We start from the raw sequence: 115343 nt of genomic DNA on the forward strand, positions 1-115343 counted from the left end.
CTGATTAAATACCAGCCGTAAGCAACAAGAAGGGCGCTGATCACAATGCAGCTTGTACTGATCGTCGGTAAAACAGCCATCGTTTCTCTCCCTTTCCTCTGATCATTGGGTCGGTTTAAGCTCCATATCCAAGTTCGGCTCTTTCTCCCGCTCCTTCCGATACCAGTCACTGAAGATGAAAAATAGCATCGTTCCGTACACAATCTCTTGAATGATTTTCATCAGCACACCGCCAAGCTGCTGATCATGAAGCGGCGACATCGATAAAAACATTTGCGGTCCAGTCAAATCAAGCGAAGCCAACGTCCCTTGAGGAACGCATAGAGCCAGTGCCGCCATCCATGCTTTCGGATCGGTATACGTCGCATAAAGCGGCGCATCGGCAAAAATAATGAGCGCACAAGCCGGCGTCAGCAGCATGCCGTCAGCGAAAATGTAGCCCATTTTTTTTAATCCGGACAGCGTCTGCCAATCGGGCAGCTTGTTGACGAGCGGCCACCACATGCAAAACGCGGCAATGAAAATCACGGAGGTCACCAACGCGTGCAACCACATATTCGTTTTCACCCCGTCAAAAATGAACGGAACGTGATAAAGAGAAAACAAGCCGTTAAACAGCAGCAGCGCTACAATCGGCTTTGTCAACAGCCGAAATACGCGGCGCACGGCCGCAACGCGGAAAACTCGCTCATACAGCGGCCCCGGAATGCCTAAGATGAAGCATTGCGGCACGATCAAATACAACACGGCCATTTGCACCATGTGGGCGGTGAACGTCAAATGACCGAGCAAATCGAGCGGAGAGCCTTTGCATACGTAAAGGAGAGCGATCCCTGTAAAAAAATACACTTTTTGCTTACGAGGGACAGGAACGTCAAAGCCCAACCGCTTCCGCCACCGTCCGGTCATTCCGGCATACAACAGCGCGACCACCGCCAAGCTAAGGAAAAAGAACGGGCTCCAAAGAGCAACGGGGCCAAACATTTGCAGCGATGAAAACATACAAATCCCCTCCTCACTGTCCTTCCCCATTATACTACACGGAGCGGTGACAGTGTTATTGCAAAAAAAGGGGAAATCGGCAATCCCCGATCCCCCTTTGCTTTTTACCACCAAATCACAGTTGTAAACGCCCAAACAAGTAAAAGCATCACCGCTACACCGCCGTAAATAAACATGGCCGGAAACTCGTGGCCTTTATGGCTCATATGCATGAAATAATACAGCTGGAAAGCGACTTGCACGGCGGCCAAAAGCAAAATAAACGGAACGACAAACCAATGGGAAAACTCTTCGTACCCAACGGCAGCGAAAGCGACCAGCGTCAGCAAAATCATCAACACAAAGGCGATCATTTGATGACGCATCTCTTCCGCGTTTTTCCGGCGACGGTACGCGAGATCGACGCGTTCATTTCCAGAGTTCGTTTGGTTCGCCATACGTTCACCCCACCATTCCCATCAAGTATACAACGGTAAAAATGAACACCCAGACGACGTCGATAAAGTGCCAGTACAAGCTCGCGACGTAAAACTTCGGGGCGTTGTATAAATCAAGCCCACGCTTGGCATTGCGAATCATGAGCGTCAAAATCCAAAGCAGCCCGAACGCGACGTGGCTTCCGTGCGTGCCGACGAGCGTGTAAAACGAGGACGCGAAGGCGCTCGTCGTAAATTTATGGCCTTCATGTACGTATTCCGTAAACTCATAAATCTCTAAGCCCAAAAACCCGGCGCCAAGCAGCACGGTAATGCCAAACCAAAGCTGCATTTTTTTAAAGTCAAAATTTTTCATATGATAGATGGCATACACGCTCGTCAAGCTGCTCGTTAACAGAAGCATCGTCGCCATAAAGACGACCGGCATTTGAAACAGCTCTTCCGCCGAAGGGCCGCCGTTCGTTTTGTCTTTGAGCGCCAAATAGGTGGCGAAGAGAGAGGCGAACAGCACCGTCTCCCCGCCTAAAAAGAGCCAAAAGCCGAGAAATTTATTTTTCCCTTCAAGCGTGGCGCGCTCCGGCGCGGCCGGGAACGTCTCGGCCGTCAGTTTTTCTTCCACGTGCATCAGGCGTTCGCCTCCTTCTTCTCAAGTTCGAGCACTTCCTCTTTATGAATGTGGAAGCCGTGATCATCGATCACTGAGCGCAAGAACATCGAACCGAACGTAATGAGCAAGCCGAGAATGCCGACCGGCAATCCCCATTGGGCATCGTTATGATACGTGAAGCCAAAGGCGGCGACAAACAAACCGAACGCCGTGACAAACGGCAAAAACGACGAATTCGGCATATGGATATCGCCAAGCGGTTCAGCTGGCGTCAGCTCTTTTTTGCCTTCCATTTTTTCGATCCAGAAGGCATCCAACCCGCGGACGAGCGGGGTTTGCGCGAAGTTGTACACCGGCGGCGGCGAAGCGATCGCCCATTCGAGCGTGCGGCCGTCGCCCCACGCGTCGCCCGCCACTTTTTCCCCTTTTGCCGTCGTGATCACGATGTTAATGAGCAAGATGACCGTAGCGGCCGCCATAAAGAACGCCCCGATCGTGCTGACAAGGTTGCCTGTCTCCCAGCCTTGGTTCGGCAAGTACGTGAACACGCGGCGCGGCATCCCCGTCAGCCCGAGGAAATGCTGGATGAAAAACGTCAGATGGAACCCGATAAAGAACAACCAGAACGAGATTTTACCGAGCGTTTCATTGAGCATGCGGCCAAACATTTTCGGCCACCAATAATGCGCACCCGCGAGCAAAGCAAACACAACCCCGCCAACGATGACGTAATGGAAGTGGGCGACGACGAAATAGCTGTCATGATACTGATAGTCGGCCGCCGCCGCCGATAACATGACCCCTGTCACTCCGCCCATAACGAATGATGGAATGAAAGCAACCGCATAATACATCGGCGTTGTGAATTTGATACTTCCGCCCCACATCGTAAACAGCCAGTTGAAAATTTTCACCCCTGTCGGCACGGCGATCGCCATCGTCGCGACGGCAAAGATGGCGTTCGCGACCGGCCCCATCCCGACGGTGAACATGTGGTGCGCCCATACCATAAACCCGAAAAAGGCGATCAGTACAGTGGCAAACACCATCGATGAATAGCCGAACAGCCGCTTGCGTGAAAACGTCGCAAAAATCTCTGAAAAAATACCAAAACTAGGCAATATCAAAATATATACTTCAGGATGTCCAAAAATCCAGAACAAATGCTCCCAAATGATCGTATTGCCGCCAGCGGCCGGATTGAAAAAGTTGCCGCCAAACAGCCGATCCATCATCATGAAAATCAAGCCGACCGTCAACGGTGGAAACGCAAACAAGATGAGCGCCGACGTCACAAACGTCGCCCATGTGAACATCGGCATGCGCATAAACGTCATGCCTGGGGCGCGCATATTGATGATCGTCACCAAAAAGTTTACCGCCCCCATAATCGTTCCAAACCCAGAAATTTGCAGACCAAGCGTATAAAAATCAATGCCGTGGTGCGCCTTCGAAGCAAGCGACAGCGACGCGTACGACGTCCAGCCGGCATCAGGCGCCCCGCCTAAAAACCACGAACAGTTTAGGAACAACCCGCCGAAAAAGAACATCCAAAAGCCAAGCGCGTTCAAATACGGGAACGCCACATCGCGCGCGCCGATTTGCAGCGGCACGACCGCGTTCATAAAGGCGAACAGAAGCGGCATGGCAGCCAAGAAAATCATCGTCGTTCCATGCATCGTCAGCACTTCGTTATACAGCCCACCGACGAGGAAATCGTTGTTTGGCTTCGCGAGCTGAATGCGGATGAACAACGCCTCAAGGCCGCCGAGCAGGAAGAACAGACCGCCAGCAATTAAATATAGATGGGCGATTTTCTTATGATCCACCGTCGTCAGGTAATCCCATAAAACGGCGCCAACACCCTTTTTGCGAGTGATCGTGCTCACAGTGAAACCTCCCTTTACCCCTTTATTCGACTTTTAAGCTCATCAAATATTTTGCCAATGCGTCAATTTGCTCTTCCGTCAAGTGTCCGTATGTACCTGACATTTTGTTTCCTGGCTTGACGCGTGCAGGATTTCGCAGCCATTTTTTCAAGTTTTCTTCGTTGTGTTCCAAAATGCCGGCAATCCGTTCGCGATCGCCGAAGTTCGCCAAGTTGGGCGCTGTGCGAGCTTGCGCAGGACGTTTATCCAAAGGCGTCACCGCATGGCAGCCGATACAGCTTTTGTTGAAAATCGCTTCCCCTTGTTTGGCGACCGGATCAGTCACAACCGGCTTTTTCGCGTTTTGCATTTTCTTCACCCAAGCGTCAAACTGATCGCGCGGCAGCGGACGCACTTTAAAATCCATCAACGCATGGGACGGACCGCAAAGTTCCGCGCATTTGCCGTAAAAGATGCCGCCCGCTTTGTCTGTCGCTTTTTGGTCAAAAACGAGCCAAAATTGGTTTTTGTTGTCGGTGTTTGTGTCCATTTTGCCGCCGACCGCTGGAATCCAGAACGAGTGCTTGACATCCGACGCACTCAAGTTAAAATACACTTTTTCATTCGTCGGCACGACTAAGTCTTGGCTTGTAATGATGCCATAATCCGGGTATTCAAATTCCCACCAATACAAATTGGCACGCACGTTGACAACAACGGCATCTTTATCGCGTTTTTTCACATTCATCGCTTTGACATCAGCCAGCTTAAAAGTTGCCAACACTGTAGGCACTGCTAAAATTAGCAAGAGAATAATCGGAATGACAGTCCAAATAATTTCTAACTTATGGCTTCCTTCCACTTGCTTCGGAATTTTATTTTCTTCCCCTTTGCGACGCCGGAAACGGATGACGACATAAACGAAGATAATCGCTACAACGATAATGACGAGCACCATAATCGACGTGCTCAACAGCATGAGCGAATACTGCATGTCCGCCACTTCACCGGCAGGCTGAAGCGTCGATAAAAACGGCTTGCCACAGCCGGCGAGCAACAGCGCCATCATCCCGAACAAGGAAAATAAGCGCCAGTTACGCAGCCCCTTCTTCATAGCTTCACCAAACCCCTCTTTCATTGATCTTTGATGTGGAGAAATGTATATCAATTCTTTCATTAGAGAAAGAATTTGACCCTGTTCACCAAAGCGTGGCGATCACCATGGCCACAAACAAAATCGTCAAATAGTTGAGCGAATAGACGAACATCCACTTCGCCCATTTCAAATCGTCTTCCATCTTAAAGCCGGCAAGCCCAAGCAGCAGCCAACCGATGTTTAACAGCGTCGCCACGGTTAAAAACGGGACGCCTAGCGAAAACAAATAGAACGGAAGCGGCAGCAAACACGCTACCCAAACGACAATTTGCCGCTTCGTGATGGCAAAGCCGTGGACGACCGGCAGCATCGGAATGCCAGCAGCGCGGTATTCCTCGCACCGCTTCATCGCCAGCGCCAAAAAGTGAGGCGGCTGCCATAAAAACATGATGAAAAATAAGACGAGCGGAACGACATGAAAATTCGGATCGACCGCCGTCCAGCCAATCACTGGAGGAACGGCGCCGGAAATGCTGCCGACGATCGTGTTGACCGTGTAATGGCGCTTTGTCCAAAGCGTGTACAAAAACACGTACGTCACCATACCGATCAATCCCACGATCGCCGCCGTAACCGTTGTCATCAGCAAACTCATTTCGCCGATGAAAACGAGCGCGATCCCCGCCCAAAGCACGCGCCGTGCATCCATCGTCCCGGTCACGGTCGGCCTCGTTTTCGTCCGCTCCATATAGCGGTCGATATCGCGATCAATATAGTTGTTGATGGCGCATGAACCGGCGATGACAAGCGCCGCCCCAAACAGCGCAAAAAAGACAAGATGCAAGTTTTCCAAAAAATGCTCTCCCGTAAAATAAAACGCCAGCCACATCCCGGCGAACGTTGTAATCAAATTGGAATTCACGATCCCGATTTTGACAACCGACGACAACTCTCTCCAAACGGCCTTCACACTTGCCTCTGAACGATGCCCGACATCGTTCACTGTCTGATGTACCGCTTTCAAATCAGCCATGTTCCTAGTTCCTCCTCGCCGCGCCGCCTCGTCCCTACGGCGCCGTTATCCTGCTTGGCCGGCGATGCCTCCGAACAGCCAAAGCACGCGATTAGCACATACTGCTTCTCTTTATATTAAATCACATTTTCTTTTCATCATGTGAACTTTTTTTAAATAATTTGTGTCAAATTTTTGAATCAGCGGACACCAAGCGGCGCTTTCGCTTGTCCCATTAATATTTCTAGCAAACTTATTCAACTTATTCAATACGAAAACGTCATTTTGTGTTTCTTGGCGCCATCGTGTAAAATAGATTTGGCTTCGCAGCCCGGTTGGCTGTGGTAAAATCCATTACTTTACTAATATGGACAAAATCCCAATTTCTCAATACAAGAAGGTGAAGATTTTGCAACGTTCACTAAAATGGTTTGCCTCGGCAACGACGTTGGCGATGCTGTTTGTCCTGATCGGCGGCGCGCTTGTGACCAAAACGGGATCCGGGATGGGCTGCGGCCGGTCGTGGCCGCTGTGCAACGGCCAATGGGTGCCGGACCGCGTGACGCCTGAACTCATCATTGAGCTGAGCCATCGGCTCGTCTCCGGACTGGCCGGCATCATGGTGCTCATCCTTTCCATCTGGACGTGGAGAGCCATTGGCCATGTGCGGGAGACGAAGTTTTTGGCCGTCCTATCGTTCGCCTTTCTCGTTTTGCAAGGGCTGATCGGCGCCGCCGCGGTCGTGTGGGGGCAGTCCGATTTCGTCCTCGCCTTGCATTTCGGCATTTCGCTCATTTCGTTCGCCGCTGTGCTGTTGCTGACATTGCTGATTTTTGAAATCGACAACATGTTTTCTGCCACTTCGCTTTCCCTTGACGGCCAAATGCGGTTTCATATTTACGGCATCATCATTTATTCGTATATCGTCGTCTACACCGGGGCGCTGGTGCGTCATACGAACGCCAGCCTCGCCTGTCCGAGCTGGCCGCTGTGCACGAAAACGCGCATCCTTCCGGTTCAATTTCATGAATGGGTGCAGATGGGTCATCGGTTGGCCGCCGCCGTCATCATTATTTGGATCGCCGCGGCCGCGATCCATGCTGTGCGCCATTATCGCGGGCAGCCGGTCATCTACTACGGGTGGCTGATCGCCCTCTGTCTCGTGCTTGCGCAAATGACGACTGGCGCGCTTGTCGTGTTTACGCAGCTGAATTTATACGTTGCCTTGGCGCATGCCTTTTTCATTTCCTGCCTGTTCGGCGTGCTCAGCTATTTATTGCTTTTGGCGCTCCGCACTCGCCGCAAGCCGGCAAAAGCCGCCGACCATTCAGCGCGGGAAGCGGCGCCGGTGACGTTGAAATGACGTTCGTCCGTCCGCAAACCAAAAGGGGCTGACCGAAAAGGTATCTGCCTTCAAGATCGGCACAACCGATCGTGCGGCAGAAGCAGTCAGCACGTATAGAGAGCAACGAAAGAGGGTGTCCCGATCCGTTTGGGACACCCTCTTTTTGCGCGCGATGAACAGTTTCATTTGGACAGCTCGATCAGCAAATCCCCCGCTTGAATGGCGTCGCCGCTTTTGACGTAAATGTCTTTGACAACGCCGGCAAACGGCGCCTGCACCGTCGTTTCCATCTTCATCGCTTCCGTGACCATTAAATGGTCGCCTTTATCCACTTTTTCACCTTTTTCCACGAGCACCTTCACGACCGTGCCCGGCATGGTGGCGGCGATGTGGTTCGGATTCGTCCGATCGGCCTTGATGCGCTCAGCGACGGCCGCCTTGATGCTTTCATCGCGGATGATGACTTCGCGCGGCTGGCCGTTCAGCTCAAAGTAAACGACGCGCGTCCCGTCCGCCTGCGGCTGGCCGATCGACACGAGCTTGACGATGAGCGTTTTGCCGCGCTCGATCTCCACTTCGATCTCTTCGCCAAGGCGCATGCCATACAGGAACGTTGGCGTATCGAGCACCGAAATGTCGCCGTATTTTTCCACCGTTTCGGCATATTCCAAAAACACTTTCGGATACAGCGCGTAGGCGATGGCGTCAAAGTCGGTCACTTCGCGGCCGAGTTTGTCGTACAGCTCCCGCTTGATTTGCTCGAAATCCACCGGCTCGAGCAGCTCGCCCGGACGAACGGTGATCGGCTCCCGCCCTTTCAAAATAATGCGCTGCAGCTCTTTCGGGAATCCGCCGTGCGGCTGGCCTAAATAGCCTTCGAAAAACTCGACGACCGAGTCCGGGAAATTGAGCGTTTCGCCGCGTTCAAAAATGTCTTGCTCCGTCAAGTTGTTTTGCACCATGTAAAGCGCCATGTCGCCGACGACTTTCGATGACGGCGTCACTTTGACGATATCGCCGAACAAGTCGTTGACGCGGCGGTACATTTCTCTCACTTCATCCCAGCGATCGCCGAGGCCGACCGCTTTTGCCTGCTGCTGCAGGTTGCTGTACTGGCCGCCTGGCATCTCATGCATGTATACTTCCGTATGCGGGGCGTTCATGCCGCTTTCAAACTCTTGGTAAAACTTGCGCACGTCTTCCCAATAGCGGGCCAACTGCTCCAAGCCGTAACTATCGACCTCCGGCGCCCGCTCCGTTCCTTCAAGCGCATAGTAGAGCGTATTGGCGCTCGGCTGTGACGTCAAGCCGGCCATCGAGCTGACGGCGACATCGACGATATCGACGCCGGCTTCGATCGCTTTCGCGTACGTATATATGCCGTTGCCGCTCGTGTCATGCGTATGCAAATGGATCGGAATGTCGACCGTTTCCTTGAGCGCGGAAATGAGCACGTACGCCGCCTGCGGCTTCAAGAGCCCGGCCATATCTTTAATGCCTAACATGTGCGCGCCGGCTTGCTCGAGCTCTTTCGCCAACGCTTTGTAATACTCCAAATTGTACTTCGGCCGGTTCGGGTCCAAAATATCGCCCGTATAGCAAATCGTCGCCTCAGCGATTTTGCCGCTTTGCCGGACGGCATCGATCGCCACCGTCATGCCTTTCACCCAGTTTAAGCTGTCGAAAATGCGGAACACATCGATGCCGGCCTGCGCCGATTTTTCCACAAACTCGCGGATGACGTTGTCCGGATAGTTTTTATACCCGACGGCGTTGGCCGAGCGGAGCAGCATTTGGAACAGCACGTTCGGGATGCGCTCGCGCAGCTTGAGCAGCCGATCCCATGGATCCTCTTTCAAAAAGCGGTACGCCACGTCGAACGTCGCCCCGCCCCACATTTCAAGCGAAAACAAGTTCGGCAACAGTCGGGCAGTCGGTTCGGCAATTCGGACTAAATCGATCGTGCGGACGCGCGTCGCGAGCAGCGACTGATGCGCATCGCGGAACGTCGTATCGGTGAGCAATACGCGCGGCTGCTCTTGAATCCAGCGAACAAGCCCTTCAGGTCCGCGCTCATCCAAAATTTGCTTCGTCCCAGCTGGGATCGGCTCCGTTTGGCTCACCTTCGGCACGCGCGGCTTGTCAAACACCGGCTTTTTCTTTTTGCCGATGCCCGGGAAGCCGTTGACCGTCACCGTGCCGATGTACGTCAGCATTTTCGTCCCGCGGTCTTTTCGGCGCGGGAATACAAACAATTCCGGCGTCGTATCGATAAATGACGTATCGTATTCCCCGGACAAAAACTTCGGATGCTGCACGACGTTTTCCAAAAACGGAATGTTCGTTTTAATGCCGCGAATGCGGAATTCGCGCAAGTTGCGCAGCATTTTTCTCGCCGCCTGCTCAAACGTCAACGCCCATGTCGACACTTTGACGAGCAGCGAATCGTAATACGGCGTAATGACCGCCCCTTGGAAGCCGTTGCCGGCGTCCAAGCGCACGCCGAAGCCCCCGCCGGAACGATACGCCATAATTTTTCCCGTATCCGGCATAAAGTTGTTGAGCGGATCTTCGGTCGTTACCCGCGATTGAATGGCATAACCGTTGACGCGGATGTCTTCCTGCTTTGGAATGCCGACGTCCGGGCTGTGAAGCGAAAAGCCGTCGGCGATTAAAAGTTGCGACTGTACGATGTCAATCCCGGTGATCATTTCGGTGATCGTATGCTCAACTTGAATGCGCGGATTGACTTCGATGAAATAAAATTCATCGCCGGAGACGAGAAACTCGACCGTGCCGGCGTTGACGTAGCCGACGCTTCTCATCAGCTGCACCGCCGCCTCGCAAATGCGCTCGCGCAGCTCGTCCGACAACGAGACGCTCGGCGCGACCTCGACGACTTTTTGATGGCGGCGCTGCACCGAGCAGTCGCGTTCATAAAGGTGGACGATGTTTCCTTCGTGGTCGCCCAAAATTTGCACTTCAATGTGCTTCGGCTTTTCGATCAGCTTTTCAACGTAGACGTCATCGCTGCCAAACGCTGCTCTCGCCTCTGATTTGGCGCGATCGAACGCTTCCTTCAACTCCGCCTTCGAGCGAACGATGCGCATGCCGCGCCCGCCACCGCCAAGCGCTGCTTTAATGATGATCGGGTATCCATGCGTCTCGGCAAAGCGAACGACATCCTCAAGGCTGCCGACCGGTCCGTCGCTGCCCGGGATGACGGGAATGCCCGCCTTCATGGCGGCATGGCGCGCCTTCACTTTATCGCCGAACATATCTAAATGCTCTTCGTTCGGACCGATGAAAATGAGCCCTTCCTCGCGGCATCGTTTGGCAAATTGAATGTTTTCCGACAAAAACCCGTATCCCGGGTGGATGGCGTCGACATCGTGAGCTTTGGCGATCTCGATGATGCCTTCGATGTCCAAGTACGCTTCGATCGGCTTTTTCCCCTCGCCGACCAAATACGCTTCATCCGCTTTGTAGCGATGATACGATCCCGCGTCTTCTTTCGAATAAATCGCCACCGTGCGAATATCGAGCTCCGTGCAAGCGCGAAACACGCGAATGGCGATCTCGCCGCGGTTGGCCACCAGCACTTTACGAATTCGTCTCGTTCTCATTTTGCCCCTCCTCTCCTTTATTTAATAAAAGTATAAAAGTTTTGCCGATTTGTAAATACACTTTCTAAAAAGTCAGACCTCTTTTCTGCTCGCTGTGAATCGTCCGTTTGTTGTTTCGGTATCGTTGTTCATAGTTGACAAACATAGAAATATTGACAAGCAAGCCAAGCGAGGCCATCGTGAGAACGAGCGATGTCCCTCCGTAACTGACAAGCGGCAGCGGCACGCCGGTGATCGGGATGAGCCCAGTGACCCCGCCGATGTTAATGAACGTTTGAAAGCCGATCATGACCGAGATGCCAATGGCTAATAAACTTCCAAACGCATCGCTCGAACGGCGGGCGATCCAAAGTCCGCGCAGCACGATAAACGCCAATAATCCGAGCGTAAACGTGACGCCAATCAACCCGAGCTCCTCAGCCACCACCGCCATGATGAAGTCGGTGTGCGCTTCCGGCAAATAGCCGTATTTTTGCACCCCTTCGCCCAGCCCGACCCCTTTCAGACCGCCGAGCCCGATCGCCACGTATGAATTGATGAGCTGATAGCCGTCCGTCTCCGCGTACTGAAACGGATCTAAATAGCTATATAGCCGCGCCATCCGCTCAGGAGAAAAAATTTTTTTGCCGACGGCCGGCAGCCAAAACGGCGAAACGGCGAAAGCGAGCAAAGAAAAAAACAGCATTTGCTTCAGCAGCAAACCGAGGCGCAATCCTGAGGAAACGATAACGCACAAGGCGATGACGAACACGATCGCCGCCGTACCGAAGTCAGGCTGTATGGCGATCAGAAAACAGATCAACAACGTATAGTAAATGGGAAATAAGTTGCTTTTCACTGGTTCAGCCAACCGTTTCCGCTTGTTGGCGAACGCGGCCGACAAATACAAAATCAAGCCAAGCTTTGCCAGTTCGGCTGGCTGGAAAGACATCCCGCCGATGCGAAACCAGCTTGTCGCATTGTTTGACGTGTGGCCAAAAATCGCAACGGCGACAAGCAGCAGCGGGGAAGCAAAAAACACCAATTTCACCAGCCGGTCGTTCCGCCACACTTTGTACGGAATCATCATCATAACCGCAAAAGCAACCAAACCGACGATCACCCACAATTTTTGCCGCTCATAAAAGTAATCGCTCGACACTCCAAAAACGGTGACCGCTGTCACCATGCTTGCGCTATACACCATGATCAGCCCGAACAGCGAAAGCATCACGACGGCGGCAATAAGCGGATAGTCATAGCACTTGATGATTTTTTTCCATAATCGCTGTTCCATTGTCCCTCTTCCTCGCAAACGAGTATGTACATAAATCATTCGCAGCAGCATGGCATTTTCCTGCCGAAAAACAGAAAAACTCAAACGATGGACGCGCCAACCGTTTGAGTGGTCATGTATCCTTATCGCACGCGCTTTTTCGCTACCGCCTCATGCAAGGCGGAAAGTTCCCGCTCCAACCGATCAAGAAGCGCCTTTCCGTCCTTCGCCTCCACCAGCCCAAGGCGCACCGCAAAATCGATTTCCCGCGACAAACCGAACATTTGCGTATCAAGCACTTCTTCATAGACGGGACATTGCGGCATCGTCAAATGGTCCATTTGCACGCGGATGAGCTGGATAATTTTTTCGGCATCTGCCTGCAAAAGCGCGTACGCTTTTTCACGATGGCTCATCGCTTCGTTCGTCACATCCATCCCTCCGTTCTCTCCCCTATCCTTCTTTAAATCTTAACGTGAAACAACCCATTTTGCAAGTTGAAACCGTTGACAGCGGTTTCGCTTCGAACATGACAAACGCTCGGTTTTATTTTATGATAAGAAACAGTCGGGACATGCAGAGGAGAGGATGCTTGATGAGTGAGATTATCGTGCTGACAGGAAACGTGCGCTTTACGATCACGCTCGACCCGGGCGTTTGGATTTTCGACGACCGGAAAATTGACTTGGACACCTATTTTTCAGAGCCAAAGCCAAAGGTCGATCAAGCGGAGCAGGACGAAGAGGAAATGAAAAAGCTGTCCGCGTTTTGGGATCGGGAAATTCAGGAGGGCGCCGTCTTTCCTCCGACGTTGAAAACGGAGCGGCGCTTTTTGAAAGAGAAAATCGTCACCGGTTCGTTCGGCATGCCGTTCGCTCCGTTTTTGCGCAACGCCGAGCCGCATGAGGACGCGTCGGAGTTAGTCATCATAACGGAAACCGAGGAGATCGCGATCCCGCTGGAACAGGCGTACGAGTTGATTTTTGCGTTTTCGCAAAACGGGAAGCCGCTGCGCGATGACGGGCCGGTGCACATTTATTTCGAAGACGGCTCCAACCGCCAAGCGCCCATCACCCACGTGCGTCGGCTTGTCGTCCGTTGACGGGAACAGCGGCTGTCAAGGGGCGCCGCCGCGGCCGTCTGCGGTCGGCGCTCCCTACGCCGCTAGGAGGCTGGTGATTTGATCGCAGATACGGCTTTGCGGTGTCATTTTTTGAAAAAAACCTTGTTGCATCGATCTTTCACTCATTCTTCCATATGATGAACAGAATCAGCGGTTTTTCACCAACCTTCTACAGCAAATCAGCAGCCAGCTGGGCGAGCGCTGAGCGCTCTCCTTTGATAAGGCGGATATGGCCGGCGATTTTTTGATCTTTAAACGTTTCGACGACGTACGTCAACCCGTTATTATATTCATCCAAATATGGATGGTCGATCTGTTCCGGATCGCCCATTAAAATGATTTTGCTTTTCTCGCCAACCCGTGTCAAAATCGTCTTCACTTCATGCTTCGTTAAATTTTGCGCTTCATCGATGATAATAAACTGCTCGGGCAGGCTCCGACCGCGAATATAGGTGAGGGCTTCCACCTCGATCGAGCTCATGCCGGCCAAAATCGCGTCCAGTTCCCCCGGCTTTTTCGTGTTAAACAAATATTCGAGATTGTCAAAAATCGGCTGCATCCACGGGCGCAGCTTTTCTTCCTTTTCCCCTGGCAGGAAGCCGAGATCTTTCCCCATCGGCACAATCGGCCGGGCGACGAGCAATTTTTTGTACGTGCGCAAATCTTCGGTTTGCATCAATCCAGCCGCAAGAGCAAGCAACGTTTTTCCCGTCCCCGCTTTGCCGATTAATGTCACCAACGGAATGTCATCGCGCATGAGCAGCTCGAACGCCATCGTCTGCTGCACATTGCGAGGCCTAATTCCCCATACGTGCTCGTTTTGAAACACGAGTTTTTTCACCTTTTTTCCGTTTGGGTCGACGATGCCAAGCGCCGATGCCGAACTGCCAAACGCATCTTTCATGATGATGAACTGGTGCGGATAAAACGGGTGGTCGGCGAGGTCGGCGAGCACAAGCTCCCCTTTCTCGTAAAACCGCTGCAAGTGATCCTTTCCTATGTACAGCTCCAAAAAGCCGGTGTAAATGTGATCGACATCAACGACGCGGTCGCTCAAAAAGTCTTCCGCCTGCAGCCCGATCGCATCAGCCTTGACGCGCACGAGCGCATCTTTGCTTACCAAAATGACGGAGCGCCCGTCTTCTTTCGCCTGCTCTTCCAGCGATAAATTTTTCGCCACCGCCAAGATGCGGTTGTCGTTTGTTTTTTCAACAAAAATTTCCTGTAACTGTTGAAACGAGCGATGGTTCAATTCGATACGCAGCGTTCCTCCATTTTCCAGCGGAATTTTTTCGTGCAGCTTCCCGTTTTCGCGCAGGCGATCGATCAGCTTTGACACTTGGCGAGCATTTCTGCCGATCTCATCCATGTACCGTTTTTTCGAATCGACTTCCTCTAAGACGACGGCGGGAATGACGACCTCATTATCCTCAAACGCGAAAATCGAATACGGGTCTTGCAAAAGAACGTTTGTATCCAGCACATAAATTTTCTTTCCCAAATTTCTTTTCCCCCTATATCCGTTTTTCACCTTCGGCGCCGGATGGGAATAGCTGTAGTATAACATTATGAACAAATGTATAAGGATAGAAGGACATTTGCAAACTAAAGAAAAAAAGTCGAGGTGGCAAATGATGAAGCGAAACGGATGGCTGCTCATGTTGGTGGGCTGTTTGCTTTTAGGCGCCTGCAACGGAGGAAACGACAAGGCGGCGGACGATTCTAGGCTGGTGCGCGTGAAAAATACAGTGGACGAGCGGGTAGAAACGAAATCGGGACAAGCGATCGCTCGCCGGCTTGCAGAAATCGCCAACCGCGTTCCGAATGTCCATGACGCTGCCGCGCTCGTCGTCGGCAAATACGCCATTGTCGGCATCGATGTCGGCGCCAATGTCGATGCCTCGCGCGTCGGTACGATCAAATACTCGGTTGCCGAGGCGCTGCAAAAAGACCCGTACGGTGCCAACGCCATCATTGTCGCCGATCCGGACCTTTACACCCGCGTGCGCAACATCGGCCGGCAAATCGACGATGGCCGTCCGGTGCAAGCGTTCATGAACGAAATCGCCGACATTGTCGGACGGGTGATGCCGGAAGTGCCGAGCGACTTGTTTGAAACGACGCCAACGCCAACCGAAGAAAACGATGGACAGCTGAACGAACGGCAGGAGCGGCAGCTCAATGAACAGCAAAACAAGCAATCGAACCAATATTTAAATCGCTAACCGATTCCGGTGCGGTTATGGTATAATGGGACGGGAAATTAGCCCTTTCCTGAGGTGAACGATGAGAGTCAAATGCGTGCTTTGCGATCAAATCGAGACGATTGACGATGAATCGCCGCTCGCCAAACGGCTGCGCAACCGTCCGATCCATACGTACATGTGTCACAAATGCCATGACCGCATCAGTGAAAAAACGAAGCGGCGGCTTTCGACAGGAAAATTTCGTTTTTACCGCGGCCACCGGGCGGGGGACGACTGGTGACCGAGCTAACAACACGGCGCTGAAAAGCGAATGCTTTCAGCGCCGCGTTGTTACCATCCGTATTTTTCCAGCTCGACCTCCATTTGCCTCCACATCGCTTCCGCCAGCTCAATTGAAAACCGGGCGACACGTTTCTCCCCGCCGCGCTCGTATTCGACAATATAGTGTCCGCTTTGTTCATCTTTGCCGGCCGCGACCGCGGTGACGCCAAAATCGCTCGCAAGCAGCGAGCGGAAAAAGGAAGCGGTTTCGCGCGCCGCGGCATCGTGCGGACGAGCGGTGGAGACAATATGGATGGTCAGCCAATGGCCAAGAACATCTTCCACGGATCTCACCCGTCTTCTCCCTCTTTCGCCTGCCTCAGCCGAATTTTATATATGATTAATACGAGTGCGGCGACAGCCAATCCTTCCGCCACCGGCAAAAAAACAGCAAAAAAAGTTAAAATCGTGCAGCCGAGCGCCAGCAATCCATAGATGATGACGTTTTTCAACAGCGGCAGGCGACGGGCAAACCCGAGCCGATACACCAACGCCGCGAGCAACAGTACGGTGATATAAAGCAACCACATGCCCCGCTCGGGATGATCATGCACGTCATACAGCGAGGCAAAAAAGCTCAACCGTTCGAGCACGTTCATTCGCTTCCCCCCATTTCATCCAGATGATCCGCTCCGCTCAAAGACGCGCAGGCGCCAAGCGGCGCCCGGCTTCCCTCTTTTTTGGCAGAACAAGGAACGATGTCGGCTATTTCGCCTGTTCGGCCGCTTTTTTCTTCTTCTCCGCCTTTTCGCGCTCGCTCTTTCTTAAGATTTTTTTGCGCAAGCGAATCGAAGCGGGCGTCACCTCGCAATACTCATCGTCGCTCAAATATTCGAGCGCCTCTTCAAGCGTCAACAGACGCGGTTTTTTCATCGTCACTGTCTGCTCTTTCGTCGAAGAGCGCACATTCGTGACATGTTTTTCCCGGCAAATGTTGACGACGAGGTCGTTTTCGCGATTATGCTCGCCAACGATCATTCCTTCATACACTTCTGTGCCTGGTTCAACGAAAATCGTCCCGCGGTCTTCCAGCTGCATGATGCTGTAGGCCGTCGCTTTTCCCGTTTCCATTGAAACGAGCACGCCTTGACGGCGGCCGCCAATCGCACCAGGGTGCAGCGGGGCATAATGATCGAACGAATGGTTCAAAATGCCGTAGCCGCGCGTCAATGACAAAAACTCGCTCCGATAACCGATCAATCCGCGCGATGGCACATGAAACACAAGACGCACTTGTCCGTTGTCGCCGTGCACCATGTCGACGAGCTCGCCTTTGCGGCTGCCGAGCGATTCCATAATCGCCCCCGTATATTCTTCCGGAATATCAATGACGACTCGCTCGATCGGTTCACAGCGAACGCCATCGATGTCTTTGACAATCACTTCCGGCTTCGACACTTGCAATTCATACCCTTCGCGGCGCATGCTTTCAATCAAAATCGCCAAATGAAGCTCGCCGCGCCCCGAAACGATCCACGCATCCGGCGACTCGGTCGGCTCCACGCGCAGGCTGACGTCGGTTTCGAGCTGTGTGCGCAGCCGCTCCTCGAGCTTTCTCGCCGTCACGTATTTGCCTTCACGGCCAGCGAACGGGCTGTTGTTGACAAGAAACGTCATTTTCAATGTCGGTTCATCAATGTGCAGCGGCGGCAGCGGCTCTTGGTGATCCGGAGGGCACACCGTTTCGCCGACGTTAATGTCTTCCATGCCAGCGATCGCAACGATGTCACCGGCCTGCGCTTGTTCGATTTCGATTCGTTTCAAACCGATGAACCCGAACAGTTTCGTGACGCGGAACAGCTTCACGGACCCGTCGCGCTTGATGAGCGCCACTTGCTGGCCGGTTTTCATCGCGCCGCGAAACACGCGGCCGATCCCGATGCGCCCGACGTATTCATTGTAATCAAGCAGCGCCACTTGAAACTGCAACGGCTCCTCGCGGTTATCGACCGGCGCCGGAATATGATCGATGATCGTTTCAAACAGGGCGGTCATATCGCCGTCTTGCCGCTCCGGATCAAGGCTTGATGTCCCGCGCAGCGCCGATGTATACACAACCGGAAAGTCGAGCTGCTCTTCGGTGGCGCCCAGTTCGATCAACAAATCGATGACTTCATCGACAACTTCCGTCGGGCGGGCAAACTCGCGGTCGATTTTATTGACGACGACGATAGGCACAAGCTGCTGCTCCAACGCCTTTTTCAAGACGAACCGCGTTTGCGGCATGCAGCCTTCATAGGCGTCGACAACGAGCAGCACCCCGTCGACAAGGCGCATAATCCGCTCTACCTCTCCGCCGAAATCGGCGTGCCCGGGCGTATCCAAAATGTTGATGCGCGTTCCTTTATACAAAACGGCCGTATTTTTCGCTAAAATCGTAATGCCGCGCTCCCGCTCCAAATCGTTGCGGTCCAACACCCGCTCGGCGACTTGCTCGTTCTCGCGGAACGTTCCTGACTGCTGAAGCAGTTGGTCGACAAGCGTTGTTTTTCCGTGGTCGACATGGGCGATGATCGCGATATTGCGGATATCCATTCGTCTGTTTGTCAATGTCGGTCACTCCTGTTTGGCAAACTGCTTGTCTATTATATCACAACGATAGAAAATCAGCATATTTTCCGGTAAACTAAAAAAGACGCGTCAATGCACGAGGCTGAAACGGCCGCTGAACGCCGGCCTGTTTGGGCCGCTTGCGGTTCGGCCGAAAGAGGACGGAGCGAAAGGAGGAAGGGGGATTCTAGGCGGTTGCTTCCGCTGCTAAGCCGAGGAATCGCCCGCGCGAGATGAAACGAATCGAGCTTGTGCCGCTGCTGCTTTCGATTGTCGCGGTGGCCGCCTTGATGGCGGTCGGCGTCTCCATTGCCGAGCAAAGCGCCATCGGCATCGCCGCTTCTACACTGATCTTTATCGCTGTCATGGGCGTTGGGTTCGCCCATAAAAAACGAACGCGCCGCTGAACGAGGAGGGTGTCCCAAAGGGGTGGGGCACCCTCACTCATCATAATATAGACACTAACCGTCCCTCTCCACACGATATGCTATGTCTTTCTTGAGGGGAGATCGCCTTTTGAGTCAGCCCCTCTTTCGTTGCATTATACGTTCTGACTGTTTCTGCCGCACGATACGTTGTGCCGATCTTGTTCGATGATGGCCACCGGCGTATTCGCCGGCTTTCCGGCCGCCAGCAGCCAGCCGCAAATATCCGGCAAAAAAGCAGACAACCTTTTAGGTCAATGAGCGCCACCATGGCGGCTGTCAACGCGAAAGATAGCGCCGCAAAATCTCTTCGTGCACTCCCGGTTTGGCGGCCAGCACTGAATTAGGGCCGAGCAAATCAAGCGGCGCGCCGTTCAAGTTTGTCACAACTCCGCCCGCTTCCTCAATCAAAATCATCCCGCCGGCGAAGTCCCACGGCGACAACCGCGGCGAAAGATAGGCGTCCAAACGCCCGGCGGCGACATACGCGAGCTCGAGAGCCGCCGACCCGTATGAGCGCGTGCCGCGCGCCTCTTTCGCCAGCCGCACAAGCGGGCGATGGTCAAGGCGGCGATTTTCCATCAGCCATGTCGCATTGACAGCGATGACCGATTCCGCGATCGGCACCGGCCGCAGGCGGCTAAGCGGCGCGCCGTTCAGCCACACCCCTTGTCCCTTTCGCGCCCAATACAATTCGTCAGCGACGACGTCATACACATAGCCGAGCTGGCCGACGCCGTCGGCAAAAACGCCAATCGAAACGGCGAAATGACGCTGTTGATGGACAAAGTTCATCGTTCCGTCAATCGGGTCGATGATCCAAACGATTCCATCAAGCGCCTCGAGCGGATCGCCGAAGCCTTCTTCGCCCAACAGATGATGGTCCGGAAACCGGCGCCGGATTTGCGCGGCGAAAAACTGCTCAATGCCGCGGTCAACGTTGGTCACCAAATCGTTTGCATTCGCTTTCGTCTCGATCGTCAGCTTTTCGGCAAACGAGGCGCGGATGCGCTCCCCCGCTTCGCGAATCCATTGCTGGGCCCATTGGTCGATTTCATCCCATTTTGCTGTCATGTCCATTCCTCCTCGCTTTCGTATGTACATCACCGCTGTCAAGAAAAAAACGAACCGCATGGTTCGCCTTGAATGATGATCATACTTGAAGGCGCATCAGTTCTTGGCGCAGTTTTTCCAGCCGCCGTTTGCATTCTTTTTTCTTTTCCTCATCATTTTCCATCATGGCTTCGTACAGCGTCGCAAGTTCGTAATCGAGCTCGAGCCGCAGCACCGCCATGCGTTTATCCCCGTCTGGGCGTTTCAGCGAATTGGCGGTTTTTTTCATGTTCATCCGCACCCCTTTCCCTGTCATCCGCGAAACCTCCGGCGCCCTTTGCCTGCTTCGTTTTGTTTTATATTATATTATGTGGAAAAAGAGGTGTATGCAACTAATTTGTGTGTTTACCTACCGCGCTGCGGCCCGTTCGGGGCGGGGTGAATCCAATCGCCGTCTTTCGCCTCTTTCGCCTGCTTCATCACCGCATAGGATGAATAGCCGCTTTCTTGCTCGAATTCGGCGTACAACCGGTTCTCCTCGCTTTTCGACGGGACGATCTCCTTAAAACGGCGATACCGGCTCATCAGTTCTTCGCGCCGAATTCCCTGTTCATAGGCCGTTTCAATCGCCGTGAAAAATTTGATGACATCGATGATTTCTTGCGTCGACCACTCATAGGAAAACGGATACGAATAGCTCATTCTCCCACCTCCGCTGTTAGTTTGCCCAGCGGCTCCGAATTTGTTCCGCCTCTTCGATCATGCGGGCAAACAATTCAGCGACAGACGGAATGTCGCGAATGAGGCCGATCGCCTGTCCGGCCCAAGCGAACCCTTCATCGACCTTTCCTTCATAAATGAAGCGCCGGTTTGCTTCTCCGCTAATATACTCCTTCAAGTCATCGTACGTGCCGCCTTGACGTTCGATTTCCACGATTTTTTCCGCCCAAGCGTTGGCGAGCACCCGCCCCGGCGCTCCGAGCGATCGCTTAATGATGATCGTATCCTGTTCTGTTGCGTTCACAATCATTTCCTTGTAAACCGGATGGGCATGGACGCATTCTTTCGTGGCAATAAACCGCGTTCCCATTTCGATCCCCTCTGCGCCGAGCGCCAACGCCGCCATCAGCCCGCGGCCATCGGCGATGCCGCCGGAGGCGATGACCGGAATCGAGACCGAATCGACGACTTTCGGGATCAAAATGAACGTGCCGGTGTCATGTTTGCCGAGATGCCCGCCCCCTTCTTGACCGACAACCATCACCGCATCCGCCCCGAGCTCTTCCGCTTTTACCGCTTGGCGGACAGCGGCCACCAGAACAAGCTTTTTCACCTTCGTGCCTTTCAATTGCTCAAAAAACGGGGCCGGGTTGCCCCCGGTGACCGAAACGACCGGCACTCCCTCTTCAAGCGCAGCCTCGAGCATATGGGCGAACGGACGGCCGTGCTGGCCGATGGCGAAATTGACGCCAAACGGGCGATCGGTGTTCGCTTTCACCTTGCGAATCTCCTCTCGCAGCCGGTCCGGGCTTTCAAGCGACATGGCCGTGATTTGCCCGAGGCCGCCGGCATTCGAGACAGCGGCGGCCAGATCGGCGTACGCCAAATAGGCGAGCCCGCCTTGAATGATCGGATAGGTGATGCCAAGCAGCTCTGTCACTCTCGTCTTCCACTCCATCAAACCTCATCTCCTTCTTTCATCTCGTCTTTCTACCTATTCTTGACTTCCTCTTCGTTTTCCTGTTTCCGCGTTCGCTTCTTTTTCTTTGCAAACGAAAAAATCCATGCTATAATGCATTTGTTTTATTTTTTAGGTAAAGAGGTGTGAAAACCCATTGTCGCAGCTTGAAACACCGTTGTTTACCGGTTTGTTGGAACATATAAAAAAAAATCCGGTCCAGTTCCATATCCCCGGCCATAAAAAAGGGGCCGGCATGGATCCGGAATTTCGCTCTTTTATCGGAGAAAATGCCTTGGCGATGGATTTGATCAACATCAGTCCGCTCGATGATTTGCACCATCCGCGAGGAATGATCAAACGGGCCCAAGAGCTCGCCGCCGAAGCGTTCGGGGCCGACTACACGTTTTTTTCCGTGCAAGGAACGAGCGGCGCCATCATGACGATGGTCATGTCGGTCGCCGGGCCGGGCGATAAAATCATCGTGCCGCGCAACGTCCATAAATCCGTGATGTCCGCCATTGTCTTTTCCGGGGCGACGCCGATTTTCATTCATCCGGAAATCGACAAGGAGCTTGGCATTTCCCACGGCATCACGCCGCAAGCGGTGGAAAAAGCGCTCCGCCAGCACCCGGATGCCAAAGGGGTGCTCGTCATCAACCCGACGTACTTCGGCATAGCGGGCGATCTGAAAAAAATCGTTGACATCGCGCACGCCTATGGTGTTCCGGTGCTCGTCGACGAAGCGCACGGCGTTCATATTCATTTTCATGAGCGCTTGCCGCTTTCGGCGATGCAGGCGGGTGCCGATATGGCGGCGACAAGCGTTCACAAACTCGGCGGCTCGCTGACGCAAAGCTCGATTTTAAACGTGCGTGAGGGACTCGTCTCAGCGAAGCACGTACAGGCGATTCTCAGCATGTTGACGACCACATCGACGTCGTATTTGCTGCTTGCTTCGCTCGATGTCGCCCGCAAACAGCTGGCCACCAAAGGCCGGGAACTCATCGACAACGCCATCCGCCTCGCGGACTGGACGCGGCGGCAAATCAATGAAATCCCGTATTTGTACTGCGTCGGCGAGGAGATTTTAGGCACGGAAGCGGTCTACGACTACGATCCGACCAAGCTGATCATTTCCGTCAAAGAGCTCGGATTGACCGGCCATGATGCCGAGCAATGGCTGCGGGAAGCGTTCAACATTGAAGTCGAGCTTTCCGATTTGTACAACATTTTGTGCATCATCACCCCCGGTGACAGCGAGCGCGAGGCCGGCCTTCTCGTGGAAGCGCTCCGCCGCCTATCGGCACAATTCAGCCACCAAGCGGAAGAAGGGGTAAAACCGAAAGTGCTTCTCCCGGACATTCCGGCGCTCGCGTTAACGCCGCGCGACGCCTTTTACGCCGAGACGGAAGTCGTTCCGTTCCGCGAGTCGGCCGGGCGGATTATCGCCGAGTTTGTGATGGTGTATCCGCTAGGCATTCCGATTTTTATTCCGGGCGAAATTATTACGGAAGAAAACTTAAACTATATCGAGACGAATTTAGCCGCCGGCCTCCCCGTCCAAGGCCCGGAAGACGATACGCTGCAAACGTTGCGCGTCATTAAGGAACATAAGCCGATTTGGTAGCCGCCTAGGCCGCGTTCGCCGGTTTGGGCGGTTGTTAAATAAACAGCGCGCATGTGCCCCCATCACATGCGCGCTACTTCATTCCTTCCCCCATTTTGTTTGACCGTTTTACTCCCCTTTTTCACCGTCATCGTCATGCCCGCAACCATCGCATTGACCGTAAAGCGTAGTCACTTTTTCATCTTCGAAGTACGCAATCGTCGCTTCGCATGTTTGGCATACGATCGTGCCCATCCCCAAAACCCCTTTGTGATGATAAATTTCATTGTTGATTTTATAATAATATATCACATTTAGAATGTCAACTCTAATTTGTATGTCACATTTAGACCAATCATCTTCCTTCCGAAACTTTTTCATCAATATTCAGAAAAAACGTGGTACAATCGACGTAAAGAACGAAAGGAGAGGGGCGCATGAAAACAAGCTTGAAACTGAAGGCAGGACAAACCGTCGCGCTCGATGAAGTGAAACAGCTGCTTGAACGCTACCGGGCGGCGCTCGGCAAGACGGGAGAACAGCTAAGCTGGGCGTATGAACAAGCGGCTTTCCCATATACAGTGCATGAGCGCGAAGGAGTGCTGTACTTGCAAGGCGACGGCCGCCTGTATCGAGGGATGGCCGTTTCCGTGCGCACCGCCGGCGAACAATGTTTCATCGACATCGCGCTGCCGCCGGGCGCCACGCACGGAGACAAAGGCAAGGCGAATGAGTTCGGCAGGTGGCTGGCCAAAACGCTTGGCGGCGAATGGCATTTGTTTAGCGGCCGGACGATGGTGTTTGACGCCTCATAAACGGGCAGACGGCCGGTGAAACGATCGAAGGCATTCGTCAAGAAAGTCGGTGAAAAACCGCGGTTTGCCTTGAAGGCTGGTGAAAAAACGGCAGATCCCCTTCATCAGGCTGATGAAAAACGGCGAATTTCCTTCATACGCGTGAAAAGCAGCACCGATGCAACAACATTTTTCTCGTCGAGAAAGGGCGGGGGTGACGACCGTTCCGCCCCTGCCCTCCGTCACTGCACCGCTTGCCACACCCATTGCTGACCGGCAAAGTACACCGCCGCTGTCCCAATCGTCGTCAATGCCGCCTGGCGCGTCGCCAGACCGAGCCGCCGCGCCAACAAAAAGGCGATATACATAAACACGCATAGCATCACCCCGCGGAAAAACGGCCGATCTCGTCCGGACAGCCACTCAATGATTGAAAAACTGCTCCAAATCATCATCTGCACTAAAAACGCCACATACGCTTTCATCTGATCCCTTCTCCCGCGTTTCTTTACCATAACGATATGAGACAAGGCCACAAAATAGTATGGGAATGGGACAAAAGTGGATCAAAACCGGCTAAAAAACGAAGCGGCTGAGCTTGAACCGTTTCAAGCCCAGCCGCTTTCGGCTTATTTTGTGACAATATGAATCGGTGTGCCAAGCGCCACTTCCGCCGCTTCCATGGCGATTTCACCGAGCGTCGGGTGGGCGTGGATCGTCAAGGCGATGTCTTCAGCCGTCATGCCGGCTTCAATCGCCAGCCCAAGCTCGGCGATCATGTCCGAAGCGTTCGGGCCGACGATTTGTGCACCGATGACGACGCCGTCTTCTTTGCGAACGACCAGTTTCACGAAGCCCTCGGTATCGTTGAGCGACAAGGCGCGGCCGTTGGCGGCAAACGGGAACTTCGCCGCGATGACATCGATGCCTTCCTCTTTCGCTTGCTGCTCAAAGTAACCGACCGAGGCGCATTCCGGATCGGAGAAGACGACCGCCGGAATCGCGACGTAATCGACCGCCGACGGGTGGCCGGCGATCGCTTCCGCCGCCACTTTCCCCTCATACGATGCTTTATGGGCGAGCGCCGGTCCCGGAACGATGTCGCCGATGGCAAAAATGTTCGGCACGCTGGTGCGGCATTGGTCGTCCACTTCAATCAAGCCGCGCTCGGTCATTTTGACGCCAATTTGTTCAAGGCCGAGCTCGTCGGTGTTCGGACGGCGGCCGACCGTCACCAGCACGTAGTCCGCGTCAACCGTTTTCGTTTCGCCGTTGGCTTCGTACGTGACCGTTACGCCGTCTGCGCGCTCTTCCGCCCCTTTGGCGAGCGCGTTCGTGACCACGTCGACGCCTTTTTTCTGCAAACGGCGCTTAATGATGCTGACCATTTGCTTTTCAAAGCCGGATAAAATTTCCCCGGCCCCTTCTAAAATCGTCACTTTCGCCCCGAAGTTGGCGTAGGCGGTGCCAAGTTCGATGCCGATGTAGCCGCCGCCGATGACGACAAGCGATTTCGGGATTTCCCCGAGGTTGAGCGCTCCGGTCGAATCGAGGATGCGGTTGGAAAACTTGAAGTTCGGCAGCTCAATCGGGCGCGAGCCGGTCGCGATAATGGCGTTTTTAAACGTGTACGTCTGCGCGCTGTCGCCGTTGACGACACGCACCGTGTTGGCGTCGACGAAATACGCTTCCCCTTTGACAATCTCGACCTTGTTGCCTTTCAGCAAGCCTTCTACGCCGCTTGTCAGCTTTTTGACGACGCTTGCTTTCCATTCCTGCACTTTCGCGAAATCGACCGTGACGTTTTCCGCCTTAATGCCCATCTCTTCGGAATGTTTCGCTTGCTCATACCGGTGACCGGCCGAGATCAACGCCTTTGACGGAATGCAGCCGACGTTTAAGCAGACGCCGCCTAAATTCCCTTTTTCGACAATCGTCACTTTTTGCCCGAGCTGCGCGGCGCGAATGGCGGCCACATAACCGCCAGGGCCGGCGCCGACGACGAGCGTTTCCGTTTCAATTGCAAAATCGCCAACTACCATCGTTTTACGCCTCCATTAATAAGAGTTCTGGGTCGCTTAACAGCTGTTTGATATGGTTGAGCGCCTTCTGCGCCGTCGCCCCATCGATCATCCGATGGTCGAAGCTGAGCGAGAGCGCCAAGACCGGTGCGGCGACAATTTCTCCGTCGCGGACGATCGGTTTTTCCGCGATGCGGCCGATGCCGAGAATCGCCACTTCCGGATGGTTGATGACCGGAGTGAACCATTGCCCGCCGGCCGAGCCGATGTTCGTGATCGTGCACGAGGCGCCTTTCATTTCATTTGGCGCCAGCTTGCCGTCGCGCGCTTTTTCCGCGAGTTCGTTGATTTCCTTCGCCAAGGCGAAAATCGGCTTCCGGTCGGCATGTTTAATGACCGGGACGAGCAAGCCGCGGTCCGTGTCAGCGGCGATGCCGATGTTGTAATAGTGCTTATGGATGATTTCTTCGCTGGCATCGTCAATGGACGTATTGAGCGCCGGATATTCACGCAGCGCGGAAACAAGCGCTTTGACGACGTACGGCAAGAACGTCAGCTTGATTCCTTTGTCCGCCGCGATCGCTTTGAACTTTTTCCGATGAGCAACGAGCTTCGTCACGTCGACTTCGTCCATGAGCGTCACGTGCGGAGCCGTATGTTTCGAATGCACCATCGCCTTGGCGATCGCGCGACGGATGCCGCTCATTTTCTCGCGCGTTTCCGGGAATTCGCCTTCCGGCACAACCGGTTTCGCCGTTGGCGCTTGCGGCGCTGCTTTCTCTTCCGGCGCTTGCGCTGCCGAAGGAGCTGCAGCTTTTGCGCCGCCGGCGAGGAAGGTGTCAATGTCTTCTTTCAAAACGCGGCCGTTTTTGCCCGTTCCTTGCACAAGCCGGATGTCCACGCCTTTTTCCCGCGCATATTTGCGCACGGACGGCATCGCGATGACGCGGCGGTTCGGTTCCGCGTCGGCGGCAGCTGAAGCGGCGGTCCCACCGTTTTCCTCTTTCGACACCGTTTCCGCTTTTTCCTCTTTTTTCGTCTCTTCTTCGTGCTCTTGCCCTTTAAACGTCATGTTTTCATATCCGGGCGCATCGAGCGTAATGAGCGTTTGTCCGACCGTCGCCACCGTTCCTTCCGGGACGACGATCTCAAGCACTTTCCCTTTCACCGGGGAGGGAATTTCCACGACCGCCTTGTCGTTTTGCACTTCGCACAATACGTCATCTTCGTTCACTTCATCCCCCGGCTTGACGAACCATTTGACGATCTCGCCTTCATGAATGCCTTCGCCAATGTCCGGCAGCTTAAATTCAAATGCCACTGTAGGTCGACCTCCTATCGTTTGCCGAAAATGAGCGGGGGAGAGCGCTTCGTTCCCCCGGCTTGTCCTGATTAGAAGTTGATCGCTTTTTTCGCCGTCTCGATCACATCTTTAAAGTTCGGCAGCCACACCGATTCCGCTTGGGCGAACGGATACACCGTATCTGGTGCGGCAACGCGAAGCACCGGCGCTTCAAGGCTTAAAATGGCCCGTTCGTTAATTTCGGCGACCACGTTGGCGGCGATGCCGGCCTGCCGCTGCGCTTCTTGAACGACGATGGCGCGGCCTGTTTTCTCCACCGAACCGATGATCGTTTCGATATCGAGCGGCTGCACGGTGCGCAAGTCGACAACTTCAGCGGAAATGCCTTCCTTCTCTAATTCTGCCGCCGCTTTTAACGATTCATGCACCATGGCCCCGTACGCGATGATCGTAATATCTTTTCCTTCGCGCTTAATGTCCGCCTTGCCGATCGGAATCGTATACTCGCCCTCCGGCACTTCTTGGCGGAACGAACGGTACAGCTTCAAATGTTCAAGGAAAATGACCGGATCGTTGTCGCGGATCGCCGAAATGAGCAGCCCTTTGGCGTCATACGGCGTCGACGGAATCACGACCTTCAGCCCCGGCTGCTGGGCGACAAGCCCTTCCAAACTGTCCGAGTGCAATTCCGGCGTATGGACGCCGCCGCCGAACGGCGAACGAACCGTAATCGGCATATGGTAACGGCCGCCGGTGCGGTAGCGGATGCGCGCCATTTGTCCGCAAATCGAATCCATCACTTCATAGACGAAGCCGAAAAACTGAATTTCCGGCACCGGGCGGAATCCTTGCAAGGCCAAGCCGATCGCCAAGCCGCCGATCCCCGATTCGGCCAGCGGCGTATCAAAGACGCGCTCTTCGCCAAATTCCGCTTGCAGGCCTTCCGTGGCCCGAAAGACGCCGCCGTTGACCCCAACGTCTTCCCCAAACACGAGCACGTTCGGATCGTTTTTCAACTCGATGCGCAGCGCATCGGTGATCGCTTGAACCATTGTCATTTGCGCCATGGCTTACTTCGACTCCTTCTCTTTATAAATTTCGTACTGCTCTTTCAAGTTGAACGGCAACTCTTCGTACATGATGCTGATCAAGTCGGTCACTTTTTGTTTCGGCGTCTCATCCGCTTTTTTGATCGCCTCTTTGATGTCCTCTTTCGCCTGCTCGATGACGCGATTTTCTTCTTCTTCGCTCCACAACCCTTTCGCTTCTAAAAACTTGCGGAAACGCACCAGCGGGTCTTTTTTCGCCCATTCGTTTTCGAGCTCTTTCGAACGATAGCGCGTCGGATCGTCGCCGGACATCGTGTGCGGACCGTAACGGAAGCAAAGCGTTTCGATGAGCGTCGGCCCTTCGCCGTTCACCGCGCGCTCGCGAGCTGCTTTCACCGCCGCGTAAACCGCCAGCACATCCATGCCGTCGACTTGAATGCCCGGAATGCCGGCCGCGACCGCTTTTTGCGCCAACGTTTTGGCGACCGTCTGCTTTTCAACCGGCGTCGAAATGGCAAAGCGGTTGTTTTGCACGACAAAGATGGCCGGCGCTTGAAACGCCCCCGCAAAGTTGATCCCTTCGTAGAAATCGCCTTGCGATGTCCCGCCGTCACCCGTATATGTAATGGCTACCGCTTTTTTGCCCCGCATTTTCAGGCCGAGCGCCACGCCAGCCGCTTGGATGTATTGAGCCCCGATGATGATTTGCGGCGGCAAGACGTTGACACCTTCCGGAATTTGGTTGCCGTGAAAATGACCGCGCGAGAACAAAAACGCTTGATACAGCGGCAGCCCATGCCAGATGATTTGCGGAACGTCACGATATCCCGGCAAAATGAAATCTTCCTTTTCAAGCGCAAAATGGCTGCCGATTTGGCTCGCCTCTTGTCCGGCAGTCGGCGCGTAAAAGCCGAGGCGGCCTTGGCGGTTCAACGAAATGGAGCGCTGGTCAAGAATGCGCGTATACACCATGCGGCGCATCAGCTCTTTCAGCTGTTCATCGCTTAACTCCGGCATCGCCTCTTCGTTAGTGACTTCGCCTTCTTCATTCAAAATTTGGAACATCGGAAACTGCTCAGCCACTTTTTCGAGCTGCTCCGTGAATCGAAATTGGGAGGTTTTCACACCCATTTTGTTCACCTCTGCCTTTCATCGGTAATTTGGAAATTTGGCTGCATCCATCCATATACTATTACTGTACCCAAACGGAAGAAGAAATAAAAAAACAATCACCCGCAGGCGCCCTCGGTCGCAAAACGAGACACCAAACCTGTATTACTGTTTTTTTTGTCCCGACTAATACAACGTGCATTTGCAAGTTTTAGTTTACACGTTCTTTTTCCAACCGTCAACGACTTTGATTTATCGCGATTCTCTTTCTTTTCTATGGATGAATTTGGATAAAAAAACTTCTCGGCCAAAACTGTTATATTACATGAACCAAACCCTGTCTAAGTCCTGTATTATATTTTTCCACAATAGAAGATGCATGATGATTTGGTGAAGAAAATGAAAGCGTTTTCTGATTTTTGTTGCTGAACTTCTTTATTCTCCAATAATGTATCCGTTCCGTTGCATTTTCATTTACGCACGGTGGGCGTTTTGTTAGACTAGACGATAGACAGCGATGCCGAAGACAAGGAGTGAAACGAGCGAATGATCACGATGAAAGATATTATTAAAGAAGGGCATCCGACGCTGCGGAAAGTGGCCGAACCTGTTCCGCTGCCGCCTTCGGAAGAAGATCAGCGCATTTTGCAAAGCTTGCTCGACTATGTGAAAATGAGTCAAGACCCTGAGCTGGCAGCCAAATACGGGCTGCGGCCCGGCATTGGGCTCGCCGCCCCGCAAATCAACGTCTCAAAGCGGATGATCGCCGTCCATGTCACCGATGAAAACGGGACATTGCACAGCTACGCGCTGTTCAATCCGAAAATCGTCAGCCACTCCGTTCAGCAGTGCTACTTGACGACCGGGGAAGGATGCCTGTCGGTCGACCGCGACGTGCCGGGATATGTGCCGCGCTATGCGCGCATCACTGTGACCGGGACGACAATCGACGGCGAAGACGTCACACTGCGCTTGAAAGGGTTGCCGGCGATCGTCTTTCAGCATGAAATCGATCACTTAAACGGCATTATGTTCTATGACCGCATCAATCCCGATGACCCGTTTCAAGTTCCGGACGGGGCGATTCCAATTGGGCGCTAAAAGCCCCCTGTAAATGGCGAGCGGCCCAGCCGAAAAGGCCAAGGCCGCTTTTTATCGGATGAGCTGCAGCTGTTTCAATCCATACCAAATGCCTTCCTGATCGACCGGCTTCGTAACGAAGTCGGCGACCCTTTTCACTTCCTCATGGGCGTTGCCCATGGCCACCCCGGTTCCGACGAACGAGAGCATTTCAATGTCATTCAATCCGTCGCCGAACGCATACACATCCTTCTTATCGATCCCGAGCTTTTCGATCATCAGGCGAATGCCTTCCGCCTTCGAGCCTCCTGCTGGCAACACATCGGTCGAAACGTCGTGCCAACGGACAAAGCGGAATTCCGGATACTGGCGCACATACGGCTGTTCCTCCGCAGCGTGGCAAAACAGCAGCGCTTGATAAATGTCATTGTTTTCATAGTAGAGGGGATCAACAGGCGGATGGGCAAATTTTAAGCTGCCCATGCTGACGTGAATGTGCGGATGGTCGCCGACGCTGGCCCGCATTTCTTCAGCATCCATAAAAACGAGCGGGTGGCCGTTTTCATGAGCGGCGCGGGCCAGCTCCCGAAGCTTCTCGCGGCGAAGCGGCTGTTTGTATAGCACATTCCCTTCAAAAACGACGTACTGACCGTTGAAGCTGACGAACGAATCAATGCCAAGCTGCTTGCGGACATGCTCAAACATAAACGGCGCTCGCCCTGTGGCAATGGCGACATACACGCCCGATTGCTTCAAGCGCCGGATCGCCTCGATCGTTGACGGCGGCAGCTGTTTTCGTTCGTCAAGCAGCGTCCCATCGATATCGAAAAACACTATTTTTTGATCCATATTCTCTTCCCCTTGCTGAAAATCGATTCTTCATTCGTTTACCGTACTGAAAAAGCGCAAAAATGTCAATCGAAAAGACGCGAGGTTCCATTTTTACCCATGAAAAACAAGCCCTTGTCTACATATCATATATAATAGAACATTTACTTTCGCCACAAAATGAGTACAATAAAAGGTAAGGAGTGATGAAACATGTTGAAAAAGCTGAAAAAAAAGCTGCTTCAACAGTGGAAAGATCTGCTCCGAAAAAAATCAATCGCCTAACCGCTACAACGACAGCCCTTCCGCTTGAAGGGCTTCTTTCCCACTTTGACGAATGAAACGGCCGATGTTCGTCAAAGATGTACATATCGTCGGCCTGTTTTTTTGCTTTTTGCAACAAAACACATGAAAATGGCATTCCATTCCTATATAATAAATAAAGCAACGATTGCACGATAAGGAGAGATTTTGCGATGATTTTCAAAGTGTTTTACCAAGAAAACGCGGACGAGGTGCCCGTAAGAGAAAAAACAAAAACGCTCTATATCGAAGCAGAATCAGAGCGGGAAGTACGCCGAAAGCTCGATGGCCGTTCGATCAACATCGAATATATTCAGCCGTTAGAGGGAGCGCATTTAGACTACGAAAAGAAAAGCCCTAATTTTCAAGTATTGGAGACGTCATCATGAAACTATTGACAGACGAACAAGTTGGCGTTTTTGCCCTCGGCGGACTGGGTGAAATCGGCAAAAATACATACGGCGTACAATTCCAAGATGAAATTATCGTGATTGACGCGGGCATCAAGTTTCCGGAAGATGAGTTGCTCGGCATTGATTACGTCATTCCCGACTATTCGTATTTAGTAAAGCATGCCGACAAGGTGAAAGGGCTGTTCATCACCCACGGGCACGAAGACCACATTGGCGGCATTCCGTACTTGCTCCGGCAGGTGAACATCCCGATTTACGGCGGCAAACTGGCGCTCGGGCTGATTCGCAACAAATTGGAAGAGCACGGGTTGCTGCGCCAAGCAAAGCTTATTGAAATTCGCGAAGACGATGTCATCCGCTTTCAAAAAACGGCCGTTACCTTTTTCCGGACGACACACAGCATTCCGGACAGCTACGGCATCGTCGTCAAAACGCCGGTTGGCCAAATCGTCCATACCGGAGATTTCAAATTCGACTTTACTCCCGTTGGCGAGCCAGCCAACTTGACAAAAATGGCTGAAATCGGGAAAGAAGGAGTTCTTTGCTTATTATCAGACAGCACAAACAGCGAGATTCCGCATTTTACGATGTCCGAACGGCGCGTCGGCGAAAGCATCCACGACATTTTCCGCAAAGTGGAAGGGCGCATCATTTTCGCCACTTTTGCTTCCAACATCCATCGGCTTCAGCAAGTGACGGAAGCGGCTGTCGCCAACAACCGGAAAATCGCCGTCTTCGGCCGCAGCATGGAAGCGGCCATTGAAATCGGACAAGATCTCGGCTACATTAAATGCCCGAAAGGCACGTTCGTCGACGCGAACGAAATCAACCGCCTGCCAGCGCATCGGGTGACGATTTTGTGCACCGGCAGCCAAGGGGAACCGATGGCCGCCTTGTCGCGCATCGCGAGCGGCACGCACCGGCAAATTCAAATCATCCCGGGCGACACAGTCGTCTTTTCTTCATCGCCGATCCCGGGCAACACCGTGAGCGTCAACCGAACGATCAACATGCTATACCGAGCCGGCGCCGAGGTGATTCATGGGCCGCTCAACGATATCCACACCTCCGGCCACGGCGGACAAGAAGAACAAAAGCTGATGATCCGGTTGATGAAGCCGAAATATTTCATGCCGATCCACGGGGAATACCGGATGCAAAAAATGCACGCCAAGCTCGCCATCGACTGCGGCGTGCCGGAGGAAAACTGCTTTATTATGGACAACGGCGAAGTGCTCGGCATCAGCGACAAAGAAGCGCGCATCGTCGGCAAAATTCCGTCCGGTTCGGTCTACATCGATGGCAGCGGCGTCGGCGACATCGGCAACATCGTCTTGCGCGACCGCCGCATTTTGTCAGAGGAAGGGCTCGTGATCGTCGTCGTCAGCATCAACATGAAAGACTTTAAAATCGCCGCCGGCCCTGATATTATCTCTCGCGGCTTCGTCTATATGCGCGAATCAGGCGATTTGATCAACGAAGCGCAGGCGCTTATTGCCAAACATCTCGCGAAAGTGCTCGAACGAAAAACGAACCAATGGTCGGAAATTAAAAACGAAATTACCGAAACGCTCGCCCCGTTCTTATACGAGCGGACAAAACGGCGGCCGATGATTTTGCCGATCATCATGGAAATCTAACAGGTTGGCGAAAAATCGCCGTTTCCCTTGATCGGTGATTGTAGCGGGGGAGGCAACAACGGTTTCTCTTGAGAAACGATGCCGAGAAGCGGTTAGGCGAGTCAATCGCCAGCCTCCTAAAAAAGGATTGTGGCATCCGCCGACTACTTTCAGATCAATATCGAAAAATAGAAAAGCAAGTGGAGAGAACGAATCGTTTTTCTCCACTTGCTTCATTATTAGGGGCTGATCGGACAGCCCTTTTTTCGCTGCCGACGTCTCCGATTCACCGTCACCCGACGACTTCTTCCTCAAATCGGTCGATGTCGCTGTCGGAGCCGATCACAACCAACACATCGCCTTTGCGGATGATTTCCGAGGCGAGCGGCGACACGATAACGCTCGCCCCGCGCTTGATGGCGACGATGTTGATGCCGTAGCGGGCGCGGATGTCAAGTTCCAAGAGCGAATGACCGTCAAGCCGTTGGCTCGCCACGATCTCGACGATGCTATATTGATCAGAGAGCTCCAAATAATCCAACACGTTGTTGGAAATCAAATTATGGGCAATCCGTTCGCCCATATCCCGCTCCGGATGCACGATTTGATCGGCACCGATTTTTTTCAGCACTTTCTCATGATAGTCATTGGTCGCCTTGACGGTAATATGATGGACACCGAGCTCTTTTAAAATGAGCGTCGTTAAAATGCTCGCCTGAATGTTGTCGCCGATCGCGACAATGACGTGATCAAAGTTGCGGATCCCTAAGCTTTTCAGCACGTTTTCATCGGTCGTATCACCGACGACGGCGTGCGAAGCGATGGATGCAAACTCGTTCACCCGATCCTCATCAATGTCGATGGCGAGCACTTCCATTCCTTGTTCGCTCAATGTACGGCAAATGCTTCCGCCAAAACGCCCGAGTCCGATGACGGCAAATTGTTTCTTTTTCATCGTTTCTCCTCCATCGTTCGTCAATTCATCGTTCTTCGCTCCTATTGTACCAAAAAATGCGGCCACTGACGCAAGATAGGGGGCGGTAGGTAACCGAATGCTTTCTCCCTATTGTACCAAAAATGCGGCCACTGACTGCTGTTTCCGCCTCTTCGGTAGGGGGTGAAAGACCATCCTCTTGGTCGCCAGAAGTCAAAACCGCCATGCGTCCGCACTGACAACGAGGCAAAATCAAGGCGAACTAGGAGTCCGGTGATTTCGGGCAAAATACTGCTGAGTTCCCCCCATTTCTCGATGAGAGAAACCTCACAAAATCAGCTTTTCTGTGAAAATGCAGGACTGGCGTGGGATTTTCATCCCCGGGTGGAGGGCAAAAGGTTGCCCATGGATCTTTTCTGTGAAAATGCCGAACTGGCGCGCATTTTCATCCCCGGGTGGAGGGCAAAACGTTGCCCATGGATCATGCCGCCAATTGGTGTGACAGCGATTTTTCATCGGCTTTCTAGGAGGCTGGTGATTTAATCGTGGATACCGCTTTACAATGTTATTTCTCAATTAGAAAAACCTTGTTGTATCGGGCCTGCTTTTCAATCATTCTCCATTGATGAAGGGAATCAGCGGTTTTTCACCAGCCTTCTAGACGGTTGGTGAAAAACATTGGTTTCCTTTAGTTGACGAAAAAAGTTTGCATTGTTGTAAGGCTTTTTTATTTGAGAAACAATGCTGGAAAGCAGTTGCGCGAGTAAATCACCGGCCTTCTAGGTGTCGAGAGCCTAGCCGCTTGGCGCACAAAAAACCGGGCTGTCAGCGCGCCTAGCCCGGTTTTTGGATCATCAACGAAGTTTTTCTTCAACTTTTTGGCAAATCTCTTCCGCGCTGAGCCCGCTCGCTTCCACCACCGGGCCGGACGTGACCGCGTTTTGCATGCCGGCAACGTTTGCATCCAAACCGGTAATGACGCAGCAGTCGCAACCTTTTGCGTCTTGCTCCCCACGGAGCGGCACAACGTCATGCCCTCGTTCTCTCAGCGCTTCTTGCACGTCGGTCAGCGATGGCTCAACACCAATTTTCGCCATCCCACTCCACCTCCTCACCCATAATGTGCCTTGTCAGAGGTGGAACTATACTTCTGAATTCCCCTTCCAGGAAAAATAGTCGATCAAAAACGCAATCGCGCGGTCGATCGCTTCCTCGTTCGGAGCGAGTTTGGCATGGTGCAGCCCGTATGGCGACTCAACGCCGAGCCAAAACATAAACCCCGGGATGTCGGCCAGCATGTAGCCGAAATCTTCGCCAGTCATCGCCTCTTTGCAACTGATGACATTCACGCCGCCGTGCGCCGCAGCAAACTTCATAAATTCCGCTGTCAGCTCCGGATCGTTGTACACTTGATGGTACATCGCCCCGTAATCAATAGCGGCTTCACATTCGTACGCGACTTCAACACCGTGCACGATCGCTTCAATCCGCCGTTTCACCTTCTGCATCGCCGCGGCCGACAGCGTCCGAATCGTTCCCTCGAGCCGAGCGCGCTCGGCGATGACGTTTTGCACCGTCCCGCCGGTAATTTTCCCGATCGTAATGACCGCGCTGTCAAGCGGGTCGACGTTGCGGGCGACAATCGACTGGAGCTGCGTCACCAACGCGCAAGCGGCGACGACCATGTCATTCGCCAAATGCGGAAACGCCGCGTGGCCGCCTTTTCCCTTCAAGTCGATAAACAGCTCCGATGTATTGGCAAACAGCAGCCCTTCTTTCGTTGCGATCGTGCCGACCGGATATTCCGGGGCAATATGCAGGGCAAGGATCATATCCGGCTTCCATTCCTGCATGATCTCGCTTTCGATCATCGGCTTGGCTCCGCCCGGCCCTTCCTCCGCCGGCTGGAAAATAAACAGCAAGTCATCTTGAATTGGATGATGAGCAAAATGGGTGAGCACGCCAAGGGCGATGCTCATATGGACATCGTGGCCGCACGCATGCATGCAGCCGTCATGCGTCGACCGATACGGCAAGCCCGTCTCCTCGCGAATCGGGAGCCCATCCATATCGGCGCGGTAGCCGATCGTTTTGCGCGGTGACGTTCCGTTGACTTTGACAAAAATTCCGGTTTTCCACGTCCGGACTTGAAGCCGCTCTTGTGGCAACGATTGGATATAACGCAACAAATAATGCTGCGTCTTAACCTCCTGAAACCCAAGCTCCGGGATTTGATGCAAGTCGCGGCGAATGGCGACAAATCGGCTGATCGCTTCCATCTTCTTCTCCTCCATGGGAAAAAAGCTGTCCTCGTCAAGGGACAGCCTTTCGTGTGATTACAATTGGCGAAGCTCTTGTTTCATCTCCGTTTTCGCCCGTGTTTGCTCGTCGATTTGCTTAATGACGCGCGCCGGCACGCCGGCGACCACCGTATACGGCGGCACGTCTTCGACGACGACCGCGCCCGCAGCGACGACCGCCCCTTTGCCGACAGTGACGCCTTCTAAAATGACGGCGTTCGCCCCGACAAGCACATCATCTTCAATGACAACCGGCTTAGCCGATGGCGGCTCGATCACGCCCGCCAACACCGCACCAGCACCGATATGGCAGTTTTTCCCGACCGTCGCCCGGCCGCCGAGCACGGCGTTCATGTCGATCATCGTTCCTTCGCCGACGACGGCGCCGATGTTGATCACCGCTCCCATCATAATGACAGCGTTGTCGCCGATTTCGACATGGTCGCGGATGATCGCGCCCGGCTCGATGCGCGCCTTAATGCCTTTCAAATCCAAGAGCGGAATGGCCGAGTTGCGGCGGTCGTTTTCGACGACATAGTCTTCGATTTTGTCTTGATTCGCCTCGATGGCGGCTTGAATGTCTTGCCATTCGCCAAACACGATGCCGACGTTGCCGGTCATAAACGTTTTCGCGCTTGGGCCGAAATCGATGCCATCAAGCTCTCCTTTTATGTATACCTTCACAGGCGTGGATTTTTTGCTGTTTTGAATAAACGAAATGATTTCATTGGCGTCCATCATCTTCATGGGCGACATCCTCCTTTGCAGCTGTATTCTTTTTTACTTTAGCAAACGAGAGTTCATCGTGACAAGCATAAATTCACGGGACAAAACGGCGCAGCACCTTTTCGAAGGCTTGTACTTGCGGAAGCTGCCACGCCGCTTCCGAGCTGATCAGCCACGTATCTCTCGTCATCGGCTCACCGCGCTTATTTTTTAACGGGATCATATGAACAACATATTGTTCGCGGTCATCTAAAGCGATTTCCGGTAAAATCGCATAACCAACGCCATGATAAGCGAGCTGTTTGCACGTTTCAATTTGATCGACCATCACCGTGCGCGCCGGCAAAGCTTGAAATTGCTCATGCCACCATTGTTGAATATGCAGCGAATAAGTCGAATCACTTTTAAATTGAATGAACGGGCGCTCGGTGTGGCGCAGTTGCTCCAAATCGTGAATTTCTTGGTCGACCAAATAGAGCTGATCGGTAAATAGCCGCGTCGCGATCCCGCTCCAGTTCGGCTCTCCGCGAACAATCCCAAGCTGAAACCGATTTTCGTACATATGGCTCAGCACTTCGCTTGTCCATCCCGTCGTCAACGAAACGTTGACATCCGGATATAATTTGATGAATGTTTTTAAAACGGGGGGCAGCCAATGCTGGGCAACAATGGACGTGACCGCTATCGTTAACGTCCCGCTGATTTGTCCGACCCGTCGTTGGATCTCCTCTTTGACTCGCTTCGTTTTCTGCACGGTTTCTTTCGCCAGTTGGACGATTTTTTCCCCCTCTGGCGTTAACAGCAACCCTCGCTGGGACCGGATAAATATTTTCACATTCCAGCCCGCTTCGATCGCCTGCAGCCGTTGAGACAACGCCGACTGCGTCACATACAGCCGGGCGGCCGCTTTTCTCATATTCAATTCTTCCGCCAAAACGGCGAGGATTTCATACTCTGAACTGTTCAAAACGATCCTCCTTTTCCTTTCCGCCTCGGCGGGGGACGATCGCCGAGGCGATGGTCGGAACAAACGATGACCATGTTGCAGATGGCGACTTTCTTGCTCATTGTTCAGCTTCTTTTCGGTCTGTCTTCCGGCCGCCGTTAGATTTATGCAGCTGTTTATTCAGTTGTTTCAATATCTCCCGGCGAGTGAAAATGCCTGCAAAGTAGCCATCGTCATTTTCGACGCAGACGAACGGATGGTTGACAATGAGCCCGATGGCTTTCGTCAGGCTGTCGGTAAGCCGCAGACGCGGAATGTTTCGGTTCATCACGTCTTCCACTTTCATCGTTTCGAGCCGTTCGAATTCGATGCGCTCCAATCCTAAAATCGCATCCATGATCATCGTTATGCTGATCAGCCCTTGCAGCTTGTAGGATGTATCCAACACCGGAATCGCTGAATAACCGGTTTTAGTGAGAACGAGCAGCGCGTGATCCAAATAGTTTTCCGGCTGGACATGCGCCACTTTATCCGCAGAAATAAGAAATGGTTTGACTGTCATAGGAATTGCCTCTTTGTCTTTCAACCATGTCATACCGTTGTTCCGCCTTTCTCTGTTTGTCTTCTCCTCTCCCTCATCATCATATCATAAAAAAGACTATCGCTTCTTGCCAAGCGATAGCGCGAGACAATCTTTTACGCTTCTTCAGTAAACAGACGGTCATATAAGCGCAACAGCTGCCGGTATCGTTGTTCATCGGCTTTTTTATCACCGTTTTCGATATCCGCCAGCTCGGAACGGACGAGCTCTAGCGCATATTGCTGACTGAACAACACGTCAAGCAACAGCATCGCTTCTTCGCCCGACAGCTCCGGCGGCAGCCGCTTGGCCATCTCCATTCCCCCTTTGCCTCTTCCGCTTCCATATATATTCGCCGGCCACGAAAAAAAGTCATGGAAAAAAGCGTCATGTAGAGGCAAACAGAAAGAGGGTGTCCCAAGGATCGGGATCCCTCTTTCGTTGCACTATATACGTGCTGGCTGCCTCTGCCGCACGATCGGTTGTGCCGATCGTGAAAATACCTGCCGTTCGAAAATGGGCAAAGGGATTTTTATCCTTCTGATGATGACGAAATTGTTTCGTCAAGGAATTCATCTTGAAGACGTCAACCTTTTGGGCCAGCCTCTTTGTTCAATAAGATCGGAGCGCCAAATACCCGATGGCAAACGCGGCGAGCAAAGCAGCGAGCACGTAGGCGAGAAGCATCGGATTGCGCAAATAAGCATGTTCCTCCACCGGTTTCGGAATCGGCCCGTCAAGCTCCCCTTGCCAGCGCTGCTGGCGGCCAAGGCGAACTGTATAAACGAATCCGATCACTGCAATCAAGACGGACAAAATCGATAAGATAAAGGCAAGCTGTGCCATCTTCGTTCACCTCATCTATACTTTGCCGCACCGAGGAGATTTTATACGGTTTAATAATGAGCATCGTGCTCAAACAAATAGCTGTACGACAAGTCGATGAACAAATAATGGCGCTCATCGATCGGGTACGAATACGTCCGAATCGTTTCGCCCGTTTCGATGTCCGTATACAAATCGGACAAAATGCCTCTTCGGCGCGAGCGCATCCGAATAATGTTTTCCAAAAAATACGGGCGCCAGCTCCAATTTTTCATATAGTACTGCGGCTCCAATGTCCAGCGCCCATCGCGCTTGAACATATTGCCCGACTGCTGAAAGCCGTCTTCATCACAAACGTAAATGCGGAAGCAAACGTCATCCAGCTCATCGGCCAACAGTGAAATGAGTTCGTTGAAGCCGCCCGCTTTTTTGTATTTGCCAAGCAGCGCAGCAATTCGTTGCTGAAACTGTTCGGAAATGTGATACAGCGTCTCAAGCTTTTTCTTTTCCTGCTGAATGAAGCGATGGCACTCTTTTCGCAGCAAGTCTTTCAGCAAATCGCGCGGCACGACTTCAGGCCCCGGTTTTGCCAAATAATATCCTTGATAATAGCGGCCGCCATGCCGCCAAGCGTATTGGAGCTGAAAGGAAGTTTCGATATCCTCATACAACAGCGTCGCTCCGATTTTGCGCGCTAGCAACGAAATGGAGTGAACGATTTCTTGGTAAGCTTGGTGGACCGATGTTTTCCGCAATTCGTGCAAATCGATTTTTAAAATGTCAGGCGACAACACGCCGATTCGCTCGAGATGAATGCTATGTTCGGCGATATTGTCAACCGCCACGCGAATGCCATAGGTGCGAATGTACGTCAACAGGTGGCTGAGTTGATCCAAATCGCCTTTAAAATGCTGCTCGTTGATTTCCAACACGATGCGGTCAAGCGCCAGCCCTTTGGCTTGATAAGCAAAAAGCAGCTGCAAAAACGATTCGCCGCGGTCAAGCATCAACAAATTGGCGTCACGGTTGAAAAAGATGAGCAGGGCTTCGTCATCGAGCGACAAAAAATAATCAAGCGCCTTTTTAGTAATCACATCATCGACTTCCATGCGAAACTCTTCCGGAATCGTCTCATCGTGGAAAAACGGACCGAGGCTGACCGGCCCTTCCTCGGTTTGAAAACGCCCGAGCACTTCATATCCGATGACTCCATGCTCATCGGCGCTGAAAATCGGCTGGTAGTGCGGAACGACTTGCGACAAGTTGGCCATCACGTCTAATGCATCCATTTGCGCTCACCTCATTCTCGTCGACCATCTCTGCTTTTATTATAGCACAACGGCTTCGTCGTTCCTGACGGAAAAACAGCGACCTGAACAGACTGTCCTCCTCCCCACCAAACTCGAAACAAAAAGCCTCCCATCCGTTGCGACAAAAAGGATGAGAGGCACGGTTTGGACGCGGATCCGCGCGCTGTCAGCGCGCCGTCGCTTTCGCTTAGCGCTCACCCGCCACCTGCGCTTCGCTTGGAGGCGGAAGCTTCAAGCGGCTTGTGCGTGTTGGCCGAACGGCAAGCCGCACACAAGAACCCTTTACGCTTTCCTTCGCTCGGAAGCGTCCGTTCGAACAATAACCACATCGGTCGGCAATCGTCAACCGACATGTATCCCCCCACCTCCTCATTGGGCGTTGTCCCGTCCATTCCTTGAGGTGGGAGGCTTCGGTCGGAAATGACGTTAAAACGGCCGTCGATTGAGCCATTGGCCGCCGTCGACGGTGATGCAAGCACCGTTGATGTAAGCGGCTTCATCGGAAAGCAGAAACGAAGCGACCGCCGCGATTTCTTCCGGCGTTCCGAGCCGCCCGAGCGGCACGCTTTCCAACGTCATCCGCTCCGCTTCTTCCGACTCCCAAAGCCGCTCCGCTCCTCCGGTGCGCTCAATCGGCCCCGGAGCGATGGCGTTGACGCGAAACCCGTATTTTTTCCCCCATTCGACCGCAAGCGTGCGCGTCATCGCCAACACCCCGGCTTTGGCGCAGGCGGAATGAATGACTCCGGCGCCGGCATGCCACGCGTACGTCGCGATGATGTTGATGATGTTCCCTTTCAAACCGCGCTGAATCCAGTAGTTTCCCACTTCCCGACTGCAGTAAAACGTGCCGTTTAACACGATGTTGATGACGCTGTTCCAGCCGTTGATCGACAACTTTTCCGCCGGACAAATAAAGTTGCCGGCCGCGTTGTTGACGAGGGCATCAATGCGGCCAAACTCGGCGTCAGCCCGCGCGACCATGTCGGCGACTTGCTCCGGGTTGCGCACATCCATCGGGACGGCAAGCACGCGCCCACCGCCGGGCGTTTCCATTTCCCGCTTCGCCTCTTCCAGCGCTTCCGCCCGCCTTCCCGTAATGACGACGTCCGCCCCTTCAGCGACAAACCGCTTCGCCATATACTTGCCCATTCCGCTCGACCCGCCGGTCACAATGACGACCTTTCCATTCATCGTTTTTCCCCTCCTGTGAGTGATGATTCATTCATATTTTCATCATACTACATAATCATTGAATATTCGATATTTTTCTCTGGTTGTCCTTCTCTTTCCTTTTTCGTTATAATAAAACTGCTTATGAAAGGACGGCGACATTATGCCTCACATGGAACCAACCTATATGAACCGACGCGCGTTTTTCAAAAATGGGGCGCGCACTGGCCCCACGGCCGCATTGACGGCGTCTTCCTCCTTTGGTGACGCGCGCTGGAGTGCCGCTCCGTTTCTCGCCCCGCCGGAACTGACCGTTTTTCGCTCGCCTGCCGGTGAGCGTTGGCGAGTCAGTGATCGAAAGCCGCTCAAAGAAAGAGGGGACATAGCGGCTTTTTGGGTTGCAAACGAACAAACGCCGTCGTTGCCCGTCCCTTTCGAAAAAGAAGCCAAGCCGGGCGTCCGTATGCTATAATAGAAAGAAAAAAAGGAGATATGCCGATGAAACCATTGCAATTGTCGGTCGACAATATCGCCAAAGCCATTTTTACGGTCAACCGCCACGCCAAAACGGCATTAAACCCTTCGTTTCTTTATCTGCTCAAGAAAAAAGCCATCGAAAAACTGCTCGCAGAAGGCAAGGCAAAAAAGGTCGGCCTCCATTTTTCCCGCAACCCAAAATACAGCCAACAGCAGTCGGATGTGCTCGTTGCCGTCGGCGATTACTATTTCCACATCCCTCCGACAAAACAAGATTTCGCCGTCCTCCCGCATCTTGGCGCACTCAATGATTCGTACCGCAATCCTCCGGCTCGCATGCCTTTGTCGGAAGCCAAGGCCATTCTCATCGCCTACACCGGATTGAACGAGCCGTTGGAGCGGGCCCCAAAACGGGCGACCAAACCCGTGTTTAGGCGGCTCGGCGACCGCTATTGACCAAAGAACGCTCTCAATGCCCATCGCGATGACAGACCGCTTTGCTCAGACTCCCCTCCGTTCATGTCCTTGATTTCCGATGAAAAAGGGGGTCCCGCTGCTTGGGACACCCTTTTCTTCATGGCGGGGAATTCACGAACCGAACCGTGAACCATGCCAGCGGCAACACCTCAAGTCCGATTAAGCGGACACCCCTTTTCGTTTCATGCTTCCCCATTGCTTTTGCCAGCGAAACGCATCGATGATCCCTTCGCACCGCCACCATGCGGTCAACGGACGGTACCAAAACGTCTCCGTCAATGAAAAGAAAAACAGCCGAACCAAATCCGAGACGTTCGGAAACTTCCGCTCCGTCCATTCCTCAAGCAGCACTGCGGCCGCTGACAAAAGCGAGCCATACAAAACAGAAACAGTCAACAAAAGAAGAGCAAACTCGATGTAGATGGTGCCGAAACACAATGAAAGGATGATCACTATATACCCCACCAGTTCAACGACCGGGCCAAGAAGCTCAATAACCCAAAAATACGGGAGCGACAAAAGGCCGATCGAGCCGTATTTCGGATTGAACAACAAGGCGCGATGCCGCCACAGACTCTCAAGCAGCCCACGATGCCAACGCCGCCGCTGCTTCCGCAAATCGCGGTACGTTTCCGGCGCCTCTGTCCAGCAAACGGGATCTGGGATGTAGATGATTTTTTTCGGCTCGTTTTTTTCCCGGGCCAGCCGATGCAGACGGACGACCAGCTCCATATCTTCACCGGCTGTGTCGGCATACCCTCCAGCCTCAATCACCCACGGCTTGGAAAAGACGCCAAACGCCCCGGAGACGATCAGCAGCAAGTTATGACGACTTAAACCAAGGCGGCCGAGCAAAAACGCCCGCAAATATTCAATCGTCTGCATCACTACGAGCGGCTGCCGCGACAACCCAACCTTGACAATCTCACCGCGTTCAATCTGACAGCCGTTGGCGACCCGAATCGTCCCTCCGGAGGCGATGACCTCGCCATCGGATTCGAGCATTGGCTTCATCACTTTCAAAAACGCGTGCCGTTCCAAAACCGAATCGCCGTCAATGGAACAAATATACGGATAGCGGGCAGCGTTGATGCCGGCATTCAGCGCGTCAGCCTTCCCCCCGTTTTCCTTGTCAAGAACAAACAAATGCGGATAAGCCGGCGATTGATAAATCGCTTTGACTTCTTTTGTCGCCAGTTGGCGGCGAATGACGCGATAGACCGGGCGAAGTTCAAAATGTTCGATCAGCCGCTCGAGCGTCCGGTCTGTGGAACCGTCGTTAATGACGATCACCTCGTATTGCGGATATTCAATGGCGAGCAAGGAGCGAACCGAACCGACGATGCCGGCTTCTTCATTATAGGCAGGCACAAGAATGGACACCGGCTTGGCGTAGCTGGCTTCAAGCAGCTCTTCATACGGCTCCCAGTCGTCAAGCCGATGGAGGCGGCGCAAATGCCAAAACGACACGACAAGCAAAAACGTATAAAAAGCGACTACCCCGATCATATAAACAAGCACCGCGTTCCCAACGAACGATACAACCGACTGCCAGAACGCCATCATCCTTCCCCGCCTTCCAACCATTGTCGGGCCATATCGCGAGCATAACGGTCATCGGCTTGCTGAGCCGCCCGGTTCAACGCGATGCGGCCACTAGGGAGGCGCGCGAGAGCGGCAGCGGCCTCCGCACGAACCGCAAAGGAGCGGTCAGACAGCCGTTCATACAAAAGCGGAAGCAGCCGTTCTTCGCGGCATCGACCGGCAAGGCGGGCGGCCATCAACCGTTCCTGCCAGTGCGGGGAACTTAGATGGTGCGCGAGCTGACGCGCATGAAGCGGCGCGCCGATTTCCGCCATGGCCTTGAGCGCGCGGACACGGATTTCCAGCTCTTCCGATGCCAGCCGCTCTTGCAAAAACGACTGTTCCTGACGGCGGCGGATGCCGATGATGTCGATCAATGCATATTGGCCTGCCGGCGGGAGCTCGGCAAACCGCCTTTTTACTTGTTGGAGCAGCCTTTCGCTCATATGGCCAAAAATGACGCGGTACGCAAATTCCGTCAGCTCATGTTTCGGTTGAAGAACGTACACAACAACCGGGCGGTAATCAAATTTGGCGAAAATCGTCAAAATTTTTACCACTTCCCCTTTGGTAGCGATCCGGGAGCGATACAGCCGCTCGATGTCGGCTAGCAGCGCCTTCATCTGCAAATCCTCAATGAAAAACAGCGCGTTCATTCTCTCTCCCCAATGTCGACTTGCCAACCGGCGGCGCAGCCAGCCTTCAAAATATTCTTCGGCAAACGCCCGAATCCTTGCCTGCACTTGCTCCCCTTTCAACAGCGCGGCAAAATCGTCCAGCAGCTCAAGCAGCGCCTCTCGCTCCAGCAAAGAAGCCGGCCAAGGGGGCTGTTCCTCGTCGCCAAGCAAGTAGCGGAGCAACGGAAGCCGAAGCTGTTCCTTGCCAGCGCGCAGCGCCGCTTGGCGCCGGTTTTCCCGCCGCTTGCGCACCATCAAATACGCAAACACCGCGGTCAACGTCCCAAACAAAAAGAAGGTGAGGGAAACGGCAATCTTCAGCGCCATTTACGAATCGAGCCCCCTCAGCAGCCGGCGCAGCCGCGCCTCCAGCTCAAGCCATTTGAACGGCTTGGTCACATATTCATCCACCCCGCGCTCCAACGCATGGGCAATTTCCCGCTCATCGTGGCGCGATGTCAACATCATCACCTTGCATCGCTTCCGCTCTTGGCGGAGGCGTTCAAGCACCTCTAGACCGTCCATTTTCGGCATCACCCGGTCGAGAATCACAATGAACCGCCGACCGTCTCGGTACAGCGGGGACTGCAAAAAGGAAAGCCCGTCGCCAAACTCCTCAATGTCCACTTCCCGCTGTTGTTCAGCCGCCAACTTGCGAACAAGATCAGCAATGACCGCCCGCGCCAGTTCATCATCATCGACGATGGCCACCGCCCACCGCCGCCCGCTCGTTCGCCGGCGCTGGCTTCGCTCTTGGCCGCCATCGTGAGGGGCGGACGGCGCGCCAGCTTCCTCGATGCGATTGCCGCCCTTCTTTTTCGCTTCGTACAACGCGGCATCAGCGAGACGCAGCCAATGATCGAGCGATTCATCAGCTTGATCGCATTCCACCAAACCGGCAGAAAACGTGCACGACAGCCGGAACCCGTCAGCTACGATTTCTTCGCCTTCGAACTGGTGCCGCAGACGCTCAAGCACCGCCCGCGCTTCCTGTTTCGACGTTTGGGCCAGCCAAACGATGAACTCTTCCCCGCCAAAACGAATGACGGTATCCAAGCCGCGCGTATGCTGAAGGAGCACATCAGCCAGTTTCTTTAACACGGCGTCGCCGGCCAAATGGCCGAAGCGATCGTTGATCTGTTTGAAATGGTCGAGGTCTAGGAGCGCTAAACAACTCGGCGTGCCGGAACGTTCCAAATCGCTGCGGAGGCGGGCATACACGCGCGGCAAATATTTCCGGTTATAGACGCCTGTCAATTCATCTACCAATACAAGCTCATCAATTTTTCTCTTTTTTTCGATCAACCGGCGGATGCGGATAAACAGCTCATCGGCGGCCGTCGGGGTCACGACATCATCGGCGCCGAGCTCATAGCATTTCAACTGCGTCTCTTTCCGCCCATCGGCGCTGATGACCACAACGGGAAGATACGGGTGCCGTCCGGCGTTCTCCAACAAACTAGCCAACGCAGAAGGTTCCCCGTCTTCCTCGCTAAGACTGACCACGAGGCAGTCCGGACTAAGACAAATGATCGAAGCCGCCGCCTGCTCGAGCGACGGCACCGTGAGCAGCCGCCATGGCGCGGCATCCAGCGCGCGGCAAAGATACGTAAAAAACAGCGGATCATTTCCGCACAGGAGGATCGTCGCTTCCGATTCCTGTTCGCTTTTGATGAGAGGGAGCGGAAAGGGCGTTTCCTTCTCTTCATAGAAACAGCGAAGAAGAGGAGCGATCTCCACCAGCGCTTCTTCAGCCGTCCATTCCTTCTCTTTGCCGCTGTTCACCTGACGGCTCAACCGTTCGGCCTCGGCGGCGATGTCAGGCCGTCCGATCACGGTTGCCGCCCGGCCAACGGCGCGCAAAAACCGGGCGAATTCCCGGCTGGTCAGCGGTCCCGCCTTCCATCGTTCGTACTGCTCCTTCATGCGTGCCAATAACAACGCGGTCGATCGATCCACGCTCCCCCTCCTTTCCGACTATATGTCTGCGTCCAATCGCCAATCCGTCCTTTTTCCTATTACTAATATAATCGATCTGAAGCAAAACATGAAAGAAAATAAACTCAAAACCGCTCCACTTTTCACCGCCATACAAAAAGCCGCTGCTGTCGGCAACGGCTTCGCTCAATACAAAAAATCAAGCAGGCGGCGGTCAGCCAAATTCGTATCGACCGGACACACCTCCGCGTCGCGCCCGTACTGCCACACCCAGACATTGGCGCTGCAAGGCGGGGCGGCCGGCTGGTATCGGGGCGCTTTTTGCTCTTTCGTCGCCCCCGGCCTTGGTGCGGCGCTCCAAATGACCGCTTGCACGGCCACTTGGTTGTTCCGGCTGACCGCCTCACAATAAGCGGCAGCAAAGTCCCCTTTCGTCGGGTCAGCGTACAGCCCCGGCCGGTACCCGGTCGGATAGAGCGTTTCCACCCAAGCGGCGATCCAAGCAGCGTCTACGGCGAAAAAATCTTCAATGTTGGCAAACAGCAGCTTGTTTTTCGGAATGCCGAGCCGTCGCGCATGGAACACCGCATTGCGCGCCGCCACCTGTCCGCTCGCATAGCCGACCGCCTCGCGAAACGCATTGTAAATGGGCAACACTTTGATGCCGTCGTTGCGGATGCGCGTGATTTCCTCCCGTGTCAACCCTTCCGATACGTTTGGAACCCGAACTAAATAACGGCCCCAAAATTTCGGAGCGCCTAGCTCGGTCCGGACGCATTGCAACAGTTGCTCCGTAACAGACTGAGCCGAGTCGACTCCCCAAATTCCCTTTGCCACCCGTTTCCCTCCTTTGCGATCGCATCGCTATAGCTATGTATATGAAGGGAACCGCTTGGCTTATACGGCTAGGGGCGCCGCTTCCGTTCTTCATCCGCCCAGTCGCTCTTGAGCAGCTGAAACCAACCGTTGCGTTTAAACCAAACGAACATCGTCATGCCGATTACGGCCATGATCACTAATACGGCGAAATAGCCGTATTTCCAACGCAGCTCCGGCATATAGTCAAAGTTCATCCCATAAATGCCAGCGATGAAGGTAAGAGGCATGAAAATCGTCGTGATGGCGGTAAACGTCATCATAATATTGTTCATCCGATTCGAGTTGAGCGACAAATAGCTGTCGCGGATGTCCGCGGTAATTTCCCGGTTCGTCTCAATCATTTCCGACAGCTTGAGCAAATGATCGTAAATATCATGGAAATACAGCTGCCGCTCCTTCATGCGCTGCAGCCGGTCGGAATGGGTGATACGGTACAATAAGTCGCGCATCGGCACAATCGTCCGCCGCAGTTTTGACAAATCGCTGCGAATGTCGAACACTTTTTCAATGATGTCATGAATCGGTTCGTTGTTCGTATTCTCCTCTAAATCGTTCAGCACGTCTTCAATATGGTACAACGGCGGAAAATAATCGTCAACGAGTTTGTCAATGAGCCGATACATCACATGAAACGGTCCCTGCTGAACATCCGCCTCATGTTTGAGCCGCTCCCACACTTCATCGACCGCGTGGATGGCCGACTTATGAAACGAAACGATGAAATTTTGTCCGACAAACAAATCCACCTCCTCAGCCTCGAGCGTCATCCCAGCGATCGCATGGAGAACGACAAACAAGTAGCGGTCGTAAAAATCGAGCTTCGGCCGCTGCACATATTCCAAGCAGTCTTCAATCGCGAGCGGGTGAAAGCGAAAAAACGACGCGAGCAGCTCCGACTCCTCATCCGTCGGCTCATGAAAGTCGACCCAATACCAAGAAACGTCCGGACTGTTGACCATCGCAAGATCTACCCCAGCCAAAATCTCAAATTCTTTTGTCACGATACATGTGCGAATCATTTCCATCACCCTGCCATTGTTTCTTCTCTTTATCATAACCGAAAAGTCTGTTATCGCCCAAGAAAAAACGGGTATTCAAATCATGTAGAGAAAAAATTGACAAAAAATATTTATCGAAATTTTCTTTACATTAGCTTCAAAAACGAAGATAATATAAAAAAGGGAACCATTTCGTTCCCGTATAGGAGGGAATCAACGATGTACGAAAAACAATATCCAAACGAAGGCGCCGTCTTGTTCAACCAACCGGAAGAAAAAAGCAGTTACGGACCGATCGCCGAACAGGTTCTAAACGAAGCGATTTTCCAATTTCAGCGAAAAAAATTAATGGAGCAAATCGACGAGGCGCTCGCCGCCGGCAACAAGCCGCTGTTTTTGCAGCTTTCCGCCCAATACAATGACTTGTTGAAAAAATACGGCGCGTAAAAGGAGCGAACGAAATTGGAGTGTGAATCATCCATCGCAACGTAGGCCCCCTTTCCGTCTGCGGAAACCACCCAAACGGAAATGGGGCTGATTTTCGTTTTTCCGTTTGCGTTGAACAATGATACAATAGAGAAAAAAAGAAAGGTGGACACGCCATGAAACACCTCATTCAGCCACGCGTCCAATCCATCCAAATATCAGGCATCCGCCAGTTTTTCAACCTCGTCGCCGGCCGACCAGGAGTGATCTCACTGACGATCGGCCAGCCCGACTTTCCAACGCCCGAACATGTCAAAACCGCCGCCCAGGAAGCGATCGCCGCTGGTTTCACCACGTACACCGCCAACGCTGGGCTGCTTGAGCTGCGCCAAGCGGCTTGCCAATTCGTTGCTGACAAGTACGGCCTCCGCTACACGCCGGACGAAGTCATCGCCACCGTCGGCGCCAGCCAAGCGCTTGATATCGTGTTTCGCACGATTTTAGAGGAAGGAACGGAAGTGCTCCTTCCCGCACCGGTCTATCCCGGCTATGAGCCGCTCATCCGTTTATGTGGGGCAAAACCGGTGTACATCGACACAAGGCCAAACGGGTTCCGTCTGTCGGCTGAGCTCATTGCGCCTTATTTGACAGAAAAGACGCGCTGCGTGATCCTTCCCTATCCATCCAACCCAACAGGGACGGCGCTGGCGGCTGAAGAGTTGGCCCGCATCGCTTCGCTTTTGCAAGGGCGGCCGATTTGGATCGTGTCTGATGAAATTTACAGCGAGCTCGTCTATCGCGGACGCCACCGCTCGATCGCCGAATGGCTGCCGGAGCAGACGATCGTGATCAACGGCTTAAGCAAATCGCACTCGATGACCGGTTGGCGCATCGGATTCGTCTTCGCCCCAGCGTTCGCCGTTGAACAAATGATCAAAGTGCACCAGTACAGCGTCTCGTGCACATCATCGATCAGCCAAAAAGCGGCGCTCGAGGCGCTCACCGCCGGCAAAAACGACGCCGAGACGATGCGCGCCGCCTATCTGGAGCGGCTTGAGTACGCCTACGGTCGTCTCACCGCCATGGGGCTGCCGGTGGAAAAGCCGGACGGGGCGTTTTATTTGTTTCCGTCGATTGCCGCCTTTGGCATGTCTTCGTTCGATTTCGCCCTCGATGCCGTCGAAAACGCCGGCGTCGCCCTCGTTCCCGGCAGCGCCTTTTCCGACTACGGTGAAGGCCACGTCCGACTGTCGTACGCCTATTCGCTCGATGTGTTAAAGGAAGGACTCGATCGGCTCGAGCGGTACATTCAACAAAAACGGCGGCGGCCGTAATGGGCGCGATCCACACCGGTTCTTTTTTAACATAATTGCGAAAGAAGTCTCCCACTTCAAGCAAAGCGAAGTGGGAGTAGTTCACGGCTTGTTCCTCCTAACAGCCAAAACAGAGGCTAGTCGATACATCGCGAAAAGGCCGGTGAAAAACGGTTGTTTCTTTTAAGCAATGGGGAATCGTTTGACAGGCGATCCTAATGCGACAAAGCTTTTCTATTGGAGAAACGGGCTTGATCAGCGGCTTGCTCTCTTCAATGACCGGTCTCCTAAGAGGCCGGTGATGTACTCGTGCTTTTCCATCTCATTTCTCAACGAGAAAAACCTTGTTGCATCGGTCTGTTTTTTCACTCATTTGATGAAGGGAAGCAGCGACGTTTCACCAACCTTCTAAACGTAGCTGGCGGATGCCGACTACGTTCAGGAAGTTGCGGGTGTCCAGCTCCGTGTCTGGACACCCTTTTCGTTCCTTATGGCACAAGCAGCAGCTTGCCGTGCGTTTTCCGCTCTTGAAGAAGTTTATGTACCATCGGCGCCTGCTCAAGCGGGTAGACGCCGCCGATCGTCAGCTGCAAGCTCCCGTCTTGCACCCATGAAAGCAATTCGCGCAAACTTTGTTCGTACAGCGCCCGCTTTCGCATGATTTGCGGCAAAAAGAAACCGATGACGGACCAGTTTTTCGCCATGAGACGAACCGGATTGAGACGCGTCATCTCCCCGCTCGCCGCCCCGTAGACGACAAGACGGCCGAACGGAGCAAGGCAATCGAGCGTCTGATGAAAGACGTCGCCGCCCGCCATTTCCAAGGCGACATCGATGCCGCGGCCACCGGTCGCCTCCATCACGTCCGCGGCCCAGCTGTCTTTTGTATAATCAATGGCAACATCAGCGCCAAGCTGTTGGGCGAGCGCCCGTTTTTCCTCCGTACTCGCCGTGGCGATGACCGTTTTGGCGCCGAACCGTTTCGCCAGCTGGACGGCGATCGTTCCAACGCCGCCGGCAGCGGCGTGAACGAGCACGGTTTCTCCTTCCTCTAAGCGGCCCATCGTTTTGAGAATATGGTAGGCGCTCAGCCCTTGCACCGGCAAAGCCGCCGCCTGCCGGGCATCCATGCCGTCCGGAAGCGGCACGACCGCCCGCTCGTCAACAGCGACACACTCGGCGTAGCCCCCCGACTCAATCAACGCGACGACGCGCTGCCCTGGACGGACCGTTTGCACCTCCGGACCAACCTCGCAAACAACGCCGGCCACCTCCGTCCCCGGTATGAACGGAAGCGGCGTCGGCACCACGTAGCGCCCTTCCCGCCGGGCTGTATCGGCATAGTTGACACCGATCGCTTCGGCTTCGATCAATACTTGCCGACCTGTGGGCTTCGGGCGTTCTCCTTCGCAAACACGCAAGACATCGGGCCCACCGTATTCAACGAATTGGACAAATTTCATGACGATCTCCCCTCTTTCATGAATCTTGTTGGCGCGATATCGCGCAGCTCCAAACCGAACGATCCTCGTTCAAGTTTCGGAACGGAAGAAAGCGCCCCGTGCCGGTTAATGTAATCCACTTCTGATTCCAAACCGTACGCCGCCATCCAGCGGCCGACGCGCGCGGCGAACAATACTTCTTTCGCCCTTTCTTCCCCCGAATATTGCCGGTAAAAGAGCCATGCGGCCATCGCGCTGTCGGACAGCTTGGCCGCATCGATCCCTTGCTCGACGAGGCAATGCACGAAATAGCCGGCGCCGTAAAAGTCTTCGAGGCAAAAACGACCCGACGAGCCGGAGCAGATGGCGATCATCGTTTTGTCGCGATGCCATCGGCAAACATGCTCGCTGACCGCCGGGCTGTTCAGCAAACTCGCCGTGTATACCGCGCTCGCCGACTGCGCTTTATGAACCGCCACCGTGCCGTTGGTCGTCGACAACACGACCGTTTTTCCCGGACAGATCGTTTGCAAAAACAGCGGCGCCGGAGGATGGAAGCCATCGATCGTCCGTCCCTCCCGTTCACCGACGAGCTCATAACTTTTCTCGGGCAAGTGAATCGCGACCGCCTTCGCCTCCTCGGCGTCGCGGACCGGGATCACCGAACGAGCGCCGGCCGAAAGCGCGGCGGCAATCGATGAGGTGGCAAGCAAAATGTCAAACACAACAGCAACTTTCCCATCAGCGAGCGCCGTCTCATCAATGTCTTCCTTGCGCAGCACGACATGCACGTTCGTCATCACGCTGCCTCACCGTCCCGTCGCCAGCTGCCATGCATGCTCGATAAGCGCTTCGACAAACTGGCCGAAATGGCGAAACCGCTCATCGTTCGTCTGCCCGCGGCGATAACGATAATAAATTTGCTGGCAAATGACCGCTAATTTAAAGTAGGCGAACGTCAAATACACGTGCACGTCGGACACATCGCGGCCGCTTTTTCTCGCGTACGCGTCAATAAACTGTTCGCGCGTGTAAAATCCAGGCCGGACGGTGGCCGGTGCGCGACCAAATCCATTTTTCACCAGCGGCCGATCATCCTCTTCAATCCAATAGCTCATCGCCACCGCCAAATCGGCCAGCGGATCGCCGACGGTCGACATTTCCCAGTCAAACAAGCCGACCATGTTAGTGATATCATCTTTCGCAAACATAGCATTGTTCAGCTTAAAATCGTAATGAATAACCGTCGCCTCCCGCTGCGGCGGAATGTGGGAAGCGAGCCACTTCGTCAGCGCTTCAGCCGCTGGAACATCGTCGGTTTTCGCCCGCTCGTACCGCTGAATCCATCCGTGCACTTGCCGCTCCATAAATCCTTCCGGCTTGACCATGTGCACCAATCGCGTTTTCGTATAATCGATTTGATGGATGCGAACTAACGTCTCGACCATCGTTTCGGAAATGCCGCGGCAGACGTCTTCTGTCGGCACAACGCCGTCCGGAAAATCGTCGTCAATGACAACGCCATCACGCCGCTCCATCACGAAAAAGGGGCTGCCGATGATCGACTCATCGTCACAAAAATACAGCGGCTTCGGCGCCAGCGGAAAGAGCGGATGGATTTCGGCAAGCCATGTGCTCTCCCGCTTCATATCATGAGCTTTCGGCGGCACCGGGCCAAGCGGCGGCCGGCGCAGCACCGCCTCCCACTCCCCGCAGCGGAGCAAATACGTCAAATTCGAGCGGCCGGCGGAAAATTGCCGAATCTCCAGCTCCCCATCCGGCATGTCCGGCAGCACTGAGCGCAAAAACGCGGCCAATTTTCCAACCGGCAATTCTTCCCCTTTGCGCACCGGAATAATGGCGCTCATTTTCCTCTCCCCCTTTTGGCGAGCGCGTTTTGTTTGGTCAAACATCGACAAACGAGCGACATGAACGGCGACCTTGACTTCTATGGCGGACGCATAGTGCTTGTTAAGACGCCGGCCCCATCCCATCGATCAAAATGGTGATCATCTGTTTGGCCACTTCCGCATCAGTCAGCCCGCCGTCCGGGCGAAACCAATGGTAACTCCAATTGGCCGCCCCGAGCACCGTGAGCGCGGCAATCGATGGCGACAAATCGCGGCGCAGTTCGCCGCTTTTCATTCCATCCTCAATTAACGCCTGCAGCTGATAGCGAAACAAATCGCGCTTTTCCTTCACTTTTTGCAAATGCTCCTCGTTCAAATGTTTCATTTCGCGGAAAAAAATGCGCGCTTGCCGCCCTTGGCGCTCAACGTTGTGAATAAGCATATACACAATGGCATACAGCTTTTCCCGCACCGATCGCCGCCCGTCATTGATAATGCGCTGCTGTTCGCGAAGCAGCCCTTCAATGTAGCGAAGATGAATATCCATCAGCAGCTCTTCTTTGCTTTTGAAATAATAGTAAAACGTCCCTTTCGTTACCCCAAGCGCGTCGACAATATCTTGAATCGACGTTTCGCTGAACCCGTTTTGCTCAAACAGTTCAATGCTGGCAGCGATAATCTTTTCCCTCATGTTCTCCCACCTCTTGCCCTGCGTCATCACTGCCAGCTATTGTACCATAAAATGGCCCGTCTTGCCGGGGGTGTTTGTGATGGCGACGTACATCGTCGGCACGCCGGGGAACACGGTCGGCTGCTTGTCGCGGATCGTCTCGAGCACTTCTTTCAGCTCGAAGCGCGGCAACAAAATGTTTTCCGCCCCTTGGTAAATCGCCAAGTTCATGCCGGACGTCATCGCGAATACGTGGAACAACGGAATGACAGTTAAATACCGCTCTTTTCCAAATTCAAACGTTCCTTTGAAAAATTCGGCGCACTGCAAGACGTTAGCGAAAATGTTGCGGTGGGTGAGCATCGCCCCTTTCGAGCGCCCTGTCGTTCCGCCTGTGTATTGCAACACAGCGATATCATGCGCCGGCTCGATCGGCACCGGGCGCACTTGTCCATCCCCTTGGGCCAAAAACTGTTCAAACGTCACATCGCCTTCAGCGAGCGGGACAGAAGCCGGCGCCCCGAACTGGACAGTGACCGCCCGCTTGACCGCCGTCTCTTGTCTCACGGCAGCTAGACGCGGATAAAGCGGCTCGTAAATGACGATCATCTCCGCTCCCGAATCATTGAGCAAGTACGAAAGCTCGCGCTCAACGAGCATCGGATTCACTTGGGTGACGATGGCGCCCGCCTGCAAAATGCCGTAGTAAGCGATGACGTATTGCGGGCAGTTTGGCAGCATGATCGCGACCCGATCGCCTTTTTGCACTCCGAGCGCTTGCAGGCTGGAAGCGAAGCGGTTGACCGCCGCGGCGAGCTCAGCGTAAGTGATCGTTTGGCTGTAAAACGTCAGCGCCGGCTGAGCGCCAAATTCCGCCGCCCGTTCATGCAGCACCTCGCACACCGTTTTGTTCGGAATCTCGATATGAAACGACACATGTTTCGGGTAAAGAGACAACGCCCGTTTTTCGCTCATTATTTTTCCCCCTTCCATTTTGGATTACATTCCAGCAGCATGGCTGCCGCCATCAACGACAAGAAGCGCGCCGGTGACAAACGCGGAAGCCGGAGAAGCCAAGAACAGCACCGCGCCTTTTAAGTCATCGTCGCCGCCGAAACGGCCGAGCGGCGTATGCTCGAGCACTTTTTGGCCGACATGCTGAAGGACGACTTGGGACATTTTCGTCGGGAAAAAGCCCGGCGCTACCGCGTTGACGCGAATGCCGTGTTTTCCCCATTTGGCGGCCAAATCTTTCGTAAACGTAATGACCGCCCCTTTGCTCGTGTTGTAGCCGATCGTATTCAAAATGTCCGGATGCGTGCCGCCAAGACCGGCGACCGACGCGATATTGACAATGGCGCCGCCCGTTTGTTTGGCGATCATCACCTTGCCGACCGCCTGGCTCATCAAAAATGTGCCGGTGATGTTGACGTTGAGCACCTTCTGCCATGCCTCAAGCGGCATTTCCTCGACCGGCGCCCCCCACGTCGCCCCGCTGTTGTTGACTAAAATGTCGATGCCGCCGAACTCGTTGACGGTCGTTTCCACAACATGTTTGACGTCCTCCGGATTCGTCACATCGCACCGCAATGCGAGCGAACGGACGCCGAGCTGTTCGAGCTTTTCTTTCACCTGCTCGCACGCCTCAACCTTGCGCGAGCAGACGACGACGTTCGCTCCGGCTTCAGCGAGGCCGATGGCGATTTGCTCACCGAGCCCGCGCCCACCGCCCGTCACGATGGCGGTTTTTCCTTCGATTTTGAATAAATCCAGCACATGCATAAGCTCCTCCGATTTTGAATAAATCCAGCACATGCATAAGCTCCTCTTCCTCTCCCTTATGGTTGGTATTGCCGCAATTCAAGCTTCGCCACTTGCTCTTTGTGCACTTCGTCCGGCCCGTCAGCCAAACGAAGCGTGCGCGAGTTCGCCCACATGGCGGCAAGCGGAAAATCGTTGCTCACCCCGGCGGCGCCAAACGCCTGAATGGCGCGGTCGATGACGTTGAGCGCGACATTGGGCGCGACCACTTTGATCATCGCAATTTCTTTGCGCGCCACTTTATTGCCGACCGTATCCATCATGTACGCCGCCTTGAGCGTCAACAGGCGCGCCTGCTCGATCTCGATGCGCGACTGGGCGATCCACTCGCGGATGACGCCGTGCTCGGCGAGCGGTTTGCCGAACGCCACCCGCGACTGCACGCGGCGGCACATCAGTTCAAGCGCCCGCTCCGCCGCCCCAATCAAGCGCATGCAATGGTGGATCCGCCCCGGACCGAGCCGGCCTTGGGCGATGGCGAACCCTTTTCCTTCGCCCCAAATGATGTTTTCCTTCGGCACGCGCACATGGTCATACGTAATCTCCGCATGCCCGTGCGGCGCATGGTCAAAGCCGAACACCGGCAGCATCCGCTCGATTTTCACGCCCGGCGTATCAAGCGGAACGATGATCATCGACTGCTGTTCATGTTTTGGCGCATCGGGGTTCGTCTTTCCCATGACGATGGCGACTTTGCAGCGCGGGTCGCCGGCCCCGGATGACCACCATTTCCGTCCGGTGATGACATACTCATCGCCATCGCGAACGATCGAAGCGCGAATGTTCGTCGCATCGCTCGACGCCACATCCGGCTCCGTCATCGAAAAGCACGAGCGGATTTCTCCGTTCAAGAGCGGGATGAGCCACTTTTTCTTTTGCTCCTCGGTGCCGTAGCGGACGAGCACTTCCATGTTGCCGGTATCGGGCGCATTGCAGTTGAACACTTCCGGGGCGATGAGCGAGCGACCCATGATTTCGCAAAGCGGCGCGTACTCGACATTCGTTAATCCCGCGCCGTATTCGCTGTCTGGCAAAAACAAATTCCAAAGCCCTTCTTTTTTCGCCTTTTCCTTCAATTCTTCGATGATCGGCGGCACGCCGGCCCATCTCGACTCTTGGGCGTTCAGCTGCTCCTCATACACCTTCTCGTTCGGATAAATGTACTCTTCCATGAAAGCGCTTAATTTTTTGATCAACTCTTTCACTTTGGGCGAATAGGAAAAGTCCATCTGCTCCCCTCCTTTTATACTAACCGGTTGGTATGTCCTCTTACTACTACTATACCTTACCAAGAAACAATATTCAATATTTTTTGACGAATAATCACTGCACTCTCCGTCGGTCTGAACGGCTTTTCCCACGCCACGCCGGCCTTCTAGCAGGACCGGGATTGAATCGAACATCCCGCTTCCGAGCATCGTTTCCCTCATCGAAAAACCTCGTAGCATCCGGTTTTCGTTTTCACCCGTTTGCTCATGGACGGGGAAAAACCGCTGGTGTTCACCAGCTTGCTAGCGGCCAAACAGCAGCAAGCCCTAGCATTCGTCGCGCCTTAGGGGCAACGGACGCTAGGGCAGCCCAAAACGCGCGCCATCATTCTGACGCGTACCGTTTGTACAACGCCTGCGTGCCGCTGTTTTCCTCGCCGGCTTGTGCCAGCTCCTCGTAAAGCCGCTTCGCAAGCGCTAAGCCCGGCAGCGGCAAGTTCATCCGCTCCGCTTCTTCAAGGGCAATGTTCATATCTTTGAGGAAATGCTTCACGTAAAATCCGGGGGCAAAATCGCCAGCGAGCATGCGCGGCGCCAAGTTGCTCAGCGACCAGCTGCCGGCCGCCCCTTTAGCGATACTTTCAAGCACTTTGAATGGATCAAGACCAGCCCGCTTGGCATAGGCGATCGCCTCGCACACCCCGATCATGTTCGTGGCAATGGCGATTTGGTTGCACATTTTCGTGTGTTGGCCAGCTCCCGCTTTCCCTTGCAAAATGATGTTAGTTCCGAGCCGCTCAAGGATCGGCTTGCACGCCAAAAACACGTCTTCGTCACCGCCGACCATAATCGTCAACGTTCCTTCGCGCGCGCCGATGTCGCCGCCGGACACCGGCGCGTCCAACGCATGAATGCCTTTTCGCTTCGCCGCTTCGTAAATCGATTGCGCCAGCGTCGGCGTCGATGTGGTCATATCGATGACGTATGTTCCCTGACGTGCGTTTTCCAAAATGCCGGCCTCACCGAAATACACTTGCTCAACATCACGCGGATAGCCGACCATCGTCATCACGACATCCGCCTCCCGGGCCAAATCAGCGACCGTTTCCTTCCATGCCGCCCCCTCTGCCAGCAAATCGTTTGCCTTTTCTTTCGTTCGCGTATAGACGAGAAGGGGATAGCCTGCTTTTAGCAAGTGGCGCGCCATGCTTTTCCCCATCACACCAAGTCCGATAAACCCGATTGTTTTCATGTTGTTTCTCCCCTCCGATCCGCTTTGGCGGGTGTTGGTCAAGGGCGAGTCTAGCTTCTCCACCTATCCCCATGCTCAATGGGATCGTGCAGATTTCATGACCGTTTTGACGCTACCGATCCGCTCGGCTTAGATGGCCTTCACCATGCCCCCATCGACAATGAGCGCCTGCCCGGTAACATACGAGTTCGCCTCTGACAGCAAGAAAACGACGATGTTGGCAAACTCTTCGGGAGTTCCGTAGCGACCGAGCGGAATGGCGCTTTTCATGCGCGCTTCCATCTCTTCTTTCGTAATGCCTAATTTTTCGGCGTTCACCTTGTCCAAAAAGGCGACCCGTTCCGTCGCGATTCGCCCTGGGGCCACCGTATTGATCAAAATGCCATCTCGGGCCAGCTCCCCAGCCAACGTTTTCGTCAGCCCGACGATGCCGGTGCGGAACGTGTTGGATAAAATCAAGCCCGGAATCGGCTCTTTGATCGATGAGGAGGCGATGTTGACAATTTTTCCGCCCTTTTTCTTTAAATAAGGAAGCGCTTCGCGAATGAGCCGAATATAGCTCAATAAATTGAGCTCGAACGCATATTGCCAGTCTTCGTCGCTCACCGTTTCAAACGTCCCCGCGGGGGGACCGCCGGCGTTATTGACGAGCAAATCGATCGTCCCAAACGTCTCCACTGTTTTGGCGACCAGCTGGCGAATCTCGTCCGCTTTCGTCACATCGGTGCGCACGTAAGCGACGCGCCCCTTATGTAACCCGTTCAGCTCCTCAGCAACCTGCTGCAGTTTTTCTTCGCTTCGGCTCGTGATCATCACGTTCGCCCCTTCGAGCACAAGCGCCCGGGCGATCGCCTTGCCGAGCCCTTGGCTTGAGGCGGCAACCAACGCCGTTTTTCCCGCCAATCCGAGTTCCATCGTCATCCCCCCAAAAAAATCATCGCAAGTCATAATATTCGCGGCTATGCTCGATTTTCCTTCTTTCGCCCCGCGAAAAAGCGGTCACGACTCCATACTCGTGAAATGAAGAATGGTCTTTGCGCCTCACCAAGAATATTGCATCCTTTCTGGCGAACGTTCTGCGTCGCTGTAGATGGGCAACTAAACGACCATAGACAAAGACCATTAGACAAACATCGTTTCCTCATTTAATTCTCCCCCTTGCTCCTGTATAAACACTTGAAAAGCAATATCAGGCTGTAGATGAGCATTTTTTATTACAATCATTTCCATTCTCTGAGAGACAAACAGGGTACCCCTTAGGCGACATGGAGCGGTTTTTTGATCACATCAATGGGAATCTCTTGCTTCGCGGCATCGTAGATGAACTCGACGATGCTGTGTCCTTTTCGAGACCGAAGAAGCTCCAGGCCGGAAGAGAGGTCTTGTTGAGATTCCGCGATGCTGTATACGCAGGCGAACAGCACCACGGCCCAATACCGTTTCACCGCCCGAACGTGGCGAACACGGTCCCACCTGACTTCAGCTGGCCTTTGGCCTGCCGGAAAACGCATTCGATCGTCCAGCGCTGGGTATCGTAACGCAAGATGTCTTCGTCACTCAGCTCCCGGTCGGTGCTCAAGACGACATGGAGATGATCCGGCGTCATCCGTTGATCCGCCTTCCAAGCCAGCAGCACCACCGCATCCTCGAGGCCATGGATTGCTCCCTCGTAGCGATACACGCGGTAACGCTCGTTCCCCACCGTGACGAGGCAGGTGTCGTTGAACTCAATATAGCGGGCAAACTCCTTCGCTTGGATGGCGATGCCTTTCGGGTAGAGAATCCGGTTCGTCTTGAGCATGGCGATGGCATGGAATCCTTGTTTCACGCAGGCTTCGATGAGCGCTTGGGACGGATACTAGGAATCCATGAGCACATACACCGGCTGAGCCCGCTTCCCCTTGAGCGAAGAAAGCCTCTCGATCGCTAGGTCGATCTTGCTTCTTCCCGCCGTCTTGTCATACAGACGAAAGGCGAACGGAAACGCTTGGGTGAAGGTGTGCACCATCAGCCAAACAAGCGAATGCCCCCAGACCCATTGATGATCGCTGTGAGAGAAATGCCAGTCACACCCTTGGATGGCATGGACAGCCCGTGACGAAGGCTTCGTTTTTTGGCAAATGGGATCATCAATCGAAACAAAAAGGGATTCATTCTCCTGTTTGGCCAGGCGTTCGATCTGGCGAAGGATCCATTCTTGCAGCTTCTCAAGCAGTTTTTCCTCGTTCCAAGGGCTTTTCGTAAAAAAGTGGCTCAATGTCGTTCGATGATTCGGGTGAAAACTCCAGTACCGGACATCCGTCAATGTCCCCGAACATCCCTTGGTAGTTAAGGCGTCGACAAGGTGAACGAGAGGCTTGATGACCGGCTTCGAGAAATCAAGCGCCAATCCCAGCATCATGAAAAACTTGTGGATTCCTTGATGATGTGCTCATCGATTCATGAGACATGAACCTCCTTGTGTGAACGGATTTGAGCACATCTATTTTACTCAAGGAGCTGGGTTCATGTCTCCTTTTTGGTTTAGTTGTCAATTTGTGTTAGCAAATTTGCTTATCTACAGTAAAATGAGGTAACTATTCAGCCACATCATAAAGTGAGCTGAATATTTTTTGCTTTTCCTGTCCATGATGTGAATATTGATAGACAAGGAGGTGAATCGCATGTTGACGGTACAACAAGCTGTATTTACAGTTGAAAGCTTAATCAGCAAAGCCCAACAACAAAAGCAGCTCATTACTCACCAACAACAAGTCATTGAGCAACTGTTGAAAGAAAACAAACAGCTACGCAAAGAAAATGAACAACTGAAGTACCGTGTTCAAGAGCTGGAAGCACGCACGAAAAAAAACAGCTCCAATAGCCATTTGCCCCCATCTTCTGACCGTTTTGAGAAAAAGCGTTCCTCCCGCGAGCCGTCTGGCAAAAAGCTTGGTGGGCAAGAGGGACATGAGGGGAAGACGCTCCGTCAAGTGGAACATCCACATCATCGTGTCGTCCACCGTGTGCATACGTGTCAAGGATGTGGAGCTTCTTTGCGTGAAGTCAAACCGTTCAAAGTCGATATCCGTCAAGTGTTTGATGTCCCTCCTGTGGCGATCGAGGTGACACAACATGAACGTGAAGTGAAATCGTGTCCACATTGTCGATGCGTGCAACAAGCCGAATTCCCATCCCATGTCACGAATCATGTGCAATACGGTCCACGGCTCACGGCGCTCGTTGTTTATTTACATCATATCCAATTGATCCCGTACAAGCGTTTAAGTGATACAATCGAAGCGTTATATCAACACTCGATTAGTACGGGAACTCTTGCCAATATGGTGAAACGAGGACGCGAATCGTTGGAATCCAATATGGACATCATCGAAGACGCCTTACTTGAATCCAACATCCTGCATGTCGATGAAACGAGTTTGCGCATCAATGGGAAACTCGCATGGGTGCATGTCGCGTGTACATCGAGATATACATACTTGGCTCCTCACGCTTCTCGTGGAAAAAAAGCGACCGATGATATCGGGATTCTTCCCCGATATGAAGGGACGATGATGCACGATGCGTTCGGTACGTATCCGAAATACACACATGCCACCCATGCCCTTTGTCATGCCCACCATTTGCGTGAGTTAAAAGGATTCATCGAACAGGGGCATACGTGGGCGATGCGCATGACCACGTTTCTGTTAGCCGCCAAGCAAGCCGTCGAAGCCCATCACGGTGCACTTTCCGAAGAAGAAGCGAGACGGTGGGAACGAGTGTATGATCGCATCCTAGAAAGAGCACAACACCGATTAGAAACGATGACGCCTCTTCCGAAAAAAGCACTCGCTTTTGTTCGACGCCTTCAAAAACGAAAGGAAGAAGCGCTGCGTTTCTTACGTGAAGTACATGTTCCCTTTGATAACAACCAAGCCGAACGCGATCTTCGCATGGTCAAAGTCAAAGAGAACATTTCGGGTACGTTTCGCGAAGAAACATTCGCGCAGTCGTTTTGCATCGCAAGAAGCATCGTTTCCACACTGACGAAACACGAAAAAAACGTGTGGGATTCGTTATGTCTTCTGTTGGCAGGCGAAACGATCGATCGAGTTCTTTCCGCTACCTAGGGCATTTTCTATGACCGAAATGCCCTATTTGTGCTGGGCTTTTTTATACACTAGCACTGGGGTGAATAGTTACAAAATGAGTTTATTGTTGACAAAATCTATTAAAAATAATATAATTTTCAATGAAAAATCAAAAAAATAGATCTTAACCAAAAGTTTTACTTGACTGTTTCAAAACATGCCTTTCCCTCTTTGTCTCTTAGGGCATGGAAATTAATGTGATGAAAAATGCTCATCTACAGTATATAGTAAGTTGAAATTTTGTTTTACATCCGCTGATTCCTCTCATATCAACTTGCACTTAGATGAAACCCGCAACGAAAAATCGGAAATTCTTTATTGCAACTTATATAGTATTTACTTTTAAACTTATATTAATTTTGGGAGGATATAATTTATGTTGGCCAAAACTGAAATAATTTTAGAAGGCTGGTGAAAAACAGCTGTTTCCCCTGCTCAATGGATGAACATGTGAAAAAAAGTACTGATGCTACAAAGTTTTTCTATTTGAGAAATGATGCCGGGAAGCCCCATGTTCCCTTAAATCACCAGCCCCTTAGATCAACATGAAATAAAAAGGAGAATGGAGGAAGGGAGATTAAAAGATTGGGAGTTAGAATGCTATCTGAATTTTAGGAATAATATCCTAGATAAGGAACATCCTTACCCATGTTATTTTGCAGTAGAAGCTGAGAAAAAGGGACTATCCAGATATATTTTTGTACAATCAACATCCGATGAAAATGAACTCTTAAGGTTAAGAGATGGTTTGTATGAATACATTAAGACATATAGAAATATTGGAAAACGCACAACTTTAGTCGCATTTTTTAAACCACCGACAGAAAAAGTGTATGCAGAATACTACAAAAAACAATTTTGGAAAGTGTTACAGTTTTTAATGGATCATGATCTTGAACCTTGGTGTACAGATATCCCTGAAGATCCAAACCATCCTAAGTGGGAGTATTGTTTTGGGGGAGAACCTATTTTTGTTGTCTGCAGAGCTCCTATTTATCATGCAAGAAAAAGCAGATACACAGCTAATGGGCTTGAAATTACTTTCCAACCGAGAGGTACACTTGATGATATTACTGGGGATACTCCAAAAGGTCAACAAGTAAGAGAAATTATTAGATCCAGATTAAAACAATACGATGCAATTCCTCCTCATCCAGATATAGGCGATTATGGAGACCACCATAAAAGAGAATGGAAACAATATATATTACCTGATATCAATGAAGAAAGTTTAATGAGATGTCCATTAAAAAGGAGAGATTAAATAGATGCTAAATGGTTTTTTTGCTTCGATTCTTCTCGGCTTATCTTTATCCATTCCTATTGGGCCTATTAATGTAGAAATGGTGAAGCGGGGAATAAAATATGGGTTTTTTCATTCATGGGTTGTTGGATTGGGAGGAATGTCAGCGGATATTGTCCTAATGTTTGCAATCTTTTTTGGTTTAGCCGCTTTTTTAACCAAGTCCGTTGTACAGCTTATCATGTGGCTCTCTGGTTTCTTTATTTTATGTTATTTGGGTTACGACAGCATAAGGGAAGCATTTAAAAAAATTGAAATAAGTGGGGAGGTTAACAAAGAAGGTTTGTTCAAATCATATCTTTCAGGATTCTCCATTGCTATATCGAATCCACTCAATATTGTCTTTTGGGTTAGCATCTATGGATCGGTATTAGCTATGGAATTGAACTCTGTGGAAAAGTATCAGGCACTTGCTAAAAGTAGCGCCATATTTTTGGGTATCGCATTATGGGATTTGACAGTAGCACTATCTGTACATTTCGGAAGAAAAATGATAAGTGAAAAGTGGTTAAAATGGCTATCAGTCGCAGCAGGAATCACATTAATTGGCTTTGGTATAAGCTTTGCATATAAAGCATTTCAAACATTTTTACATATGGTTTGATGTAAATGAAGAGAGGTATTCGCCACGCACCCCCGCTGGGCCTGCTTCCCCTTGAGCGAAGAAAGCCTCTCGATCGCTAGGTCGATCTTGCTTCTTCCCGCCGTCTTGTCATACAGACGAAAGGCGAACGGAAACGCTTGGGTGAAGGTGTGCACCATCAGCCAAACAAGCGAATGCCCCCAGACCCATTGATGATCGCTGTGAGAGAAATGCCAGTCACACCCTTGGATGGCATGGACAGCCCGTGACGAAGGCTTCGTTTTTTGGCAAATCGTATCATCCATCGAAACAAAAAGGGGTTGATTCTCCCGTTTGGCGATTCGCTGGATGCGCTGAAGGATCCATGGCTGGAGTTTGCGAAGCAACGTCTCTTCATCCCAAGGGCTTTTCGTAAAAAAATGGCTGAGCGTCGTTCGATGGTTGGGATGAAAACTCCAGTGATGGACATCGGTCAACGTTCCCGAACATCCCTTGGTACAGGGCATCGACAAGATGAACGAGAGGCTTGATGACCGGCTTCGAGAAGTAAAGCGCCAACCCAAACGTCATGAAAAATGGGTGGATTCCGTGATGATGTGCTCATCGGTTCCTAAGACATGAACCTCCTTGTGGGTAGTTTGAGCACATCTATTTTACTCAAGGAGCTGGGTTCATGTCTCCTTTTTTGTTTGGTTGTCAATTTATGTTAGCGAATTTGCTCATCTACAGGTTCTTGTTTAATCACTTTACATTCTGGCAATCCTAGTGGTATCGAAAGCACTTACGAGACCTCCTTCATGTTGATTTCACCGCTAACATTATTGCCAGGATCTCGTCAGTGCTTTCTCTTTTTTGTCACTAAATCACAAAATTTGGTGATGAACCTAAAAAACTAAGCAGATATCATATCTGCTTAGTCGGAAAAAAGATGTCTATATTCAAGTGCATCCGTTATAGGCAAATTTCTTAATGTAGGCATTACTAACCAATATATAGAAACGAATACCATGGCAATACTGCCAAAAATAAAGATAATCCAACTGCCAATAAAAGGAGCCATTGTGCCTCCAGTTAAAGATCCTAATGGTGCAGCAATAGATATTGCCCCCACAATAAAAGAGAAAACCCTTCCTAGTAAATCACTAGGTACAATTTTCTGCAGAGAAGAGAGGAACAAGACATTTGTTATTCCTATTGCTACATAACTTCCTCCAAACAAAATAACAGAAAGTAAATGAATATTGGTAATACCTGACAAAAACCAACTTAATCCTGAACAGAAAAATCCGATAATGGTTACCTTACCTAAAGGAAATTGACTAAAAAACGAACTAATTGTAGACCCTATCAATAACCCAAAAGACATTGCCGCCAAATACCATCCATAAATATCACTTCCCCCACGATAAACAGCGTATTCCGGTAATATGGCTGATACAGCCCCGATGATAAAATTTGCTAAAATTGCAGCTAACAAAAATTTTGGGATCAATGAACCTTTTATAAACTGATATCCGTTTTTCAAATCCGCTTTATAGTTTTCCCACTTATCTTTTAAAGAAAAGTCCCTTTCCAAATCCTTCTCTTCTAAATCTGTTTTCGGTATTTTTATGTAAAAAAACAAAAGCATGGCTATAAAAAATGTTACTGAACCTAACATATAAACAAACACAGTTCCGATAAGTGCAATAATCGCTCCAGATATTCCTAATAAAATAACATCGAGTAGTTGATAGGTTGCATTCATTATTGAATTAGCTTTTGTTAAATATTTTTCTTCGACAATCGTTGGCAATATGGCTGCATGTGTCGGATAGACAAATTGCTGAATGATAGATGCAATCGGATTAATAATCAGGACGAGCCAAACAGAAAGTACTCCCAAAAAGTGAGCAAGGGGAATTACTAGTAACAATATCGCTTGAATCATTTGCGTGTAAATAAGTATGGACTTGTATCTTTCTTGCTTAATCAATGGACCAACGAAAAATTGGAGGATTAATGGCGCCATCGTTAAAAAGCCGCTCAAACCAGTATAGAAACTATTTTGCGTTAAATCATAAATCAACCACATCGATGCGACTGCATATAAACTATCCCCTATATTCGTAAAAATTCTTCCGGAAACCAAGAATGCGAAATTTTTATTCCACACACTATCCCTCCTTAATATCACTAAAAATATAATCACTAACCCGTGGTGCTAGTTGAGCGTTAGAACTCAACTAGCCCGAGTGTGGCCAGCGAATAGGCTAACCATATACCATCGAGCGCTACTTCAAATCCGATCACGGAATTCGCTCGAATCTCTGTGATCCGGTATTGGTCAACCAGAACCGAGAACACCGTCTCGATCACTTTGCGTTTTTGTTGAATCCACTTCTCCCATGCCCCGAACGGGCGATGGTTCTGGTTTTTTCGAGACGGAGTCCAAAGCGCCATTGGGTATGCTTCGTACAGCTTTTTTTGTCACTCACGGCTAATGAACCCCTTGTCCCAGAGGTGATAGGGATGAGGAATTGGAGTCATCACGCTTTCAGCGGCGATCCGATCATGGCAGGACGCTTCCGTCACCACATAGCCCATAGGCAACCCTTGATCGGTCACTTGAAGGTGCAGTTTCCAGCCGTCGTACCATTGCTTTTTGGAAGCGCCATACCCGATGTCGGCGATTCCTTGAACCCGTTTGACACGATGCCTTCTTGCGGCATGGCACAAAGGAAGCGGCAAGCTGTCGACGACGGCATAGGCATGATGTTGGCCGCGTTTTGCTTATGACGGCGGATCCATTTGATGGCAAAGCGCAGTGCTCGACAACGACGGTTGTATCGGGAACGTTCAAGAAACTGCCTGTTTGTGAACCAATTTCCGGTGACAAAGCGATGCCATGCCCGTTTGGAAGAAAAACCAAGCAGTTTCCCCAAAATGTGAATCGCTATGATCACGCTATCTTCTTGCTTGACCAAATGGCGGTTGCGGCGTTGAAGATGCGTCTGAATCAATGACAGCTGGGCAGAAACAAAAAAGAAAATGGCGGCATATTGTTTTTGAATCTTAGCTCGATCTGTAGTAATAATGAAAGTGCTCTTGCATGGGGATTCTCCTTTCGAATGCTGGATCGCACGTTCATTCTACAGGAGATTCGCAGGCAAGGGCTATTTTTCTGCTTGATCAAGTTCATCTAGCACCACGGGTATAATCACTAAACATACTTTAACGAAAAAAACTTTTTATTGCAATAGATTAATCACAACTATTCAAACTTATTTTTATTATTGACAAATACAGAAAATCAGATAAAATAATTAATTAATGAATAACTTTTACCGTGTAAAAGGAGAGATTAAATAGATGCTAAATGGTTTTTTTGCTTCGATTCTTCTCGGCTTATCTTTATCCATTCCTATCGGCCCTATTAATGTAGAAATGGTGAAGCAGGGAATAAAATATGGGTTTTTTCATTCATGGGTTGTTGGATTGGGAGGAATGTCAGCGGATATTGTACTAATGTTTGCAATCTTTTTTGGTTTAGCCGCTTTTTTAACCAAGTCCGTTGTACAGCTTATCATGTGGCTCTCTGGTTTCTTTATTTTATGTTATTTGGGTTACGACAGCATAAGGGAAGCATTTAAAAAAATTGAAATAAGTGGGGAGGTTAACAAAGAAGGTTTGTTCAAAATCATATCTTTCAGGATTCTCCATTGCTATATCGAATCCACTCAATATTGTCTTTTGGGTTAGCATCTATGGATCGGTATTAGCTATGGAATTGAACTCTGTGGAAAAGTATCAGGCACTTGCTAAAAGTAGTGCCATATTTTTGGGTATCGCATTATGGGATTTGACAGTAGCACTATCTGTACATTTCGGAAGAAAAATGATAAGTGAAAAGTGGTTAAAATGGCTATCAGTCGCAGCAGGAATCACATTAATTGGCTTTGGTATAAGCTTTGCATATAAAGCATTTCAAACATTTTTACATATGGTTTGATGTAAATGAAGAGAGGTATTCGCCACGCACCCCCGCTGGGCCTGCTTCCCCTTGAGCGAAGAAAGCATCTCGATCGCCAGCTAGGTTGATCTAGCTTCTTTCCGTTTTTGTTTGATTGTCAATTTGTGTTAGTAAATTTGCTTTTGCTCATCTGCAGTTAATTATAATAATCCTTGTCACTAGTTGAATGTCAGCGCTCAACCATTCCTTGTATGGCTAGGGAATACGCCAGCAAGATGCCATCAAGAACCACCTCAAATCCAGTCACAGAATTCGCCTGAATGTCGATGATCTCGTGTTGTTCTAGAAGAATCGAAAACACCATTTCAACACCTTTGCGTTTTTTCGAATCGATTCTTTCCATGCCTTGGATGCGCCATGCTTTTGCTTGTGTCAAAGACATGGCTTGTCGTACAGCTTTTCGCAAAACGAGCAGCTGATGCACCCTTTGTCTCCAAAGTTGTAGAGAGGAGGGAGATTTGAGTTATCACCATTTCAACCGCTTTGGGACGCTTCCGTCACGACATAGCCTATGAACACTCTTAACCTCCGTCATTTGAAGATGCAACTTGAAACCGTAGCACCACTGCTTTTTAGAAACACAATAATCCATATCTGCAATCCCTCGAAATTGCTTGCCGTGCTACATTTCCGCTGGAGGCACAATGGAAGAGGCAAACTGTCAACGACAGCATAGGTATTTTTAGAGACAGACAATCGTTCGATTGCGTTCTTTGATTGTTTTGATAACTACAATAGGAGGAGTAACAATAATGATAAAAAATACCTTAGGAAATCTCACAAAATTATTTTTTGTTTTTTCGTTAGCTTTTAGTCTGTTGTTGGTGGAGAGTAGCATCATCGCTTCCGCTGAAGAAGAGACTTCAAATACAGAGTGTTCATTGAACAACAAGGCAAATGTGACATTAAATGGGTTTTTAGATAGAACCAAAGAATCGAAAGTAGTTGTATCTCAAAACGGGAATAAAGTAGTTGAAATAACAGACCCAGAAGTTCTTAAACGATTAGAAACTTCTGTTCCTGCACCAAACGGGAAAAAACTAGTTGGGGTTTCGATCGCATACACTCAAACACAAGAATTGTCCCTTTCAAATGACCGTTCTGTAGTGACTCCGCAATTAGGAACTGGTTATTATCTAAAAAACATTACTACTAGTGAGGCATGCGGAATAGAAATAATAAGACAATCTACCTTTAAAGGACCATCAACAGCTACCATGTCTGTAAAACAAGGTGTTTCTGCCACATGGTCATCGAACACAAATATAAGCGCTGAAACAGTTTCAGCAACGTTGGGATTTAATGTGACAAAATCTTATGAAGTTACAGACACCTATCAAATTCGAGTTCCAGCGGGAAAAACCTATACCATTATTGCTAGACCGTATTACAAAGTTTATAATTTTGATGTTTGGTACGACCCCCTTATTGGATGGGATTCTAAAGTAGGATATGGATATGCAGCTAAACCTGTAGGGGTGTGCTTTTATTACTATGAGTAATGTTCTGTTATCAGTAAGAATACAGAAGCAAGTTTTCCCATGAAACTTGCTTCTGTTTTTGTTCTTCATCTAAGACTCAAGAAAAACAATGGGATTCGCCTGATTGGTGATCAATCACAAAGAACGAAGTTATGGTGTTGCAAGGTTTTTCAATTTTTGAGACACTGGTAGAGAGTAGCATTTGTAAATCACCAGCCTTCTAGCATAAACGGCCGTTAAAAAGGAGGTATACAAAAATATGTTCAAAGACCCTAGCAGGATGAAGTTTGTTTCACTCATTCTTTCTCTCATTGGATTGTTGCTCATGTTAAACAGCCCTGAATTGGGGAGTCGGCTTGCATCATCATGGGTTCGATCGATGGGCGGCTCTGTCGACTCTCAAGAATACTTGCAAATGCTAAAGGAATATATAAGCACATATAAGACGCTCGGGGGGATTTTGTTGTTTGTAGGCTTGTTTTCTTTTCTTAACCATCGCCACCCGTAACGTCGTGTTTGTTCGTGCATCGAGAAACCTGCTTTTGTGCACGTTGGCACCTTTCCAATATAAGCGGCGGCGCAGGATGATGGCAAGTATCTCTTCTCTTATTTTGAATATGTTTCCACAAGAAAAGGTGAAAATTCCCCAACCGGCCCCAGCCAGCGAAAAAGAAGGAGCCCGCACATCGCAGGCTCCTCTTTTCCTTCCTAATCAGCTTTCCAGCAGCAAGTCTTCCGGATTTTCGATCAAATCTTTCACCGTTTTTAAGAACCCAACCGCTTCCTTGCCGTCAATGATGCGATGATCGTACGACAGGGCGACGTACATCATCGGCCGGTTTTCGATCCGTTCCTCATCGATGGCGACCGGACGCAGTTTGATGGAATGCATCCCTAAAATGCCAACTTGCGGGCCATTTAAGAGCGGGGTCGATAAAAGCGAGCCGAACACGCCGCCGTTTGTGATCGTAAACGTGCCGCCTTGCAAATCGGCAAGCGACAGCTTGTTGCTACGCGCTTTCGCCGCCAGCTCGGCGATATCGCGCTCGATTTCGGCGAAGTTTTTCCGGTCGCAGTCACGCACGACCGGAACGACAAGCCCTTCGTCGGTCGACACGGCAACGCCGATATCATAATATTTTTTCAGCAAAATTTCATCGCCTTGAATTTCGGCATTGACATACGGATATTTTTTCAGCGCTGCCACGGCTGCTTTGACGAAAAACGACATGAAGCCGAGGCGCACGTCATGCTCTTCGAAAAATTTGTCTTTTTTCCGTTTGCGCAGCTCGATGACGGCGGACATATCAATTTCGTTAAACGTCGTCAACATCGCCGTCGTTTGCGTCACTTCGAGCAGCCGTTTGGCGATCGTTTGCCGACGGCGCGACATTTTTTCGCGGATAACCGGCTTGCCGCTTTCCGGAGTTGGCGTCGAAACGGATGGCGCCGTCGGAGCCGGTTGCGGCGCCGCTTGCGGCACGGCGGCCGACTGAGCGGCAAACGAAGCGACATCTTGCTTGCGGACGCGCCCAAGCGGATCAACGGTCGGCACTTGCGTCAAATCAATGCCTTTTTCGCGCGCCATTTTCCGCGCCGCCGGCGAAGCGATCGGGCGCTGTCCTGGCGCTTGGGCGACAGCGGCCGGCTGCGGCTGCGGCGCCTGTTGGTCCGCGCGGGCGTCCGGCATGGCCGGCTCCGTTTCAGCGGCCGGCTGCGATGCCGCTTGCGGGGCGGCCGCTGGGGCTGCTGCTCCTTCACCAATAACGGCGATCGCTTGGCCGACGGCGACCGTGTCGCCTTCATTTGCCAACAGCTGCTGCAAAACGCCCGACTCTTCAGCCATGATTTCAACGTTCACTTTATCCGTTTCCAACTCGCAAATCGACTCGCCTTTTTCCACGTAGTCGCCCGGCTTTTTCAACCATTGAGCGATGGTGCCTTCGGTGATGGACTCTGCTAGTTCCGGGACTTTGATTTCAGCCACGTTGATGCCCTCCTCAAACGTTCCATAATCATCATTCGTGTTTCGTTAATGCACAGCGGATAATGCGCTCCTGCTCTTTCCGGTGAACGACCGGATCACCTTCCGCCGGGCTCGCGCGCCGGCGCCGTCCGATGTAGCCGACATCGACGCCAGCGGGCGCCAAAGCCCGCAAGCGCGGTTCCATGTACGTCCAAGCGCCCATATTTTTCGGCTCTTCTTGCACCCAGACGATCTCTTTCACGTTCGGATAGCGGGCGATGATGCCTTTCAACGCTTCTTCCGGGAACGGGTACAGCTCCTCGATGCGCACGATGTGCAGCCAATCTAGCCCTTCCATTTTGTTCAACTGCTCCGCCAAATCGATCATCAGTTTGCCGGTGCCGAATACGATTCGCTCCACTTTGCCGGCGTTCGTCCCTAGCCCCGGCTGCTCAAGCACTGGAGAGAACGAGCCGTTCACGAACGCATCGGCATCCGATGAAGCCAGCGGGTGACGAAGCAGGCTCTTCGGCGTCATGATGATGAGCGGACGCACCTCTTCTTTTTGCAACAGTGCCGCTTGCCGGCGCAAAATATGGAAATATTGCGCCGAAGTAGACAAGTTGGCGACCGTCCAGTTGTTTTCCGCGGCCAGCTGCAAAAACCGCTCGACGCGCCCGCTTGAATGCTCCGGTCCTTGCCCTTCGTAGCCGTGCGGCAAAAGCATGACAAGCCCGGACTTTTGCCCCCATTTCGCCCGTCCTGATGAGATAAACTGGTCGAACATCACCTGCGCCATGTTGGCAAAATCGCCAAACTGCGCTTCCCAAAGCACGAGCGTCTCCGGCGCGTAGACGTTATAGCCGTATTCATAGCCGAGCACGGCCGCTTCTGTCAACGGGCTGTTGTACACGACAAACGAAGCTTTCGCGCCGCTGATGTGATGAAGCGGAACATACTCTTTGCCCGTTTTCACATCGTGCAGCACCAAATGGCGCTGGGCAAACGTGCCGCGCTGCGAATCTTGGCCGGTCAAGCGGATCGGCACGCCGTCTTGCAAAATCGTGGCAAACGCCAACGTTTCCGCGTGCGCCCAGTCGATGTTGCCATTTTCGGCAAAGACGCCGCTGCGCCGTTTGAGAATGCGCTCCAGCTTGGTAAACACATGAAAGTCGGCCGGGAACTGGAGCAGCTCCTCGTTGATGCGATGAAGCACGTCTTTCGCCACACCTGTTTTCACTTCCGGCAGCCGATCGACGACCGGTTTCGGCGGATCCATAATGAAATCGAGCTCATCTTCGTTTTTCGGCACTCGCTCATAAGCGATTTTCAGCCGTTCGGCGACCTCGTGCTCCATTTCTTCCACTTCTTGCTCCGTCAAAATCCCTTTTTCAACCAATTTTTGGGCATACCATTGACGCACGGTCGGATGTTGGTTGATGAGTTGATACATCGTCGGATTCGTCGCCATCGGCTCATCCATTTCGTTATGGCCGAAGCGACGATAGCCAATCAAATCGATGACAACGTCTTTCTTAAACCGCTGGCGGTACGCAAACGCCAAGCACGCCGCCGCCAAACAGGCCTCTGGATCGTCGGCGTTGACGTGCACCACCGGCACTTCGAACCCTTTCGCCATATCGGACGCATACGTCGTCGAGCGCGAGTCATGGCTTTCCGTTGTAAAGCCGATCATGTTGTTGGCGATGATATGGATCGTCCCTCCGGTCGTATAGCCGCGCAGCTGGCTGAGGTTGAACGTCTCAGCCACAATGCCTTGCCCCGGAAACGCCGCATCGCCGTGAATCAAAATGGCAAATGACGCGTCCGTATTTTGCGCCGGCACGCCTGGGTTCGCCCGATCTTCCTGAGCGGCGCGCGTGTAGCCGAGCACAACGGGATTGACGACCTCAAGATGGCTTGGATTGTTGGCGAGCGTGATCCGCATCGTATGGGCGTTTTGATTGCGCAAACGGCGGGCAGCTCCCAAGTGATACTTGACGTCGCCCGTCCAGCCATAAGTGATGGAAACGGCTCCTTCTGACGGGATAAAGTTTTTGCTTTCCGCATGCTGGAATTCAGCGAAAATCATTTCGTACGGCTTGCCAAGCACATGGGCAAGCACGTTCAGCCGGCCGCGGTGCGCCATGCCGATGTTGACCGCGTCGACTTCATGCTCGATCGCTTGGCGAACCAACTCGTCCAATAGCGGCACCATGGCGTCCAAGCCTTCAATGGAAAACCGTTTTTGCCCGACAAACGTCCGATGGATGAACTTTTCAAATCCTTCCACTTCCGTCAGACGGCGCAACAAAGCGACCCGCTCTTTGTTCGCCAAGCTCGGGTAGTACGCTCCGGATTCTATTTGCTGGATGAGCCAGTTCCGTTCTTCTAGATTATGTACTTGCGAGAATTCAAAGGCGATTTTATCGGTATAGATTTTGCGCAAGTGCAAGATGGCGTCCCAGCCGTTTTTGACATGCGCCGGGGCATGCGGGCAAAGAAACGCAACCGGAATGCGCTTCAAATCGTCTTCGGTTAAATCATACTCCTCCAGCTCTAAACGGCGCAACGTTTTCTCCTCTTTGACGAGCGGATTCGTGTCCGCTGCCAAGTGACCGTAATGGCGGATGTTGTCCGCCAGCTTGACGGCGGCGACAAGCTTGCTGAATACGGTCGGTGTTTCCGGCAGCCGGAACGTTTGATGCGTTTTCGTTGCTTCCTCCGCTTCGGAAGAAACCGGTTCTTCCAACAGCGGCGCCCCCCACTGTTCAAACAGCTGCTTCAGTTCTGGGTCGACGCTGTTCGGGTCATCGAGGTACTGTTCGTACATTTCGATGACGTAACCGAGGTTCGGCCCGTAAAACTGGCTCCACGGTTGAGCATAGTTGGTCTGATTTGCCATCGTGAAAAAACCTCCAACTTGTTTTCATATCCCTCGGGTCAAGCTAACAGCAGTTAGCAAGACGCCGCACTCCCATTTGGCTACCATTATTCCCGAATGAACGGCAAATTAACGACAATAAACGTTTTCACTGTTTATTTTAACACTATTGCCCGTTAAAATCGACGCAGAAACTTAAAAAAATTCAACTCATTATCATTGTTGGAATAGTGAGAATCAACAAAATATAATGTCAGCACTAATGATTTCCTCGACGTCATTATGACCGTATTTGTGAGAATCAGTAAAATATAATGTCAGCACCCCATAAAAAAGCGAAAATGGGGCAGTGAAGTGGCTGACAAACCAATCGCGTTTGTATCATCGCGGGTAAGAACATGGTAAAAGTGAGCGACTTCCCTCGGTCGTGACATGAACGTTGCGGAAAACGAACTTGATGTTGCAACGTTTTTCAGCCTAAGACATAAAGCTAAAAAACCGATATGCCTTTTTCACCCTTCCTCCTCGCTCAAGAGTCTGTCCCATCTATGTTACTGCCCCCCTTAATCAACAGACAGGTAAGGCCTGTCCGCTGAAAAGGGGGGCATTCAAACCAAGGTAACGTTATGCAAGTTTGAATTTTTCTACCAACTGTTTTAATTGGCGACTCATTTCGCTTAATGCCTCAGCCGATTCTGTCACTGTTGCCAGCGCCTGCAGTTGATCGTCAGCTGAAGCAGCTACTTCCTCGGCCGCGGCGGCAGACTGCTGAGCAATAGCAGCAATATTTTGCATAGCATGGATGACATCGTCTTTGCTTTCATTCATTCGTTTCGCTTCTTCCATCACATTCGTAAGAGCATTGGCTAACTGCTCCATCATCTGAGTAATTTTTACAAACGAATCACCAGTAATATGAACAGCTTCCCGTTGCTCATGATAAGCTTGTTTTGAACGGTTTACTGCCTCAATAGCCAATCCGGCTTGCTGTTGGATAGCAACAATTGTTCCACGAATCATTTCCGTCGCCTTGGCCGATTGTTCTGCTAATTTGCGCACTTCATCGGCAACCACGGCAAACCCTTTGCCATGCTCTCCAGCGCGAGCCGCCTCGATGCTGGCGTTTAATGCCAATAAGTTCGTTTGTCCAGAAATAGCTGTAATTGTTTGAATGACTTCATCGATCTCAGCCATCTTTTTCACTAAATCATCAATGACGTGTTCCACCGATTCCAGTTCGTTTTTCGCTTCTTCAGATTTTGTTTGCAATTGATTTAAATGCTCCAGCCCTTCATAGCTTACCGTCTTCGTTTCAGAGGACAACGATTCCATGCTTGATGTCGCTGTGGTCACCGATTCAATTTGTTGTGACAATGATGATGTCCGTTCGTTCATTGTATCGAGACTCTCTGCTTGTTCGCTTGTTCCTTTGGCGATCTCACCAATAGCATTTGTGACTTGTTCACTCGTGGACATCGTCTCTTCAGCTACAGAGCTAAAATGATCAGCCGAGGCAGAAAGCTCTTGGACCGAACGGTTCACTTCTCCTATTAATTCCCTCATGTGCTCAATCATTTTATTAAAATAGCGAGCCAAATCACCAATTTCGTCTTTTGACTCAATGTTCACATGGGCAGTCAAATCGCCTTCAGCTGCTTTTTCCACTTGTGCTTGTAACGCGGCAATCGGCCGAGTAATAGAGCGAGCCAAGAAGTACACGGCTGTCGATGAAACGATCAAGGCGATAATTGTAATGATAATCATATGTGTTCCAAGTTCATTGCTCATTGCCAATAAGTATTTTTGTTTATATACGACTCCTACTTTCCATCCTAATTCGGGAATCGTGGTAAAATACACGATTCGTTCTTCGCCTTCACGTTGAAATTGGCGCGAACCACTGACATGTTCAAGCATATATTGAACTTCTCGATCATTGGCCATATTTTTTCCTTTGAATTCCGGATGGACGACTGCAACTCCTTTTTTGTCAAATAGTACCGGATAACCTTTGTAGCCAACGTCGGTAGCGCGCACGATCTTTTCCACGGAATCCAGTGACATATCGATGCCGATCACACCCATTGTGTGTCCATTCTCACTGACAGCTTTGGCTAAAGTTACGACATATTTTCCTGTAATGGCATCAATGTATGGCTCCGTCCATACGACTTCATCAGGACGTTTTACAGCTTCTTTGTACCATACCCGAGTAGTTGGATCATAGCCCTTTGGGAATTGTGCATAGGGCGTCACGTAAATACGTTTTTGCTCTGTTCCCATATAAATGTATTGCACGCTTCGATTGAGCTGCAAGAAAGTTTGAAACTGCTTTTGCAATTCTCCCCATTGTTTCTCGTTATGCAACATCTCCATGGCGGAAGGGGAATGCGCGAGCTGCACTAACCCATTTTCCTCACTCTGAAAACTAAGATGTATATCCCTTAGTAAACTCTCAATGGCGGATTGTGCGCGCTGTTTTGCATCCGCATTGACCATGGAGCGCATTTGCATCACTCCGACAAGCTGGGTGACTGCCAACGAGAGAACTAATAAAGTTACCATTAAGACAATGAGTTTGCTTCGCAATGTTCGAAACACAGTCTATTTCTCCCCTCTATTTCCTCTTTTTGTCGAACTACGTTTCATTATAGAAGGACAATCGTCCCCCGTCTATAGGATTAGCTTCTTATTCATAAATCTTTCCTTGATACTAGGGATCCTTCGTTGCTCGCTGAAAAAAAAAAAAAGCGCGGCGAACACGAATGTCACCGCGCCTTCATTTAGGCGATATGGAACGTTTGTTTGATCAACGCTACCACTTCCTCCGCCGTGCCAAGCGACAGCACCGTCTCTTTGATGCGGGCCGCTTCTTCTTTCGTCAGCTGTTTCAACTGAGCGCGCGCCGGCAAAATCGAAGTGGCGCTCATGCTGAACTCATCGAGGCCAAGGGCGAGCAAAATCGGAATCGCAATCGGGTCGCCGGCCATTTCCCCGCACATGCCAACCCATTTCCCCTCGCGGTGGGCGGCGTCGATGACGTGGCTGATGAGCCGCAAAATCGCCGGATTGTACGGTTGATATAAATACGAAACGCGCTCATTCATCCGGTCGGCGGCCATCGTATATTGGATTAAGTCGTTCGTGCCGATGCTGAAAAAGTCGACTTCTTTCGCGAACTGATCGGCCATCACCGCCGCGGCCGGGATCTCCACCATCATGCCGACTTCAATCCCATCGGCGACCGGCACACCTTGGCGGAGGAGCGCCTCTTTTTCTTCAAGCAAAATCGCTTTCGCTTGGCGGAATTCCTCGAGCGTGGCAATCATCGGGAACATGATTTTCAAGTTGCCATGCACGCTCGCCCGCAGCAAGGCGCGCAGCTGGGTGCGGAACATGTCTTGCATTTCCAAGCAAAGCCGAATCGCCCGGAATCCTAAAAACGGGTTCATTTCTTTTGGCAAGTTTAAATACGGGAGCTCTTTATCGCCGCCGATGTCAAGCGTGCGGACGACGACCGGTTTGCCATTCATTTGTTCAAGCACCGTTTGGTAGGCGGCAACCTGCTCTTCCTCCGTCGGCAGCTCCGAGCGGCCCATGTATAAAAACTCGGTCCGGTACAAGCCGATGCCTTCCGCTCCGTTTGCCAGCGCCCCTTTTACATCGTCCGGCGTGCCGATGTTGGCCGCCAGCTCGACGTGGACGCCGTCGGCCGTCACCGTCGGCTCATCGACGAGTTTCGCCCATTCCGCCTTTTGCGCCTCATAGCGGGCTCGTTTTTCTTCATAATGGGCGAGCCGCTCCGGCGACGGATTGATGACGACCTGTCCATCGAGCCCATCGATGACGACGATATCGCCGTTTTTCACTTCCGCCGTCACCGCCTTCGTGCCGACGACGGCCGGGATTTCGAGCGAGCGGGCCATAATGGCCGAATGCGATGTCCGTCCGCCGATGTCGGTCGCAAACCCCTTGACATATTGCCGGTCGAGCTGCGCCGTATCAGACGGCGTCAAATCTTCGGCGATAATGACGACTTCCTCAGAAATGAGGCTCGGGTTCGAGATCGTGACCCCGAGCAGATGGGCGAGGACGCGTTTCGTGACATCGCGGATGTCGGCGGCCCGCTCCTTCATGTATTCATTGTCCATTCCTTCGAACATGGAAATGAAAAACGAGGCGGTTTCCTCAAGCGCATACTCGGCATTCACTTGTTCGGTTTGAATTTTTTCTTTGATCGGGTTCAACAGTTCCGGATCATCAAGCACAAGCAAATGGGCGGCAAAAATGGCAGCTTTGTCTTCGCCGAGCTTCTCTAACGCGTGCTGCTTGATCGCCTCGAGCTCTTCTTTCGCCTTGGCGACCGCCGCCTCAAGCCGCGCCACTTCCGCCTCGACGTCAGCGATCGTTCGCTTTTCAGCCGCCAAATGAGGGGTTTCTAAGCGGTACGCCTTGGCAATGGCGATACCGCTCGATGCAGCAATCCCATGGATGGTTTTTTCCATTACTGCGCGAGACCCTCTTTCGCCAACGTGTCCGTCAATGCTGCCATCGCTTCTGCTGCATCGGCCCCTTCCGCCGTAATTTTAATCGTTGCCCCTTTCGGAATGCCAAGCGACATCACGCCCATGATCGATTTCAAGTTGACGGTTTTCCCGTTGTATTCAAGTTGGATTTCACTGTTAAATTTGCTCGCCGTTTGCACTAAAACCGTCGCCGGGCGGGCATGAATGCCGGAGTCAGAAATGACTTGAAACGTTTTTTCTGCCATCGTTCATCAATCCCCTTTTCTTTCATCATTATTTTCCTTGCCATCATATCAAATGCTGGAGCGAGGAGGCAACGGAAAACGCTTGTCCTCCCGCCCCAACCGATCAGCCGGCTGTTCAGCCGATTTCCACCACACCGTCTTCTCCTTGAGCGACCGTGCCTTGCTTATGGACGCGCACCGTCTCGCCCGCTTGCAAGTTCGTGAAAATGACCGGCGTCACGATCGATGGCGCGTTCTGCTTCACATAGTCGAGGTCAACGCGCAAAATCGGCTGTCCTTTTGTTACCGCGTCGCCCTCTTTCACGAGCGCTTCAAACCCTTCGCCATTCAGTTTCACGGTGTCAATCCCAAAGTGGATCAACACTTCATGGCCTCCGACGGATTGAATGCCGATCGCGTGCTTGGTCGGGAATACGTTCAAAATTTTCCCGTCCACCGGGGAAACGACAGTGCCCTCCGTTGGCATAACCGCAAAGCCGTCGCCCATCATTTTTTGCGAAAACACCTGATCGGGCACCTCGGACAGCGGGACGATTTCCCCGGCGAGCGGCGAGGCGAGCCGTTCCGCCTGCGCTGCGGCCGGCGCTGCTTTTTTCGCTTCCTCTTTCGCTTTGACCGGCGTTTTTCCTTGCATAATGTCTTGAATCTGTCCTTTTAAGATGTCCGATTTCGGTCCAAAAATCGCCTGCACGTTGTTGCCAACTTCGAGCACCCCGGCGGCGCCGAGCGCTTTCAGCCGCTCCTTATCCACTTGACCGATGTCATGAACCGAGACGCGGAGGCGGGTGATGCACGCATCCAAATGTTCGATGTTTTCTTTCCCGCCTAAAGCGGCCAGCACTTCATACGGCAGATCGCCGGCGGCCGCCTCGGTCTGCGGCGCTTCGTCAACCGTTTTTTCACGTCCCGGCGTCGCCAAATCCCACTTGCGGATGGCAAAGCGGAATCCGAAGTAATAAATGACGGCGAACACCAAGCCAACCGGAATGACAAGCCACCAAGCCGTCCGGTTCGGCAAGACGCCAAACAGCAGGAAGTCAATCACGCCGCCGGAGAACGTCATCCCGATTTTGACGTTCAGCAGGTGCATGATCATAAACGACAAGCCGGCAAAGACGCAGTGAATGGCAAACAGCGCCGGAGCAACGAACAAGAACGAAAATTCAATCGGTTCGGTAATCCCGGTCAAAAACGACGTTAACGCCGCCGACCCCATGATACCAGCCACGACCTTTTTGTTTTCCGGACGCGCTTCATGATAAATGGCGAGCGCCGCTGCCGGAAGACCGAACATCATAAACGGAAACTTCCCGGTCATGAACGTGCCAGCCGTCAGCTTTACTCCGTCTTTCAGCTGCTCGAAAAAGATTTTTTGATCGCCGTGAATGACTTGGCCGGCCTTGTTGACATATTCGCCGAATTCAAACCAAAACGGCGCATAGAAAATATGATGAAGCCCAAACGGGATCAGCGCCCGTTCGATGACGCCGAAAACGAACGCTGCCAGCGGCTTGTTCGCGTCAATCATGTTATGCGAGAAAGCGTTGAGCCCGTGTTGGATCGGCGGCCAAATGAACGTCATCAAAATGCCAAGCACGACCGCCGATGCCGCCGTCACAATCGGCACAAAACGCTTGCCGGCGAAAAAGCCGAGATATTGCGGCAACTCAATATTGAAATACTTGTTGTACATGTACGCCGCCAAAATCCCAACGATGATCCCGCCGAAAACACCCGTTTGCAATGTCGGAATGCCGAGAATGTTGGCATAGGACGGGTCAGATCCGACCATATCGGCGCTGACGCCTAAGATGACGCTCATGGTGACGTTCATGATCAAATAGCCGATGATTGCGGCCAAGCCGGCCACTCCATCTCCTCCGGCCAAGCCGATCGCCACCCCGACGGCGAACAAGAGCGACAAATTCGAGAAAACAATGCCGCCTGCTTGCTCCATCACGTTGGAGACAAGCACAATCCAATCGGCTTTTAAAGCCGGGATTTTATCGGTCAGCGCCGGATTTTTCAAGGCGTTACCAAACGCCAGCAAAATCCCGGCCGCCGGCAAAATGGCCACCGGAAGCATAAGCGCTTTCCCGACTTTTTGCAGCGTGCCAAACGCTCGTTTCATGTGACACCCTCCTTTAGGTTCCTTTTCTTAAGTTTTGCAGCAAACGGCAAATTCATGTACCGAAAATGGCGCGGTGGGCGATCCGCAGCAAAACGGAGCAGCAGAGAGAAAGCGCCTTCGATCTAGGGCGTGGCTTTGCCGGCGCAAAACTAGCCCACCGGCACAGAAACAGCCCTTGAGATCGGCCAGCACAACAAAAAAAGCATGAATAAAGAGCAGCAAAAAAGAACGCTTACAACAGCCAGCAAACGCCAGCTGCTTTCGTCCCTTTTTGCCCTCTTTACTCATGCCTGATCGAATCAGTAACACGTAAAGCAAGGCAGCGTTATGCCGTTGTTTCGCTTTTTTTCTCCGCCAGCCGCTGCAAATGCAACGTCAAATAGACCGCCTCCGCATCATCTGCGGGCTGACGAATCGTTTGCTGCATGACTTTGATCAGCTTCCACGCTAAATTGTAGCATAGCGGATACGCTTCTTTCAAGATTTTCGACAAATTTTTCGGTTCTTCGACTTTTTCCCCTTTTTTCATTCGCTCAATCGCATAGCGCAAATGGCGGACAAATCGCAAATAATGGATGCTCTCGCGGTCGATCTCAACCCCGAGCTGCTGTTCGACGATCTCAACAAGCTTGGCGATCAGCTGCGAATACTGGTTGGCTTCCGATACCGTTTGCTTCGAAATGGCGCTATGAATATGAAGAGCGATAAAGCCTGTTTCCCCTTCCGGCAACACGACGCCAAGCCGCCGTTCAATCATGCCGGCCACTTCGCCGGCGATTTCATATTCGAGCGGATACAAACTTTTCGTTTCCGCCAAAAACGGGTTTTTGACGTCAAGCCCTTGCTCGAGCCGTTTGAGCGTAAAGGCGATATGGTCGGTCAGCGCCACGTGAATATGCTCATCGAGCGGGGCGTCCACGCGCCGTGTAATATGCTGAATCACCTCGTTCATCAAGGCGATCAAATCCTCGCTCAGTTCAGGCAGCAGCTTTTTATACTGCTCTTGTTCACGCTCATTTTTCAGCACAAAACATTTTTCCACTGCGCTCTCGGCAATTTCATCCCCCCGTTTTTTGCCGAAGCCGATCCCCTTGCCAATCAAAACGACTTCGCCATACGCCGGGTGGGAGGCGATCAACACATTGTTGTTCAGTGCTTTTTCGACGCGAAACGGCTGTGCCAATCGAGCTCCTCCTTTCTATGCGGATCGTTTGCTTCGGAGCCTATGCGAACTCATTATAAACCGGACCGGCCTTCACACTCAATGAAAAAAAGATCATGGGTTGCTGGATGTGTCGCCGCTTTTTTTCATACTTTCTAAATGTCTGGTGAAAAACGGTTGTTTCTTTTGAACAATGGGGGGAGCGTTTGAAAGGCGATCCTGATGCGACAAGGCTTTTCTATTGGAGAAACGAGCTTGATCAGCGGCTTGTTCCCTTAAATCACCGCCTCCTAGGAGACCGGTGATTTACTTAACAACGCGGTAAAACCTATATTTTCTCAAATTCAGAAACCTTGATAAAACGTGCTTTTGTTTCTCATTCAGCTTCGTCGATTTCTCAAGTATCCTCGTTTTTCACCAGCCTTCTAGATCTTACATGAAAGAAGGGAATAGAAATGTCCAAAAAGGAAGACAAAAAGGTCAGCCAAAGTAGCCAATCCAACCGTGTCGAAAGCGGAAGCGGAACTCGCCAAAGATAGCGTCGATACAGGGAAACAAGCAAAAAAAACCGCTCATCGCCATCAAACCGGGGCGGACGGAAAAAGCCCTCCTTTCGACAGCTTCCGTCAGTCCCGGCTTTTTGAGCAGCAACCACAGCACCGCCTAGAAGGTTGGCGATGTAAAGGAGAATGTTGTTTCCTAGCATCAACCTCGTTTCACAAATTGAGACATGTTGCGACACTACCCCCATTCCTTCGGATTCTCACCAGCGGAGCAAACCGCTAGTGTTCGCCAACCTCTCAATCGAAGCCAACATCCCTCCCCCTTCATCGCCGGCCCGTCAGCTTGTTTACGCGGTCTGGCGAACCGGTTGCAACCGGCTAAAAATCGCTTTGAGAAGCGGGGGAGTCACAATGGTCGTGACCAGCACGACGATGATCATGACCGCAAACAACTCATCATCAAGCAGCCCGGCTTCCAAGCCAATGCCGGCAATAATGAGCGCGACCTCGCCGCGCGACACCATGCCGGCGCCGACCGCCAACGAGCTTCCCCACGAAAACCCGGCCCATTTTGCCCCCAGCGCGGCGCCGACGAGCTTCGTCAAAACGGCCAGCACACTCCAACCGAAAATGAGCGGCCAATGTTGCCAAACCCCGGAAAAGTCGGCTGCAACCCCGATGGAGGTAAAAAAGACGGGGACAAACAACGCATACCCAATCGTTTCAGCTTTATCCAACACTTCCTCCCGATAATCGGTAAAACTGGCTCCAAGCCCGGCGATATAAGCGCCGATGATCGCCGCCACTCCGGTAGCTTCGGCAAACCAAGCGAAGGCAAAGCAGATGATCAGCCCGGCTGAGACGACGGCTTCCGTCACGCGCAGCGGGGCAAACCACCGCAAGATGAGCGGGACCGCTTTCCAAGCGAGCAATACCGCAACGGTAAAAAAGACCACTTTTTTCAACACAACCGCGCCGAGATCGACATCGCCGCCGGTAAGACTCAACAAAAACGCCAAAGCGATCACAACCAATACGTCATCAATCACCGCGGCGCCAAGAATTGCCGATCCTTCTTTGGACTGCAAGCGTCCCATCTCTTTCAGCGCCTGCACCGAAATGCTGACGCTCGTCGCCGATAATAAAAGACCTAAAAATAAGGCCGCTCCCGTCTCCATGCCGAGCGCTGCTCCGGCCGCATACCCGGCCAATAACGGAACAGCGATGCCGAGCACACCAACGGCAAACGCGGCTTTTCCCGTTCGCTTAAACTGGTCGATATCCGTTTCAAGGCCGGCGATAAACATGAGCAAAATGACACCGATTTGACTCAGTTCGTGCAACCAATCGGTATTTTCAATCACTCCGAGCATGCTTGGCCCAAGCACAATGCCGATCAGCAGCTTGCCAAGCACAGCAGGCTGACCAAGACGCGCGACCGCATCGCCGGCCAGTTTGGCGGCGAATAAAATGACAGCCAGTTGGGCGATGAGCATTCCATCACATCCTCTCGCGCAGTTTTCCTTTCTTGATTACGTTTATCATGCGCGGAAGGTTTCAGTTTTCATACATGGCGGCCGCCCCTTCTGTTATCTGTTTCCCTTAACCGATTATAGAACGCTTCCCATTCGGCGCTCCCTTCTGTTTGTCCCTTTATCTTTTTCGCCCCTTCCGAACGATGTGTTCGCCTAAGATGCACGGGCGGACGGAAAAGTTAAATGAACGACGGTCCCTTTCCCCACTTCACTTTCAATCCGCATCGTCCCTTTATGCTCTTGGACAATTTTCATGCTCGTCGTCAACCCGAGCCCCATCCCTTTTTCCTTCAAAGTAAAGAACGGTTCGCCGATTTTTTGCAACCGCTCTTTCGGAATGCCTATGCCGGTGTCGGCAATATCGATGCAGACGCTCCCTTCAGCTTCAGAAACGCGGACATACAAGGTTCCGCCGTTAGGCATCGCTTCGACCGCATTTTTCATAATGTTCAAAAGCACTTGGACAATTTGGTTTTGATCGCCGTGCACATACGCTTTCGGAGCGTTGTTATGGACCGATACGGAAACATTGGTTAACGTCGCCTCATGGCCGATCAAACTGATCACGTACGAAAGGGCCTCGCCGAGCAAAAACGGGCGGTAATCGTGGCTTTGCGGCTTCGCCAGCACCAACAGTTCGCTGACAATTTGGTTGATGCGGTCGAGTTCGCTCAACATGATGCGCATATAGTGATCGTTTACTTCCCGCGTCTCCTGCATCACTTGAATAAACCCTTTCATGGACGTCAACGGGTTGCGGATTTCATGGGCAATGCCTGCCGCGAGTTCGCCAAGGACCGACAGTTTTTCTTTCTTGCGCAACAACTCCTCGGCTCGTTTTTGTTGAGTGATGTCGCGGCCGATCGTTAACAGCCCCTTGCGCTTGCCGTTTTCTTCAAACAGCGGCACTTTAATCACATCAAACGTTTTCATTTCCCCGTCCGGCGTCTCGAACGATTCTTCGCGGCGCGTCACCGTTCCGCTTTCCCATGCCTCGCGATCCGATTCTATGCACTGCTCAAACGCCTTTTGGAAAAACGGCATTCGTTCGCCGAGTTCGCGGTCGGTTTTCCCGATATAGTCGATCTGTTCCAAGCCGTACAGCCGCCGGCCAAAATCATTGACGCGCAGCCATCGTCCTTCGCTGTCTTTAAAACAAACAAAATCAGGCATCGAGTTAATGAGCGTCAATAGTTGCTGCTCGTTTTCCTCCGTTTTTTCCAGCTGCTCGCGTTTTTTCAGCAACTGATACAAAAACACGGCCGACAGCAACACAAACACCGTTCCTTTGGCCGCGCTGAGCACCGCATAGACGCCGCGACCGACCGGCAGCACGTTGAGCAAGACATCGGTGACAACGATCCATACTACACTGCCGATCATATAAGTTGCCATGACTTTTGATTTGTTGAACACGTCCCCATCGAACCCCTAACATGCAAAAATCGTGGGCCGCCGGGCTACATTTCCCGCGCCCAACCGAGCAGCTGCTCCGCCAGCAAGGCGGCGCGCTCGCGACCGAGCCGTTTTTCCAACGATGCCTCCAACCGCCGCGCCGTCTCTTCCGTTTCCTCCTCATAAGAGAATGAAAAGGACCACTCAAGCGCCGGAATAGCGAGAAGAATGTACTCCTCTTTTCGGTTTTCATAAAGATAAACGCGCGTAGGAGCTTGTCCGTCCACGACCGGCGTTTTGCGGATTTTCATTCCCTCATCCCACCTTTTGAAGACTTCCATTTCGTTTATTTTAGCAAACCCCTGCTCCCTACTCAATATACACCATTTTCCTTGTCATCCCCCCATCAATGATGAGATTCGTCCCGGTGATAAAATCGTTTTCTTCATCGCACAAATACAGACAAGCGCGCGCGATATCATCCGGTTGACCGACGCGGCCGGCCGGATGTTGTTCGTGGTCGATGCTCCGCAATTGGCGGTAATCGCCGGTTTCAATCCAGCCAGGGCTGATGCAGTTCACGCGGATGCGATCTTGGGAAAGCGACACCGCCAACGCATGGGTCAACGCGATGAGCCCGCCTTTTGACGCGGCATACGCCTCCGAATTCGGCTCGGACATCAGCGCCCGCGTCGAGGCGATGTTGACGATCGCCCCTCCTTTGACGTTGCGGCGCATATATTTCGCCGCCTCACGCGAAGCCAAAAAGGCGCTCCGCAAGTTCGTCGCCAACACGTCATCCCACTCCTCGACGGTCAACTCATACGGCGATTTCCAGCGCGAAACGCCGGCGTTGTTAATCAAATAGTCAATGCCGCCAAAACGATCGGCCGCTTCCTTGACAAACCGCTCAATCTCAGCGGCCCAGCGCACGTCCGCTTTCACAAACGCCGCATGCCTTCCTTCCGCTCGCAGCTGTTCGGCTAGCCTTTCCCCGTTTTCCGCATCCATATCGACGATGGCAACATTCGCTCCGTTTTTGGCGAACATTGTGGCGATGGCTTTGCCAATTCCGTTTGCTCCACCCGTGACAATCACTGTCTTTTCCTTCATTCCCATTCCACCCGTTCTCCTTTCCGCATTCTCAAACATTCCATCTTTTCTTGCTCGGGAAACTACCGCTTATTATACCATTCAGAAGCGTCACAAAACATTCGCCCACTCCTTAGGAGGCTGGTGAAAAACCGCTGTTTGCCTTGATCGGTGATGGAACGTGTGAACATAGAGGCTGATGCAGCAAGTTTTTTCCACTTGAGAAACGATCCTAAGAAGCGGTGGGGCCAGCAAATCACCGCCCTGCTCGGAGGCTGATGAAAAACATTGGTTGCCTTTAGTTGACGAAAAAAAGTTTGCATTGTTGCAAGGCTTTTCTATTTGAGAAACAATGCCGGGGAGCAGTTGCGCGAGTAAATCACCGCCCTTCTAGAGGGACGGTGACTTCGTACAAAATCGTGCGATTCCATTTGTTTCCCGGTTAGAAAAGTCTAGTGAAATGAGCCTTCTTTTTTGGCGCCATGCCGCAGATTTGCTTGCGGCAGCCGGTTTTCACCGACCTTTTCGGCGCAATGACACGGAGTCCACCCGCAAAAAAAAGACCGCTTTATCGCGGTCTTTTTCCATGAGTTATGGAATATACGGCGTCGACCATCCAGGGGCGTAAGGGGTGGGACCGCCATCATATGACGGCAGCCACGGCGCGGCGTAACCACCGTATGGCATGGTGGAGTGCGGCACCGGATAGTACATCGGCGCATACGGGACGCTACTAGGAACAACAGCCGGCGTCACCCCCGTCGACATATAGGGAATGAACGCTGGCGTCGGGCCGCCTCCCGTGCCGACAGCTGGCGCCATGCTCCCGTACGGAGCCATATGGCCGGCAAGCGGCGCATTGTCTTCTCCGCCCATCGACCCGGCCGAAGCGGGCGCCACATTCGGCATGGTTCCTAGGCTGAGCGGCGGCTTCAGATTCGAACTGTCTGGACTGTCGAAACTATCCGAGCTCTCAAGCCCGTCCATATAAGCCGGGCTGACCAACGGCGCCATCGGCATCGCGGGCGGACACCAGTAGCTGTACGGCACCATCGATGGATAGTAGGTCATCGGCATCGCCGGCTCGGCCGGGCCCGTCTCGCCGCTATAGCCGGCAGCCGCCGGAAATGGTTGATTCACATACGAATTCCAATGATTCATTGTCCTCTCCCTTTCTCACTCATATTCTCGGGGCGCGTACCCACCCATATTGTATGTCGGAACAAGCAAAGGGTGTTTGCCCGGCCAAAATATGGGTATTTATCCGCATCGTCGGCTGCGTTATGATAAATGTTGTCAAGGCGATTTCATCAACGGTTGGGGGGATCGATGATGAATGAAGCATGGGCCGTTCAAAAAATCAACGAACTGCGCAACGGCGTCATCTCTGAACTATTGGTGAAAAAAGAAGATTTTTTACTCTTCCGCTCCGTGCTCATCCAACAGCCCGATTTCAAACAGTTCCGCGGCATCGCCCAGCGTGGCGGCCACGTTCTCTACCATTACATGGATACCCCGCGCAGCTGATTTCTTTGTCTTCATCGTTTCAACATCCGGCTTTCAAGGGAGGAGGAAAGCCGGATGTTGCTTTTGACGGAGAAATTTCCAACGTTTCTATGAAACTCGTCCTATCAACGCTTCGCACCCTTTTCCATCATTTAGATAATGAAGAACGACGCCATCCTTGTTACTCTAGTAGCGAGTTTACGAGAGGAGGGATGTGGATGAAACGAGGAAAAGCATGGGTGATGGCGCTATTGTGTGGAACGTTTTTCTTTGCCGGCCATGCCGATGCGGCGACCATTCATACAGTCAAACGCGGCGATACGCTTTGGAAAATCGCCAAACAATACGGCGTGCCGCTGAAGCAGCTGAAACAAAAGAATCGCAAAGGCGATCTATTGTACCCTAGCGAACCACTCGTCATCCCTGATGCCGGCATCACAACGGCAGAAAAAGATTTGCTTGCCCGCCTTGTTCATGCCGAAGCGAAGGGAGAACCGTATGCCGGGAAAGTGGCCGTGGCGACGGTCGTTCTCAATCGCGTCGATCATCCTGATTTTCCGAATACGATTCGCGACGTCATTTATGAGCGCTCTGGCGGCCATTACGCGTTTACGCCGGTCGCAAACGGAACGATCAACGAACCGGCTGACCGCGAATCTTACCGCGCCGTTGAAGAAGCACTTGCTTTTCGCGGTTTAGGAAACGGCTCGCTCTATTTCTATAATCCGAAAACGGCGAAAAGCAACTGGCTGCGCTCTCGCCCGGTGACCGTTGTCATCGGCAACCACGTGTTTGCCAAATAAACGAAAACAAAGGGGCGGTTTCGCCCCTTTTTTCAATCGCAAACGCCCTCCGTTGCGCTTCGCCGGGCCGTCGCCCTTCATTCCCCTTGAGGGAGGGGGCTCTTCACCAAAAGTTGTCCTTGATTTTTTCATCACGTGCCTTACTTATGTAACCAAGAAAGAACAGGAAACCAATCATGTTTTGCATACACTTATTCAGAGAAGTGAACCGTCAAGTACATGTTTTGGTGATAAGGTGGCAGGGGATTTGGTTTGGAACGTACGTTCAATTTTTTAGGACATATATCCCCTTTACTTGCATTCAAAAATACGGCAAACTAGTAAAAAAGCCGGTTGCAAGAATCAGTGCACCGAGTGGCTCCATCGCAGCAAATTCGGCTGATGATCAAATTGGATAAAAGGGGAATGACGATGAAAAAAGCCAAAGTCGGAGATATCATCGAGTTTAAAAATGGGTTGCGCGGCATTGTGGAGAAGGTGAATGAAAACTCAGTCATCGTGGATTTGACATACATGAAAAACTACCGTGAACTCGATTTGCAAGAGCGGACGGTTGTCAATCATAAAAATTATAAAATTATTGAATGAATAGGAAAAAGAGGCTGCCAAGAGCCTCTTTTTTGTTTACGAAATGCGGGCGAGTTCATCACATTCATAAATATGGACGCCGTCCGCCGCCGACAACGCCCGGTAAAACATCGCCAACGCAAGCTCGTGGGCATCAATCGGCTTGTACTTTTTCCACTTGCCAACGAACAAAAACGGCAGCCGACCGAACAGCCACCCGGCGAGCGCCTCGCCGAGCCGGAACTCCCGCCGTTTGCCGACAAGCAGCGACGGACGAAAAATATGAAGCGATGGGATGGAAAGCCGTTGCAGCGCTTCTTCCATTTCCCCTTTGACGCGCTGATAGAAAAACGGCGAGCAAGGGTCGGCACCGACCGAAGAGATGGTCAAAAAGCTTTTCACGCGGCGTTTTTCCGCCAGCGCCGCGGCGCGCAGCGTATATTCATAATCAACTTGAATGAATCGTTGCTTCGTTTTCGCTTTTTTGCGCGTCGTCCCGAGGCAGCAAAAGACATCGTCGACAGCAAAATACCGCTCGTACGACTCAAGCTGGGCAAAATCGGCGACGACTTGCTGCAGCTTTTCATGCTTGATCGGCAACGGCGTGCGAACGAGCACTGTCACCTGCCGGTATACATCCGACTGCAACAACAGCTTCAGCACTTCACCGCCGACCAAACCGCTCGCTCCGAGCAAAAGGGCTGTTCTTCGCTCCAACTTCCCAACCTCCAAGGCTACCAACGTTCATCGTTCATTATATATGAGCCGGAGCGAAAAAACTACCTCTTTTTTGACGATTTCAGCGGTTGTCGACGTTTTCTGGATACAAGTCGTGATTGAGCAGCCGGTATTCCGCCATGTTTTCGTATTTCGTCCCCGGGCGTCCCCAGTTGCAATACGGGTCGATGGAAATGCCGCCGCGCGGGGTGAATTTTCCCCATACTTCGATATAGCGCGGCTCCATGACTTTGATCAAATCGTTCATAATGATGTTGACGCAGTCTTCGTGAAAGTCGCCGTGGTTGCGGAAGCTGAACAAATACAGCTTCAACGACTTGCTTTCAACGCATTTTTTGTCCGGGATGTAGCTGATGTAAATCGTCGCGAAGTCCGGTTGTCCGGTTTTTGGACACAACGTCGTAAACTCCGGACAATTGAACTTCACGAAATAATCCCGGTCAGGATGTTTGTTGTCAAACACTTCAAGAAGATTCGGATTGTACGTAAACGAATACGTCGTTCCTTGATTGCCAAGCAGCGTCAACTCTTTCAATTCTTCCTCTTTTCTTCCTGCCATTCCTTCATTCCTCCTTGATGGATCTATGCCAAGTGAGCCGCCCCCGCTTTACACGCCGCGCTTGTTTCCCCAAAGAAGCGTGTGCAGCTGGGGCAGGATGTGGACATCGGCCAGCTCCTCCGACTCGGCGGCTTGCTCGACGAGCCATTCCAACCGGCTGAGAAGCTTCGCGCGGAGGGCATCCACCCCGGAAGCGACCACATCGGCGTTGCCCGTCTGCAAGTAAAACGGAACGCCTGGGTAGCGGCGGTGCACCTGTTTCGCATACGCCAAATCAGCGTCGTCAAACACGACGACTTTCAAACTGATGCGCCGCAGCCGGCGGCGATCGGCCAGCAGCCGTTCGATGATTTGATCGAGCGCCGTCCAGTCGGTGTCCATCCCCGAGCTTGGCGGTTTCGGGGAAAGGGTGACGTCGTCAACGTCAAGCAGCCAATCCTGCCAGCGGCTCCCTTGCGTTTCGACCGCCACCCGCACCCCTTTTTCATGAAGGAGCGCGACGAGCTCACCGAGCGCGGCGATCAGCAGCGGGTTGCCGCCGGAGATCGTCACGTGGCGGAAGCGGCGGCCGCCAATGGCTTCAAGCCGTTGCCAAATGTCGTCGGCCGTCAGCTGCTCGATCTCGTCTTTCGCCGACCCGTCCCACGTAAACGCCGAATCGCACCAGCGGCAGCGGTAGTCGCAGCCGGCGGTGCGGACGAACATCGTCTTTTGGCCGATCACCATGCCTTCTCCTTGGATGGTCGGACCAAAAATCTCCAACACCGGAATCGTGCGCGCCATTACCGCTCCCCCGCTTTCGGACGGTAGACGACATAGCTCGTCGGCGTTTCGCGGACAAACACTTGCAAACATTTCGGCTTGTGCGGCAGCGTATCCAAATAGCGCTGAATCGTTTCATAAATCGTGCGCGCCACCACTTCCGTCGTCGGAAACCGGTTCGGGTCGTGACGGTCAAACCAATCGTTGTGATCATTGAGCAGCGTATGGTCCAATTTTCCGTGGACAAGCTTCTTTACCGTTTGAAAGTTGACTAAAAAGCCGCTCTCATCGAGCTCGTCGCCGGCGATCGTCACATTGACGATGTACGTATGGCCGTGCACGTTGGCGCAGCTCCCGGCCGCTTTGTGCGGGATGAAATGGGCGGCAGCGACGTGCATATCTTTGTTCAACTCATAGCGGTAGTGATGCGTCACCTGCGGATAGAGCTGGTGCATCATCGCACCTCCACCTCCGCTTTTTCCCGCAAATATTCCTCCAACCCGCGCTTGCGCAGCACGCACGCTGGGCATTCGCCGCAGCCGTCGGCGATGACGCCGTTGTAGCACGTCAGCGTCTTCGTGCGGATGAACTCGAGCGCCCCGAGCTCATCAGCGAGCTTCCACGTCTCCGCTTTCGTCAGCCACATGAGCGGCGTATGAATGACAAATTCGTAATCCATCGCTAAATTCAGCGTGACGTTCAATGATTTGATAAATACATCGCGGCAGTCCGGATAGCCGCTAAAATCGGTTTCGCACACTCCCGTCACCATATGGCGCGCACCCCGCTGTTTGGCAAGCACGGCAGCGAATGATAAAAACAATAAATTGCGCCCGTCCACAAACGTCGTCGGCAGCTCACCTTCCTTTTGTTCAATGGCGATGTCGCGCCGCGTCAAGGCGTTCGGCGCCAACTGCCCGAGAAGCGACAAATCAAGCACCGTATGGCGGACGCCAAGTTCTGCGGCGATGGACGAGGCCACTTCTATTTCTAGACGGTGGCGCTGGCCGTAGTCAAACGTCACCGCTTCCACGTCACCAAACTGCTTTTTCGCCCAAAACAAACACGTCGTGCTGTCTTGACCGCCGCTAAAGACGACGACCGCCTTTTCTTCCTTTCGCTTCATCCTCATCCGCCTCCTTCTGAATGAGCAGAAGAAGAGGTTTCCAAAACAAAAAGGCCATACCCCTAGGATACAGCCGTCCCTAGTTTTTTATAGAGGGTGTTGCTAGAAACCTCTCCCGTACAAACGTACAGAATTGCATTCTTCTGTTTTCTTTCTCACTATACCATACTTACCGCTTTTGTTGTAGCGTTTTTTTCACCTTTTCCACCACCCACACGCTGATGCATAAAAGTGGAACATAGACGGCGACAAGATACAATCCGAGCTTGGCCGTCCATTGGCTGATCCGTTCGATGTCGGCTTTCTCTTGAAGCAAGAGCGTGCCGATAAACAAAATGACAAGAAGCACAGGCAGCGAACGGCGCTGCTGGACGGCAAACAGCTGTTTCACAACTCGCGTCGCCGCCCAAACCGAGAGGGTGATGATCGGAAACACGACAAGCACATAAATCGAGATGACGATGTATTCCATCCGTTCGATAAACGGCACTTCAGGAATTTTCGCCAGCGTCAACGTCGGCCATGTTAAGTGCTGAATTTGTTCTTGATTATAAAACACGATCGAGATAAGAATGATGACAAGATAAATGAAGGTCGTAAAACCGTTGGCGGCATGCGCCCATTTTTGCGAAGACGGCGCGTTTTTCACAAATGGGTAGTACATAAGCAGCATTTCAAATCCTAAATATTGCAGCGTCATTTCTTTCGACGCGCTGACGAGCTGCCCAAACGAATGGTCGAATACCGGCAGCAAGTTTCGATACTGCGCGTACTCCAGCGGAAAAAATAACATTGGGAAAATGGTCGCCAGCGGAATGACGACCCCCCATACACATAGTCCTACCACGACGCGAAATCCGCCCAGAACGGCGTAATAGGTGAGCGCCAAAAAAATGAGGCTGAACTGCCATGTTCCCATGAGCGGAAACACCCATACTTTAATGATTTCAATGTACGCCTGCAGCACTGTCAGCGCCGCCAACAGATAATAACACATCACCCCTACGCTCAACAGGCCGCCAAACCACCGGCCCAAATAATGTTGATGAAGCGAGACAATATCCCCGCCGAAAGGAGCGCGGGAAAGCAGGCGATACATCAACCAAATGAACAAGTGGGCGGCCAGCCCGGCCAGAAGCACGACCATCCAGGCATCCTGCCCGACCGCTTTCATCAGCGGCTGTTGGAAGCTGAGCGCCCCAACACCAATCTGTGTAGCGTGGACGACGAAAAAAACGAAAAACGGGGAGATGAGAAACCGGTCTGGAATCGGCTGTTTCATGGTCTTCCCTCCTCATAGCCCCCATCTTATTCGCCAATGCCCGTGTGCACGATGTCGACCGTCACATGGGGGCGGATGTCCAAGTCCGGGTATTCGCGGTAAAACGCAGCCTGATCCCAATGTCTTGTTACACTGCGAACAAAATCGCCGAAGCCAAGCGGATCAATTCGTTTTTTTTGAAAATAACGGAATAAACGTTCTATATTGTGCTCCAATTCGTTTTCCATCTTTTTTTTTACGTTATCCAACTGCTTCCCCATGAGCGGATCAAACCATGACGGATAATCTCGCACCGAGGCATGAATATGAACGAACACATCGAGGCGATGGCGGCTTCCGTCACGTTTCCATTCAAATTTCGGCTTCGCCCATAAGTTTTGCAGCATGACCCGATCCTCGCCTTGCTTTCCGCGATTGCCAACCTTCAGCTGATAAACGCCGTTTTTCGTTTCCCCGAGCAAAATTTTCATTAAAAAGGCATCGCGCAAGCTGACGTGCCCGACATAGTTGTCGTCGCGAAACAACGCGAGCCCCTCGAGCTTCACAAAATCGCCTTTTTTCTCAAAGTACGGCAAAAACGGATCGCTCCCCGGGGAAAAGTAGCGATACAAAAACAGATGCAAGTTCGTCTTCGGCAAGTTCATCGACTGTTCATTTTGCTCGACGAGGTTCGGCAAATAGAGCGTATCGCTGAGCGTCGTCTTCGCTGTGATGTGCAACAGCTCCTTGGCGCTGCCTTTGGCCACGCCAAGCAGCAAATGGCTTCCGACTTTGTTGTTGCGTGCCAAGCTGTGCGTAATCTGCGTCACTCCCCGCTTCGCAAACTCCTTGCCGAACAAAATGAGGCGCAGCTGCCCCTCCTCGATCGGCAACGGCGATTTCGACGACAGGCGCGGAATGAGATCGTACATCGTCGGTGATGTCGTCGTCAATAAATTGGGTTTCGTCATCGGTCCTTGTTTGAACGTCGGGTACACGGCTGTCCCTGTATAACGGCCGTTTTCAAAATCATATCCCATCTCCTGAATAATTTGAATCTCGTCGATCGGGCGTGATGAACTGGCGCACCCGCCTAGCAACAGCAGCGCCCCGATCCATAGCCACCCGCGCCGCATCAACATCCCCCTTTACTCATCAATATCGCGCTTTTGCTTCTCGTCAAAACGGACGGCGATCATGTCGGCCATCGTACTTTACTCATCAATATCGCGCTTTTGCTTCGCCTCCTTCGGGTCAAAGCGAAACCGCGACCGCGGGCGAAGAAACTGCGGCCGCTCCGCCGCTTGGCTGTACGGGGAGCGAATAAAGGTATCGTTCAAATGCGGAAACCGCAACGGATAAAACGGCACCAAATACGGATACCCAAACGACTGCAGCCGGCCTAAATGAATGAGCAGCCAACAGACGGCAAAAGCAATCCCAACCCCGCCCCAGCCGGCAGCAAACAAAATGAATGGAAACCGAATGAACCGAATCGTGTTGGACATTTTGAAAATCGGCGTGGTAAACGACGCGAGCGCGGCCAAGGCGACGACAATCAACAAAATCGTGCTCGTCAAACCGGCGTCGACGGTCGCCTGCCCGATCACAATCCCGCCGACAATCCCGAGCGTCTGCGCGACTTTCGTCGGCAGCCGCGCCCCGGCTTCACGCAGCAGCTCAATCGTAATTTCCAAAAACAGCACTTCGAGCACGGGTGGAAACGGCACATTGGAACGCGAATAAATGATCGGGCCGAGCAGATCCTCGGGAATCATTTCGTAATGATACGTCAACACGGCCACATAAACCGGCGACGCCAGCACGGAAAACGCCACGCCGAAAAACCGGATCAGCCGAAAAAATGAACCGAGTACCCACGGCAAATAGTAATCTTCCGGCGACGTAAAAAAATCGAACAGCGCCGCGGGCCCGATCACCGCATACGGCGAACCGTCGCAAAGCACCGCCACTTGCCCGGAAATGAGGGCATACACCGCGCGATCGATCCGCTCGGTCGAGATAAAAAGCGGAAACGGCGTCCGCGAATTGTCGGCGAGCAGCTGATCCAAAATCGCGTTGTCAAACACGACATCGAAGTGAATCGTCTCAAGCCGCTGCGTCACCGTTTGCACCACTTCCGGATTGGCCACGCCGTCGATATAGGCGACGACGACTTTCGTTTTCGATACAGAACCGATCGCCATTTCCCGAAACACCAAATTCGGGATGGCGATTTGCCGCCGGAGGAGATGAAGGTTGACGCCAATGTTTTCGATAAACCCGACTTTCGGCCCGACGACGCTGAACTCATTTTCCGAATCGTTGTTTTCCCGCAGCCCTAAATTGTCAGCAGGGGCGCTCATAAGCGCCGCTTTGTTCGGCTGCTCACGGAAGGTGACAGCGACAAATCCTTTCAGCACTTTTTCTTCGATCAGCGCCGTGTCTTCGCTCACTTCAATGCGCTGAATCGGCACGATTTGCTGCAAATCTTCCAGCCGGACGTCTGGATGCTTTGGAATGTCATTTTGCAGATGGCAAAGAATCCGCTCTTGCAACAGTTGGGGATCGACGAGTGAATCAAAATAATAAATGGAAAGCTCTTTGCCTCCAACGCGAAACGATACTTCGACAAAGTCGCTCGATTGCCGCAATTGTTCCCAAAGCTGAGAAACCGGACGCTTGGGAGGGCGTTTCTTCTTATTTTTCCAAAACGTGAACAACCCCACGTCCATCCCCTCGCTTTTCCGTTTACTCCATAGTCTCCCAGCTATCCATGAGTTTTATTCATCCTCAGCAGCCGACTTGGAGGTGGACGAACCAAGAAGGTTGGTGATTTAAAGGGGAATACTGCTCTCCAACCGTGTTTCTCAAACGGAAAAACTTTGCAACGTCATCATGTCATTCCTTGGAATTTCTCATCAATCGAGCGAATCTATTGTTTTTCGCCAGCTTTCAAGTCCACTTCCAACCATCGATGATTTTTCTTCATCCCCCTCTGATCTCCTATTGATTCGACAAAATCTTCTATATATTATTAAAAATAGCCCCCTTGGTGAAACGTGCCGACCAGAAGGAGACGCCTTCTTCCCTATCACGCCAGTGCGTGCTCTTTGGCTGGACGCGTGTAAAAGACTGACGAAAAGAAAAAGGAGAATGCCGAATGAGTGACTTGACAAAGCGACGCCGCGCGAAACAGGCGTTGAAAAAAGCGACAGAAACAGCGGAATGGCTGCGGCGGTCCATGGACCCGACGCGCCCCCTTGAGGAGCAGCTTGACCGCCTCCGCGCCTTGTTGGATGAGCGGCTCGGCCAGGACGAATACTTTGTCGTTGTCGATGAAAACGGATACGGCCTCATTCATACCAACCGTCTCCGCGAAGGACGAACCTTCGCCGATCCGGTCGGGCTCGCCGCCGCCCGCACGAACGAGCCGCTATTGCAAGTGTACGAACGCGACACGGGCGAAGTGTTGATTGACGCTAGCTGCCCGCTTTGGACAGAGCCGAGTGGAAGACGGATCAATTTGCGGCTGGGACGGCTCATGCATCGCCCGTATTTGCCGTGGGTGTTCGCCAGCCTCGTCGCCCTTCCCGTCGCAGTTGGCGGGGGAATGGCGGCCGCTCGGCTGCCTGTCTGGTTGGCCGCCTTGGCCGCGATGATAGCGGGCGCAGCGCTTTCGTTTTTCTGGGAACGGCGGCTGACAACCGAACTGCGCCGTTGGTACCGCGTTGCCCGCACCGCCTCTTCCGGCCAATTGCACGCCGAAGTGGAAACGGCGGGGAAACGGAACGAATTTCACCAAATCGCTTACGAAATCAACAAAATGATTCTCGGCATCCGCACGATGATCACCGAGCTCGGCAAAGCAGCGAAAACGGTGCGGGATGTCAGCCATGAGCAACAAATGGAAATGCGCCGCTTGTCCGAATCGTTTGACGAAATCGCTGCCGCAGTGGAAACGTTCCGTGAAGGAGCCAAGCAACAAACCGACGCCGTCCGACAAGCCGATGACGTTATCCAACAAATGGTGGAGCGCGTCCAAGGAATGCGTTCCGCTGTAGAGCGGGTCGTCAGGCAGGCCGATGAAGCGTGGTCATCGGCGGCTGAGGGCATTCGCCTCATGGACGAAACGAAAACGAATATGGATGCCATGCAGATCGGCATCGGGGAGACGACCACCTTAATCGACAAGGCGGCCAAAGAAGCCGGGCGCGTTCATGAGATGATCGCCGCCATTCGCACGATCGCCAAACAGACGAACTTGCTCGCCCTGAACGCGTCGATCGAGGCGGCGCGGGCCGGCGAGGCAGGGCGTGGGTTTTCCATCGTCGCCCAAGAGGTGCGCAAACTCGCCGAAGACACAAACGCGTTTGCGTCGGAAATTTTTTCCTCACTTGACGCTATGGCGAACGCGCTCAAAGAAGCGGTCGATGCCGCGCAAGGAAGCGGCCGGCACGTAGAAAAAACGAAAGATTCGCTGTGGAAAACCGGGGAAACATTCACGGCGCTCGGCAACATGTTTGCGCAGCTGAACGGCTTGCTTCAACAAAACGAAGCCTACGTCAACGATATCACCGCCGACGGCAGACGCCTCAGCGAATTGATGGAAGGCGTGCGCACTGTCGCCACCGAATTTTCCAACATGGTTCATGAAACATCGGCCGGGCTCGAACAGCAGACGCTCGCTCTTCATCAGCTGGCGCGCGAAGCGGATGCACTGGCAGCGGCAGCGCGCGAATTGGATAAGATGATTTCCCGCTTTCACTTCGAAAAGACCGAGAAAACCGCTGAAGTTGGTGACAGGCCCACTTCCCTTCAATGACCGGTTTTATAAAAGCAAACCCTTTTGCTTCTCGGCCGCTTGGGCAAGGAGCAAAAGGGCTTGTTTACCGCTTTGGCATGCGCCGGCGCCAAAGAAGCCATAACAAACAAATGCTTATGTAACCGAACAACGGATAGACCATCGACAACAGCTCCCCGTAGCGAAACGGGCTGACAGCAGCAAACAGCAGCACAAGCAGCACCCCAAGCGGTTTCCCGCCCCCGGGCCACCAGGCGCGCGCCTGACGTTCCAGCCCAAACAATCCGCCGATGACGGAGGTGAAAATTTCCCCGTAAATCACGACGACATAAAACCAATAAAGCACGGCGAAAAACGTCCGAACCACCTGAGCCATCGGAATTTCATCGCCCGCGTGATGCGGAAACGACAACAGCACCGTATGATTCAACAGCAGCAGCCCCGTCAGCAGCAAGCCGCCCAACACCGCGCCGCGCTTGACCACCCGCTCATTCGCCGCTTCGCGGGCGACGGGAACAAGCACCGCTTGCGCCATGGCCAAGTTAAACGCCGCATAAGAAAACGGCGCCATCATCGCTTTCAGCGAATAGTCCGCTGCTGTTGCCCCCGGTCGGCATAGATGCCCGGCTGTCGCCATTTTGAGCAAAATCGTGACGCTAAACAACACCATCATCGGCACTACAAACACATTCACGCCAAACAGCCCTTTGCGGTCGAGCAACATGACCGTCAACGCCGCGCCAAGCGTCAGCGCAATCCCCGCCTGCCGCGGCCAGCCGAGCTGCTCTTCAAACACCGCGCCCGCCCCGGCAATCATCACCGCCGTCACCCCTGCCACCATGCACGTCATCACGAAGGTCACTAGCGGACTGAGCCGTTTCCCGAACAAATAGCGATTCAATTCATCGTAAGAGGCGGCGCCAAGGCGGCGCGCCATCACCATGAGCCGCGCCCCGCCCCAAGTGAACAGCGCGCCGCTGACCGCCACCCCGATCGTCCCCGCCGTTCCATACCGGGTAAAAAATTCAATGATTTCTCTGCCCGTCGCGAATCCAGCGCCGATCACCGTACCGACATACACGGCAGCAATTTGCCACGCCTCCGCCCATTCCGTTTTTTTTCTCACCGTCTGCCATCTCCTTCTCTTGCCCTCTCTTTTCATTCCATGTATATGTCCGCAGCGGACAAGAAAGACGGCCGAACCGGAGAATGTTCCTCAATAGAAAAAACAGGCTGACCCAAAGGGTTGTCTGCCTTCAAGAATAGAAAAAACGGTGCTGACCCAAAAGGTTGTCTGCCTTCAAGAATAGAAAAAACGGTGCTGACCCAAAAGGTTGTCTGCCTTCAAGATCGACACAACATATAGTGCGGCAGAAGCAGTCAGAACGTATATATAGCAACGAAAGAGGGTATCCCGTTCCTTTTGGGACACCCTCGTCTTCGTTAGTGCGCCATCACTTGTTCGACTTGATGTTCATGCAGGGAGGCCGCTTCGACATGCACTTTCACGGAATACGTTCCCGGCGTAGCAAACGTCACCTCCGCCTGATAGTCACCGTTTCCGGCTTCTTTTGTTTCGACAAACTCATGTTTGTTGTCCGCCTGCCAAATTTCAAAACGGACGGTCGCCTTCGTCAGCGGCTTTCCGTCTTTCATGATGCGAACCGCTAAGGTCACTGGTTTTCCGGCTGTCACCGAATGGGAAGATAACGACATGGACACACTGTTGTCGTGGTGATGGCCTGCCTCACCGTGCTGATGATCCGCCTCGCCGGACGGGTGGCTGTCCGATTCTCCTTTTTCAGCCGCTTGGCTTGGATTGCCGACGACAACATCTTTTTTCGGCATGTTGTGCATATCGCGTGCCGTCACATGGGCGACAACGGAATACGTCCCCGCTTCGGTGAACGTTTTGGTGACCGAATAGCGCCCGCTGCCATCGCGCTTCGCTTTCAGCATGTCGCGATCGCCGGCGCCGTGCTTCCACACTTCAAATTTTACTTCGCTCGCATCGTCTACTTTTTCACCGCCATACGTCACGACACAAGCGAGCTTCGTCGGCTTGTTCAACTCGATATGATCGGGTATCTCCATCTTCACATCAAGCACAGCCGGCGTTTCCGTTCGCTTATTGTTGTCCGAGCAAGCCGCCGCTGTGAGGACGATCAACGTAGCCGCACACGCTAACGCGAACCGTTTCATGTTCCTGTTCTCCTTTCCATCTAAGAGCTGTCATGCCATTTGCCCGACCGGACAGGTGAACAAAACAGTCTCTTTTTCTGTTTTTCAGTTTATCATAGCTTCGTTCCACCTCTATTAGTCTTCACCATTTTTTCAAAAACATTTCATCGTTATCACAAATTTTTTTGCGCAAAACACTTGAAAGTCAAAAAAGGTCAAAGTATAATAGAGTCAGAAGATCAAAGAAAGTCAAAGTCAAACTACTAGTAACGGAGAAGGGGGTATTCCTCATGCGTTGCCAAGCATGCCAACAACGTGAAGCAACGGTGTTTGTCAACTTGCAATGGAATGGTGAGAAAAAACAGCTTCATCTTTGCCATACATGCTATGAAAAACAAAAACAGCAACTGTCAATTCCAATGAACTTCGGCTTTTCGCCGTTTTCGTTTGACGACTGGTTCGCTGGTCATCTGGCGGCGGCCAACGCGCAAGCGGCCGCGCCGGAAACAGCGGCCAAACACCCGCAGCGTCATGGCGGCGGATTTTTGGATCAATTTGGCCGCAACTTGACGCAAATGGCCAAAGCGGGCTTAATCGACCCCGTCATCGGCCGCGACAAAGAAATTGCGCGCGTTATTGAAATTTTGAACCGCCGCAACAAAAACAATCCGGTGTTGATCGGGGAGCCGGGCGTCGGGAAAACGGCGATCGTTGAAGGGCTGGCGCTGAAAATCGCCGAAGGAAACGTGCCGGAAAAATTGTTGAACAAAGAAGTGTACTTGCTTGATGTGGCATCGCTTGTCGCCAACACCGGCATCCGCGGTCAATTCGAAGAGCGGATGAAACGGCTCATCGCCGAACTGCAAGAGCGGAAAAACGTCATCTTGTTCATTGACGAAATTCATCTGCTCGTCGGCGCTGGCGCTGCCGAAGGGTCGATGGATGCCGGCAACATTTTAAAACCGGCGCTCGCCCGCGGCGAACTGCAAGTCGTCGGAGCAACAACGTTGAAAGAATACCGGCACATTGAAAAAGACGCCGCTCTTGAACGCCGCTTCCAACCGGTCATCGTAAACGAACCGACCGTTGACGAAGCGATCGCCATCTTAAAAGGCATTCAACCAAAATATGAGCAGTTCCACCACGTTCGTTATACAGACGAGGCGATCGAAGCGTGCGTTAAACTCGCGCACCGCTACATCCAAGACCGCTTCCTGCCGGACAAAGCGATCGACTTGTTGGACGAGGCCGGCTCGAAAGCGAACTTGCACCTCGGCCCGACCGATGAAAAACAGCTGCAAGAGCGGCTGATGCAAATCGCGAAAGAAAAAGAACAAGCGGCGAAAGAAGAAAACTATGAGCTGGCGGCGAAACTGCGCGATGAAGAGCTGAAACTGGAGAAACAGCTCGACCAAGGCGTCACCCAAGAACGCCCTGTCGTGGATGCCGCCGATATCGAGCAAATCATCGCCGAGAAAACCGGCATCCCGGTCGGCAAGCTGCAAGCCGATGAAAAAGAAAAAATGAAACATCTCGAAGACAACTTGGCGAAAAAAGTGATTGGCCAAGCGGAAGCGGTGCAAAAAGTCGCCAAAGCGATTCGCCGCAGCCGCGCCGGCTTGAAGGCGAAACACCGTCCGATCGGTTCGTTCTTGTTCGTCGGCCCGACCGGCGTCGGGAAAACGGAGCTCGCCAAAACGCTCGCTGAAGAGCTGTTTGGCACGAAAGACGCCATGATTCGCCTCGATATGAGCGAATACATGGAGAAACATTCCGTCGCGAAGCTGATCGGTTCACCGCCGGGCTATATCGGCTTTGAAGAAGCCGGTCAGCTGACGGAAAAAGTGCGCCGCCATCCGTACAGCATCATCTTGCTCGATGAGATTGAAAAAGCGCACCCAGACGTGCAGCACATCTTCCTGCAAATTTTGGAAGACGGCCGCTTGACCGACAGCCAAGGCCGCACCGTCAGCTTCAAAGACACGGTCATCATCGCGACAAGCAACGCCGGCGTCACCGACAAAAAAATCACCGTCGGCTTTGAAAAACAAAGCGGCGGCCCATCAAGCGTCCTTGACTCACTCAGCGCTTACTTCAAGCCCGAATTTTTGAACCGCTTCGACGCCATCATCGAGTTCAAGCCGCTCGAAAAAGCGCACTTGCTTGAGATTGTCGACTTGATGCTCGCCGATGTCAAAGCGGCGATGCGCGAACAAGGCATTGAACTCGACGTGACGGAAGCGGCGAAAGAAAAGCTGGCTGAGCTCGGCTACCATCCGGCCTTCGGCGCCCGCCCGCTCCGCCGCGTCATCCAAGAGCATGTTGAAGACAACATCGCCGACTGTCTTCTTGACGCTGACCAATCGGTGCGCGCGATCCGCATCGATGTCAAAGGAGACGCCATCGTGGCGCAAATCGCCTCGTAACCGTCTGACGAACATCGTCTCACCTTGAACAAAAGGTGAGGCGTTTTTTTATGACCAATACCACAAATCGAAAAATGTCGAATTTTCACTAACGGTTGTGCTTGGCATTTTTCTTATTTGATGAGACAATCAATTTGAAAATATTGTTAGTGTTTGTAGCGTAAAAAGCGATCCTGTCTCTCGGCCTTGGTTTTGGCATCTGAAAAGCGGGAGCCCAATTCCTCCAACCTATCTTCATGAATGGGTGATTTTATGAAGGAAAAGTTCTTTTACCCTCTTTTTATCGGCGTTCTCTTGCTGGCGGCGTGCGAGCGCGGACATGATCCTACCCCCGCTCCGCACCATGTAGGGAAAGAAGCGGTACAAGGAAACGAGCAAAAGGAAAAAGTAAAAAAGGAACAGAAGCCGTTATCGCTAGAGGAGAAATTTCTGCCACCGCATTTTTTAGTCAATGAATTTACCGCCAAAGCAACGAGCCGCTCGATTCACTTGACGATGCGTTACACCCTCTCGGAGCAGCTGTATCAGTTGCTTGAACAGTATCGAGATTACTATTTCGTCATTCAATATCCAGAGGAACTTTCTCGCGTGACCCATGTTGACCGTTCGAACGCCGTCAAAGGCCCTTTGCCGGCCAACGGACAGTTGTCATATACCATCACCATTTCTTCCTCATGGATAGACGATATCCCAAAAGATTTGATCAATCGAATTAATCATGGGGACTTGCGGTACAATCTTCTCATCTTGGACAAAGAACGATCCCCTGTCCATATTTTTAACGATGTCCAGTGGTATCCATCGTTCGATCCAAACAAAGGATCCAGCGTCATTTCGGAAGACGACGGTGCCAGAACATGACGGCCGTTCGGTCAAACGTTTTGACCGAACGCACGTCCGTCGCTGCTTGATGCCGAAGCCATCCTCCGTTACGCGAAAGAAAACAACTAGGCCGGCTCCTTGGCGGAAGCCGGCCGGTTAGCGGCGCAGACCGTTCATCAACACGCGGATCGTCCGTTCCATTTCCGCTTTCATTCACAACGCTTTGTCATCGACACTGTCCAGCCACCGCTCGATATGGCCGATAACCGAAGCGACCGCCCCGTCGGCAAACGGCGACTGGAGGTTGGCGCTTTGGACGAGCTCGGTGAACGGCCGGCTGCCGCCCAATCGGCAAAGCGCCACATAGTCGCGCCACGCCGCAGCCCGGTCGTCTTCCGCCCGCTTCCAAAACTGGAACGCGCACACTTGCGCGAGCGTGTAGTCGATGTAATAAAACGGGTCGGTGTAGATGTGCCCTTGCCGCTGCCAAAAGCCGCCTCGTTCAAGGTAATCGTGGCCGTCGTAATCCTTTGTCGGCAAATACACGTTCTCAATGTCACGCCATGTTTTCTTCCGCTCGGCCGGCGTCATGTCCGGGCGCTCGTAGACGGCGTGCTGGAATTCATCGACCGCGACGCCGTACGGCAAAAACAAGAGCGCGTCGCTCAAATGGGCGAACCGGTATTTGTCGGCATCTTCGGCGAAAAACAGCTCCATCCACGGCCATGTGAAAAATTCCATGCTCATCGAATGGATTTCGCACGCCTCAAGCGTCGGCCAGTTGTATTCCGGGATATCGTAATGGCGGCTTTCGTACACTTGGAACGCATGCCCTGCTTCATGGGTCAATACGTCAATGTCGCTGGACGTTCCGGTAAAGTTCGAGAAAATAAACGGCGCTTGGTAGTCGTCAATATACGTGCAATAGCCGCCGCTCGCTTTCCCTTTTTTGGCGACGAGGTCCATCAGTTCATGTTCGACCATATAGCGGAAAAACGCGCCCGTTTCCGGCGACAGCTCTTCATACATGCGCCGGCCGTTGTCGACGATCCAAGCGGCGTCCCCTTTTGGCGCCGGATTGCCGCTCGGGAACATGAACGGCTCATCATAATACGTAAGCCGATCGACCTGAATCCGCTGCCGCTGGCGTTCGCGCAGTTTGACGGCGAGCGGGACGATGTGCGCTTTCACTTGCCGGCGGAAGTTGGCAACCATCTCGGCATTGTAATCGGTCCGGCCTAAACGGGCATAACCGAGCTCGACAAAATTTTTGAACCCGAGCTTCTCGGCGATCGCGGTGCGCACATGAACGAGCTCATCGTACAGCTCATCAAGCTCTTTTTCATGATCGGTGAAAAACGAAAACCTCGCTTCGCTCGCCCGTTTGCGCACCGAGCGATCCGGCGATTCGACGAACGGCTGCAGCTGGGCGAGCGTCCGCTCTTCGCCTTCAAACATGATTTTCGCTGAGGCGATCAGCTTCGTATATTCGCTTGCCAGCTTGTTCTCTTTTTGCAAGTCTTCCATCACTGCCGGAGCGTACGTTTTCAGCTGCGTTTCCGCCAAGGCAAACAGCTGCGCGCCCCACGTTTTTTCGAGCTCGGCGCGAAACGGCGACTCGACAAGGGCGCGGTAATAGTCGTTGACGAGCCCTTTGACGATCGGCCCCGTTTCATCAAAAAAGTCTTGTTCTTTCTTATAAAACTCATCGTTTGTATCGATCGTATGGCGAATGTGGCACAAATTCGCCATCGTGCTGTAGCGGCGGCGCAGCTCGTTCACCCGTTTCATCGCCTCGTGCTGACCGGCGGCGCTCCCGGCGCGGCGGAACGCATCGAGCGCTTCTTGAAACGCGTCCTGCAACTGATCGATGTCCGGCCGCTCATAGCGAAACTCGGAAAATTTCATCGTCATCCCCTTCTCTCTTCACGAATGATCTCATCACCATGCATTGGGCTCGTATTTTTCGCCCATTTTGTCTATTCGCCGTCGTGCAAAAATCTCCTGCCTTTTCCAACCTTTGAATTTTGCCCGGACGATCCGAAAAAAGCGGGAACATCCTTCTTCTATCCCACATCTTTCTAAGAGGCGGTGATTTACTCGCGCAACCGCTTCCCAGCATCGTTTTTCAAATAGAAAAGCCTTGCAACAGTGCACACTTTTTTTCATCGACCAAAGTCACCAGCCTTTAAGAGGGCGGTGATTTAAGGGAGCAAGCCGCTGATCAAGCCCGTTTCTCCCGTAGAAAAGCCTTGTCGCATCAGGATCGTCTTTCAAACGCTCCCCTATCGCTCAAAAGAAACAACCGTTTTTCACAAGACATCTAAAAGGCCGGTGAAAAATCGCTTCGTACCGGCTTTTCCATCCGAACGGTTCGGCGCCGTTTCCAGCAAAAACAACTTGACGTTTTTTGTCGAATTAAGTACGATAATGTCGGCAACCATATACCCCCTCTCCACCAATGGGATAGAGGTTGCGGTGAACAAAAGTAGCGCTGCCGAGGCTCGGAGCGGCTGATGACGCAGCGGGAAAGGGTTCACCGCCGAAGTTTGCGGCGCGCTCCGGCGCCGCAAGCTGGGACTGCGGCCGAACAGGCGCAGGACTGCCATCGCCTACGGCGATGGAGCGCTATCGCCATTCAGTCTGGATGCGAACATGCCATGCACCCGCTGAAGAGGCGCGGGTGCATATTTTTTTGAAAAGGAGTGTTAGCGGTTGGGCAAGCAACAAAAACTAGGCGTTTGGGTATTAACGGCGCTAGTCGTCGGCAATATGGTCGGTTCGGGAATTTTTATGCTGCCGCGTTCGCTCGCGGAGGCAGCCAGCCCCCTTGGCGTCATGCTCGCTTGGCTGTTGACCGGAACGGGCGTTTTGATGACGGCGCTTGTGTTTGGAAACTTAGCGATTCGCAAACCGAACTTGAACGGCGGGCCGCAAATTTACGCAAAAGAGCTGTTCCCGAAAGGGTCGAACTGGTCGATTTTATCCGGGTTTATGTCATCATGGGGCTATTGGGTCGGCAACTTTGCCGGCAATGTCGCCATCATCACAACGTTTGCGAGCTACTTATCGACATTCTTTCCTGTCTTGACAAGCGACCACACCGTGGCCATGATCGGTTCGTTTCCTTTGAAACTAGGAAATTTGCTGACGTTTCTCGTCTGCACGGCGCTCCTTTGGGGGATGCATGCCATCATTTTGCGCGGGGTGGAAAGCGCCGGAAAGCTCAATTTTGTGGCTACCGCCGCCAAAGTGCTCGGCTTTTTCCTGTTTATCGTCATCGCCTTGTTTGCCTTTGACAAGGCGGTCATCGGTCCCCTTAATGCTCCGCGCTATGACGGGGATGGGCAAGCGATCAGCCTGCTCGGGCAAATCAAAAACGCCGCGTTAGCGACGCTCTGGGCGTTTATCGGCGTTGAATCGGCGATGGTGTTCGCAGCGCGGGCCCGCAAACAGGCGGACGTCAAACGGGCGACGATCGCCGGTCTTCTGATCGCTTTGGCCATTTATATCGGCATCAGCTTTTTGGTGATGGGTGTCTTGCCGCAAGAGAAGCTCATTCAATCGGAAAAACCGCTCGTCGATGCCATTGTCGCCATCGTCGGTCCTATCGGCGGCTACGTGCTTGCCGGACTCGGCCTCATCAGCTTGCTCGGTTCGACGCTCGGTTGGATTTTGTTGAGCGCCGAGGTACCGTACCAAGCGGCGAAACAAGGGATGTTTTTGCCGTCCTTTTTAAAGGAAAACGACAGACGGGCGCCGAGCTTTTCATTGACCTTGTCCAATGCGTTGGCCCAGCTGTTTATCTTTTCAACGATTTCCCACTCGATGGCCGCGGCGTTTGACTTTGTCATTTACATCGCCACGCTGGCGTACCTCGTCCCGTACTTGATTGCGTCCGTCTTTCAATTAAAGCTTGTCATCACGGGCGAAACGTATCAAGGGGAGCGCAGCCGCCTAACGGATGGCGTCGTTGCCGCTGTAGCGTCCGTCTATTCGGTCTGGGTCGTCATCGCTGGCACGGCGGACATCAAAACGTTCCTCTTTGGTCTCACTTTGCTCGCGAGCGGTTTGATCTTTTACCCGCAAGTGAGAAAAGCAGCACAGCACGAGCGACAAAGACAAAAACGATCGGCATAATCAAAAGCAGGCGTCCGTCTCAACGGACGTTCGTTTTTTTTTGCACCAAAAGCAGGATTTTTCTTTCGAAAAGCGAAACAATCTATCAACCAAACATTTCTTACGAAAGAAGGGATCAGGCATGAACAGCGAACACGAAACGAAACGCCGCGGCATGACGGCAGAAGACTTGCTTCGCCTCCGCTCCGTGCGCGACCCGCACTACGCCCCGGACGGCACGCGCGTCGTGTTTGTGGAAAAATCGATCGACGAGGAAAAACAGTACCGCTCGCATCTATCGATGTGGACCGAAGACGGCTCCGTCCGTCCATGGACGTTCGGGCGCTGGCGCGATACGAAACCGCGCTTTTCCCCAACGGGGGAAGAGATCGCCTTTTTATCGGACCGCTCCGGACGCGCTCAGCTTTGGCTGTTGCCTGCCCATGGCGGCGAAGCGCGCCAGCTGACGTTTTTCAAAAATGGGGTGCGCGATTACGTTTGGGCGCCGGATGGAACGTTTCTCATCGCCCTAACGACGATCGGCGACAACGAAACGATCGCTGACCGCGAAGAGCCGGAAAAAAAGGAAGCGAAGCCGGCGGACCCGAAACCGCGCGTAGTCGAGCGTCTCTATTACAAATCAGACGCGGCAGGATTTCTTGACGACAAACGACCGGTGCTCGTGCGCATCGATGCGGCGACGGGAAAAGCGGAAGCGTTGACGAGCCGCGAGGAGGAAATCGGTTCGTTTGCGGTGTCGCCCAATGGACGGACGCTTGCCTTTGTGGCCAACCGAAACGAAGATCCCGACACCGTCTTTACACGCGACATTGTGCTGCTTGACCTCGAATCGAAAGCGGAAACGAATGTGACGAACGGATGCGGCACCTTCGCCTCGCTCGCTTGGTCGCCGGACGGAACAAAACTCGCCGCCATCGGTCATGATTTGGCTTATCTCGGGGCGACGCTTCACCGGCTTTACGTTTTTGAGCCGGAGCGTGGAACGGCGCGGGTGCTGACCGCCGATTGGGACGTCCATCTCGGCGATGCGATGATCGGCGACATGCACGCTGATGCGAAAGGCCCAGGCCCGATTTGGGCAAACGACGCAAGCGGCCTGTATGTCACCGCCTCGGAGCGCGGGCGCGTCAACGTATTTTTCATCCCGCTTGACGGACCCGTCGTTCCGATCATCGAAGGAGACTTCCATGTATACGGCCTCGCCGTCCATCCGAACGAACAGCAGGCCGTTGCCGCGATTAGCGAGCCGACAGTGATTGGGGATTTGTATGCCATCTCACTTGAAAACGGCGCAAAAACGCGGCTCACCACGGTCAATGAAGCGCTCGAGAACGAAGTCGCGCTCGCTGATGCCGAACCGTTTACCTACCAATCAACAGACGGTTCGGACATTCAAGGCTGGATCATGAAACCGCCCGGGCTTGGCGAAGGGGAAAAGGCGCCGCTTATCGTCGAAATTCACGGCGGGCCGCATGCGATGTACGGATTGACCTTTTTTCATGAATTTCAACTGCTCGTCTCGCACGGTTATGCCGTCTTATTCACCAACCCGCGCGGCAGCCACGGATATGGCCAGGCATTTGTCAATGCCGTGCGCGGCGACTATGGCGGCATGGATTATGAAGACATTATGGCCGGCGTCGACGCCGCCATTCGCCAATTCGACTTCATTGACGAAACACGGCTTGGCGTCACCGGCGGCAGCTACGGCGGCTTTATGACAAACTGGATCGTCGGGCATACGAACCGGTTCAAAGCGGCCGTCACCCAGCGCTCGATTTCCAACTGGCTCAGTTTCTCCGGCGTGAGCGACATCGGCTACTTTTTCACCAAATGGGAGGTCGGCTGCGACATGTGGGAAGACGCCGAGCGGCTTTGGCATCATTCGCCGCTCAAATACGTCAAACAGATGAACACGCCGCTTCTTATTCTTCACAGTGAGCGCGATTACCGCTGCCCGATCGAGCAGGCGGAACAACTGTTTATCGCCTTGAAACAACTCGGGCGAGAAACGAAATTCGTTCGCTTTCCGGACGCCAACCATGACTTGTCGCGCACCGGCAACCCGATGCTTCGCCTCGAGCGGCTTCGCCATATCGTCGAATGGTTTGACCGTTATTTGACCAAATCGCTGCCTTAACCCGAAAGGAGGAGCCGCCATGCACGCCCTTGTCATCAATCAGCGGCGGAGTCATTGATGCCATTCGACGTGATGCGCCGTTTCATCTGGTCGGCACCCTAGAAGGCTGGTGAAAAAACGATGTCACCACCAATCGGCGACATTTTCGTTAAGAAAAGAAAGCCGATTCTTCAAGGTTTCTCTAATTGAGAAATAGGTCGAACTCAACGTTGTTTTGCACGAAATCACCGGCACCCTAGATCGATCAGAGAAGAAGCGTCCGCGTTAACGGGAAGCGCCCTCTCGGAACGAACGAGAGGGCGCTTTGTTTGCCTTTGACACGGATGATTTTCATGACGGAAGCAGCTCAACATAATCGCCCGTTTTCAGGCCGGCCGCGTTCGCTTCATCCGTGTCGATGTGCATATCTAAGGCAAAATCGTCGCTGACGCGGACGATGACTTCATCAAAAATGAGCGCCCGCTCCCCTTGCGTTTTCACCTTCACGACTTGCTTGTCGCGAACGCCGAACGTCTCGGCATCTTTCGGCGTCATATGAATGTGCCGTTTGGCAATGATCACCCCTTTGTCGACGGTCACCGTCCCCTTCGGTCCGTGAATCGTAATGCCCGGCGTTCCGTCAATGTCGCCGGATAAGCGAACCGGTGGCGCGACGCCGAGCTTGAAGCTGTCGGTTTTCGAAATCTCGAGCTGCGTCAGCGAACGGACGGGACCGAGGACGCGGACGTTTTCGATTTTCCCTTTCGGCCCTTCGACCGTCACCGTCTCGTTCGCCGCAAACTGCCCGGGCTGCGACAGCGGCTTGAGCACGGTCAACTCGACGCCTTCGCCAAACAGCGCCGCCATATGCTCGCTCGACAAATGAATGTGGCGGTTCGACACCCCCACGGGAATCATCATACACGTTCCCTCCTTTGGCGTTGTTGCTTTCTTTATTAACGTATCCATTTTCGGCAAAAATAAAGAGGGTGTCCCAAAAGGACCGGGACGCCCTCTTTCGTCTCTATATATACGTACTGACTGCTTCTGTCGCACTATATGTTGTGCCTATCTTGAAAGAAGGCGACCTTTTGGGTCAGCCCCGATCAGTGAGGGCATGTTTCGCCCCGTATCCTAATTTTTTTAACAAAGCGATGGCCTGCTCCTTCTCCTCTGCGGTAAGCGCGGACACGGTGTCATGAATGGTTTCGGCGTGTTCTGGAAACACGCGCTCAATAAACCGCCGTCCTTCTTCCGTAATCGAAGCGTATGTAACGCGGCGATCCCGCTCGCAAGCGCGGCGGACGATCAACCCTTTGTTCTCCAGTTTATCGACAACGTACGTGATGCTGCCGCTGGCGAGCAAAATTTTCTCACCGATTTGCTGGAGCGGTTGATCGCCTTTATGATATAACAGTTCCAACACGGCAAACTCCGTGGGATTGACCCCGAATGAGTGGATCGATTTGTTGACTTGATCGCTGACCGCGCGATACGCCCGCGAGAGAACGATAAATAATTTTAACGATTGCTCCAATGCTTGTCCTTTCTGCTCCATGACATTCAATCCTTTGCATTTGACCATTTCTTACTTTCCATTATACTGGAACAGAAAGCAAGCAAGCAACCGTTCTTATCCATTATGTACATATTTTTCTCGCCGACCTGTTTCCTTTTTTCGAATCATGGTGATTTTATGAGGAGAGCCGATGCAAGTCGTTGCCAATCGGGAAGCACTGAAAAACCGGTTTTTCTTAACGATCTTCAACAATTTGACAAACTACAGCGTTTTTCTCCATTCCTTTCACAACCGACTAACAAGTCTATAATTTCTGTGAAATTACCGAACTGGCAGGGGCTTTCATCTTTGCGGTGAGGTCAGGCGCTGTCCATAAAACTTTTTCACACAGCATCTGATCTTTCATTTTCTACTACACAAGCGCATATGTAGAATAATATAATGCCAAGAATAATGAGAAACGCCGTTTCCTCAGATCGATTAGTAAGCATGTAAAAAAATTGAACCGATTGGAAAAAGTTTCTCCCTTCGAAAGCCTGTAGGAGTCCACAACCCTCCTTTAAGTTGCAATAAAGAATTTCCGATTTTTCGTTGCGGGTTTCATCTAAGTACAAGTTGATATGAGAGGAATCAGCGGGATGTAAACCAAAATTTCAACTTACTAACGATTATTTCTCGTGAGCAATAGGGAAGCGTTTGAAAGACGATGTTGATGCGACAAAGCTTTTTTATTTGAGAAACTAGAAGGCTGGTGAAAAACCGCTGATTCCCTTCATCAATGGGAGAATGATTGAAACGCAGGCCCGATACAACAAGGGTTTTTCTAATGGAGAAATGACATGGTAAATCCGTATACGCCATTAAATCACCAGCCTCCTAGAGGACTGGTGAAAAACGGTTGTTTCTTTTGAGCAATGGGGGAGCACTTGAAAGGTGATCCTGATGCAACGAGGCTTTTCTATTTGAGAAACGGGGTTGATAAGCGGCTTGCCCCCTTAAATCACCGGTCTCCTAGAAGGTTGGTGAAAAACTGCTGTTTGCCTTAATCGGCGATGGAACGCGTGAACATAGAGGCTGATGCAGCAAATTTTTTCTACTTGAGAAACGATCCGAAGAAGCGGTTGCGCGAGTAAATCACCAGCCTCCTAGATTCGTAAGCGGTCTGATCCTTTACATCACCAATATTTCAGTAATCGCCACTAATATTTGCAAAAAATCTGAGCGTTTGATCACATCAATAAAAAACGTCTCATAAACACAGCGAGAGAAGAAAAACGAGGAGGAATTCGATGAACAATATGCTGACCGGCAGCGTGCTATCTGCCTTATCAACTGGACTTGGCGCCGCACTCATTTTGTTCATAGCTCGATCACTTACCCATCGGTGGCGTGACATCTTGCTTGCCTTTTCTGCCGGTATCATGATGGCCGCTTCCATGGTCAATCTAGTCCCGCAAGCATTGCAAACAGGAAACTTTTCAACGCTATTCATTGGCCTTGCCGCAGGAATACTTGTTTT

General features: G+C 52.3%; 105 protein-coding genes, 6 pseudogenes and 1 riboswitch (2 of these 112 cut by a window edge). Of the genes and pseudogenes, 30 read left to right on the forward strand and 81 right to left on the reverse strand.

Features of this window, described 5'->3' with window-relative positions; genetic code table 11:
* From NST29_RS12460 to cyoE, 7 genes are all read right to left on the reverse strand, one after another.
* Positions 1 to 80, reverse strand: partial view of a DUF420 domain-containing protein gene (locus NST29_RS12460; protein ID WP_033022152.1) — the 5' portion only. Its footprint begins 376 nt before the window's first position; the window shows 80 of its 456 coding nt (coding positions 1-80); the start codon lies at positions 78 to 80; its stop codon lies beyond the left edge, outside the window.
* 22 nt (positions 81 to 102) lie between these two features.
* A complete protein-coding gene (ctaG, locus tag NST29_RS12465) occupies positions 103 to 1002 on the reverse strand; it encodes a cytochrome c oxidase assembly factor CtaG (RefSeq protein WP_033022151.1) in 900 nt (299 codons plus the stop codon).
* A gap of 104 nt (positions 1003 to 1106) precedes the next feature.
* Positions 1107 to 1439, reverse strand: coding sequence for a cytochrome c oxidase subunit IVB (gene ctaF / locus NST29_RS12470; RefSeq protein WP_033022149.1), 333 nt, complete (start codon positions 1437 to 1439; stop codon positions 1107 to 1109).
* Positions 1440 to 1443: 4 nt separating this feature from the next.
* A complete protein-coding gene (gene ctaE / locus NST29_RS12475; protein ID WP_033022147.1) occupies positions 1444 to 2064 on the reverse strand; it encodes a cytochrome c oxidase subunit III in 621 nt (206 codons plus the stop codon).
* Positions 2064 to 3935, reverse strand: coding sequence for a cytochrome c oxidase subunit I (gene ctaD, locus NST29_RS12480; RefSeq protein WP_033022145.1), 1872 nt, complete (start codon positions 3933 to 3935; stop codon positions 2064 to 2066). Before ctaD ends, ctaE begins: the two co-directional genes overlap by 1 nt.
* Positions 3936 to 3957: 22 nt before the next feature.
* Positions 3958 to 5028, reverse strand: a complete 1071-nt coding sequence (coxB, locus tag NST29_RS12485) for a cytochrome c oxidase subunit II (protein ID WP_033022144.1) — start codon at positions 5026 to 5028, stop codon at positions 3958 to 3960.
* Between the two features lie 85 nt (positions 5029 to 5113).
* Positions 5114 to 6043: a heme o synthase gene (gene cyoE, locus NST29_RS12490; protein WP_033022142.1), complete on the reverse strand. Its 930-nt coding sequence runs from the start codon at positions 6041 to 6043 to the stop codon at positions 5114 to 5116.
* A 388-nt stretch (positions 6044 to 6431) separates the two neighbouring features.
* Here cyoE and NST29_RS12495 point away from each other — a divergent pair, with 388 nt between their 5' ends.
* Positions 6432 to 7385 (forward strand): heme A synthase, encoded by a 954-nt coding sequence (locus NST29_RS12495; RefSeq protein ID WP_033022140.1) that lies wholly within the window; start codon positions 6432 to 6434, stop codon positions 7383 to 7385.
* A 164-nt stretch (positions 7386 to 7549) separates the two neighbouring features.
* On the opposite strand, the gene pyc is transcribed toward NST29_RS12495, so the two are convergent.
* The 3 genes from pyc to NST29_RS12510 form a co-directional block, all read right to left on the reverse strand.
* A complete protein-coding gene (pyc, locus tag NST29_RS12500; RefSeq protein ID WP_339232209.1) occupies positions 7550 to 10993 on the reverse strand; it encodes a pyruvate carboxylase in 3444 nt (1147 codons plus the stop codon).
* A 64-nt stretch (positions 10994 to 11057) separates the two neighbouring features.
* Positions 11058 to 12269, reverse strand: coding sequence for a putative lipid II flippase FtsW (gene ftsW / locus NST29_RS12505; protein ID WP_033022136.1), 1212 nt, complete (start codon positions 12267 to 12269; stop codon positions 11058 to 11060).
* 122 nt (positions 12270 to 12391) lie between these two features.
* Positions 12392 to 12679 (reverse strand): YlaN family protein, encoded by a 288-nt coding sequence (locus tag NST29_RS12510; protein ID WP_033022310.1) that lies wholly within the window; start codon positions 12677 to 12679, stop codon positions 12392 to 12394.
* 164 nt (positions 12680 to 12843) lie between these two features.
* Between NST29_RS12510 and NST29_RS12515 the strand changes: the two genes are divergently transcribed.
* Positions 12844 to 13350, forward strand: coding sequence for a hypothetical protein (locus NST29_RS12515; RefSeq protein ID WP_033022135.1), 507 nt, complete (start codon positions 12844 to 12846; stop codon positions 13348 to 13350).
* 190 nt (positions 13351 to 13540) lie between these two features.
* On the opposite strand, the gene NST29_RS12520 is transcribed toward NST29_RS12515, so the two are convergent.
* Positions 13541 to 14872, reverse strand: a complete 1332-nt coding sequence (locus NST29_RS12520; protein ID WP_033022134.1) for a PhoH family protein — start codon at positions 14870 to 14872, stop codon at positions 13541 to 13543.
* 133 nt (positions 14873 to 15005) lie between these two features.
* Between NST29_RS12520 and NST29_RS12525 the strand changes: the two genes are divergently transcribed.
* Positions 15006 to 15596, forward strand: a complete 591-nt coding sequence (locus NST29_RS12525) for a YhcN/YlaJ family sporulation lipoprotein (protein ID WP_033022132.1) — start codon at positions 15006 to 15008, stop codon at positions 15594 to 15596.
* 61 nt (positions 15597 to 15657) lie between these two features.
* Positions 15658 to 15858 carry a YlaI family protein gene (locus NST29_RS12530; protein ID WP_033022131.1) on the forward strand — a complete coding sequence of 67 codons (201 nt, stop codon included), beginning with the start codon at positions 15658 to 15660 and terminating at the stop codon, positions 15856 to 15858.
* A gap of 50 nt (positions 15859 to 15908) precedes the next feature.
* Here NST29_RS12530 and NST29_RS12535 read toward each other — a convergent pair whose 3' ends face one another.
* The 3 genes from NST29_RS12535 to typA all read right to left on the reverse strand — a co-directional run bounded on the left by NST29_RS12535 (position 15909) and on the right by typA (position 18434).
* The gene (locus NST29_RS12535) at positions 15909 to 16193 is read right to left on the reverse strand and encodes a hypothetical protein (protein ID WP_339232210.1); all 285 of its coding nucleotides are present in this window, start codon (positions 16191 to 16193) and stop codon (positions 15909 to 15911) included.
* On the reverse strand, positions 16190 to 16498 hold the full coding sequence (locus tag NST29_RS12540; protein WP_033022129.1) for a YlaH-like family protein: 309 nt from the start codon (positions 16496 to 16498) through the stop codon (positions 16190 to 16192). The genes NST29_RS12535 and NST29_RS12540 overlap by 4 nt, the downstream gene beginning before the upstream one ends.
* Positions 16499 to 16604: 106 nt before the next feature.
* Entirely contained in the window at positions 16605 to 18434 is a 1830-nt protein-coding gene (gene typA, locus NST29_RS12545; RefSeq protein WP_339232998.1) for a translational GTPase TypA, read from the reverse strand.
* A 248-nt stretch (positions 18435 to 18682) separates the two neighbouring features.
* On the opposite strand from typA, the gene NST29_RS12550 reads away from it, so the two are divergent.
* Positions 18683 to 18856, forward strand: a complete 174-nt coding sequence (locus NST29_RS12550; RefSeq protein WP_165570947.1) for a DUF5325 family protein — start codon at positions 18683 to 18685, stop codon at positions 18854 to 18856.
* A gap of 297 nt (positions 18857 to 19153) precedes the next feature.
* On the opposite strand, the gene NST29_RS12555 is transcribed toward NST29_RS12550, so the two are convergent.
* The 4 genes from NST29_RS12555 to NST29_RS12570 all read right to left on the reverse strand — a co-directional run bounded on the left by NST29_RS12555 (position 19154) and on the right by NST29_RS12570 (position 21605).
* A complete protein-coding gene (locus NST29_RS12555) occupies positions 19154 to 19948 on the reverse strand; it encodes an inositol monophosphatase family protein (protein ID WP_033022125.1) in 795 nt (264 codons plus the stop codon).
* A 79-nt stretch (positions 19949 to 20027) separates the two neighbouring features.
* Entirely contained in the window at positions 20028 to 20243 is a 216-nt protein-coding gene (locus NST29_RS12560) for a hypothetical protein (protein WP_172418592.1), read from the reverse strand.
* Positions 20244 to 20332: 89 nt separating this feature from the next.
* Positions 20333 to 20629, reverse strand: a complete 297-nt coding sequence (locus tag NST29_RS12565; RefSeq protein WP_033022123.1) for a UPF0223 family protein — start codon at positions 20627 to 20629, stop codon at positions 20333 to 20335.
* A 16-nt stretch (positions 20630 to 20645) separates the two neighbouring features.
* Entirely contained in the window at positions 20646 to 21605 is a 960-nt protein-coding gene (locus NST29_RS12570; protein WP_033843444.1) for a nitronate monooxygenase family protein, read from the reverse strand.
* Between the two features lie 157 nt (positions 21606 to 21762).
* On the opposite strand from NST29_RS12570, the gene NST29_RS12575 reads away from it, so the two are divergent.
* Complete coding sequence (locus NST29_RS12575) at positions 21763 to 23235, forward strand: aminotransferase class I/II-fold pyridoxal phosphate-dependent enzyme (RefSeq protein ID WP_339232214.1); 1473 nt, start codon at positions 21763 to 21765, stop codon at positions 23233 to 23235.
* 108 nt (positions 23236 to 23343) lie between these two features.
* Here the strand turns inward: NST29_RS12575 and NST29_RS12580 are convergent, their stop codons facing one another.
* On the reverse strand, positions 23344 to 23469 hold the full coding sequence (locus tag NST29_RS12580) for a GapA-binding peptide SR1P (RefSeq protein WP_033022116.1): 126 nt from the start codon (positions 23467 to 23469) through the stop codon (positions 23344 to 23346).
* A 182-nt stretch (positions 23470 to 23651) separates the two neighbouring features.
* Between NST29_RS12580 and NST29_RS12585 the strand changes: the two genes are divergently transcribed.
* The gene (locus NST29_RS12585; RefSeq protein WP_033022115.1) at positions 23652 to 24029 is read left to right on the forward strand and encodes a DUF1885 family protein; all 378 of its coding nucleotides are present in this window, start codon (positions 23652 to 23654) and stop codon (positions 24027 to 24029) included.
* Between the two features lie 221 nt (positions 24030 to 24250).
* Here the strand turns inward: NST29_RS12585 and NST29_RS12590 are convergent, their stop codons facing one another.
* The 5 genes from NST29_RS12590 to pdhA form a co-directional block, all read right to left on the reverse strand.
* Positions 24251 to 24493 carry a hypothetical protein gene (locus NST29_RS12590; protein ID WP_033022113.1) on the reverse strand — a complete coding sequence of 81 codons (243 nt, stop codon included), beginning with the start codon at positions 24491 to 24493 and terminating at the stop codon, positions 24251 to 24253.
* Between the two features lie 144 nt (positions 24494 to 24637).
* Positions 24638 to 26050, reverse strand: coding sequence for a dihydrolipoyl dehydrogenase (gene lpdA / locus NST29_RS12595; protein ID WP_033022111.1), 1413 nt, complete (start codon positions 26048 to 26050; stop codon positions 24638 to 24640).
* Positions 26051 to 26054: 4 nt separating this feature from the next.
* Positions 26055 to 27350, reverse strand: coding sequence for a dihydrolipoamide acetyltransferase family protein (locus tag NST29_RS12600; protein WP_033843442.1), 1296 nt, complete (start codon positions 27348 to 27350; stop codon positions 26055 to 26057).
* Positions 27351 to 27421: 71 nt separating this feature from the next.
* The gene (gene pdhB / locus NST29_RS12605; protein ID WP_033022105.1) at positions 27422 to 28399 is read right to left on the reverse strand and encodes a pyruvate dehydrogenase complex E1 component subunit beta; all 978 of its coding nucleotides are present in this window, start codon (positions 28397 to 28399) and stop codon (positions 27422 to 27424) included.
* A 3-nt stretch (positions 28400 to 28402) separates the two neighbouring features.
* The gene (pdhA, locus tag NST29_RS12610; protein ID WP_033022104.1) at positions 28403 to 29512 is read right to left on the reverse strand and encodes a pyruvate dehydrogenase (acetyl-transferring) E1 component subunit alpha; all 1110 of its coding nucleotides are present in this window, start codon (positions 29510 to 29512) and stop codon (positions 28403 to 28405) included.
* Positions 29513 to 30037: 525 nt separating this feature from the next.
* Between pdhA and def the strand changes: the two genes are divergently transcribed.
* Complete coding sequence (gene def / locus NST29_RS12615) at positions 30038 to 30592, forward strand: peptide deformylase (RefSeq protein ID WP_033022102.1); 555 nt, start codon at positions 30038 to 30040, stop codon at positions 30590 to 30592.
* A 51-nt stretch (positions 30593 to 30643) separates the two neighbouring features.
* On the opposite strand, the gene NST29_RS12620 is transcribed toward def, so the two are convergent.
* Complete coding sequence (locus NST29_RS12620; protein ID WP_033022099.1) at positions 30644 to 31420, reverse strand: Cof-type HAD-IIB family hydrolase; 777 nt, start codon at positions 31418 to 31420, stop codon at positions 30644 to 30646.
* Between the two features lie 185 nt (positions 31421 to 31605).
* On the opposite strand from NST29_RS12620, the gene NST29_RS12625 reads away from it, so the two are divergent.
* The 3 genes from NST29_RS12625 to rnjA all read left to right on the forward strand — a co-directional run bounded on the left by NST29_RS12625 (position 31606) and on the right by rnjA (position 33755).
* A complete protein-coding gene (locus tag NST29_RS12625) occupies positions 31606 to 31740 on the forward strand; it encodes a hypothetical protein (protein WP_268746098.1) in 135 nt (44 codons plus the stop codon).
* Positions 31741 to 31875: 135 nt separating this feature from the next.
* The gene (locus NST29_RS12630; RefSeq protein WP_033022097.1) at positions 31876 to 32091 is read left to right on the forward strand and encodes a DNA-dependent RNA polymerase subunit epsilon; all 216 of its coding nucleotides are present in this window, start codon (positions 31876 to 31878) and stop codon (positions 32089 to 32091) included.
* Entirely contained in the window at positions 32088 to 33755 is a 1668-nt protein-coding gene (rnjA, locus tag NST29_RS12635) for a ribonuclease J1 (RefSeq protein WP_033022095.1), read from the forward strand. The genes NST29_RS12630 and rnjA overlap by 4 nt, the downstream gene beginning before the upstream one ends.
* A 271-nt stretch (positions 33756 to 34026) precedes the next feature.
* Here the strand turns inward: rnjA and NST29_RS12640 are convergent, their stop codons facing one another.
* Positions 34027 to 34689, reverse strand: a complete 663-nt coding sequence (locus tag NST29_RS12640; protein WP_033022093.1) for a TrkA family potassium uptake protein — start codon at positions 34687 to 34689, stop codon at positions 34027 to 34029.
* A gap of 252 nt (positions 34690 to 34941) precedes the next feature.
* On the opposite strand from NST29_RS12640, the gene NST29_RS12645 reads away from it, so the two are divergent.
* A complete protein-coding gene (locus NST29_RS12645) occupies positions 34942 to 35211 on the forward strand; it encodes a hypothetical protein (protein WP_131385761.1) in 270 nt (89 codons plus the stop codon).
* Between the two features lie 311 nt (positions 35212 to 35522).
* On the opposite strand, the gene NST29_RS12650 is transcribed toward NST29_RS12645, so the two are convergent.
* From NST29_RS12650 to fadH, 9 genes are all read right to left on the reverse strand, one after another.
* Positions 35523 to 35765 carry a YkuS family protein gene (locus NST29_RS12650; protein ID WP_033022091.1) on the reverse strand — a complete coding sequence of 81 codons (243 nt, stop codon included), beginning with the start codon at positions 35763 to 35765 and terminating at the stop codon, positions 35523 to 35525.
* Positions 35766 to 35810: 45 nt separating this feature from the next.
* Positions 35811 to 36947, reverse strand: coding sequence for an N-acetyldiaminopimelate deacetylase (locus tag NST29_RS12655; RefSeq protein ID WP_033022088.1), 1137 nt, complete (start codon positions 36945 to 36947; stop codon positions 35811 to 35813).
* Between the two features lie 57 nt (positions 36948 to 37004).
* Positions 37005 to 37715, reverse strand: coding sequence for a 2,3,4,5-tetrahydropyridine-2,6-dicarboxylate N-acetyltransferase (gene dapD / locus NST29_RS12660; protein WP_033022086.1), 711 nt, complete (start codon positions 37713 to 37715; stop codon positions 37005 to 37007).
* 73 nt (positions 37716 to 37788) lie between these two features.
* Positions 37789 to 38661: a LysR family transcriptional regulator gene (locus NST29_RS12665; protein ID WP_033022083.1), complete on the reverse strand. Its 873-nt coding sequence runs from the start codon at positions 38659 to 38661 to the stop codon at positions 37789 to 37791.
* A 97-nt stretch (positions 38662 to 38758) separates the two neighbouring features.
* Positions 38759 to 39235: a cyclic-di-AMP-binding protein CbpB gene (gene cbpB / locus NST29_RS12670; RefSeq protein WP_033022081.1), complete on the reverse strand. Its 477-nt coding sequence runs from the start codon at positions 39233 to 39235 to the stop codon at positions 38759 to 38761.
* Between the two features lie 101 nt (positions 39236 to 39336).
* Entirely contained in the window at positions 39337 to 39534 is a 198-nt protein-coding gene (abbA, locus tag NST29_RS12675) for an antirepressor AbbA (RefSeq protein ID WP_033022080.1), read from the reverse strand.
* Between the two features lie 298 nt (positions 39535 to 39832).
* Positions 39833 to 40066 (reverse strand): hypothetical protein, encoded by a 234-nt coding sequence (locus NST29_RS12680; RefSeq protein WP_033022077.1) that lies wholly within the window; start codon positions 40064 to 40066, stop codon positions 39833 to 39835.
* A 50-nt stretch (positions 40067 to 40116) separates the two neighbouring features.
* Positions 40117 to 41334, reverse strand: a complete 1218-nt coding sequence (locus tag NST29_RS12685; protein WP_033022074.1) for an EAL-associated domain-containing protein — start codon at positions 41332 to 41334, stop codon at positions 40117 to 40119.
* A 447-nt stretch (positions 41335 to 41781) separates the two neighbouring features.
* The gene (gene fadH, locus NST29_RS12690) at positions 41782 to 42549 is read right to left on the reverse strand and encodes a 2,4-dienoyl-CoA reductase (RefSeq protein ID WP_033022072.1); all 768 of its coding nucleotides are present in this window, start codon (positions 42547 to 42549) and stop codon (positions 41782 to 41784) included.
* Positions 42550 to 43026: 477 nt separating this feature from the next.
* On the opposite strand from fadH, the gene NST29_RS12695 reads away from it, so the two are divergent.
* Positions 43027 to 43461: a YkyB family protein gene (locus NST29_RS12695; protein ID WP_033022070.1), complete on the forward strand. Its 435-nt coding sequence runs from the start codon at positions 43027 to 43029 to the stop codon at positions 43459 to 43461.
* A 180-nt stretch (positions 43462 to 43641) separates the two neighbouring features.
* On the opposite strand, the gene NST29_RS12700 is transcribed toward NST29_RS12695, so the two are convergent.
* The 5 genes from NST29_RS12700 to corA all read right to left on the reverse strand — a co-directional run bounded on the left by NST29_RS12700 (position 43642) and on the right by corA (position 49579).
* A complete protein-coding gene (locus tag NST29_RS12700) occupies positions 43642 to 45045 on the reverse strand; it encodes a glycosyltransferase (RefSeq protein WP_033022308.1) in 1404 nt (467 codons plus the stop codon).
* Positions 45045 to 46070: a HEAT repeat domain-containing protein gene (locus NST29_RS12705; RefSeq protein ID WP_033022069.1), complete on the reverse strand. Its 1026-nt coding sequence runs from the start codon at positions 46068 to 46070 to the stop codon at positions 45045 to 45047. The genes NST29_RS12700 and NST29_RS12705 overlap by 1 nt, the downstream gene beginning before the upstream one ends.
* Positions 46071 to 47702, reverse strand: a complete 1632-nt coding sequence (locus NST29_RS12710; RefSeq protein ID WP_033022068.1) for a diguanylate cyclase — start codon at positions 47700 to 47702, stop codon at positions 46071 to 46073.
* Between the two features lie 165 nt (positions 47703 to 47867).
* Positions 47868 to 48518: a glycoside hydrolase domain-containing protein gene (locus NST29_RS12715; RefSeq protein WP_033022067.1), complete on the reverse strand. Its 651-nt coding sequence runs from the start codon at positions 48516 to 48518 to the stop codon at positions 47868 to 47870.
* 68 nt (positions 48519 to 48586) lie between these two features.
* Positions 48587 to 49579 carry a magnesium/cobalt transporter CorA gene (gene corA, locus NST29_RS12720; protein ID WP_200878289.1) on the reverse strand — a complete coding sequence of 331 codons (993 nt, stop codon included), beginning with the start codon at positions 49577 to 49579 and terminating at the stop codon, positions 48587 to 48589.
* 198 nt (positions 49580 to 49777) lie between these two features.
* On the opposite strand from corA, the gene NST29_RS12725 reads away from it, so the two are divergent.
* A complete protein-coding gene (locus NST29_RS12725; protein ID WP_033022062.1) occupies positions 49778 to 50005 on the forward strand; it encodes an IDEAL domain-containing protein in 228 nt (75 codons plus the stop codon).
* A gap of 155 nt (positions 50006 to 50160) precedes the next feature.
* The gene (locus NST29_RS12730; RefSeq protein WP_033022060.1) at positions 50161 to 51318 is read left to right on the forward strand and encodes an aminotransferase A; all 1158 of its coding nucleotides are present in this window, start codon (positions 50161 to 50163) and stop codon (positions 51316 to 51318) included.
* 467 nt (positions 51319 to 51785) lie between these two features.
* Here the strand turns inward: NST29_RS12730 and NST29_RS12735 are convergent, their stop codons facing one another.
* The 10 genes and pseudogenes from NST29_RS12735 to NST29_RS12780 form a co-directional block, all read right to left on the reverse strand.
* Positions 51786 to 52760, reverse strand: a complete 975-nt coding sequence (locus tag NST29_RS12735) for an NADPH:quinone oxidoreductase family protein (protein ID WP_033022058.1) — start codon at positions 52758 to 52760, stop codon at positions 51786 to 51788.
* On the reverse strand, positions 52757 to 53539 hold the full coding sequence (locus tag NST29_RS12740; RefSeq protein WP_033022055.1) for a 2-phosphosulfolactate phosphatase: 783 nt from the start codon (positions 53537 to 53539) through the stop codon (positions 52757 to 52759). The genes NST29_RS12735 and NST29_RS12740 overlap by 4 nt, the downstream gene beginning before the upstream one ends.
* A gap of 9 nt (positions 53540 to 53548) precedes the next feature.
* Positions 53549 to 54607, reverse strand: a complete 1059-nt coding sequence (locus tag NST29_RS12745) for a phosphotransferase family protein (protein WP_033022053.1) — start codon at positions 54605 to 54607, stop codon at positions 53549 to 53551.
* 103 nt (positions 54608 to 54710) lie between these two features.
* Positions 54711 to 55280, reverse strand: coding sequence for a TetR/AcrR family transcriptional regulator (locus NST29_RS12750; RefSeq protein ID WP_033022050.1), 570 nt, complete (start codon positions 55278 to 55280; stop codon positions 54711 to 54713).
* 63 nt (positions 55281 to 55343) lie between these two features.
* Positions 55344 to 56234 (reverse strand): annotated as a pseudogene (locus NST29_RS12755) (AMP-binding protein); the annotation flags it as partial.
* 24 nt (positions 56235 to 56258) lie between these two features.
* A complete protein-coding gene (locus NST29_RS12760) occupies positions 56259 to 57041 on the reverse strand; it encodes an SDR family oxidoreductase (RefSeq protein WP_033022295.1) in 783 nt (260 codons plus the stop codon).
* A gap of 56 nt (positions 57042 to 57097) precedes the next feature.
* Entirely contained in the window at positions 57098 to 58309 is a 1212-nt protein-coding gene (locus tag NST29_RS12765; RefSeq protein ID WP_033022047.1) for an acyl-CoA dehydrogenase, read from the reverse strand.
* A gap of 364 nt (positions 58310 to 58673) precedes the next feature.
* Positions 58674 to 59540, reverse strand: a complete 867-nt coding sequence (locus NST29_RS12770) for an NAD(P)-dependent oxidoreductase (RefSeq protein WP_033022046.1) — start codon at positions 59538 to 59540, stop codon at positions 58674 to 58676.
* Positions 59541 to 59669: 129 nt separating this feature from the next.
* Positions 59670 to 60455, reverse strand: coding sequence for an SDR family oxidoreductase (locus NST29_RS12775; protein WP_324697014.1), 786 nt, complete (start codon positions 60453 to 60455; stop codon positions 59670 to 59672).
* A gap of 341 nt (positions 60456 to 60796) precedes the next feature.
* Positions 60797 to 61941, reverse strand: a pseudogene (locus NST29_RS12780) (IS701 family transposase).
* A gap of 262 nt (positions 61942 to 62203) precedes the next feature.
* Between NST29_RS12780 and NST29_RS12785 the strand changes: the two are divergent.
* The 3 genes from NST29_RS12785 (at position 62204) to NST29_RS12795 (ending at position 65580) form a co-directional block, all read left to right on the forward strand.
* Positions 62204 to 63652, forward strand: coding sequence for an IS66-like element ISGst1 family transposase (locus tag NST29_RS12785; RefSeq protein WP_033019592.1), 1449 nt, complete (start codon positions 62204 to 62206; stop codon positions 63650 to 63652).
* Between the two features lie 583 nt (positions 63653 to 64235).
* Complete coding sequence (locus NST29_RS12790) at positions 64236 to 64937, forward strand: YqcI/YcgG family protein (protein WP_061912686.1); 702 nt, start codon at positions 64236 to 64238, stop codon at positions 64935 to 64937.
* A 4-nt stretch (positions 64938 to 64941) separates the two neighbouring features.
* Complete coding sequence (locus NST29_RS12795; protein WP_033843416.1) at positions 64942 to 65580, forward strand: LysE family transporter; 639 nt, start codon at positions 64942 to 64944, stop codon at positions 65578 to 65580.
* A 53-nt stretch (positions 65581 to 65633) separates the two neighbouring features.
* Here the strand turns inward: NST29_RS12795 and NST29_RS12800 are convergent.
* From NST29_RS12800 to NST29_RS12810, 3 genes and pseudogenes are all read right to left on the reverse strand, one after another.
* Positions 65634 to 66129, reverse strand: a pseudogene (locus tag NST29_RS12800) (transposase); the annotation flags it as partial.
* Positions 66130 to 66472: 343 nt separating this feature from the next.
* Entirely contained in the window at positions 66473 to 67714 is a 1242-nt protein-coding gene (locus tag NST29_RS12805; RefSeq protein ID WP_081897192.1) for an MFS transporter, read from the reverse strand.
* A gap of 59 nt (positions 67715 to 67773) precedes the next feature.
* Positions 67774 to 68652, reverse strand: a pseudogene (locus NST29_RS12810) (IS982 family transposase).
* A 258-nt stretch (positions 68653 to 68910) separates the two neighbouring features.
* On the opposite strand from NST29_RS12810, the pseudogene NST29_RS12815 reads away from it, so the two are divergent.
* A pseudogene (locus NST29_RS12815) lies at positions 68911 to 69550 on the forward strand (LysE family transporter).
* 190 nt (positions 69551 to 69740) lie between these two features.
* On the opposite strand, the pseudogene NST29_RS12820 reads toward NST29_RS12815, so the two are convergent.
* Positions 69741 to 70252: pseudogene (locus tag NST29_RS12820) on the reverse strand (transposase); the annotation flags it as partial.
* A 71-nt stretch (positions 70253 to 70323) separates the two neighbouring features.
* Here NST29_RS12820 and NST29_RS12825 point away from each other — a divergent pair.
* Together NST29_RS12825 and NST29_RS12830 are read left to right on the forward strand one after the other, a co-directional pair.
* On the forward strand, positions 70324 to 71073 hold the full coding sequence (locus tag NST29_RS12825) for a DUF6426 family protein (protein ID WP_033017698.1): 750 nt from the start codon (positions 70324 to 70326) through the stop codon (positions 71071 to 71073).
* A gap of 238 nt (positions 71074 to 71311) precedes the next feature.
* The gene (locus NST29_RS12830; protein ID WP_033017696.1) at positions 71312 to 71560 is read left to right on the forward strand and encodes a hypothetical protein; all 249 of its coding nucleotides are present in this window, start codon (positions 71312 to 71314) and stop codon (positions 71558 to 71560) included.
* 204 nt (positions 71561 to 71764) lie between these two features.
* On the opposite strand, the gene odhB is transcribed toward NST29_RS12830, so the two are convergent.
* The 13 genes from odhB to NST29_RS12895 form a co-directional block, all read right to left on the reverse strand.
* Entirely contained in the window at positions 71765 to 73039 is a 1275-nt protein-coding gene (odhB, locus tag NST29_RS12835) for a 2-oxoglutarate dehydrogenase complex dihydrolipoyllysine-residue succinyltransferase (RefSeq protein WP_033017694.1), read from the reverse strand.
* 31 nt (positions 73040 to 73070) lie between these two features.
* Positions 73071 to 75923, reverse strand: coding sequence for a 2-oxoglutarate dehydrogenase E1 component (locus tag NST29_RS12840; protein WP_339232222.1), 2853 nt, complete (start codon positions 75921 to 75923; stop codon positions 73071 to 73073).
* Between the two features lie 603 nt (positions 75924 to 76526).
* Positions 76527 to 78503, reverse strand: a complete 1977-nt coding sequence (locus NST29_RS12845) for a methyl-accepting chemotaxis protein (RefSeq protein ID WP_339232224.1) — start codon at positions 78501 to 78503, stop codon at positions 76527 to 76529.
* Positions 78504 to 78685: 182 nt separating this feature from the next.
* Positions 78686 to 80407 (reverse strand): phosphoenolpyruvate--protein phosphotransferase, encoded by a 1722-nt coding sequence (ptsP, locus tag NST29_RS12850; protein ID WP_033017689.1) that lies wholly within the window; start codon positions 80405 to 80407, stop codon positions 78686 to 78688.
* Complete coding sequence (locus tag NST29_RS12855) at positions 80407 to 80673, reverse strand: phosphocarrier protein HPr (RefSeq protein WP_033017686.1); 267 nt, start codon at positions 80671 to 80673, stop codon at positions 80407 to 80409. The genes ptsP and NST29_RS12855 overlap by 1 nt, the downstream gene beginning before the upstream one ends.
* Before the next feature lie 115 nt (positions 80674 to 80788).
* Positions 80789 to 82804 (reverse strand): glucose-specific PTS transporter subunit IIBC, encoded by a 2016-nt coding sequence (gene ptsG / locus NST29_RS12860; RefSeq protein ID WP_033017685.1) that lies wholly within the window; start codon positions 82802 to 82804, stop codon positions 80789 to 80791.
* 325 nt (positions 82805 to 83129) lie between these two features.
* On the reverse strand, positions 83130 to 83987 hold the full coding sequence (locus NST29_RS12865; RefSeq protein WP_033017684.1) for a transcription antiterminator: 858 nt from the start codon (positions 83985 to 83987) through the stop codon (positions 83130 to 83132).
* 459 nt (positions 83988 to 84446) lie between these two features.
* On the reverse strand, positions 84447 to 84617 hold the full coding sequence (locus NST29_RS12870; RefSeq protein WP_165570901.1) for a hypothetical protein: 171 nt from the start codon (positions 84615 to 84617) through the stop codon (positions 84447 to 84449).
* A 199-nt stretch (positions 84618 to 84816) separates the two neighbouring features.
* Positions 84817 to 85965: a cation:proton antiporter gene (locus tag NST29_RS12875; RefSeq protein ID WP_033017680.1), complete on the reverse strand. Its 1149-nt coding sequence runs from the start codon at positions 85963 to 85965 to the stop codon at positions 84817 to 84819.
* Positions 85966 to 86157: 192 nt separating this feature from the next.
* Positions 86158 to 87420: an ATP-binding protein gene (locus NST29_RS12880; protein ID WP_033017676.1), complete on the reverse strand. Its 1263-nt coding sequence runs from the start codon at positions 87418 to 87420 to the stop codon at positions 86158 to 86160.
* Positions 87421 to 87464: 44 nt separating this feature from the next.
* The gene (locus NST29_RS12885) at positions 87465 to 87710 is read right to left on the reverse strand and encodes a YueH family protein (protein WP_033017675.1); all 246 of its coding nucleotides are present in this window, start codon (positions 87708 to 87710) and stop codon (positions 87465 to 87467) included.
* Positions 87711 to 87768: 58 nt separating this feature from the next.
* Positions 87769 to 88518: a glucose 1-dehydrogenase gene (locus NST29_RS12890; protein ID WP_033017674.1), complete on the reverse strand. Its 750-nt coding sequence runs from the start codon at positions 88516 to 88518 to the stop codon at positions 87769 to 87771.
* A gap of 564 nt (positions 88519 to 89082) precedes the next feature.
* Positions 89083 to 89652: a hypothetical protein gene (locus NST29_RS12895; RefSeq protein ID WP_033017673.1), complete on the reverse strand. Its 570-nt coding sequence runs from the start codon at positions 89650 to 89652 to the stop codon at positions 89083 to 89085.
* Positions 89653 to 89823: 171 nt separating this feature from the next.
* On the opposite strand from NST29_RS12895, the gene NST29_RS12900 reads away from it, so the two are divergent.
* The 3 genes from NST29_RS12900 (at position 89824) to NST29_RS12910 (ending at position 91388) form a co-directional block, all read left to right on the forward strand.
* Entirely contained in the window at positions 89824 to 90018 is a 195-nt protein-coding gene (locus NST29_RS12900; protein WP_033017672.1) for a hypothetical protein, read from the forward strand.
* Between the two features lie 197 nt (positions 90019 to 90215).
* Entirely contained in the window at positions 90216 to 90800 is a 585-nt protein-coding gene (locus NST29_RS12905; protein WP_033017671.1) for a cell wall hydrolase, read from the forward strand.
* A 411-nt stretch (positions 90801 to 91211) separates the two neighbouring features.
* Positions 91212 to 91388, forward strand: coding sequence for a DUF2187 family protein (locus NST29_RS12910; protein ID WP_081897190.1), 177 nt, complete (start codon positions 91212 to 91214; stop codon positions 91386 to 91388).
* A 36-nt stretch (positions 91389 to 91424) separates the two neighbouring features.
* Here the strand turns inward: NST29_RS12910 and NST29_RS12915 are convergent, their stop codons facing one another.
* From NST29_RS12915 to NST29_RS12950, 8 genes are all read right to left on the reverse strand, one after another.
* Complete coding sequence (locus NST29_RS12915) at positions 91425 to 92108, reverse strand: oxidoreductase (protein WP_033017670.1); 684 nt, start codon at positions 92106 to 92108, stop codon at positions 91425 to 91427.
* A gap of 58 nt (positions 92109 to 92166) precedes the next feature.
* Positions 92167 to 92664, reverse strand: a complete 498-nt coding sequence (gene queF / locus NST29_RS12920; RefSeq protein ID WP_033017668.1) for a preQ(1) synthase — start codon at positions 92662 to 92664, stop codon at positions 92167 to 92169.
* Positions 92665 to 92712: 48 nt separating this feature from the next.
* Positions 92713 to 93447: a 7-carboxy-7-deazaguanine synthase QueE gene (gene queE, locus NST29_RS12925; RefSeq protein ID WP_033017667.1), complete on the reverse strand. Its 735-nt coding sequence runs from the start codon at positions 93445 to 93447 to the stop codon at positions 92713 to 92715.
* A complete protein-coding gene (gene queD, locus NST29_RS12930; RefSeq protein WP_033843400.1) occupies positions 93447 to 93884 on the reverse strand; it encodes a 6-carboxytetrahydropterin synthase QueD in 438 nt (145 codons plus the stop codon). Before queD ends, queE begins: the two co-directional genes overlap by 1 nt.
* The gene (gene queC / locus NST29_RS12935) at positions 93881 to 94552 is read right to left on the reverse strand and encodes a 7-cyano-7-deazaguanine synthase QueC (protein WP_033843399.1); all 672 of its coding nucleotides are present in this window, start codon (positions 94550 to 94552) and stop codon (positions 93881 to 93883) included. The genes queD and queC overlap by 4 nt, the downstream gene beginning before the upstream one ends.
* Before the next feature lie 169 nt (positions 94553 to 94721).
* Positions 94722 to 95834 (reverse strand): GerAB/ArcD/ProY family transporter, encoded by a 1113-nt coding sequence (locus tag NST29_RS12940; RefSeq protein WP_033843398.1) that lies wholly within the window; start codon positions 95832 to 95834, stop codon positions 94722 to 94724.
* Positions 95835 to 95860: 26 nt separating this feature from the next.
* On the reverse strand, positions 95861 to 96949 hold the full coding sequence (locus tag NST29_RS12945; RefSeq protein WP_033843397.1) for a Ger(x)C family spore germination protein: 1089 nt from the start codon (positions 96947 to 96949) through the stop codon (positions 95861 to 95863).
* Positions 96950 to 97027: 78 nt separating this feature from the next.
* Positions 97028 to 98542: a spore germination protein gene (locus NST29_RS12950; protein WP_033017662.1), complete on the reverse strand. Its 1515-nt coding sequence runs from the start codon at positions 98540 to 98542 to the stop codon at positions 97028 to 97030.
* A gap of 434 nt (positions 98543 to 98976) precedes the next feature.
* On the opposite strand from NST29_RS12950, the gene NST29_RS12955 reads away from it, so the two are divergent.
* Positions 98977 to 100638 (forward strand): methyl-accepting chemotaxis protein, encoded by a 1662-nt coding sequence (locus NST29_RS12955; protein WP_051985027.1) that lies wholly within the window; start codon positions 98977 to 98979, stop codon positions 100636 to 100638.
* Positions 100639 to 100702: 64 nt separating this feature from the next.
* Here the strand turns inward: NST29_RS12955 and NST29_RS12960 are convergent, their stop codons facing one another.
* Both NST29_RS12960 and NST29_RS12965 read right to left on the reverse strand, forming a co-directional pair.
* A complete protein-coding gene (locus tag NST29_RS12960) occupies positions 100703 to 101743 on the reverse strand; it encodes a membrane protein (RefSeq protein ID WP_033017661.1) in 1041 nt (346 codons plus the stop codon).
* Positions 101744 to 102060: 317 nt separating this feature from the next.
* Positions 102061 to 102819 (reverse strand): FixH family protein, encoded by a 759-nt coding sequence (locus NST29_RS12965; protein WP_033843395.1) that lies wholly within the window; start codon positions 102817 to 102819, stop codon positions 102061 to 102063.
* Between the two features lie 269 nt (positions 102820 to 103088).
* On the opposite strand from NST29_RS12965, the gene NST29_RS12970 reads away from it, so the two are divergent.
* Together NST29_RS12970 and NST29_RS12975 are read left to right on the forward strand one after the other, a co-directional pair.
* A complete protein-coding gene (locus NST29_RS12970) occupies positions 103089 to 105224 on the forward strand; it encodes an ATP-dependent Clp protease ATP-binding subunit (RefSeq protein WP_033017658.1) in 2136 nt (711 codons plus the stop codon).
* 252 nt (positions 105225 to 105476) lie between these two features.
* On the forward strand, positions 105477 to 106085 hold the full coding sequence (locus tag NST29_RS12975; protein ID WP_033017657.1) for a hypothetical protein: 609 nt from the start codon (positions 105477 to 105479) through the stop codon (positions 106083 to 106085).
* A 174-nt stretch (positions 106086 to 106259) separates the two neighbouring features.
* Here NST29_RS12975 and NST29_RS12980 read toward each other — a convergent pair whose 3' ends face one another.
* Positions 106260 to 107954 (reverse strand): M3 family oligoendopeptidase, encoded by a 1695-nt coding sequence (locus NST29_RS12980; RefSeq protein ID WP_033017655.1) that lies wholly within the window; start codon positions 107952 to 107954, stop codon positions 106260 to 106262.
* A gap of 404 nt (positions 107955 to 108358) precedes the next feature.
* The gene (locus NST29_RS12985; RefSeq protein ID WP_255358712.1) at positions 108359 to 108490 is read right to left on the reverse strand and encodes a hypothetical protein; all 132 of its coding nucleotides are present in this window, start codon (positions 108488 to 108490) and stop codon (positions 108359 to 108361) included.
* 15 nt (positions 108491 to 108505) lie between these two features.
* A riboswitch (Lysine riboswitch) is annotated at positions 108506 to 108685 on the forward strand.
* 76 nt (positions 108686 to 108761) lie between these two features.
* Here NST29_RS12985 and NST29_RS12990 point away from each other — a divergent pair.
* Together NST29_RS12990 and NST29_RS12995 are read left to right on the forward strand one after the other, a co-directional pair.
* The gene (locus tag NST29_RS12990) at positions 108762 to 110186 is read left to right on the forward strand and encodes an amino acid permease (RefSeq protein ID WP_082799314.1); all 1425 of its coding nucleotides are present in this window, start codon (positions 108762 to 108764) and stop codon (positions 110184 to 110186) included.
* A gap of 121 nt (positions 110187 to 110307) precedes the next feature.
* Complete coding sequence (locus NST29_RS12995; RefSeq protein ID WP_339232229.1) at positions 110308 to 112326, forward strand: S9 family peptidase; 2019 nt, start codon at positions 110308 to 110310, stop codon at positions 112324 to 112326.
* 330 nt (positions 112327 to 112656) lie between these two features.
* Here NST29_RS12995 and NST29_RS13000 read toward each other — a convergent pair whose 3' ends face one another.
* Positions 112657 to 113226 (reverse strand): phosphate propanoyltransferase, encoded by a 570-nt coding sequence (locus NST29_RS13000; protein ID WP_172418596.1) that lies wholly within the window; start codon positions 113224 to 113226, stop codon positions 112657 to 112659.
* A 175-nt stretch (positions 113227 to 113401) separates the two neighbouring features.
* A complete protein-coding gene (locus NST29_RS13005) occupies positions 113402 to 113863 on the reverse strand; it encodes a MarR family transcriptional regulator (RefSeq protein WP_033017703.1) in 462 nt (153 codons plus the stop codon).
* Between the two features lie 1250 nt (positions 113864 to 115113).
* On the opposite strand from NST29_RS13005, the gene NST29_RS13010 reads away from it, so the two are divergent.
* On the forward strand, positions 115114 to 115343 hold the 5' end (the start) of the coding sequence (locus NST29_RS13010) for a ZIP family metal transporter (protein ID WP_033843392.1). 505 nt of this gene lie beyond the right edge of the window; 230 of the gene's 735 nt are visible here — the first part of the coding sequence; the start codon lies at positions 115114 to 115116; the stop codon falls past the right edge of the window.

Origin of the sequence: Geobacillus sp. FSL W8-0026, assembly GCF_037966255.1 — a bacterium.
In the GTDB taxonomy this organism is placed as follows: Bacteria; Bacillota; Bacilli; order Bacillales; family Anoxybacillaceae; genus Geobacillus; species Geobacillus icigianus.

What these genes read in the sequence shown, in the direction of transcription:
- ctaG (WP_033022151.1), bottom strand. Translation starts at nt 1,002, where the DNA reads ATGTTTTCATCGCTGCAAATGTTTGGCCCCGTTGCTCTTTGGAGCCCG.
- ctaF (WP_033022149.1), bottom strand. Translation starts at nt 1,439, where the DNA reads ATGGCGAACCAAACGAACTCTGGAAATGAACGCGTCGATCTCGCGTAC.
- ctaE (WP_033022147.1), bottom strand. Translation starts at nt 2,064, where the DNA reads ATGCACGTGGAAGAAAAACTGACGGCCGAGACGTTCCCGGCCGCGCCG.
- coxB (WP_033022144.1), bottom strand. Translation starts at nt 5,028, where the DNA reads ATGAAGAAGGGGCTGCGTAACTGGCGCTTATTTTCCTTGTTCGGGATG.
- cyoE (WP_033022142.1), bottom strand. Translation starts at nt 6,043, where the DNA reads ATGGCTGATTTGAAAGCGGTACATCAGACAGTGAACGATGTCGGGCAT.
- pyc (WP_339232209.1), bottom strand. Translation starts at nt 10,993, where the DNA reads ATGAGAACGAGACGAATTCGTAAAGTGCTGGTGGCCAACCGCGGCGAG.
- ftsW (WP_033022136.1), bottom strand. Translation starts at nt 12,269, where the DNA reads ATGGAACAGCGATTATGGAAAAAAATCATCAAGTGCTATGACTATCCG.
- NST29_RS12515 (WP_033022135.1), top strand. Translation starts at nt 12,844, where the DNA reads ATGAGTGAGATTATCGTGCTGACAGGAAACGTGCGCTTTACGATCACG.
- NST29_RS12525 (WP_033022132.1), top strand. Translation starts at nt 15,006, where the DNA reads ATGAAGCGAAACGGATGGCTGCTCATGTTGGTGGGCTGTTTGCTTTTA.
- NST29_RS12530 (WP_033022131.1), top strand. Translation starts at nt 15,658, where the DNA reads ATGAGAGTCAAATGCGTGCTTTGCGATCAAATCGAGACGATTGACGAT.
- NST29_RS12540 (WP_033022129.1), bottom strand. Translation starts at nt 16,498, where the DNA reads ATGAACGTGCTCGAACGGTTGAGCTTTTTTGCCTCGCTGTATGACGTG.
- typA (WP_339232998.1), bottom strand. Translation starts at nt 18,434, where the DNA reads ATGGATATCCGCAATATCGCGATCATCGCCCATGTCGACCACGGAAAA.
- NST29_RS12550 (WP_165570947.1), top strand. Translation starts at nt 18,683, where the DNA reads ATGAAACGAATCGAGCTTGTGCCGCTGCTGCTTTCGATTGTCGCGGTG.
- NST29_RS12555 (WP_033022125.1), bottom strand. Translation starts at nt 19,948, where the DNA reads ATGACAGCAAAATGGGATGAAATCGACCAATGGGCCCAGCAATGGATT.
- NST29_RS12560 (WP_172418592.1), bottom strand. Translation starts at nt 20,243, where the DNA reads ATGACAGGGAAAGGGGTGCGGATGAACATGAAAAAAACCGCCAATTCG.
- NST29_RS12565 (WP_033022123.1), bottom strand. Translation starts at nt 20,629, where the DNA reads ATGAGCTATTCGTATCCGTTTTCCTATGAGTGGTCGACGCAAGAAATC.
- NST29_RS12570 (WP_033843444.1), bottom strand. Translation starts at nt 21,605, where the DNA reads ATGGAGTGGAAGACGAGAGTGACAGAGCTGCTTGGCATCACCTATCCG.
- NST29_RS12580 (WP_033022116.1), bottom strand. Translation starts at nt 23,469, where the DNA reads ATGGGCACGATCGTATGCCAAACATGCGAAGCGACGATTGCGTACTTC.
- NST29_RS12585 (WP_033022115.1), top strand. Translation starts at nt 23,652, where the DNA reads ATGAAAACAAGCTTGAAACTGAAGGCAGGACAAACCGTCGCGCTCGAT.
- NST29_RS12590 (WP_033022113.1), bottom strand. Translation starts at nt 24,493, where the DNA reads ATGAAAGCGTATGTGGCGTTTTTAGTGCAGATGATGATTTGGAGCAGT.
- lpdA (WP_033022111.1), bottom strand. Translation starts at nt 26,050, where the DNA reads ATGGTAGTTGGCGATTTTGCAATTGAAACGGAAACGCTCGTCGTCGGC.
- pdhB (WP_033022105.1), bottom strand. Translation starts at nt 28,399, where the DNA reads ATGGCGCAAATGACAATGGTTCAAGCGATCACCGATGCGCTGCGCATC.
- pdhA (WP_033022104.1), bottom strand. Translation starts at nt 29,512, where the DNA reads ATGGGTGTGAAAACCTCCCAATTTCGATTCACGGAGCAGCTCGAAAAA.
- def (WP_033022102.1), top strand. Translation starts at nt 30,038, where the DNA reads ATGATCACGATGAAAGATATTATTAAAGAAGGGCATCCGACGCTGCGG.
- NST29_RS12620 (WP_033022099.1), bottom strand. Translation starts at nt 31,420, where the DNA reads ATGGATCAAAAAATAGTGTTTTTCGATATCGATGGGACGCTGCTTGAC.
- NST29_RS12625 (WP_268746098.1), top strand. Translation starts at nt 31,606, where the DNA reads ATGAAACATGTTGAAAAAGCTGAAAAAAAAGCTGCTTCAACAGTGGAA.
- NST29_RS12630 (WP_033022097.1), top strand. Translation starts at nt 31,876, where the DNA reads ATGATTTTCAAAGTGTTTTACCAAGAAAACGCGGACGAGGTGCCCGTA.
- rnjA (WP_033022095.1), top strand. Translation starts at nt 32,088, where the DNA reads ATGAAACTATTGACAGACGAACAAGTTGGCGTTTTTGCCCTCGGCGGA.
- NST29_RS12640 (WP_033022093.1), bottom strand. Translation starts at nt 34,689, where the DNA reads ATGAAAAAGAAACAATTTGCCGTCATCGGACTCGGGCGTTTTGGCGGA.
- NST29_RS12650 (WP_033022091.1), bottom strand. Translation starts at nt 35,765, where the DNA reads ATGGCGAAAATTGGTGTTGAGCCATCGCTGACCGACGTGCAAGAAGCG.
- NST29_RS12655 (WP_033022088.1), bottom strand. Translation starts at nt 36,947, where the DNA reads ATGGAAGCGATCAGCCGATTTGTCGCCATTCGCCGCGACTTGCATCAA.
- dapD (WP_033022086.1), bottom strand. Translation starts at nt 37,715, where the DNA reads ATGAAGATGATGGACGCCAATGAAATCATTTCGTTTATTCAAAACAGC.
- cbpB (WP_033022081.1), bottom strand. Translation starts at nt 39,235, where the DNA reads ATGACATGGTTGAAAGACAAAGAGGCAATTCCTATGACAGTCAAACCA.
- abbA (WP_033022080.1), bottom strand. Translation starts at nt 39,534, where the DNA reads ATGGCCAAGCGGCTGCCGCCGGAGCTGTCGGGCGAAGAAGCGATGCTG.
- NST29_RS12680 (WP_033022077.1), bottom strand. Translation starts at nt 40,066, where the DNA reads ATGGCACAGCTTGCCTTTATCTTATCGATTTTGTCCGTCTTGATTGCA.
- NST29_RS12685 (WP_033022074.1), bottom strand. Translation starts at nt 41,334, where the DNA reads ATGGATGCATTAGACGTGATGGCCAACTTGTCGCAAGTCGTTCCGCAC.
- fadH (WP_033022072.1), bottom strand. Translation starts at nt 42,549, where the DNA reads ATGAATGGAAAGGTCGTCATTGTGACCGGCGGGTCGAGCGGAATGGGC.
- NST29_RS12695 (WP_033022070.1), top strand. Translation starts at nt 43,027, where the DNA reads ATGAAACCATTGCAATTGTCGGTCGACAATATCGCCAAAGCCATTTTT.
- NST29_RS12700 (WP_033022308.1), bottom strand. Translation starts at nt 45,045, where the DNA reads ATGGCGTTCTGGCAGTCGGTTGTATCGTTCGTTGGGAACGCGGTGCTT.
- NST29_RS12705 (WP_033022069.1), bottom strand. Translation starts at nt 46,070, where the DNA reads ATGGCGCTGAAGATTGCCGTTTCCCTCACCTTCTTTTTGTTTGGGACG.
- corA (WP_200878289.1), bottom strand. Translation starts at nt 49,579, where the DNA reads ATGATTCGCACATGTATCGTGACAAAAGAATTTGAGATTTTGGCTGGG.
- NST29_RS12725 (WP_033022062.1), top strand. Translation starts at nt 49,778, where the DNA reads ATGTACGAAAAACAATATCCAAACGAAGGCGCCGTCTTGTTCAACCAA.
- NST29_RS12730 (WP_033022060.1), top strand. Translation starts at nt 50,161, where the DNA reads ATGAAACACCTCATTCAGCCACGCGTCCAATCCATCCAAATATCAGGC.
- NST29_RS12735 (WP_033022058.1), bottom strand. Translation starts at nt 52,760, where the DNA reads ATGAAATTTGTCCAATTCGTTGAATACGGTGGGCCCGATGTCTTGCGT.
- NST29_RS12740 (WP_033022055.1), bottom strand. Translation starts at nt 53,539, where the DNA reads ATGACGAACGTGCATGTCGTGCTGCGCAAGGAAGACATTGATGAGACG.
- NST29_RS12745 (WP_033022053.1), bottom strand. Translation starts at nt 54,607, where the DNA reads ATGAGCGCCATTATTCCGGTGCGCAAAGGGGAAGAATTGCCGGTTGGA.
- NST29_RS12750 (WP_033022050.1), bottom strand. Translation starts at nt 55,280, where the DNA reads ATGAGGGAAAAGATTATCGCTGCCAGCATTGAACTGTTTGAGCAAAAC.
- NST29_RS12760 (WP_033022295.1), bottom strand. Translation starts at nt 57,041, where the DNA reads ATGCATGTGCTGGATTTATTCAAAATCGAAGGAAAAACCGCCATCGTG.
- NST29_RS12765 (WP_033022047.1), bottom strand. Translation starts at nt 58,309, where the DNA reads ATGGACTTTTCCTATTCGCCCAAAGTGAAAGAGTTGATCAAAAAATTA.
- NST29_RS12770 (WP_033022046.1), bottom strand. Translation starts at nt 59,540, where the DNA reads ATGAAAACAATCGGGTTTATCGGACTTGGTGTGATGGGGAAAAGCATG.
- NST29_RS12775 (WP_324697014.1), bottom strand. Translation starts at nt 60,455, where the DNA reads ATGGAACTCGGATTGGCGGGAAAAACGGCGTTGGTTGCCGCCTCAAGC.
- NST29_RS12785 (WP_033019592.1), top strand. Translation starts at nt 62,204, where the DNA reads ATGTTGACGGTACAACAAGCTGTATTTACAGTTGAAAGCTTAATCAGC.
- NST29_RS12790 (WP_061912686.1), top strand. Translation starts at nt 64,236, where the DNA reads ATGGAGGAAGGGAGATTAAAAGATTGGGAGTTAGAATGCTATCTGAAT.
- NST29_RS12795 (WP_033843416.1), top strand. Translation starts at nt 64,942, where the DNA reads ATGCTAAATGGTTTTTTTGCTTCGATTCTTCTCGGCTTATCTTTATCC.
- NST29_RS12825 (WP_033017698.1), top strand. Translation starts at nt 70,324, where the DNA reads ATGATAAAAAATACCTTAGGAAATCTCACAAAATTATTTTTTGTTTTT.
- NST29_RS12830 (WP_033017696.1), top strand. Translation starts at nt 71,312, where the DNA reads ATGTTCAAAGACCCTAGCAGGATGAAGTTTGTTTCACTCATTCTTTCT.
- NST29_RS12840 (WP_339232222.1), bottom strand. Translation starts at nt 75,923, where the DNA reads ATGGCAAATCAGACCAACTATGCTCAACCGTGGAGCCAGTTTTACGGG.
- ptsP (WP_033017689.1), bottom strand. Translation starts at nt 80,407, where the DNA reads ATGGAAAAAACCATCCATGGGATTGCTGCATCGAGCGGTATCGCCATT.
- NST29_RS12855 (WP_033017686.1), bottom strand. Translation starts at nt 80,673, where the DNA reads ATGGCAGAAAAAACGTTTCAAGTCATTTCTGACTCCGGCATTCATGCC.
- ptsG (WP_033017685.1), bottom strand. Translation starts at nt 82,804, where the DNA reads ATGAAACGAGCGTTTGGCACGCTGCAAAAAGTCGGGAAAGCGCTTATG.
- NST29_RS12875 (WP_033017680.1), bottom strand. Translation starts at nt 85,965, where the DNA reads ATGCTCATCGCCCAACTGGCTGTCATTTTATTCGCCGCCAAACTGGCC.
- NST29_RS12885 (WP_033017675.1), bottom strand. Translation starts at nt 87,710, where the DNA reads ATGAAAATCCGCAAAACGCCGGTCGTGGACGGACAAGCTCCTACGCGC.
- NST29_RS12890 (WP_033017674.1), bottom strand. Translation starts at nt 88,518, where the DNA reads ATGGGAATGAAGGAAAAGACAGTGATTGTCACGGGTGGAGCAAACGGA.
- NST29_RS12895 (WP_033017673.1), bottom strand. Translation starts at nt 89,652, where the DNA reads ATGAATCATTGGAATTCGTATGTGAATCAACCATTTCCGGCGGCTGCC.
- NST29_RS12900 (WP_033017672.1), top strand. Translation starts at nt 89,824, where the DNA reads ATGAATGAAGCATGGGCCGTTCAAAAAATCAACGAACTGCGCAACGGC.
- NST29_RS12905 (WP_033017671.1), top strand. Translation starts at nt 90,216, where the DNA reads ATGAAACGAGGAAAAGCATGGGTGATGGCGCTATTGTGTGGAACGTTT.
- NST29_RS12910 (WP_081897190.1), top strand. Translation starts at nt 91,212, where the DNA reads ATGAAAAAAGCCAAAGTCGGAGATATCATCGAGTTTAAAAATGGGTTG.
- queF (WP_033017668.1), bottom strand. Translation starts at nt 92,664, where the DNA reads ATGGCAGGAAGAAAAGAGGAAGAATTGAAAGAGTTGACGCTGCTTGGC.
- queE (WP_033017667.1), bottom strand. Translation starts at nt 93,447, where the DNA reads ATGGCGCGCACGATTCCGGTGTTGGAGATTTTTGGTCCGACCATCCAA.
- queD (WP_033843400.1), bottom strand. Translation starts at nt 93,884, where the DNA reads ATGATGCACCAGCTCTATCCGCAGGTGACGCATCACTACCGCTATGAG.
- queC (WP_033843399.1), bottom strand. Translation starts at nt 94,552, where the DNA reads ATGAAGCGAAAGGAAGAAAAGGCGGTCGTCGTCTTTAGCGGCGGTCAA.
- NST29_RS12940 (WP_033843398.1), bottom strand. Translation starts at nt 95,834, where the DNA reads ATGAAACAGCCGATTCCAGACCGGTTTCTCATCTCCCCGTTTTTCGTT.
- NST29_RS12945 (WP_033843397.1), bottom strand. Translation starts at nt 96,949, where the DNA reads ATGCGGCGCGGGTGGCTATGGATCGGGGCGCTGCTGTTGCTAGGCGGG.
- NST29_RS12955 (WP_051985027.1), top strand. Translation starts at nt 98,977, where the DNA reads ATGAGTGACTTGACAAAGCGACGCCGCGCGAAACAGGCGTTGAAAAAA.
- NST29_RS12965 (WP_033843395.1), bottom strand. Translation starts at nt 102,819, where the DNA reads ATGAAACGGTTCGCGTTAGCGTGTGCGGCTACGTTGATCGTCCTCACA.
- NST29_RS12970 (WP_033017658.1), top strand. Translation starts at nt 103,089, where the DNA reads ATGCGTTGCCAAGCATGCCAACAACGTGAAGCAACGGTGTTTGTCAAC.
- NST29_RS12975 (WP_033017657.1), top strand. Translation starts at nt 105,477, where the DNA reads ATGAAGGAAAAGTTCTTTTACCCTCTTTTTATCGGCGTTCTCTTGCTG.
- NST29_RS12980 (WP_033017655.1), bottom strand. Translation starts at nt 107,954, where the DNA reads ATGAAATTTTCCGAGTTTCGCTATGAGCGGCCGGACATCGATCAGTTG.
- NST29_RS12985 (WP_255358712.1), bottom strand. Translation starts at nt 108,490, where the DNA reads ATGGTTGCCGACATTATCGTACTTAATTCGACAAAAAACGTCAAGTTG.
- NST29_RS12995 (WP_339232229.1), top strand. Translation starts at nt 110,308, where the DNA reads ATGAACAGCGAACACGAAACGAAACGCCGCGGCATGACGGCAGAAGAC.
- NST29_RS13000 (WP_172418596.1), bottom strand. Translation starts at nt 113,226, where the DNA reads ATGATGATTCCCGTGGGGGTGTCGAACCGCCACATTCATTTGTCGAGC.
- NST29_RS13005 (WP_033017703.1), bottom strand. Translation starts at nt 113,863, where the DNA reads ATGGAGCAGAAAGGACAAGCATTGGAGCAATCGTTAAAATTATTTATC.